Source organism: Salegentibacter flavus (assembly GCF_900115145.1).
GTDB lineage: Bacteria > Bacteroidota > Bacteroidia > Flavobacteriales > Flavobacteriaceae > Salegentibacter > Salegentibacter flavus.
On sequence record NZ_FOVL01000002.1, the window covers coordinates 1 to 115,343 of the forward strand.

105 protein-coding genes are annotated in these 115,343 nt (G+C 40.5%); 66 read left to right on the forward strand and 39 right to left on the reverse strand.

Going from position 1 to position 115,343, the window contains the following annotated elements; translation table 11 throughout:
* Positions 1-398: 398 nt before the first annotated feature.
* On the forward strand, positions 399-1,274 hold the full coding sequence (locus tag BM266_RS02210; protein WP_093405337.1) for a creatininase family protein: 876 nt from the start codon (positions 399-401) through the stop codon (positions 1,272-1,274).
* A 19-nt stretch (positions 1,275-1,293) separates the two neighbouring features.
* Here BM266_RS02210 and BM266_RS02215 read toward each other — a convergent pair whose 3' ends face one another.
* The 9 genes from BM266_RS02215 to BM266_RS02255 form a co-directional block, all read right to left on the reverse strand.
* Positions 1,294-1,515, reverse strand: a complete 222-nt coding sequence (locus BM266_RS02215) for a DUF6095 family protein (RefSeq protein WP_093405340.1) — start codon at positions 1,513-1,515, stop codon at positions 1,294-1,296.
* 10 nt (positions 1,516-1,525) lie between these two features.
* A complete protein-coding gene (locus BM266_RS02220) occupies positions 1,526-2,335 on the reverse strand; it encodes a DUF4249 domain-containing protein (protein WP_093405341.1) in 810 nt (269 codons plus the stop codon).
* Between the two features lie 2 nt (positions 2,336-2,337).
* Complete coding sequence (locus BM266_RS02225) at positions 2,338-4,710, reverse strand: TonB-dependent receptor (RefSeq protein ID WP_093405344.1); 2,373 nt, start codon at positions 4,708-4,710, stop codon at positions 2,338-2,340.
* Positions 4,711-4,852: 142 nt separating this feature from the next.
* On the reverse strand, positions 4,853-7,072 hold the full coding sequence (locus tag BM266_RS02230; protein WP_093405347.1) for an NADP-dependent isocitrate dehydrogenase: 2,220 nt from the start codon (positions 7,070-7,072) through the stop codon (positions 4,853-4,855).
* A gap of 594 nt (positions 7,073-7,666) precedes the next feature.
* Positions 7,667-8,017, reverse strand: a complete 351-nt coding sequence (rplS, locus tag BM266_RS02235) for a 50S ribosomal protein L19 (protein ID WP_093405349.1) — start codon at positions 8,015-8,017, stop codon at positions 7,667-7,669.
* A gap of 113 nt (positions 8,018-8,130) precedes the next feature.
* Positions 8,131-8,817, reverse strand: a complete 687-nt coding sequence (gene trmD / locus BM266_RS02240) for a tRNA (guanosine(37)-N1)-methyltransferase TrmD (protein WP_093405352.1) — start codon at positions 8,815-8,817, stop codon at positions 8,131-8,133.
* A gap of 32 nt (positions 8,818-8,849) precedes the next feature.
* Entirely contained in the window at positions 8,850-9,431 is a 582-nt protein-coding gene (locus BM266_RS02245; protein WP_093405355.1) for a hypothetical protein, read from the reverse strand.
* 183 nt (positions 9,432-9,614) lie between these two features.
* The gene (locus BM266_RS02250; protein WP_093405358.1) at positions 9,615-11,063 is read right to left on the reverse strand and encodes a glyceraldehyde-3-phosphate dehydrogenase; all 1,449 of its coding nucleotides are present in this window, start codon (positions 11,061-11,063) and stop codon (positions 9,615-9,617) included.
* Between the two features lie 126 nt (positions 11,064-11,189).
* Positions 11,190-12,584 carry a S1C family serine protease gene (locus tag BM266_RS02255; protein WP_093405360.1) on the reverse strand — a complete coding sequence of 465 codons (1,395 nt, stop codon included), beginning with the start codon at positions 12,582-12,584 and terminating at the stop codon, positions 11,190-11,192.
* Positions 12,585-12,720: 136 nt separating this feature from the next.
* Between BM266_RS02255 and dapF the strand changes: the two genes are divergently transcribed.
* The 4 genes from dapF (at position 12,721) to BM266_RS02275 (ending at position 15,939) form a co-directional block, all read left to right on the forward strand.
* Positions 12,721-13,512, forward strand: coding sequence for a diaminopimelate epimerase (gene dapF, locus BM266_RS02260; protein WP_093405363.1), 792 nt, complete (start codon positions 12,721-12,723; stop codon positions 13,510-13,512).
* Positions 13,500-14,024 (forward strand): GNAT family N-acetyltransferase, encoded by a 525-nt coding sequence (locus BM266_RS02265; RefSeq protein WP_093405365.1) that lies wholly within the window; start codon positions 13,500-13,502, stop codon positions 14,022-14,024. The genes dapF and BM266_RS02265 overlap by 13 nt, the downstream gene beginning before the upstream one ends.
* Complete coding sequence (mltG, locus tag BM266_RS02270; RefSeq protein ID WP_093405368.1) at positions 14,024-15,067, forward strand: endolytic transglycosylase MltG; 1,044 nt, start codon at positions 14,024-14,026, stop codon at positions 15,065-15,067. The genes BM266_RS02265 and mltG overlap by 1 nt, the downstream gene beginning before the upstream one ends.
* Before the next feature lie 212 nt (positions 15,068-15,279).
* Positions 15,280-15,939 carry a peptidoglycan-binding protein LysM gene (locus BM266_RS02275; RefSeq protein ID WP_093405369.1) on the forward strand — a complete coding sequence of 220 codons (660 nt, stop codon included), beginning with the start codon at positions 15,280-15,282 and terminating at the stop codon, positions 15,937-15,939.
* On the opposite strand, the gene BM266_RS02280 is transcribed toward BM266_RS02275, so the two are convergent.
* From BM266_RS02280 to dnaA, 3 genes are read right to left on the reverse strand one after another with little or no spacing between them, the layout of a single operon-like run.
* Positions 15,936-16,667, reverse strand: a complete 732-nt coding sequence (locus tag BM266_RS02280; protein ID WP_093405372.1) for an SAM-dependent methyltransferase — start codon at positions 16,665-16,667, stop codon at positions 15,936-15,938. The genes BM266_RS02275 and BM266_RS02280 overlap by 4 nt on opposite strands.
* Positions 16,667-17,134 (reverse strand): low molecular weight protein-tyrosine-phosphatase, encoded by a 468-nt coding sequence (locus BM266_RS02285; protein ID WP_093405374.1) that lies wholly within the window; start codon positions 17,132-17,134, stop codon positions 16,667-16,669. Before BM266_RS02285 ends, BM266_RS02280 begins: the two co-directional genes overlap by 1 nt.
* Before the next feature lie 11 nt (positions 17,135-17,145).
* Positions 17,146-18,573, reverse strand: a complete 1,428-nt coding sequence (gene dnaA, locus BM266_RS02290) for a chromosomal replication initiator protein DnaA (RefSeq protein WP_093405377.1) — start codon at positions 18,571-18,573, stop codon at positions 17,146-17,148.
* A 206-nt stretch (positions 18,574-18,779) separates the two neighbouring features.
* Here dnaA and BM266_RS02295 point away from each other — a divergent pair, with 206 nt between their 5' ends.
* Positions 18,780-19,178, forward strand: coding sequence for an acyl-CoA thioesterase (locus BM266_RS02295; RefSeq protein WP_093405379.1), 399 nt, complete (start codon positions 18,780-18,782; stop codon positions 19,176-19,178).
* On the opposite strand, the gene BM266_RS02300 is transcribed toward BM266_RS02295, so the two are convergent.
* Genes BM266_RS02300 through ribD form a run of 4 tightly spaced genes read right to left on the reverse strand, consistent with a single transcriptional unit; the run spans position 19,175 to position 22,297 of the window.
* On the reverse strand, positions 19,175-19,783 hold the full coding sequence (locus BM266_RS02300) for an IMPACT family protein (RefSeq protein ID WP_093405382.1): 609 nt from the start codon (positions 19,781-19,783) through the stop codon (positions 19,175-19,177). The two genes, BM266_RS02295 and BM266_RS02300, sit on opposite strands and share 4 nt — an antisense overlap.
* Positions 19,784-20,656 carry an EamA family transporter gene (locus tag BM266_RS02305; protein WP_093405386.1) on the reverse strand — a complete coding sequence of 291 codons (873 nt, stop codon included), beginning with the start codon at positions 20,654-20,656 and terminating at the stop codon, positions 19,784-19,786.
* A complete protein-coding gene (locus BM266_RS02310; RefSeq protein ID WP_093405388.1) occupies positions 20,653-21,261 on the reverse strand; it encodes an HAD family hydrolase in 609 nt (202 codons plus the stop codon). The genes BM266_RS02305 and BM266_RS02310 overlap by 4 nt, the downstream gene beginning before the upstream one ends.
* Positions 21,254-22,297: a bifunctional diaminohydroxyphosphoribosylaminopyrimidine deaminase/5-amino-6-(5-phosphoribosylamino)uracil reductase RibD gene (gene ribD / locus BM266_RS02315; protein ID WP_093405391.1), complete on the reverse strand. Its 1,044-nt coding sequence runs from the start codon at positions 22,295-22,297 to the stop codon at positions 21,254-21,256. Before ribD ends, BM266_RS02310 begins: the two co-directional genes overlap by 8 nt.
* Before the next feature lie 27 nt (positions 22,298-22,324).
* Between ribD and BM266_RS02320 the strand changes: the two genes are divergently transcribed.
* The 5 genes from BM266_RS02320 to ligA are packed head-to-tail and all read left to right on the forward strand — an operon-like array spanning position 22,325 to position 27,032.
* A complete protein-coding gene (locus BM266_RS02320) occupies positions 22,325-22,810 on the forward strand; it encodes a GNAT family N-acetyltransferase (protein WP_093405393.1) in 486 nt (161 codons plus the stop codon).
* Positions 22,811-22,853: 43 nt separating this feature from the next.
* Positions 22,854-23,699: a peptide chain release factor N(5)-glutamine methyltransferase gene (gene prmC / locus BM266_RS02325; protein ID WP_093405396.1), complete on the forward strand. Its 846-nt coding sequence runs from the start codon at positions 22,854-22,856 to the stop codon at positions 23,697-23,699.
* Between the two features lie 46 nt (positions 23,700-23,745).
* On the forward strand, positions 23,746-24,327 hold the full coding sequence (locus tag BM266_RS02330; RefSeq protein ID WP_093405399.1) for an LOG family protein: 582 nt from the start codon (positions 23,746-23,748) through the stop codon (positions 24,325-24,327).
* Between the two features lie 19 nt (positions 24,328-24,346).
* Complete coding sequence (locus BM266_RS02335) at positions 24,347-25,018, forward strand: VOC family protein (protein ID WP_093405401.1); 672 nt, start codon at positions 24,347-24,349, stop codon at positions 25,016-25,018.
* Between the two features lie 19 nt (positions 25,019-25,037).
* Entirely contained in the window at positions 25,038-27,032 is a 1,995-nt protein-coding gene (ligA, locus tag BM266_RS02340; RefSeq protein WP_093405404.1) for an NAD-dependent DNA ligase LigA, read from the forward strand.
* 85 nt (positions 27,033-27,117) lie between these two features.
* Here ligA and BM266_RS02345 read toward each other — a convergent pair whose 3' ends face one another.
* Both BM266_RS02345 and BM266_RS02350 read right to left on the reverse strand, forming a co-directional pair.
* A complete protein-coding gene (locus BM266_RS02345; protein ID WP_093405405.1) occupies positions 27,118-28,026 on the reverse strand; it encodes a bifunctional metallophosphatase/5'-nucleotidase in 909 nt (302 codons plus the stop codon).
* Positions 28,027-28,071: 45 nt separating this feature from the next.
* Positions 28,072-28,836, reverse strand: coding sequence for a 5'-nucleotidase C-terminal domain-containing protein (locus BM266_RS02350; protein ID WP_093405408.1), 765 nt, complete (start codon positions 28,834-28,836; stop codon positions 28,072-28,074).
* A 155-nt stretch (positions 28,837-28,991) separates the two neighbouring features.
* On the opposite strand from BM266_RS02350, the gene BM266_RS02355 reads away from it, so the two are divergent.
* From BM266_RS02355 to BM266_RS02425, 15 genes are all read left to right on the forward strand, one after another.
* The gene (locus BM266_RS02355; protein WP_093405410.1) at positions 28,992-29,690 is read left to right on the forward strand and encodes a hypothetical protein; all 699 of its coding nucleotides are present in this window, start codon (positions 28,992-28,994) and stop codon (positions 29,688-29,690) included.
* Between the two features lie 132 nt (positions 29,691-29,822).
* Positions 29,823-30,320 carry a DUF6913 domain-containing protein gene (locus tag BM266_RS02360; RefSeq protein ID WP_093405413.1) on the forward strand — a complete coding sequence of 166 codons (498 nt, stop codon included), beginning with the start codon at positions 29,823-29,825 and terminating at the stop codon, positions 30,318-30,320.
* Positions 30,321-30,326: 6 nt separating this feature from the next.
* Positions 30,327-31,202, forward strand: a complete 876-nt coding sequence (dapA, locus tag BM266_RS02365; protein ID WP_093405415.1) for a 4-hydroxy-tetrahydrodipicolinate synthase — start codon at positions 30,327-30,329, stop codon at positions 31,200-31,202.
* Between the two features lie 181 nt (positions 31,203-31,383).
* Positions 31,384-32,208, forward strand: coding sequence for an outer membrane protein assembly factor BamD (locus BM266_RS02370; protein ID WP_245760368.1), 825 nt, complete (start codon positions 31,384-31,386; stop codon positions 32,206-32,208).
* 16 nt (positions 32,209-32,224) lie between these two features.
* The gene (locus BM266_RS02375) at positions 32,225-32,554 is read left to right on the forward strand and encodes a DNA-directed RNA polymerase subunit omega (protein WP_093405889.1); all 330 of its coding nucleotides are present in this window, start codon (positions 32,225-32,227) and stop codon (positions 32,552-32,554) included.
* Positions 32,555-32,563: 9 nt separating this feature from the next.
* Complete coding sequence (coaBC, locus tag BM266_RS02380; protein ID WP_093405420.1) at positions 32,564-33,772, forward strand: bifunctional phosphopantothenoylcysteine decarboxylase/phosphopantothenate--cysteine ligase CoaBC; 1,209 nt, start codon at positions 32,564-32,566, stop codon at positions 33,770-33,772.
* Positions 33,765-34,652 (forward strand): type IX secretion system protein PorD, encoded by an 888-nt coding sequence (gene porD / locus BM266_RS02385; RefSeq protein ID WP_093405422.1) that lies wholly within the window; start codon positions 33,765-33,767, stop codon positions 34,650-34,652. Before coaBC ends, porD begins: the two co-directional genes overlap by 8 nt.
* A gap of 60 nt (positions 34,653-34,712) precedes the next feature.
* Positions 34,713-36,365 carry a DNA repair protein RecN gene (gene recN / locus BM266_RS02390; protein WP_093405892.1) on the forward strand — a complete coding sequence of 551 codons (1,653 nt, stop codon included), beginning with the start codon at positions 34,713-34,715 and terminating at the stop codon, positions 36,363-36,365.
* Positions 36,366-36,439: 74 nt separating this feature from the next.
* Positions 36,440-37,261: an enoyl-ACP reductase FabI gene (locus BM266_RS02395; RefSeq protein ID WP_093405423.1), complete on the forward strand. Its 822-nt coding sequence runs from the start codon at positions 36,440-36,442 to the stop codon at positions 37,259-37,261.
* Positions 37,262-37,344: 83 nt separating this feature from the next.
* The gene (locus tag BM266_RS02400) at positions 37,345-38,352 is read left to right on the forward strand and encodes a glycosyltransferase family 2 protein (RefSeq protein ID WP_093405426.1); all 1,008 of its coding nucleotides are present in this window, start codon (positions 37,345-37,347) and stop codon (positions 38,350-38,352) included.
* Complete coding sequence (locus tag BM266_RS02405; protein ID WP_093405428.1) at positions 38,345-39,301, forward strand: YbbR-like domain-containing protein; 957 nt, start codon at positions 38,345-38,347, stop codon at positions 39,299-39,301. The genes BM266_RS02400 and BM266_RS02405 overlap by 8 nt, the downstream gene beginning before the upstream one ends.
* Positions 39,298-39,888 carry a dephospho-CoA kinase gene (coaE, locus tag BM266_RS02410; RefSeq protein ID WP_093405431.1) on the forward strand — a complete coding sequence of 197 codons (591 nt, stop codon included), beginning with the start codon at positions 39,298-39,300 and terminating at the stop codon, positions 39,886-39,888. Before BM266_RS02405 ends, coaE begins: the two co-directional genes overlap by 4 nt.
* 67 nt (positions 39,889-39,955) lie before the next feature.
* Positions 39,956-41,527: a sensor histidine kinase gene (locus tag BM266_RS02415; RefSeq protein WP_093405433.1), complete on the forward strand. Its 1,572-nt coding sequence runs from the start codon at positions 39,956-39,958 to the stop codon at positions 41,525-41,527.
* Between the two features lie 3 nt (positions 41,528-41,530).
* Complete coding sequence (locus tag BM266_RS02420; RefSeq protein WP_093405435.1) at positions 41,531-42,253, forward strand: response regulator transcription factor; 723 nt, start codon at positions 41,531-41,533, stop codon at positions 42,251-42,253.
* A gap of 252 nt (positions 42,254-42,505) precedes the next feature.
* Positions 42,506-45,856 carry an HYR domain-containing protein gene (locus BM266_RS02425; RefSeq protein ID WP_093405437.1) on the forward strand — a complete coding sequence of 1,117 codons (3,351 nt, stop codon included), beginning with the start codon at positions 42,506-42,508 and terminating at the stop codon, positions 45,854-45,856.
* Here BM266_RS02425 and miaA read toward each other — a convergent pair whose 3' ends face one another.
* The 8 genes from miaA to BM266_RS02465 are packed head-to-tail and all read right to left on the reverse strand — an operon-like array spanning position 45,857 to position 54,772.
* Positions 45,857-46,774: a tRNA (adenosine(37)-N6)-dimethylallyltransferase MiaA gene (gene miaA, locus BM266_RS02430; RefSeq protein WP_093405440.1), complete on the reverse strand. Its 918-nt coding sequence runs from the start codon at positions 46,772-46,774 to the stop codon at positions 45,857-45,859.
* Entirely contained in the window at positions 46,764-47,600 is an 837-nt protein-coding gene (locus tag BM266_RS02435; RefSeq protein WP_093405442.1) for an ion transporter, read from the reverse strand. Before BM266_RS02435 ends, miaA begins: the two co-directional genes overlap by 11 nt.
* Positions 47,601-47,629: 29 nt before the next feature.
* Positions 47,630-49,603, reverse strand: a complete 1,974-nt coding sequence (locus BM266_RS02440; RefSeq protein ID WP_093405445.1) for a DUF3857 domain-containing protein — start codon at positions 49,601-49,603, stop codon at positions 47,630-47,632.
* Complete coding sequence (locus tag BM266_RS02445) at positions 49,596-50,966, reverse strand: exonuclease domain-containing protein (RefSeq protein ID WP_093405448.1); 1,371 nt, start codon at positions 50,964-50,966, stop codon at positions 49,596-49,598. Before BM266_RS02445 ends, BM266_RS02440 begins: the two co-directional genes overlap by 8 nt.
* A gap of 8 nt (positions 50,967-50,974) precedes the next feature.
* Complete coding sequence (locus BM266_RS02450) at positions 50,975-51,634, reverse strand: YggS family pyridoxal phosphate-dependent enzyme (protein ID WP_093405450.1); 660 nt, start codon at positions 51,632-51,634, stop codon at positions 50,975-50,977.
* A 10-nt stretch (positions 51,635-51,644) separates the two neighbouring features.
* The gene (locus tag BM266_RS02455; protein ID WP_093405452.1) at positions 51,645-52,880 is read right to left on the reverse strand and encodes a DUF1015 domain-containing protein; all 1,236 of its coding nucleotides are present in this window, start codon (positions 52,878-52,880) and stop codon (positions 51,645-51,647) included.
* Positions 52,881-52,891: 11 nt separating this feature from the next.
* Positions 52,892-53,782: a 3-hydroxyacyl-CoA dehydrogenase family protein gene (locus tag BM266_RS02460; protein WP_093405455.1), complete on the reverse strand. Its 891-nt coding sequence runs from the start codon at positions 53,780-53,782 to the stop codon at positions 52,892-52,894.
* Between the two features lie 24 nt (positions 53,783-53,806).
* On the reverse strand, positions 53,807-54,772 hold the full coding sequence (locus BM266_RS02465) for a Gfo/Idh/MocA family protein (protein WP_093405894.1): 966 nt from the start codon (positions 54,770-54,772) through the stop codon (positions 53,807-53,809).
* Positions 54,773-54,908: 136 nt separating this feature from the next.
* On the opposite strand from BM266_RS02465, the gene BM266_RS02470 reads away from it, so the two are divergent.
* Positions 54,909-55,550: a protein-L-isoaspartate(D-aspartate) O-methyltransferase gene (locus BM266_RS02470; protein WP_093405897.1), complete on the forward strand. Its 642-nt coding sequence runs from the start codon at positions 54,909-54,911 to the stop codon at positions 55,548-55,550.
* Between the two features lie 9 nt (positions 55,551-55,559).
* Here the strand turns inward: BM266_RS02470 and BM266_RS02475 are convergent, their stop codons facing one another.
* From BM266_RS02475 to BM266_RS02490, 4 genes are all read right to left on the reverse strand, one after another.
* Positions 55,560-56,258, reverse strand: coding sequence for an ABC transporter ATP-binding protein (locus tag BM266_RS02475; RefSeq protein WP_093405458.1), 699 nt, complete (start codon positions 56,256-56,258; stop codon positions 55,560-55,562).
* Positions 56,259-56,395: 137 nt separating this feature from the next.
* Positions 56,396-57,349, reverse strand: a complete 954-nt coding sequence (locus tag BM266_RS02480; RefSeq protein ID WP_093405461.1) for an O-methyltransferase — start codon at positions 57,347-57,349, stop codon at positions 56,396-56,398.
* A gap of 66 nt (positions 57,350-57,415) precedes the next feature.
* Positions 57,416-57,778, reverse strand: a complete 363-nt coding sequence (locus BM266_RS02485; protein WP_093405464.1) for a four helix bundle protein — start codon at positions 57,776-57,778, stop codon at positions 57,416-57,418.
* Positions 57,779-57,947: 169 nt separating this feature from the next.
* On the reverse strand, positions 57,948-59,810 hold the full coding sequence (locus BM266_RS02490) for an ABC-F family ATP-binding cassette domain-containing protein (protein ID WP_093405466.1): 1,863 nt from the start codon (positions 59,808-59,810) through the stop codon (positions 57,948-57,950).
* A 203-nt stretch (positions 59,811-60,013) separates the two neighbouring features.
* Between BM266_RS02490 and BM266_RS02495 the strand changes: the two genes are divergently transcribed.
* The 4 genes from BM266_RS02495 to BM266_RS02510 all read left to right on the forward strand — a co-directional run bounded on the left by BM266_RS02495 (position 60,014) and on the right by BM266_RS02510 (position 64,849).
* A complete protein-coding gene (locus BM266_RS02495; RefSeq protein ID WP_093405468.1) occupies positions 60,014-60,811 on the forward strand; it encodes a polysaccharide biosynthesis/export family protein in 798 nt (265 codons plus the stop codon).
* Complete coding sequence (locus tag BM266_RS02500) at positions 60,812-63,283, forward strand: GumC family protein (RefSeq protein WP_093405470.1); 2,472 nt, start codon at positions 60,812-60,814, stop codon at positions 63,281-63,283. It begins immediately after the preceding gene.
* 202 nt (positions 63,284-63,485) lie between these two features.
* Positions 63,486-63,860: a four helix bundle protein gene (locus tag BM266_RS02505; RefSeq protein ID WP_093405474.1), complete on the forward strand. Its 375-nt coding sequence runs from the start codon at positions 63,486-63,488 to the stop codon at positions 63,858-63,860.
* Positions 63,861-64,024: 164 nt separating this feature from the next.
* Positions 64,025-64,849: a polysaccharide pyruvyl transferase family protein gene (locus BM266_RS02510; RefSeq protein WP_245760369.1), complete on the forward strand. Its 825-nt coding sequence runs from the start codon at positions 64,025-64,027 to the stop codon at positions 64,847-64,849.
* Between the two features lie 539 nt (positions 64,850-65,388).
* Here the strand turns inward: BM266_RS02510 and asnB are convergent.
* From asnB to neuC, 3 genes are all read right to left on the reverse strand, one after another.
* Positions 65,389-67,113 carry an asparagine synthase (glutamine-hydrolyzing) gene (gene asnB, locus BM266_RS02515; RefSeq protein WP_093405476.1) on the reverse strand — a complete coding sequence of 575 codons (1,725 nt, stop codon included), beginning with the start codon at positions 67,111-67,113 and terminating at the stop codon, positions 65,389-65,391.
* 177 nt (positions 67,114-67,290) lie between these two features.
* A complete protein-coding gene (locus BM266_RS02520) occupies positions 67,291-68,010 on the reverse strand; it encodes an acylneuraminate cytidylyltransferase family protein (RefSeq protein WP_093405903.1) in 720 nt (239 codons plus the stop codon).
* A 75-nt stretch (positions 68,011-68,085) separates the two neighbouring features.
* Entirely contained in the window at positions 68,086-69,243 is a 1,158-nt protein-coding gene (gene neuC, locus BM266_RS02525; protein WP_093405479.1) for a UDP-N-acetylglucosamine 2-epimerase, read from the reverse strand.
* A gap of 610 nt (positions 69,244-69,853) precedes the next feature.
* Between neuC and BM266_RS02530 the strand changes: the two genes are divergently transcribed.
* From BM266_RS02530 to BM266_RS02540, 3 genes are all read left to right on the forward strand, one after another.
* Positions 69,854-70,057, forward strand: coding sequence for a dodecin family protein (locus BM266_RS02530; RefSeq protein WP_093405481.1), 204 nt, complete (start codon positions 69,854-69,856; stop codon positions 70,055-70,057).
* A gap of 1,032 nt (positions 70,058-71,089) precedes the next feature.
* A complete protein-coding gene (gene gmd, locus BM266_RS02535) occupies positions 71,090-72,202 on the forward strand; it encodes a GDP-mannose 4,6-dehydratase (RefSeq protein WP_093405484.1) in 1,113 nt (370 codons plus the stop codon).
* A gap of 43 nt (positions 72,203-72,245) precedes the next feature.
* Entirely contained in the window at positions 72,246-73,175 is a 930-nt protein-coding gene (locus tag BM266_RS02540; protein WP_093405485.1) for a GDP-L-fucose synthase family protein, read from the forward strand.
* Positions 73,176-73,824: 649 nt separating this feature from the next.
* Here the strand turns inward: BM266_RS02540 and BM266_RS02550 are convergent.
* The 5 genes from BM266_RS02550 to BM266_RS02570 all read right to left on the reverse strand — a co-directional run bounded on the left by BM266_RS02550 (position 73,825) and on the right by BM266_RS02570 (position 79,121).
* Positions 73,825-74,964: a glycosyltransferase family 4 protein gene (locus tag BM266_RS02550; protein ID WP_093405490.1), complete on the reverse strand. Its 1,140-nt coding sequence runs from the start codon at positions 74,962-74,964 to the stop codon at positions 73,825-73,827.
* 16 nt (positions 74,965-74,980) lie between these two features.
* Positions 74,981-76,390: a glycosyltransferase family protein gene (locus tag BM266_RS02555; RefSeq protein WP_317040937.1), complete on the reverse strand. Its 1,410-nt coding sequence runs from the start codon at positions 76,388-76,390 to the stop codon at positions 74,981-74,983.
* A 180-nt stretch (positions 76,391-76,570) separates the two neighbouring features.
* Positions 76,571-77,365 carry a sulfotransferase family protein gene (locus BM266_RS02560; protein WP_093405493.1) on the reverse strand — a complete coding sequence of 265 codons (795 nt, stop codon included), beginning with the start codon at positions 77,363-77,365 and terminating at the stop codon, positions 76,571-76,573.
* Between the two features lie 3 nt (positions 77,366-77,368).
* The gene (locus tag BM266_RS02565; RefSeq protein WP_175494738.1) at positions 77,369-78,166 is read right to left on the reverse strand and encodes a formyltransferase family protein; all 798 of its coding nucleotides are present in this window, start codon (positions 78,164-78,166) and stop codon (positions 77,369-77,371) included.
* Positions 78,138-79,121 carry a polysaccharide deacetylase family protein gene (locus BM266_RS02570; RefSeq protein WP_093405498.1) on the reverse strand — a complete coding sequence of 328 codons (984 nt, stop codon included), beginning with the start codon at positions 79,119-79,121 and terminating at the stop codon, positions 78,138-78,140. Before BM266_RS02570 ends, BM266_RS02565 begins: the two co-directional genes overlap by 29 nt.
* Before the next feature lie 393 nt (positions 79,122-79,514).
* Between BM266_RS02570 and BM266_RS02575 the strand changes: the two genes are divergently transcribed.
* The 17 genes from BM266_RS02575 to BM266_RS02655 all read left to right on the forward strand — a co-directional run bounded on the left by BM266_RS02575 (position 79,515) and on the right by BM266_RS02655 (position 95,868).
* The gene (locus BM266_RS02575; RefSeq protein WP_175494739.1) at positions 79,515-80,894 is read left to right on the forward strand and encodes a sulfatase-like hydrolase/transferase; all 1,380 of its coding nucleotides are present in this window, start codon (positions 79,515-79,517) and stop codon (positions 80,892-80,894) included.
* Positions 80,891-81,631, forward strand: coding sequence for a hypothetical protein (locus BM266_RS02580; protein ID WP_093405503.1), 741 nt, complete (start codon positions 80,891-80,893; stop codon positions 81,629-81,631). Before BM266_RS02575 ends, BM266_RS02580 begins: the two co-directional genes overlap by 4 nt.
* An 8-nt stretch (positions 81,632-81,639) precedes the next feature.
* Positions 81,640-82,557, forward strand: a complete 918-nt coding sequence (locus BM266_RS02585; protein WP_093405505.1) for a glycosyltransferase — start codon at positions 81,640-81,642, stop codon at positions 82,555-82,557.
* A 7-nt stretch (positions 82,558-82,564) separates the two neighbouring features.
* The gene (locus BM266_RS02590) at positions 82,565-83,425 is read left to right on the forward strand and encodes a polysaccharide pyruvyl transferase family protein (RefSeq protein WP_175494740.1); all 861 of its coding nucleotides are present in this window, start codon (positions 82,565-82,567) and stop codon (positions 83,423-83,425) included.
* Positions 83,426-84,538, forward strand: coding sequence for a glycosyltransferase family 4 protein (locus BM266_RS02595; protein ID WP_093405510.1), 1,113 nt, complete (start codon positions 83,426-83,428; stop codon positions 84,536-84,538).
* Between the two features lie 53 nt (positions 84,539-84,591).
* Positions 84,592-85,431, forward strand: a complete 840-nt coding sequence (locus BM266_RS02600; RefSeq protein ID WP_093405513.1) for an ABC transporter permease — start codon at positions 84,592-84,594, stop codon at positions 85,429-85,431.
* Between the two features lie 96 nt (positions 85,432-85,527).
* Complete coding sequence (locus tag BM266_RS02605; RefSeq protein ID WP_093405515.1) at positions 85,528-86,739, forward strand: ABC transporter ATP-binding protein; 1,212 nt, start codon at positions 85,528-85,530, stop codon at positions 86,737-86,739.
* Between the two features lie 5 nt (positions 86,740-86,744).
* Positions 86,745-87,473 (forward strand): sulfotransferase family protein, encoded by a 729-nt coding sequence (locus BM266_RS02610; RefSeq protein WP_175494741.1) that lies wholly within the window; start codon positions 86,745-86,747, stop codon positions 87,471-87,473.
* Position 87,474: 1 nt separating this feature from the next.
* Entirely contained in the window at positions 87,475-88,485 is a 1,011-nt protein-coding gene (locus tag BM266_RS02615) for a glycosyltransferase family protein (RefSeq protein ID WP_093405520.1), read from the forward strand.
* Positions 88,482-89,411 carry a glycosyltransferase family 2 protein gene (locus BM266_RS02620; protein ID WP_093405523.1) on the forward strand — a complete coding sequence of 310 codons (930 nt, stop codon included), beginning with the start codon at positions 88,482-88,484 and terminating at the stop codon, positions 89,409-89,411. The genes BM266_RS02615 and BM266_RS02620 overlap by 4 nt, the downstream gene beginning before the upstream one ends.
* Positions 89,412-90,512, forward strand: coding sequence for a glycosyltransferase (locus tag BM266_RS02625; protein WP_093405525.1), 1,101 nt, complete (start codon positions 89,412-89,414; stop codon positions 90,510-90,512).
* Positions 90,513-90,574: 62 nt separating this feature from the next.
* On the forward strand, positions 90,575-91,525 hold the full coding sequence (locus tag BM266_RS02630; RefSeq protein ID WP_093405527.1) for a glycosyltransferase family 2 protein: 951 nt from the start codon (positions 90,575-90,577) through the stop codon (positions 91,523-91,525).
* The gene (locus BM266_RS02635; RefSeq protein WP_093405529.1) at positions 91,522-92,481 is read left to right on the forward strand and encodes a glycosyltransferase family 2 protein; all 960 of its coding nucleotides are present in this window, start codon (positions 91,522-91,524) and stop codon (positions 92,479-92,481) included. The genes BM266_RS02630 and BM266_RS02635 overlap by 4 nt, the downstream gene beginning before the upstream one ends.
* A complete protein-coding gene (locus BM266_RS02640; RefSeq protein WP_093405531.1) occupies positions 92,481-93,329 on the forward strand; it encodes a glycosyltransferase in 849 nt (282 codons plus the stop codon). The genes BM266_RS02635 and BM266_RS02640 overlap by 1 nt, the downstream gene beginning before the upstream one ends.
* Before the next feature lie 7 nt (positions 93,330-93,336).
* Positions 93,337-94,137, forward strand: a complete 801-nt coding sequence (locus BM266_RS02645; protein ID WP_093405534.1) for a class I SAM-dependent methyltransferase — start codon at positions 93,337-93,339, stop codon at positions 94,135-94,137.
* Positions 94,115-94,927 (forward strand): hypothetical protein, encoded by an 813-nt coding sequence (locus BM266_RS02650; protein WP_093405536.1) that lies wholly within the window; start codon positions 94,115-94,117, stop codon positions 94,925-94,927. The genes BM266_RS02645 and BM266_RS02650 overlap by 23 nt, the downstream gene beginning before the upstream one ends.
* On the forward strand, positions 94,924-95,868 hold the full coding sequence (locus BM266_RS02655) for a glycosyltransferase family 2 protein (RefSeq protein WP_245760370.1): 945 nt from the start codon (positions 94,924-94,926) through the stop codon (positions 95,866-95,868). Before BM266_RS02650 ends, BM266_RS02655 begins: the two co-directional genes overlap by 4 nt.
* On the opposite strand, the gene wecB is transcribed toward BM266_RS02655, so the two are convergent.
* Complete coding sequence (gene wecB, locus BM266_RS02660) at positions 95,842-97,050, reverse strand: non-hydrolyzing UDP-N-acetylglucosamine 2-epimerase (protein ID WP_317040939.1); 1,209 nt, start codon at positions 97,048-97,050, stop codon at positions 95,842-95,844. The genes BM266_RS02655 and wecB overlap by 27 nt on opposite strands.
* A gap of 56 nt (positions 97,051-97,106) precedes the next feature.
* Between wecB and BM266_RS02665 the strand changes: the two genes are divergently transcribed.
* The 15 genes from BM266_RS02665 to BM266_RS02735 all read left to right on the forward strand — a co-directional run bounded on the left by BM266_RS02665 (position 97,107) and on the right by BM266_RS02735 (position 115,252).
* Positions 97,107-98,402 carry a glycosyltransferase family protein gene (locus tag BM266_RS02665; RefSeq protein WP_245760371.1) on the forward strand — a complete coding sequence of 432 codons (1,296 nt, stop codon included), beginning with the start codon at positions 97,107-97,109 and terminating at the stop codon, positions 98,400-98,402.
* 12 nt (positions 98,403-98,414) lie between these two features.
* Positions 98,415-99,548, forward strand: a complete 1,134-nt coding sequence (locus BM266_RS02670) for a glycosyltransferase family 4 protein (protein ID WP_093405912.1) — start codon at positions 98,415-98,417, stop codon at positions 99,546-99,548.
* A gap of 5 nt (positions 99,549-99,553) precedes the next feature.
* Positions 99,554-100,633 (forward strand): glycosyltransferase family 2 protein, encoded by a 1,080-nt coding sequence (locus BM266_RS02675; RefSeq protein ID WP_093405914.1) that lies wholly within the window; start codon positions 99,554-99,556, stop codon positions 100,631-100,633.
* The gene (locus BM266_RS02680; RefSeq protein ID WP_093405542.1) at positions 100,630-101,256 is read left to right on the forward strand and encodes a methyltransferase; all 627 of its coding nucleotides are present in this window, start codon (positions 100,630-100,632) and stop codon (positions 101,254-101,256) included. The genes BM266_RS02675 and BM266_RS02680 overlap by 4 nt, the downstream gene beginning before the upstream one ends.
* A gap of 54 nt (positions 101,257-101,310) precedes the next feature.
* A complete protein-coding gene (locus BM266_RS02685; RefSeq protein WP_093405545.1) occupies positions 101,311-102,306 on the forward strand; it encodes an N-acetylneuraminate synthase family protein in 996 nt (331 codons plus the stop codon).
* Positions 102,307-102,793: 487 nt separating this feature from the next.
* Positions 102,794-104,434, forward strand: a complete 1,641-nt coding sequence (locus BM266_RS02690) for a glycosyltransferase family 2 protein (RefSeq protein ID WP_093405549.1) — start codon at positions 102,794-102,796, stop codon at positions 104,432-104,434.
* Entirely contained in the window at positions 104,435-106,300 is a 1,866-nt protein-coding gene (locus BM266_RS02695; protein WP_093405552.1) for an asparagine synthetase B family protein, read from the forward strand.
* Positions 106,290-107,285 carry a glycosyltransferase family 2 protein gene (locus tag BM266_RS02700; RefSeq protein WP_093405555.1) on the forward strand — a complete coding sequence of 332 codons (996 nt, stop codon included), beginning with the start codon at positions 106,290-106,292 and terminating at the stop codon, positions 107,283-107,285. The genes BM266_RS02695 and BM266_RS02700 overlap by 11 nt, the downstream gene beginning before the upstream one ends.
* Entirely contained in the window at positions 107,275-108,084 is an 810-nt protein-coding gene (locus BM266_RS02705) for a class I SAM-dependent methyltransferase (RefSeq protein WP_093405558.1), read from the forward strand. Before BM266_RS02700 ends, BM266_RS02705 begins: the two co-directional genes overlap by 11 nt.
* Positions 108,084-109,382, forward strand: coding sequence for a glycosyltransferase family 4 protein (locus BM266_RS02710; protein ID WP_093405560.1), 1,299 nt, complete (start codon positions 108,084-108,086; stop codon positions 109,380-109,382). The genes BM266_RS02705 and BM266_RS02710 overlap by 1 nt, the downstream gene beginning before the upstream one ends.
* Positions 109,383-109,578: 196 nt before the next feature.
* A complete protein-coding gene (locus BM266_RS02715; protein WP_175494742.1) occupies positions 109,579-109,755 on the forward strand; it encodes a four helix bundle protein in 177 nt (58 codons plus the stop codon).
* 745 nt (positions 109,756-110,500) lie between these two features.
* The gene (locus BM266_RS02720; protein ID WP_175494743.1) at positions 110,501-111,745 is read left to right on the forward strand and encodes a glycosyltransferase; all 1,245 of its coding nucleotides are present in this window, start codon (positions 110,501-110,503) and stop codon (positions 111,743-111,745) included.
* A complete protein-coding gene (locus BM266_RS02725; RefSeq protein ID WP_093405565.1) occupies positions 111,745-113,106 on the forward strand; it encodes an O-antigen ligase family protein in 1,362 nt (453 codons plus the stop codon). The genes BM266_RS02720 and BM266_RS02725 overlap by 1 nt, the downstream gene beginning before the upstream one ends.
* On the forward strand, positions 113,063-114,076 hold the full coding sequence (locus tag BM266_RS02730) for a glycosyltransferase family 4 protein (protein ID WP_093405568.1): 1,014 nt from the start codon (positions 113,063-113,065) through the stop codon (positions 114,074-114,076). The genes BM266_RS02725 and BM266_RS02730 overlap by 44 nt, the downstream gene beginning before the upstream one ends.
* Positions 114,077-114,232: 156 nt before the next feature.
* The gene (locus BM266_RS02735; RefSeq protein ID WP_093405569.1) at positions 114,233-115,252 is read left to right on the forward strand and encodes a glycosyltransferase family 4 protein; all 1,020 of its coding nucleotides are present in this window, start codon (positions 114,233-114,235) and stop codon (positions 115,250-115,252) included.
* The last annotated feature ends 91 nt before the right edge of the window (positions 115,253-115,343 follow it).

Consider the following 115,343-nt stretch of genomic DNA (forward strand, 5'->3'; position numbering starts at 1 on the left):
CAAAAGGGGGGGCATTAATATGTCGCAGTACTGAGTGGTACATTCGGGCAGGTTTCTTTTAAACCCTTCATCATGTATTTGATGAAGGGTTTTTTATGGACTAAAGTGAAAGGAAATCCAGAAGCCCTCCTTTCCCTCCCGGCTCCTGTTATTTTCGGGAGCCCCAAGCCTCGTCCTGGCCATACCAGAACCCAGTTTTCGCCCGGCATCTTTTTAAACCCGTCATTATTCCTATTTCCTAATTTCTTTTTTATTGTCCTTTTAGGTTCTCATTCTCAGCAAGATTAATCCTTACAGGGATTGTACTTTATAAAAAATTTAAGTAAAGATGTAATAGATTAAATGTTTTTTACTTAAATTCATTCTTTAATATATATCCCTCTTAAAGTTTTGCATCTATGAGAACCTTTATTCTTTTACTTTTTCTCGTTTCCTCTTTTAGCCAATATGCTCAGGATATTCCAACACGTTGGGATGAATTAACAGCCAGCGATTGGCCATTAGCTATGGAAAAATCTAATAAAACCATTATTCTCCCTATTGGAGTTCTGGAAAAGCATGGTCCCCATGCACCTATGGGATCCGATCTTATCCATGCCAGAGAATGGGCAGCCCGGGTGGCTAAAGAAGAATATGCAGTGGTTTTTCCTGATTATTTTTACGGCCAGTTGAACGAGGCTAAACACTTGCCTGGAACCTTTTCTTTACCCAGTAAATTAACCATGGAACTTTTAGAAGCAACTTGTGAAGAGTTGGGTAGGAATGGTTTTGAAAAGATTATGATTATCAATGGCCATGGGGGTAATCCCCCAATGCTTAGATATTTTGTACAAAACCAGATGGCAAGCCAGAGAGACTATGCAGTATATTTTTATGATCCCTCTACTGACCCTGATTTTCAGAAGGAATTAAATGCATTGAGAAAAACTGATCCAGCAGGGGATATGCACGCTGGGGAGTTGGAAACATCTTCTTTATTATATCTGCGTCCCGAACTTGTGCAGTTGGAGAAGGCAGCCAATGAATCCGGTGCTGATCAAAAAAGGTTGCCAAGAATTCCAAACGTATATACCGGTATTTGGTGGTATGCTTCTTTTCCTCACCATTATGCCGGGGAAGCTGAAAAAGCATCAGCAGAACTTGGAAAATTAGTTACAGAACAAAAAATAGCATCTATGGTAGAAGCACTGAGGGCTATTAAGGCCGATAAGAAAACCCTTGAGCTTCAACAGGAATTTTACGAGGAAGTCGAAGAGCTTTCCAGAGAAAAATAAAGCAGAGGAAGTGTTTGTGCTAATCAAACACTGCTTTTACTATGGTAAGAATTCCTCTGAACATTAAGATCATTGCAGCAATGAGTGCAATTAAACCGACAATGAGTACAGGAATGTACCAGGGGTTATCCTGATTATTAAATGCGGTAAATAAAACACTGGGCCCAATTAAAGATAAGGGCAATGCCATGCCCAGATATTTTAATCCTTTACCAAGTACCTTTCTATTTGTGTGTTTCATTTTTCTATAATTATTTTACAATATAAGTGCTTGTATCCACTTCTGAAAGATGAAAATAACCAAATGGATAATTTTCTTTATTGCTACGGTTTATAACATTCCCTTTTACTGTTGCCGGCTGGGTTTCAAAAGGACCGCCACTGTTTTCTCCAATTTGAGCCCTTAAAATAAAAAGATACTCATAATAGGACTTTGAAATACCGTACATCTCAATATCTATGGTGTCTCCCGGTTTGATATCCTCATTAGAATAGTATCCGAAAATTTGATTCCCATCTGTAAATTTGTCCTCATAAATCTCCAGGCTTATTTTTTTATTTCTGAAGATAAAAAGATAGTAATTTGGTTCATTAACAGGATCGGTATAAAAAACTTTTACCTCGATCTCATCGCCTGCAAAACCTCCGGTAGCTGTTTGTTCTATAAAATCGATATCTGTAACGCCCATCATGGTTTCAGTAGCCGTGTAAACCTCGTCATTATAAATAATTTCCAATTCATAGGTTTCTCCTAAGATAGGATTGAGATTCTCATTGATGTAATAGCCTTCTGAAGTATGGATGAAATCATATTCAAGACCTGCTTCAGAAATTATCTTAACTGAGGCATTTTCAACCGTTGGTATTTCTTCGTCGTAAAAAGGCGCTGTTTCCGTTAGTCTAATTTGCTGAATATTACTTTCAGAATCTTTATAAGATAGGATTGAAGCTTCTACCACTAACCTTGGTTCGCTCTCTTCTAATGGAATATCTACTACATCTTCGCAAGAGGTTCCGGTAAAAATAAGGAGTAGGCCGAATATTTTTAAAGACGTTTTCATTTTTAAAAGCTAAAATTATAAGTTACAGAGGGAATAATTCCGAATAAACTTAGCCTGAGGGCTTCGTTAACTCCTGTATCGCTATTTTCTCTAAAAGTCAGTGAATATGCGTTTTTTCGGTTGTAAACATTGTAAATTCCAAAACTCCAGGAAGATTTGAAATCCTTTTCCGAAGAAATTCTCGGATAATAGTTGGCCGAAAGATCCAGCCTGTGGTATGCCGGTAATCTGTTGCTGTTCCTCGGGGTATAAACCGGCACCGTTATATTCTCATAGCTATATTGAGCGGTGGGAAATGTGGAGGGCAAACCCGTTTGAAAGCTGAAATTAGCATTGAACTCCCACTTCTTACTGACCTCATAACTGGCCGTAATACTTACATCATGGGTTTTATCATAATTGGATTTATACCAATCTCCGCCATTAATTCCTGTTTCAACCGGCGTCCTGCCCGGGGTTTTTTGCTCGGATCTTGAAAGCGTGTAAGCTAACCACCCGGTAAACTTACCTTCATTTTTTCTGAAAAGAATTTCCAAGCCATAAGCCCTGGATTTTCCGTTTAAAATAACTCTTTCAATATTGTTATTCGCAATAAGATTTGCGCCATTTACATAATCAATGCGGTTCTGAATGTCTTTATAAAAGGTTTCAGCCTCCAGTGAATAAGTCCCATCTTTAAAGTTTCTGAAATACCCGAAAGCATACTGATCCAGGATTTGAGGATCTATAAACGGTCCGCTTGGAGTCCATACATCCAGCGGGGTTGGGGAACTGGTATTGGAAATTAGATGGAGATATTGTGCCATCCTGTTATAACTCGCCTTAACCGATTGATTATCGTTAAAGCTATAGGCAATTGATAAACGAGGTTCAAAATTACCGAAAGAACTGATTATTTCACCGCTTTCGTAAGTTTGTGTGCCTATGGGCTGCCCTTCCTCATAGATATCGCGGTCTTCATTATAAACAACTGGAGAATCATTTTCGTATATACTAAGTTCATCCCGGCCTATCCGATAAAATCCGCTATACCTCAATCCATATTCAGCCGAAAGCTTCTCGGAGATGGTATGTTCTGCAGAAAAATAGACCGCACTTTCCAAAGCATACTTATTAGTGAGTTTAAAGTAATTGATTCCTGAAGTCTCGTCTATGGGTTCGATCTCTCCGGGATTAAAATCGTAATATGTATTCTGAAGACCATATTTTAGCTGAAAGGTATCGTTTAAATAATGGTCAAAATCGTATTTGAGATTGAGATTTTTTATCCCGCTATCCCAATTAAAGCCAACGAACCCAAGGGTTAGGCCATAATAATAATCGCTGTAAATCACAGAAAGATTAGAAAATATATTATCGCTGAAAATATGGTTCCATCTAAGGTTTAAAACGGTATTTCCGTAAGTGTTTGTGAAATTTCTGCTCAAAGAAAAAACATCCCGTCCAAAATAACCCGAAAACAGGAGTTTATTCTTGTCATCCAACCTGTAGCTTAACTTGGTGTTAAGGTCATAGAAATAAGCGGAGTTTTCGTTATCGGTAAATTTCAGAAAAAGATGAGCATAAGAACTGCGACCCCCAATAAGAAAAGATCCCTTGTTTTTTACTATGGGACCTTCGGCGAGTAGCCTGCTTGAAATTGCGCCTATTCCGCCTTGCATTTTGAATTCCCGACTGTTTCCATCACGTTGATAAATATCCAGAACCGATGAAACCCTACCGCCGTATTTAGCCGGAATTCCTCCTTTATATAGTTTGAGATCCTTTATAGCATCCGGATTGAAAACTGAGAAAAACCCGAATAAATGTGAAGAATTATAGATGGTAGCCTCATCCAGCAAGATCAGATTTTGGTCTACAGCCCCCCCCCGAACGTTAAATCCGGAAGAACCTTCTCCGGCATTTGAAACACCCGGTAAGAGTAATAAAGACTTAATTACATCAACTTCTCCAAAGATCACCGGCATTTTCTGAATGGTATTTATCGAAAGCTTATTAAGGCTCATTTCCGGTTTTTTGATGTTGAGGCCATCAGATCTTTGGCTTATGATTATTTCATCGAGATATTCTGAGCTTTCTTTTAATTTAAAATTCAGACTAGTCTGGCTGGAAATAGTTATGCTTTCTGAAATGGTTTGGAAACCCAGGTATGAGATCACCAATTCATAGGTGCCTTCGGGGATTTTCAATGAATAAAAACCATATTCATTGGTTACCACTCCTGTATTTAAGGAGGGAATGAGCACATTAACTCCAATTAGGGTTTCGTTGCTGGAAGCATCGGTGATAGTTCCGCTTAGGGTATAGCTTTCCTGTGCAAAACTTGTGAAGGCAAAGCAACAGGCTAAAATAAAAAGGGAAAAATTTTGTTTCAATTTTTGGATTAAAGATAGAACAGCTTAATTCAAAATAAAAATGCTAAACACAAATTTATGGATTGTTTAAGGATAGAATTTTTAGAATTAAAAATAAAAAAAGCCGGAGATAATCCGGCCTTTTTCAATTATTCTGGTTTTACTAAGCAATAATATTATTTAGGGTTTTGCTGGGTCTCATTGCGTTGGTAGTGAGTTTCTCCTCAGGTTTATAATAACCGCCTATATCTACAGGAGATCCCTGTGCAGCAATCAATTCTTCATTGATCTTGCTTTCATTCTCTTCAAGGGTTTTAGCAAGTTTGCTAAAGTGAGCTTTTAAATCGGGATCTTTATCCTGTGCCCCAAGAGCCTGAGCCCAATATAACGCCAGATAAAAATGACTACCCCGGTTATCAAGTTCATTTACCTTTCTTGATGGTGATTTGCTATTTTCCAGGAATTTATCGGTAGCATCATCAAGAGTTTCCGATAAAATCAGGGCTTTTTTGTTATCGTATTTATCTCCCAGGTGCTCCAGGGAAGCAGCAAGGGCTAAGAATTCACCTAAGGAATCCCAGCGTAAATGCCCTTCATTAAGGAACTGTTGTACATGCTTTGGTGCAGAACCTCCAGCTCCGGTTTCAAATAAACCACCGCCATTCATTAGAGGAACGATGGAAAGCATCTTGGCACTGGTACCTACTTCCAGTATAGGGAATAAATCGGTTAAATAATCCCGAAGCACATTTCCGGTAACTGAGATAGTATCTTTTCCTTCTTTCACTCTCTCCAGCGTATAACGGGTTGCTTCAGCAACAGACATTATTTCGATATCGATATCAGAAGTATCGTGATTAGGAAGGTATTTATTTATTTTTTTAATCAATTCGGCATCGTGGGCGCGATTTTTATCAAGCCAGAATACAGCAGGCATTCCTGATGCTTTAGCACGATTAACAGCCAGTTTTATCCAATCCTGAACAGGAGCATCTTTTGCCTGGCACATTCTCCAGATATCGCCAGCCTCTACTTCGTGTTGTATAAGTGTATTCCCATTGCTATCAATTACCTTCACTGTTCCGTCAGAAGGAATTTCAAAGGTTTTATCGTGGGAACCATATTCTTCGGCTTTTTGAGCCATCAGGCCAACATTCGGAACAGTTCCCATAGTTGTAGGATCAAAAGCCCCATGTTTTTTACAGAATTGAATAGTCTCTTCATAAAGTGGAGCGTAACTACTATCCGGAATTACTGCTTTTGTGTCCTGAGTTTCATCATTCTTATTCCACATTTGACCTGAAGTCCTTATCATTGCCGGCATAGAGGCATCAATAATAACGTCACTCGGTACGTGTAGGTTCGTTATTCCCTTGTCTGAATTTACCATCGCAACATCCGGCCCATCTTCGAGATCCTTTTTAATCGCTGCTTCTATTTCATTTCTTTTTTCTGCGGGTAAATTGCTTAGGGCGTTTATAACATCACCAAGACCACTATTTGGATCTCCTCCGGCATTTTTAATGTCCTCTCCGTATTTCTGAAAAACATCTTCGAAGAAAACTTTCACCGCATGACCAAAAATAATGGGGTCTGAAACCTTCATCATGGTAGCTTTCATGTGCAGTGAAAACAAAACTCCTTTATCTTCAGCATCTTTTATTTGTTCCTTTAAAAAGGCAAGAAGTTTTTTCTTGCTGATAAATGTTCCATCGATGATTTCTCCTTCCAGAAGAGCCAGGTTGTCTTTAAAGACTTCCTTTTTTCCTTCTTTTGGAATAAATTCGATATTTACTTTGGTAGCTTCAGAAAGCGTTACTGACTTTTCATTGGCTTTAAAGTCGCCCTCCTCCATAGTCGCTACGTGAGATTTAGAGTCTGAACTCCATTCACCCATACTATGAGGATGTTTTCTGGCGAAATTCTTTACAGCTTTAGGGGCTCTCCTGTCCGAATTTCCTTCTCTCAATACCGGATTTACCGCACTTCCTTTTACCTTATCGTATTTAGTCTTTAATTGCTTTTCCTCTTCATTTTTAGGTTCATCTGGATAATCGGGTAGGGAATAGCCTTTTTCCTGTAATTCCTTTATTGCCGCTCTAAGCTGTGGGATGGAAGCACTAATATTTGGAAGCTTTATGATATTTGCTTCGGGTTTTTTAGCGAGTTCTCCCAATTCGGCAAGAGCATCCTTGACTTTTTGATCGGCTTTAAGTTTTTCTGGAAACTGGGCAAGAATACGACCTGCAAGGGAAATGTCTTTTGTCTCCAGACTAACTCCAGCCGCCTTTGTATAGGCCTGAACTATAGGAAGAAAAGAGTAAGTTGCCAAGGCAGGTGCTTCATCTGTTTTGGTATAAATTATTTTAGCTTCTTGTGTCATCATTTAATTTTTATCGGTATAATTTACTAATGCTTAAACTCCAGAAACGCCCGTAGAGATCCCGGGCGTTGAACTTAAGTGCAATATAGGATTTTTCCGTCTTTTATCATAGTTATCAGGTTCTAATAAGAGGTTTACCGGATTGAAAAAAGGCATAAAAAAAGCCATTTCATTTTAATTGCTAAAATGAAATGGCTTCATTGAAGTATCACGCGATCACCGAATGTTTTAAATTCTTTATAGGACAAAAGCCCTGGTGGGTGACCTTCAATTGAAAGCTTTTATTCGTATAAGCGAAAAAAACTTTCAGAAAATGATTTTTACCTTTCAAACTATTTTTGACATTGCAAAAAATGAGCGTTATATAGAAGATAAAAATCCTTATGTAAAGAATTAAATCTTACATAAAAGGTTTAAAGCTTAAAATCCTGGTGTCATGATCAGCTTTAATATGAATTCCTTATACTAAATGTACAAAGAAAAAGTCATTTTTCTCTAATGGTTTTGTTAAATATTCAGGGGTGGAAGCCTTAAGGTCAGGGCATAAAAAAGCCCCGAAAATCGGGGCTTTTAGATATATTGAAGAAAAATGAATTATCTTTTTGCTTCTTTGATTCGGGCTTTCTTACCGGTAAGGCCTCTAAAGTAATAGATACGTGCTCTTCTTACTTTACCTCGTTTATTTACCTCAATTTTTTGAATTGCAGGTAGATTAACCGGGAAAATACGCTCTACTCCAACAGTACCACTCATTTTTCTGATGGTGAAAGTTTGAGAAGATCCTGATCCTCTTTTTTGAATTACCACACCTCTAAAAAACTGGGTACGGGTTTTTTGTCCCTCTTTAATCTCGTAAAATACGGTGATTGTGTCACCGGCAGAAAATTCAGGAAAATCTTTTGTAGCTACGAATTCGTCCTGTACAAATTTAATTAACGATTCCATCGATATATATTTAAGGTATAATCCAAAACAACATTCACGGTTTTCGCCAGAGGTTATTTTAGAACGAGTGCAAAATTACAAATATAAATTTTAAATACAAGCAGGTGAAGGAGTTATTTTTCTGATTCATCCAGAAGGTCCGGTCGAAGCTTTTTGGTTCGTTCCCAGGCCTGTTCTTCCCGCCATTGCTCAATTTTAGGGAAGTTGCCGGAAATAAGTATCTCCGGAACTTTCCAGCCCTTATATTCCGCAGGTCTAGTGTAAACCGGTGGTGCCAGCAAATCATCCTGAAAGGAATCGGTTAAAGCTGAAGTCTCATTGCCTAAAACCCCCGGAATAAGTCTGATAACTGCATCGCATAGCACTGCGGCACCTAATTCACCGCCTGAAAGAACATAATCTCCAATAGAAATTTCCCTGGTGATAAAATGATCCCGCACCCGTTGGTCTACTCCCTTATAATGACCACACAAAATAATAAGGTTTTTCTGCAAAGACAGTTGGTTTGCGGTTTTTTGTTCTAAACGTTCCCCGTCAGGGGTCATATAAATAACCTCGTCGTAATCTCTTTCACTCTTTAGTTTTGTAATGCATTTATCAATTGGCTCTACCATCATCACCATTCCTGCGCCACCCCCGAATTGATAATCATCAATTTGCTTATAATTATCGGTTACGTAATCCCTGAGGTTATGAAGATGAATTTCAACTAATCCCTTTTCTATTGCCCTTTTCAGAATAGAAGCTTCAAAGGGACTCCTTAGTAGATCGGGAACTACCGTAATTATATCAATTCGCATATAGTGTTTTTAGAGATTAACGCCGAATAATTTTAGTTGTTCGAGGTCTTATTGCGCTCGTCCTGAAGCATCCTGCCGAGCCTTTGTTCTTTTTCCAGGGCTTTGGCGCGGTAAAGATCAAATTCTTTCTCTGTTTCAGCTAAACGCTTACGGGCTTCACGGGTAGTCGCATGAGAATTTTTAAAGCGGTAAATAAAGAATAATAAGGCAATTAGTAAAATTGCTACAATTCCCCACATCATTCCCATATAACTGCCTTTGCTCATAGGCATCCCAAGGAATTTAATAGCGTCTTTTTCGGCATTAACTTTATCGAGATCTTCCTGAGTGGCTTGAAGCTCTTTTTTCAAAGATTCGATTTCGGCAATTTGTTCGTTGGCTGTATTTTTTTGCGTTTCGATCTCAGCTCTTAATTCATCGAAATGCCGGTTGGTGTTGTTTTTTAATCTTACCAGGGCTTCATAATCGACTACCTTGTAGCCCTGGTAATTGTTTGAATTCTCAATAAGTTCATTGAATTCATCCTGAACAGGATTTGTGCTTAGACTGTCCTGGGCATAAAACTGAAGACTTAGCAGGCTTAAACTTAAGATTCCGAAAATAGTTTTGTTCATTACTTTGGGGTTAATGCATTAATTTATATGGACACAACGCCGGGTAGGATAACTTATTGTAACAATTTAAATCTTAATTCTAAATCGTTTATTATTAAATTTTTGGGGCTGCAAAGTTAATGATAAAAAGAAAAAACCCACCAATAAAAGGTGGGTTAAGATGTAATAAAATTTGAGTTTATTCTAATAATACGTATACCTTCTTACCTTGGCGACATATTTTGCCAGTCTCACCACCTGGTGACTGTACCCATATTCATTGTCATACCAGATATAAAGCACAATGCTCTTACCGTCTTTTGAAACTATAGTCGCCTTACTGTCATAAATAGCAGGAGCATTGGAACCAACAATATCTGATGATACCAGTTCATTATCAACGGCATATTTAATCTGTTCTACAAGGTCCCCTTCCAGTGCATATTTCTTTAAAATAGCATTTACCTTTTCTATACTGGTTTTCTTTTGAACTTCCAGGTTTAGAATTGCAAGAGATCCGTTAGGAACCGGTACCCGAATAGCATTTGAGGTTAGTTTCCCTTCAAAAACAGGTAATGCTTTAGCAACGGCATTTCCGGCCCCGGTTTCGGTGATAACCATATTCAGAGCTGCAGCTCTTCCACGTCGGTATTTGCTGTGCATATTGTCTACCAGATTCTGGTCATTGGTGTAAGCGTGGATGGTTTCCAGGTGACCTTTTTCAACTCCTAGAGAATCCTGAATTGCTTTTAAGACAGGGGTGATGGCATTGGTGGTACAGGAAGCTGCGGAAAAAATCTCGATTTCATCGGGGTTATATTCCTTATGGTTTACACCGTGAACTATGTTCGGTACACCTTTTCCCGGCGCCGTTAAAAGTACCCGTGAAGCTCCTTTAGATTTTAGGTGTCTGCTAAGTGCTTCCTTATCACGGAATGCTCCGGTATTGTCAATTATCAAAGCATCTTCTATTCCGTATTTAGTATAATCTACATCTTCAGGCTGATTGGCAGAAATAATGTGTACGGTGGTACCATTAATTATTAAAGCCGAATTTTTCTCATCAATAGCCACGGTTCCAGAAAAGTCGCCATGAACTGAATCGTTTTTAAGCAAAGAGGCTCTTTTCTCCAGAATGGTTTTATCAATTTTTCCTCTTGTTACTATTGCCCTTAGCCTTAATTGGTTTCCTTTCCCGGTACGGTTCATTAGTTCGCGGGCCACAAGTCGGCCAATTCTTCCAAAGCCATATAGCACCACATCTTTGGGGATTAATTTAGTGTAGTCTTTGGCGTCTTTTAGTTTATCTGAAACAAAGGCCATAGCATTGCTGTGCTTCTGGTCTTCCAGATGGAATTCATAGGTAAGTTTACCAATATCCAGTTTTGCAGGAGGCAGTTTAAGGTCCTGAATGGCCTTTGCGATCTCTACCGAATCAAATATAGAAATAGGTTTTTGAACTACCTCTCCGGCATATTCGTGCAAATTAAGAATGTCACTTACATTCCGGTTTAAAAGTTGATTTCTGAAAAGAACAAGTTCAATAGACTTGTCATACCATAAGTCGCTAACGATGTTGATGAATTCTACTGTGGCTCTGCGCCTGTTAGCCTGAAATGCCAGTTCTCTTTCGTAACCTTGATTAAAGCTCATTATTTTGTTGTGTGTTTTGTTTAAACTTGCGCAAAAGTATATATTTCAAACGTTTTCGTAAAGTATTTTTGAAATAAAAAAGCCCTCCTGTTGGAGAGCTTAAATTCTTTAGGGCTTATAAAATTTTTAACGCCATACTACCCGTTGCTTTTCTCCATTCCTGTCAATAAAACTTACAACTATGGATTCTGAAGCTTTTCTATTATTCATGATCCTTTCCACATCTTCAATATTATTGACTTTTTGGTTATTAATGGCGGTTATGATTGTTCCTACCAGTTCCTCTGAAGGTAGATTACTCATTAATGTTCGGGAGATTTTAACTCCGTTCGGGGTATTATAGGCATCCAGTTCCTCTTGAGTAGCATTGGTGACTTCCAGTCCAATACTATCTACTCTGTAGATCTCGTTTTTAGTCAATCTAACATTCAGATTTCTTTTTTTACCTTTTCTTAATACCGTCACCCTTACCTCATCATCGGGACGTTTAGAATTGATATAACCGGTAAGGTCTGAAAACTTGTTGATAGTAATATTATCTATCTGTCTTATAACGTCTCCTTCCTTTATTCCTGCTTTTTCAGCACCGCTTCCGGAAGTCACTTCGGCAACATAGACTCCTTGTGTTGCATCAAGACCGAATTCTTCAGCGGCCGTAGGAGTTATGCTTCCTCCTCTTATACCTAAAATTCCCTTCTGAACATCCCCATATTCCATAATGTCTTCTACTATCTTTCTGGTAATATTTGAAGGTACTGCAAAGGCGTAGCCTATGTAACTTCCGGTTTGGGAAGTTATAGCGGTATTTATTCCCACTAATTCTCCTTTAATATTCACCAGGGCGCCACCACTGTTCCCGGGGTTAATAGCCGCATCGGTCTGAATAAAGGATTGTGGGGTTGCATCATAAGTATTCAGGTCTCTTGCCGTAGCACTTATTATTCCGGCAGTTACCGTAGACTTTAGATTAAAAGGGTTTCCAACGGCCAAGACCCATTCTCCAAGCCTAACATTGTTAGAATCTCCGAAGGGGATATAATCCAGGTCTTCGGCATCAATTTTCAGCAAGGCGATATCAGTAGATTCAGCTACACCTATGATCTCGGCGGTATAGGTTTGGTTATTGTTCAAGGTAACTTCCACCTCGCTAGCTCCTTTTATCACGTGGTTATTGGTTACAATATAACCATCGGGAGAAATAATTACTCCGGAGCCTGCACCTTGTAAGGCCCGACCTCCCTCATTTCCGCGATACAAATCCCAGATGCTGCGGGGACCCTGGTAAACTGCAACATTTTTAACGTGAACCACTCCGTTAACTGTATTTTCGGCAGCTTCCGTGAAATCAGCATTAGTACCGTAGATCCTGCTGCTGTAATTAGCCGGTATAAAATCTTGTGAAGAGGATTCTTCCTGTATAAACTGAGGTTGGGAATCTGGCCCTATAAATAATTTATAACTACCAAGAGTTAGTATTCCTCCCAGAATTGAAGCGATAAGTAAACTTGTAAAGTTTTTCATTTTTCCGAATTGTATTTAAATGAAATAAACATTAAATTAATTATTTTAGTTTTGAACTAAAGGCTTTTAACTACCATTTAACAGAGGGAGAAATCCGCTGTTTTATTGTATATTTACATCCTTTTAGTTGCAACAAATGACACTTGATTTTTATAAATATCAGGGTACCGGTAATGATTTTGTCATTATCGATAACCGTACTCAGTTTTTCTCCAAAAACAATACCAATTTGGTTAATTTCTTATGTGACCGAAAATTTGGCATTGGTGCCGATGGTTTGATGTTACTCGAAAAACCGGAAATTGAAGGAGATGATTTCAAGATGGTTTATTATAATGCTGATGGCAACCAAAGCAGTATGTGTGGCAATGGAGGTCGTTGCCTGGTAGCCTTTGCAAATTTTCTTGGGATTATTAAAGATGAAGCGCAATTTACTGCGATTGATGGACCTCATAAAGCTACCCTGAGCAATGGGCTGGTGAGTCTGCAAATGCAAGATGTAAAAGAAATACAGCAGGAAGGTGAAGACTTGTTTCTGGATACAGGTTCCCCACATCATATTGAATTTACCGGGGCATTAGACTCCCTGGATGTTAAAAAACAGGGTGCTGCCATACGTTACAACCAAAAGTACAAGGAGGAAGGAACGAATGTGAATTTTGTTGAACAACTTAGCGCTAACGAATATAAGGTCCGAACTTATGAGCGTGGGGTGGAAGACGAAACCCTGTCTTGCGGAACCGGAGTTACAGCGGTAGCAATTGCCGCTAGTGCTTCTAACCGGACTTCAGGAGAAAGCGTGAAGCTACATACACGTGGAGGAGAGCTAAGCGTTTCCTTTATTAAAGACGGTGATGGTTATAGCGAAGTATGGTTAACCGGGCCTGCTACTCAGGTTTTTAAAGGAGAAATAGTATGCAAACTCTAAAAGGAAATAAAATATACCTCCGGGCCCTGGAACCCGAGGATCTCGATTTCGTCCATGAAGTCGAAAATAATGAGGATTTATGGGTGGTTAGTGCTACCCAATCTCCCTATTCACGGTATATGATAAAAAAATATTTGGAGAATGCCCATCGCGATATATATGAAGTGAAACAATTAAGGCTCGTTATTTGCAATTATGATCATAAATCGGTAGGATTAGTAGATCTTTTTGATCTGGAACCTAAAGACAAAAGGGCTGCTATAGGTATTCTCATTGCAGACCCTGCAGATCGCAAGAAAGGCTATGGAGCCGAAAGTATTTCCCTAATCTGTGATTATAGTTTTAGGCACCTCGCACTGCACCAGGTTTATGCTAACGTAACTACTGATAACGAAGCCAGTGTAAAATTATTCGAAAAATTGGGCTTTACCCGGGTTGGGGTAAAAAAAGACTGGATTCTTGTAGACAAGGAATTTAAAGACGAAGCCCTTTATCAACTTATAAATAAATAATGTACATAAAAAAAATACTCGTTGCTATTGCTATCCTGGGAGTTATAGCTTTGGCAGGATTTAGCTATTATATATACAACAGCATCTTCTCTTCCAATACCGAATTCTCTGAAAAACAGGCAGTCGTTTATATTCCAACGGGAGCTGATTATCAAACCGTAATAGACAGTATCAAACCATTGGTTAAAAATATTGAGTCTTTTGATGCTGTGGCCAGGAAAAAGGGATATCCTAATAACATTAGGGCGGGACGCTATGTGCTGGATAAAGAGATGAACAATAACGATTTGGTGAATGCGCTACGCTCTCGTAATAACCCTATAAATATCACCTTTAATAACCAGGAACGTTTGGAAAACCTGGCAGGAAGGATATCTACGCAGATAGAAGCAGATTCAGCCAGTTTAATTGAATCCTTTAAAAAGGAATCTTTTCTGGAAGAAAATAATTTTACTGAAGCTCAGGCACTGGCGATGTATATTCCTAACAAGTATGAATTTTTCTGGAATACTTCTGCTGAAGAATTCCGAAGCCGCATGAAGCGGGAATACGATAGGTTCTGGACCTCGGAAAGAAAGAAAAAGGCTGAAGCTATTGATCTTTCCCCTAATGAAGTGACCGTTATCGCATCAATTGTTCAGAAGGAAACTGCCAAAGTAGAAGAACGCCCCAGGGTTGCCGGGGTATATATGAATCGTATTAAAAATGGCTGGAAATTGGATGCCGATCCTACAGTGATCTATGCTATTAAGCATGAAAATCAAAATTTCGATACAATTATAAAGCGGGTTTTGTATAAAGATCTTACTTTGGATTCCCCGTATAACACCTATTTATATAAGGAATTACCTCCCGGCCCTATAGCCATGCCCGATATTTCCTCTATCGATGCAGTGTTAAATTATGAAGACCATGATTACTTCTTTTTCGTTGCCGATGTTCAGAATATGGGTTATCATAAATTCGCAAAAAATATCGCTCAGCATAACCGAAATAAGCAGGAATATGTTCGCTGGATAAATAACCAGGGCATCAAGCGTTAGAAATCTTCCAACTCAATTTTTATTAAGTTTTTTATAACTACTTGTTAACAAGACCCTTATGGGGTTGTTAATCAAGGGTGATTCTTTGTGAATTGATTAACAGCCTGTGTATCAAATTATTAAAAAATGTTGTACATTTGCACCGCGAATTTGAAGGGGGTTAATGTTTTAAGAATAAGCGTAACCATTATCCCTTCAGAAACCAAAATGTAATGAGAAGGAAAATTGCAAAATTTTCAATCTTGCCTGTTTTTGCAGGCAGTATGTTTTTTAGCTTTTCAACAAAAGAAGCTGCTAACCTGGAGATGTTCTCCACCTCAAATCTGGACCTGGAATACACTGTGTCATTTGAGGAACCCGAAACCGAAATCCCTGAAGTACATTCAGACCTGCCTATTCTTGGTAAATCTTACCTCGGCTTTAAAGAAGCTGTAGGCTTTAAAGAGTCTGGTGGTAGGTACAGTGTAGTTAATGAATACGGGTACATGGGGAAATATCAGTTCGGGAAAGGAACCCTTGAATTAATAGGGGTCTATAACCCAACCGAATTTCTTAACTCTCCCGAGTTACAGGAAGCCGCGTTTTACGCCAATGCTTCCCGCAACAAATGGATACTTATTAGGGATATAGCCCGTTTTGAAGGCAAAGTGATTAACGGGGTGGAAGTGACCGAGTCAGGGATTCTGGCCGCAGCTCACCTTGCGGGGCCGGGCAGTGTTAAAAAATACCTTAGAAGCTGGGGAGCAACCGCTTTTAGTGATGCTTTTGGAACCAGTATCAGGAATTATATGAAACGTTTTGGGGGATATGATACTTCTTTCGTTAATCCGGAACGCAGGGCTAAAGCAGTGATTCAGCCTACACGGACTTAAAATTCTTTCTGAATAATAAATATAGCAGGCCTTTTATGAAGGTCTGTTTTTGTTTTCTTCCAGTCTGATGCGGTTTTGGTTATCACAAATTCTGAAGCTAAGGTAAGATCACAGGCTACACAAATTCTGGTTTCCGGATGCAGGTTTTGAACCAAGTCCTCCAGCATTTTGTTGTTGCGGTACGGGGTTTCAATAAAAATTTGTGCCTGATTTTTTTCAGCCGAAAGTCTTTCCAGGAATTTAATCTCTTGTTTACGTTCCTTTTTATCTATAGGGAGGTAGCCGTGAAAGCTAAAACATTGTCCGTTCATGCCGCTGGCCATCATGGCTAAGAGAATTGAGGAAGGACCAACTAGTGGTACGACCTGAATTCCTTCCCGATGAGCTATTTTTACTATTTCTGCACCGGGATCTGCAACCCCGGGACAACCTGCTTCACTCATTAGGCCTATATCCAGGCCTTTTTTACAGGCATTTAAGAATGTAGGTAGTTCAATCGCTTCTGTGAATTTATTAAGGCTTTGTAAATTTAATGCTTGCTGGTTTTTCTCAGGCAGGAGTTGCTTGATGTGCCTTCTCGCTGTCTTCTCGTTTTCAACGATAAGGTCGTTTAAACCTTCCAAAATGTTTTTTACTTTTTCAGGAATTACATCCAGCGGATTTTCGTTTCCCAGCGTAGTAGGGATTAAAAATAACCTACCTGAATATTTAAATGCATTTTCAGCCATTATTCTTCTTCCCTGTGAAGTTTGCGCGCAATATTCTCACAGGCTTCCTCGAGCATCTGGTAAACATTCTCGAACCCGTGGTCACCACCGAAATAAGGATCCGGTACATCTACATTTTCTCCCGGAAAAATCTCGTTCAAAATGAGTTTTACCTTTTGTTTGTCTTCTTCATGGCGGGCCAGAGAGATTACATTTTCATAATTGGAATTATCCATCACATAAATATGATCGAAATTATCAAAATCTGAAACACTGAATTGCCTCCCGAGCTGGTCTGTGATGTCAAGATCGTATTTTCTGGCTACAGAAATCGATCTTTTATCGGGCATGTCATTTATATGATAATCACCGGTGCCGGCAGAATCCACATGGACTTTCTTCCGGTCAACTTTAGATTTTAGAATACCTTCGGCAAGGGGTGATCTGCAGATATTGCCGAGGCACACCATTAATACCTTGGTTTTCATAACAAGAGTTTTTATGCTGTAAGCTTTTTGCTGAGGTCTTCAACAAATTTTTTAAATTGTTTGTCGGTCGTGGCCAGATTATCTACGGTCTTACAGGCATGTAGAACCGTGGCGTGGTCCCGTTTTCCTATTTGAGAGCCAATGCTGGCCAGAGAGGCCTTGGTGTATTTTTTAGCAAAGAACATCGCCAGTTGTCTCGCCTGAACGATATGGCGTTTCCTGGTTTTAGACTGAAGGGTTTGCACATCCATTTGGAAATAATCGCTCACCACTTTCTGAATATAATCTATAGAAACTTCGCGTTTGGTATTTTTTACATAATTGTCTACAATCTTTTTGGCGAGCTCCAGGGTGATATCTTTTTTATTGAAAGAAGAGTGGGCGATAAGCGAAATTATCGCACCTTCTAATTCCCTGATATTGGTCTTGATATTATTAGCAAGAAATTCCACGATGTCTTCGGGCATTTCTACCCCGTCGCGATAAAGCTTGTTTTTGATGATGGAAACGCGGGTTTCAAAATCAGGGTGTTGCAATTCTGCTGAAAGTCCCCATTTGAATCTTGAAAGTAACCTTTGTTCAATATCCTGCATATCTACAGGAGCTTTGTCACTGGTTAGGATCACTTGTTTTCCATTTTGGTGCAGGTGATTGAAAATATGGAAGAAAACATCCTGTGTCCCTGCTTTCCCTGAAAGCAGCTGAATATCATCTACAATAAGAACATCAATTATCTGGTAAAAATGGATGAAATCGTTCCTGTTATTCTTTTTAACCGATTCGATATACTGCTGGGTAAATTTTTCCGCAGAAATATAAAGGACGGTTTTTTCAGGATATTTATCTTTTATCTGAACTCCTATAGCATGCCCCAAATGAGTTTTTCCCAGTCCAACCGCTCCAAAGATTAACAATGGATTAAAGGATGTTCCTCCGGGTTTGTTAGCTACGGCCATCCCGGCAGATCTTGCCAACCTGTTGGAATCACCTTCTAGAAAATTCTCGAAATTATAGCTCGGGTTTAACTGCGACTCGATTTTTACATTTCTTATTCCGGGAATTACAAATGGGTTCTTTAATTCTGGGTTTTTATTTTTAATAGGAACATCTACTTCCTGAGATGCCATATTAGACCTTTGGGTACTTGGAATTTTTTCTGTAAAAGGGAGCTTATTGCCATAGGTGTTCTCCATTTTAATAACATATACCAGTTTTGCTTTTTCCCCTAATTCCCGGGTTAGCGATACTTTTAGGAGCTTTACATAGTGCTCTTCAAGCCATTCGTAGAAAAATTTGGAAGGCACCTGTATGCTCAACGCACAATCGGTTAGTTTTACTGCTTGTATAGGCTCAAACCATGTCTTATAGGCCTGAGGTGTGATGTTATCTTGAATAAAAGCCAGACAGCTATTCCAAACTGATTGCGCAGTTTTCGACATGCTTTGTTTTGCGTTATTTATGGGTTAGTAGATAGTTACAATGGCGATTGAAAGTGTTTAAACTTCCAGATCTTGGTGGAACAAATATGTGAACAAATTATGTAAAAAAAAAACCATTTAGGGGTTGAATTTTAAGAAAATTTTATGCATACTTAAATCCGCTTATGAAAGTACAAAACCTTGCCCTATTAACCTATTAAATCTTTATGAAAAGCCATACTAATTTTGTTAAAGTAAGATATGCCGAGACCGATCAGATGGGAGTGGTGCATCACGGAAATTACGCGCAATACCTTGAAATTGCTCGCATCGAGTGGTTAGAGCAACTCGGAATTTCATACAGGTCTATGGAAGAAAGCGGGGTGATGTTACCGGTTTATTCAATGGAATTTCGCTTCGTTAAACCCGCCCATTTTGGGGATGAACTGCAAATTGTAACCCGACTGAAAAGGCTTCCAAATGTTAAAATTGAATTTGATTATGAAGTGTTCAACAAAAAGGGTGATTTGCTTACTAAAGCTTCGACGGTTTTGGTGTTTATGGATTCGAAAACAAGACGACCCGTTAGGTGTCCTGAATATATCCTGGACAAATTAAAAGATTAATCCTCCAGCCTTTTTATTTCAATTTTGTAGGTGGTATCGAATTTTTGAAAAATACTTTCTGCCTCCTTTTTTCTTACTGAAATTCTAATCCTGCAATCCAGCTCGAGTTTCTGATCGATAACGTTAAGGTTATTTTCTTTTATGATGCGCATCACCGTATTCATTTCAGGATAATCGAACTTTATTTCAAAAATCTCATCTATGGTTCTGGTCACAATCCTGGACTCCTCTAAAGCCATTTGAGCTGCGGTTTTATAGGCGTTTATCAGGCCACCTACCCCGAGTTTTACTCCGCCGAAATAACGCACTACAACAATTAGCACATTGGTAACTTCAAAAGACTGGATCTGCCCGTAGATGGGCATTCCGGCTGAATTGGAGGGTTCTCCATCGTCATTGGCGCGATACTGAATTTCCTCTTTTCCCAGCTGCCAGGCGTAACACCAATGGCGTGCCTTATGGTGCTTGTTTTTTAATTCCTCCAGGTGAGCATTGATCTCTTCTTCGGTTTTAACCGGAAAAGCATATCCGAAAAACTTAGAATTCCTATCTTTAAAAAGAACTTCCGGCGAGGCCTTGGTTATGGTTTTGTAAGTATCCTTCATTTATTGGGAGTTTGCCACTAATAAAATACTAATTATCGCTAAAACAAGTCCGATCCAGTTTTTTCTTAACAGCACTTCCCTAAAAAAGACTATTCCAACCAGCGTTGAAGCCAAAACAATACCCACGTGATTCAGGGTGAAAAGTACCGAATTCTCAAAACCCGGACTTCGAAGCGCCATCACCAGAAAATAGATCGAAAAATAATTGGGAATTCCCAAAGCGATCCCGCCCGCCAGGCTTTTCCAGCTCAGTTTTAGTTTTCCAGAGATAGCCTGTATTATGATTATAAGAGTTCCAATAACCCCGGCTACGGCAAATATGCTGGTGGAGAACAAGCCTACATCTGTTTCAGAAACATAGAAATTCTCCAGGAAATTGAGACTGGTGTCAATAATTCCGCTGCCAAGAAACACCAGGAATGGAAAGATCAGGTTTTTCTTCTTGATCTTCAGGCCTTCTTTTTTCTTTATCGAACTTAGATAAACTGCGGCCAAAGCAAGCACAATCCCTAATAGTTTCAGGAAACCGGTGCTCTCATTGTAAATGAAAATTCCGAAGAAAACAGGAAGCGCCACCGACATTTTTGATGCGATCGATACAACCGCCATCCCGCTGCGCTGGGTTGTAATGGCTGCAAGATAAAATACGCTTATGAACAGGCCGCCTAGAAATAGCGAGCCCGGGAACCAGGTCTCCGAAGGAATTCTTATCAAGTCATCAGTGCTTTCAATAAACCACATAAAACCTACGGTACAGGCGATAAAATAATTTACGATTATGGCTTGCAGAGTGTTTACCCCGTATTTCTGATAAAGTTTAAAGACCACAAAAATTATGGTGGAAGAAAGAATGCTGAGCAACAGATAGATCAAAATAGTTCCTTTTTAGCGGTGAAAAGGTCTATCACATCTTCCCGGGTAGGTTCTATATTCCAGGTGTGAATGCCGAGCGCTGCGGCAGCCTTGGTATTTTCGGCGGTATCGTCTATAAAAAGACATTCTTCTGGCTGAAGCTCATGTTTATTTAAAACGAACTCATAGATTTCAACGTCAGGTTTTCTGAAATTGATTTCGTGCGAGAGATAGAATGCGTCAAAACAGGCCTTGAAATCTTCGTAGAAAGGTACATTTTCTTTTACCCAGTCTATGTGGATCTCGTTGGTATTGCTCAAAAGGATGAGCTTATAATCTTTTTCTTCTGAAAGTTTTTTCAGGAACTGGTAGCGGTATTGGGGGAAATCTATTAAAATCGCGTTCCAGGAATTCACAAAGATCTCTTGCTCCAGCTGCTTGAATTCCTCCTGATAGGTCCTTATAAACTTTTCTGAGCTTATCAAGCCTTTTTCATATTCCCGATTTAGTTCCAGAATGTCTTCCGTTAGATCCTCAATGCGGTGTTTACGCATCTCTCGAAGGGTTGCAGGTTTGTCAAGGTTGATGAAAACATCTCCAAAATCGAAGATAATGGCTTTAATCATTGCTGTATATTTTCAGGTTATCGCTCCCAATGTCTTTTTCTGAAATTATTTTTCCTGAAAAGACCGGAGCTTTAATTCCTCTTTGTAATTGAATTTTCCCGGTGAAGACCCTGGCTTCATCCCAAAGTCCTGCATCGATGAAAGTCTGAAGCGTCTTAGCCCCTCCTTCGATTATCACCGATTGGATTTCATGCTGGAATAGCACTTCACTGATCTGTTTGGTGATTTCTCCGTTGAAATCTATAGCTTCAAAGATCAGGTTCTTTTTGGCCGAAGCTTTTTCGAAGTCTTCCGTAAAGACGATAGTTTTTATACTGCCATCAAACAAAGCAGAGTCCTTCGGGATCCTAAGCTTTCTATCCAATACGATCCTAACGGGATCAGGGCCGTCCCAGAGGCGGGTGTTTAGTTTTGGATTGTCTGCCTCGGCGGTTTGAGTACCAACCATAATACCTTGTTCCTCACTGCGCCACTTATGCACCAGTTGATTGGAATGTGGATTAGTGATCCAAACCGGTTCGCGTTTCTCCTGCTTTTCGGGGGCGATAAAATTATCCTGACTTTGGGCCCATTTCAAAATAATATAGGGCCTTTTCTTCTGATGATAAGTAAAAAACCGTTTGTTCAGTCCATGGCATTCCTGTTCAAGGATTCCCACTTGCACCTCACAACCGGCATCCAGCAGTTTTTTAATTCCTCTTCCTGAAACTTCAGCAAATGGATCAACGCTGCCAATTACCACTTTTTTTATGCCTTTGGCAATGATTAGATCACTGCAGGGTGGGGTTTTTCCATAATGACTGCAGGGTTCCAGACTTACATAAATAGTACTGTACTTTAATAAAGACTCATCTTTAACAGACTTGATGGCAAGCACCTCGGCATGTGGTTCCCCAGCAATACGATGCCAGCCCTCACCAATAATCTTATTTTCGTATACGATTACACTTCCAACCATAGGATTGGGATAGGTAGTTCCCAGTCCGTTTTGGGCCAGTTGGATGCATCTTTTTATGTATATTTCGTGTATATTCACCCCGCAAAAATAGGATTTATAACAAGAATGAGTAATTTTAAAATAAGGGAAATTAAACCCGAAGATAATGAGCAGGTAGCCAAAGTGGTGCGCAGCGTACTCGTGGAAATGGGTGTGCCTAAAGTCGGCACGGCCTACGAGGACAAAGCCCTTGATGATATGTATGGCACCTATCAGCACCCGAGAATGAATTATTTTGTTCTCGAAAGCGAAGGAAAAATCATTGGAGGAGCGGGAATCGCTCCCTTAGCGGGACTGGAGGAGAAGGTCTGTGAATTGCAGAAAATGTATTTTCTTCCCGAAGCAAGGGGCAAAGGCCTTGGCGCCCAGATGATGGACACCTGCCTTAAATATGCCGCTTCCCAGGCTTTTGAAAAGTGCTATATTGAAACCCTGCCGTATATGGAAAATGCCCGAAAACTTTATGGAAAAAGCGGCTTCAAATCCCTGGAAGCCCCTATGGGGAACACCGGCCACTTTAACTGTACGATGTGGATGATAAGGGACGTTTAATAGTGCGCATTAAGTATATGAGGAAGGACGAAATATCAGGAATTTGACCCTATCGGAATTAAAAAGATCATTTCTCACTGAACTCACCAAAGAATACCCTTGTGAGGAGGCAAATTCATTTTTTGGTTTGTTAACAGAGGCTTACCTTGAAATGAGCAGGCTTCAGGTCGCTCTGCAACGCGATAAAGAAATAAGTGAGGCAGATCTTTCTAAATTTAAAAGTGCGAAGCAAAGGCTGTTAGAACACGAACCAATTCAGCATATTCTTGGTGAAACCGAATTTTTCGGTTTGAAATTCAAAGTGAGTAAAGATGTGCTGGTGCCGCGTCCCGAAACCGAGGAGCTCGTACAATGGATCCTGGATGATCTCGATTCCGAAAACAAACAATTAAGACTCCTGGATATTGGTACCGGTAGCGGTTGTATCGCGATAAGCCTGGCTAAAAACCTTCCGGAGGCAGAAATTTTTGCGATGGATATTTCAGCAGAAGCCCTGGAAACTGCCAGATTGAATGCCGCAAATAATAAAGTAGTTATTAATCTCGCTGAAACGGATGTGCTAAAGCTGGAAAAGCTTGAGCAGAATTTTAACCTTATCGTATCTAACCCGCCCTATGTACGGGAATTGGAAAAAACCGATATGCAGCCAAATGTCATTGATTATGAACCGGAGACTGCTTTATATGTAAAAGATGATGATCCTCTTATTTTTTACCGAAAGATCACCGGGCTGGCACAAAAAGCCCTGGTGCCGGGAGGTAAACTTTATTTTGAGATCAACCAGTACCTGGGGCCGGAAACAGAAAAATTACTTCAGGAGTATGGTTTTAAAACCGAACTCCGAAAGGATATTTACGGAAATTTCAGAATGCTGAAAGGCATAAAATAATCCAAAAAAATTTGTCGATTTGGAACAAACACAGAAAGAAAATACAATGAAAAGCATTGCCGTGTTCTGCGCCAGCAGTGAAGGGAATGATGTTGTAATTTCTGATGAATCCTACCGCCTGGGAAAAATGCTCGCCCAGAGAAATATAAACCTGGTTTTTGGTGGTAGTAAACTCGGCCTTATGGGGAGGGTAGCCGCCGGAAGCCTGGATCACAATGGGAAGGTGATTGGGATAATTCCCGATTTTCTCAAAACCAAAGAGGTAGTGCATCCCGGCTTAAGCGAACTTATCACTACACGAGATATGCACGAGCGCAAACTGAAAATGCACGAACTCAGCGATGGTTTTATAGCCCTGCCCGGTGGTTTCGGAACTTTTGAAGAGTTATTTGAGATCATAACCTGGGGTCAGCTGGGACTACATAAAAATCCAATAGGTTTGCTGAACATTAATGGTTTTTACGACGAATTAATAGCAATGTTGAAGACCATGGTTCGGAAAGAATTGCTTAAAAAAGAGAACTTTGATATGTTACTTATCGCAGCGAACATCGAGGAACTATTGGAGAAAATGTATAATTTTAAGCCACTGCCAGTCCCCAAATGGATGAATAAAGAGCAGACCTGATCAACTAAAAAAAGCAGAAATGAAAATCCGCAAACTTCAGCTGTATTCTTTAAATTTCAGGGAGCAATTGCATTTTTATCGGGACACCCTGGGTTTGAAGGTGAAACAGAATTCCGAGGAAAATTTTGAAGTGCAAATAGGGTATAGCCTGCTGGAATTTCAATACAAACAGGATGCTAAACCATATCATATCGCATTTCATATTCCCGATAATCAGGAAGAAGAGGCGCTTGATTGGGTGAAGAGACGTGTGCCTGTATTAAAGAATAATAATAAGGAGATCATAGATTTTAGTGCCTGGAATGCAAAATCTTTGTATTTCTATGATGCCGATGAGAATATTCTGGAATTCATCTCTCGCGGCGATTTTAATAAGCCTCAATCTGCTTTGTTTTCAGAAGAAAGTATCCTGGGCGTTGCTGAGATTGGTATTGGCACTACCCAAGTGCGGGAAAAGTTCAATTTTATGAATTCCCATTTTGGCTTGGAGAAATATGACGGTGATTTCGAGAAATTCTGCGCTATTGGAGACGATGAAGGCTTGTTGATCACCATAAACCGAAATAAGAAAGACTGGTTTCCAACCGATGATAAAGCCTATGCAGCTGAATTCCGAGTGGAGTTCCGTCACCAGGAGAAAGACCATCGATTAGTTTTTGAAAACGATCATTTGAAGAGGCTTTCAGAATAAAAATATTTGAAGATTTTATATGACCACTGAAGAAAAGATCAGGCAGTTACGTGAAGAATTAAATCATCATAATTACCTCTATTATGTGCTGGATAAGCCAGAAATAAGTGATTATGATTTCGATATGAAGCTTAAGGAATTACAGGAACTTGAAGAGCGATATCCTGAGTACGACGATCCTAATTCTCCAACCCGGCGTGTAGGAGGTGCCGTAACCAAAAGCTTTAAAACAGTGGTTCACCAATACCGCATGTATTCCCTTTCCAACTCTTATTCTAAGGAGGAACTGGAAGATTGGGAGAAACGGGTAAAAAAACTCGTTGATGGCAAATTACAATATGTTTGTGAGTTAAAATATGATGGTGCTTCCATAAGCCTCACCTACGAAGATGGAAAGTTAAAAAGAGCCGTTACCCGTGGGGATGGTTTTCAGGGGGACGACGTAACCAATAATATCAAGACCATCCGGTCTATTCCTCTTAAGCTGAAGGGAGATTATCCCGATAAATTCGATATCCGGGGGGAGATTATTCTGCCTTACGAAGGTTTTGCAAAAATGAATGCGGAAAGGGTGGAAGCCGGGGAGGAGCCCTATGCCAACCCCAGGAATACAGCTTCGGGAAGTCTGAAGCTTCAGGACAGCGCTGAGGTAGCAAAAAGGCCCTTGGATTGTCTGCTATACTCGATAGTTACTGAAAGAATTCCGGCGAAAACGCATTTTGAAACCCTGGAGAAAGCCAGAAGCTGGGGCTTTAAAGTACCCGCTGAAGCCGAATTGAAAGACAATATCGGAGAGGTGCTGGATTATATTAATTACTGGGATATTCATCGTCATGATCTGCCTTATGAAACCGATGGGGTGGTTGTGAAAGTGAACGATTTACACCAGCAGGATGAACTGGGCTATACCGCCAAATCGCCACGCTGGGCTATTGCCTATAAGTTTAAGGCCGAGCAGGAAGCAACAAAGCTTAAAAAGATAACTTACCAGGTTGGCCGCACGGGAGCGATAACTCCTGTAGCAAACCTGGAACCCGTGCAACTTGCGGGAACTATCGTTAAACGTGCTTCCTTGCATAATGCCGATCAGATCGCCAAACTGGACATAAGGGAAGGAGATACGGTTTTTGTGGAAAAAGGAGGGGAGATCATTCCCAAGATCGTAGGGGTTGATTTTACCAAACGAGATCCTGAAACTCCCGAAACCAAATATGCTGAAAATTGTCCCGAATGTGGAACAAAACTAATTAGAAAGGAAGGCGAAGCTCAGCATTACTGCCCTAATTACTACGGCTGCCCACCCCAAATCATCGGGCGTATTCAGCATTATATTTCCCGTAAGGCGATGGATATTGAAGGCCTGGGCGGAGAAACCGTGGCATTACTCGTAAACGCTGATCTCATAGAAAACTATGCCGATCTCTATACCCTGAAAAAAGAGGATATTCTTCCTTTAGAGCGTATGGCAGAGAAATCGGCTGAAAATCTCATCAACGGAATTGAAAAATCGAAGGAAATTCCGTTTGAAAGGACTTTGTTCGCACTCGGAATTCGGTATGTTGGAGAGACGGTTGCCAAAAAGCTGGCGAAACATTATAAAAGCATCGATGCACTGATGGCTGCTTCAGAAGAAGATCTGATCGCCATCGATGAAATTGGGGAAAGGATTGCCCGTAGTGTAAGGGAGTTCTTTTCTTCAGAAGAAAACAGGGAGATAATTCAACGTTTAAAGGAATACGGGGTTCAGTTGGAGATAGATGCTGAAGTGCTCGCCAATCATACCGATAAATTAGCAGGAAATACCTTTGTGATCTCAGGGGTTTTTGAAAAAGTGTCCCGGAATGAGCTCAAGAAAATGATAGAAGAGAATGGAGGAAAGGTGTCGGGTTCTATTTCAGGAAAAACCAATTACCTGGTTGCCGGAGAAAATATGGGCCCCAGCAAGCTCGCCAAAGCCGAAAAACTAGGCACAAATATAATTTCTGAAGATGAATTTCTTAAGATGTTATCCTGAATATAAAAGATTTCGTCGCTCTGAACCTGCCTTGCCGACCTTTAGATTTCATTCAGATTCTCATAAACTTTATGGAGGTATCCTTCTATACAGCTATCTTCACCCCGTTAGCTTCAATATTGTTTTTGCTGTCCAGGTAAAAATCTATCCGTCCAAGGTACAATCCGTAACAGCCAACCTGGTTTACCAGTACTTTTTTACCGGTCCGGTTGATTTCTACAGTAGGTTTATCTAAAAAGGTGTGGGTGTGTCCGCCAATAATCAGGTCTATGTTTTCTGTGGCGCGCGCCAGTTTAAGATCTGATACCTTATCGTGTTGATAATCGTAACCTAAATGTGAGAGACAAATCACCAGGTCACATTTTTGTTCTTCTTTGAGTTTTCGGCTCATATCCTGTGCGATCTCAATGGGATCAAGGTACTGGGTTTCCTTATAAAGCTTTTTAGATACCAGCCCATCCAGTTCTACCCCCAATCCAAAAATGCCGATCTTTACCCCATCCTTTCTGAATATTTTAAACGGTTGGGTGTGCCCGTCCATAACGGTATTGCTAAAATCGTAATTGGAAGAAATAAAGTCGAATTCTGCATGAGGGAGCTGGGCATAAAGGCCCTCTATTCCATTATCGAAATCGTGGTTCCCAATGGTAGAAGCATCATATTTCATTTTGCTCATTAGCTTAAATTCCAGCTCTCCACCGTAAAAATTAAAGTACGGGGTTCCCTGGAAAATATCGCCGGCATCTAGCAGCAGGGTATTCGGATTCTCTTTTTTGATCTTTTCAATTAAAGTAGCTCTCCTTGCCACCCCTCCCATATTGGGGTTACGTGCATCATCGGGACCAAAAGGGTCAATGTGACTGTGAACATCATTGGTGTGCAGGATTGTAATGTGTTTTTTGGCGAATGGCGTCATAGCAATGCTTGAAAGTCCGCCGAGGCCAACAAATGCAGTTGCTGCTGTGGTTTGCTGAATAAAATTTCTTCTTTTCATCTGTTTATTTTTTTAACTCTGCAAGGGTTCTAAACCCTTGCAGAGTTAATTTTTTCTAATGAACCGGTTGTCTCTTTCAGCTCTTATAGTGTCTGTTTTCTGAAAATAATCGATTATCGCATTGCGCAGTTTATAATCTACATTATAGAGTTCAATGGGATCTTTAAAGAAATTCATATTGTCGCCTCCTTGTTGCAAATAATCTGAAGTAGCTACAAAATAAGTGAGTTCAGGATCTATTTCCTCACCCTGAATTTTGGCAGAAGTAATCTTGAAATCCCTGTCCATTTCAATTTGAATGCCACTCACAGGATGTGCGGTTTTGGCTCGTTCCAGATAATCCAGCATTTCCAGGATCTTGTCCCCGGAAAGCTCTGCAATTACAATCTCATTTTCAAAGGGCATCAGCCCATAGGCGCTTCGGGCATTTACATTTCCCTTATTCAGTCCCGAACGAATTCCGCCGTGATTTAGCAACACCATGTCGATCTCATTTCCGGTACGGTTTTTTAACACCGGGTTTGCCTGTTCCATTACGATATCGGCCATCATATTTCCAATGGCGGTATTAAGCTCGCCTTCACTCTTATTCATACTCCTGGGGTTATATGCCAGGGTACTGTCCAGGGTTTTGTTGAGATGTTCCCGGTAAGGTTTTATGAATTCCTCCAGCTCAGCATTGGCTTGTTGGTTTGTGTCTATGGCGATTCTTTTTCCTTCTATTTCTGAAAGGAGGAGGTTCTCGGTCTTACACGAATTCAGCATTAGCAGGCTGAAAGCGAGAATACCAATATTTTTTAGAACGATCATTTACTAAAATATTTTCAGCAAAGATAAAGAGTAATTTAAAGTCTAATCCTGAAGAAGAAAATTATTCTTTAGCTCTTTAAAGAGAATTCAGTATAAAATCAGAAGAATACGCAATAAACACTAAACTTTATTATATTTATCGGAATTATAGCTTAATGAAATTTCAAGTTCTTCTTATTTGTTGTATTGTTTTTCTGGCCATATTTAATATCTATGGGGTGATTTCCGAATCTCCTTATTTGGTTTTAGGCTCTGGGCTGTTATTTTTTCTACCGCTCCTGGGATTTTATTTTAGAAAACTTAATGCAGCCAATTTGAACCTGGTTGCCTTTTGCTGCTTTGTCCTGGCCGGTATTTTTGCCGATAGCCTGGAGGAAAGCTGGTATTATAAAACTGCCGGACTTATCTGTTTTATGTCGGCGTATATTTTTCTGGGTCGGGAGGCCTTGCATTATACCAGGAGAGAGCACGCCAGTAAATATATGCTTGGTTATTTTTTGCTGCTGGTGTTGGTAAATTCTTATTTACTTCTGGAGCACCTGTTACAGCTGGAGCCATACATAAATAGCCAGGCGGAGTATTTACTTTATGTATTGTATTATTTGAACTTGCTGGTTTTCGGTGGAGTGGCCCTTATCTTTTACCTCAATTCCTATTCGCGGAAATCGGTTTATTTTATCACCCTTGTTCTGGCTTTTATTTTCGCCGATGTCTTCAGGGATATGGGAGAGTTTTACCTGCGGGACACTTTAGTTGTGGTGCTGGGGAATCTGCTTAGGTTTGCTGCTATTCTCTTTGCCTTCCTGTTTTTTGTGACTCCCGAAAAAAAGCTTCGGCTTTTGCATATGATTTAAACTCTTTTCTGTATCTATTTTCACAAAAAAATTAAAGCTGTTAAAAATGTAATTTTCCTTATTCCGAAAGACTTTAAAAGCATTTCTCTGAGTTTTTAATTATTTACATTTGTCCGCCCAAAAAGAACTGTGTTGCTAAAAATTTATAAAATCTACCTGGCTAAGAAAAGACTTAAAGCTGTAGCTCCTGTAAAGGATGCTTCGAATACCATCGAGGTAAAAAGTCTGGTTTTGCTCTATGATTCGCCAGATAAAGATTTGCTGAAAAGCCTGGAGAAACTAAAAAGGGAGTTGGGTATTTCTGAGGAAGATTTTCACTGTGTTTTCTGCGGAAGCGGGGATAAGGCCAGGGAAGAATCAATAGGCTTTCAGCTAAAAGATATCGCTTATAATGGAAAGATTAAAAACCAGGCCCTAAAGGAGATTATTCAGTCTGGCCCCGATCTTGTGATAAGTTACACTGAAAAAAACAATCGGGAAGCTTTATTCCTGCGGGAAGTGATTTCCGCCCTGGTGAAAGCGGGGAGGTTTGAAGAAAAAGAGGTCAACCTTAGCATAAACGACGGGAATAAACCGGAAGTTTTTACAGATGAGTTGATCAAATATTTAAAAATTTTAAAAGGAGAATAAATAGAAATGAAAGAATTTGTTGGTACCGGGGTAGCACTTATCACCCCGTTCAGGGAAGATTTTTCGGTTGATGTGGAAGCCCTGGAAAACCTGGTCGAAAATCAAATTGAAAACAATATAGATTACCTGGTTGTGCTTGGCACAACCGCAGAGAGTGCTTGCCTCACCAAAGAGGAAAAAGAACTTATAAAAGCTACGGTAGTAAAAAAGAATAATGGCCGTCTTCCCCTGGTCCTGGGAGCCGGAGGAAATAACACTACCGCCCTTGGTGAAGAACTAAAAACCGGAAAGCTTGATGGTTTTTCAGCTATATTATCGGTTTCTCCTTATTATAATAAACCGACTCAGGAAGGGATTTATCAGCATTTCAAGCTGATAGCAGAGGCCTCGCCTTTGCCTGTTATTTTATACAATGTTCCGGGCAGAACGGCATCTAATATATTGCCACAAACCGTAAATCGTATAGCCCGCGATCTTCCAAATGTGATAGGAATTAAAGAAGCAGCTGGCGATATCGTACAAGCTATGAACCTTATCTCGTTGGTTCCGGAAGATTTTCTGGTTATCTCGGGCGACGATATGATCACCTTGCCAAAGGTCCTTGCCGGTGGAAAAGGAGTGATCTCGGTTATAGGTCAGGGCTTTCCGAAGGAGTTTTCAGAAATGGTTTCCCTTGGTCTTGCCGGAAAAGCAAAGGAAGCTTATAAATTGCATTATAAAATAGCGCCTTCAATAGATTTGATCTTTGCAGAAGGCAATCCCGGCGGAATCAAGGCCCTGCTTTATAAAAAGGAACTCTGCCAAAATGTATTGCGGCTTCCACTTGTAAAGGCTTCAGATACTTTGACACAGCAGATAAATGATTTTGTAGATAGCTTTTAATTATAACGTTTAACCCCCGCCCCTGAAGTGGGGGTTGTTTTTTAGACTTCATTCAACTTATTTCGGTTAGAGTTTTTACTGAAATTACAATAAAACTCCTGTTTTCGGGTTAATGCAGTGCGAGTGAAAGTTTTTTTATACTCAGGAAAAAATGTACTTTTGCCAGATGTTTTTACAAAGAATGAAAAAAGCCTTTTTATTAGTCAGTGTATTATTGTTAAGTGTTTCGTGTAGCGAGTATCAAAAACTCCTGAAAAGCGAAGACACCGGTGAGAAATATGCTACTGCCGAACAGCTTTATAACGAAGCCAAAGAAGAAGAAAGCAAACCAAAATTCAGGAAGGCCCTGCGTCTTTTTGAACAAATAGTGCCAGAGTACAGAGGTAAGCCGCAGGGGGAAAAATTAAGTTTCCTTTTTGCCGATACTTACTATCAGTTGGGGGATTATTACCTGTCTTCTTATCAGTTTGAGCGTTTTCAGCAGTCTTATCCCAATTCTGAAAAGCTGGAGGAGGCTGCTTTCAAGAAAGCTGCGAGTTTTTACGAGCTTTCGCCACGTTATGACCTGGATCAAACCGATACCCGTAAAGCCATTACCGAACTTCAGGCTTACCTTAATACTTTCCCTGACGGGGAATATGCGATCCGTGCCAATGAACTGGCCACCGAATTAAGAGTAAAACTGGAGAAAAAGGCCTTTGAAATTGCAAAACAATACCATACCACCGGCCTGGCCCGTGCAGGTAATTTCAGAGCTGCGATCACTTCCTTTGATAATTTTACGAAAGAATATCCCGGTTCTCCTTTTAGAGAAGAGGCTTTCTATTACAGGTTTGATGCGACTTACCAATTGGCCATAAACAGTTTTGCCAGCCTTATGGAAGAGCGTTTAAAAGAAGCAAAAACATATTACCAGGCATACGTGAAGCGATATCCGGAAGGGGAATACCTTTCCTCGATGAATGCTTCATTAGAAGATATTGAAACGAGGTTACAAAATTTATAATTAGCAAGAAAGAATGATGGACATTAAGAAATCTGACGCCCCGGTGAACACTACCACTATCGATAAGAATCTGGTAGATGCACCCACCAATAACATTTATGAAGCTATTTCTGTAGTAGCGAAACGCGCTAACCAGATCAATGCTGAGATTAAAAAGGAATTGCTTGAGAAGCTGGACGAATTTGCCACTTACAACGATAGCCTTGACGAGATCTTTGAGAATAAAGAGCAGATAGAGGTTTCTAAGTATTATGAAAAACTTCCCAAGCCGCATTCTTTAGCGATCCAGGAATGGTTGGATGACAAGATATACTACCGCAACACCAAAGATTCTGAAGAAGCATAATCTGGTATTATGTCGGTACTAAAAGGTAAAAACGTACTCTTAGGCGTTACCGGTGGTATCGCTGCCTATAAAACTGCCTTTTTAGTAAGACTTCTTATTAAAGCCGGTGCCCACGTAAAAGTGGTGATGACGCCCGCTGCTAAAGAATTTGTTACTCCGTTAACACTTTCCACATTATCAAAGAATGAGGTATTTTCATCTTTCACCAATGAGGAAGATGAAAATGCTGTTTGGAACAATCACGTAGAACTCGGCCTCTGGGCCGATTTTATGATTGTAGCCCCAGCCTCTGCCAATACTTTGGCTAAAATGGCTTCAGGAACAGCCGATAATTTATTGCTTGCTGTTTACCTCTCAGCAAAATGCCCGGTGTTTTTTGCGCCGGCTATGGACCTGGATATGTACCGGCATCCGTCTACTTCAAACAGCTTTGATCAACTTAAGGAATACGGGAATATTATGATCCCGGCAGGAACCGGGGAACTCGCCAGCGGACTCCACGGAGAAGGCCGGATGGCAGAACCCGAAGATATCATGCAATTCCTGGAGGAACATTTTTCAGCACAACTTCCTTTGAGGGATAAAACCGTTTTAATTACCGCCGGGCCAACTTATGAGGCTATAGACCCCGTTCGTTTTATCGGAAACCATTCCAGCGGAAAAATGGGCTTTGCTTTGGCGGAAACAGCTGCCGCTTTGGGAGCGAATGTTATCCTGGTTTCCGGCCCCACACATTTGGAGATCAGTGAGCCCAATCTGAACCTCATCAGGGTGGTGAGCAATGAAGAAATGTATGCTGAGGTAAATAAATACTTTGCTGAAGCAGATGTGGTGATCGCCGCTGCTGCGGTTTCCGATTACAAGCCAAAACAGGTCTCTTCGCAAAAGATCAAGAAAAACGACAACAATCTTACTTTAGAGCTGGAAAAAACCCGTGATATTCTTGCCACCCTGGGAGAGAATAAAACAAAACAGCTTCTTGTAGGTTTCGCCCTGGAAACCAATGATGAGCTTGAAAATGCCCGCGGAAAACTGAAGCGGAAACACCTCGATTTCATAGTTTTAAATTCGCTTCAGGACAAAGGAGCCGGCTTTCAGAAAGACACCAATAAGATCACTATCGTCTATCCCGATTCGGTTAAGGAATTTGATCTGAAACCAAAATCGGAAGTAGCGAAGGATATTTTAAATGAAATCGTAACTTTGATACATGCGTAACTTTCTCCTGATTATTTTGATGTTTGCCGGCCTTAGTCAAATGAAGGCTCAGGAACTCAATTGTCAGGTGGTTTTGAATACCGAACAAACCGGCCAAAGCAACCTTTCAGTTTTTCGTACCCTGGAACGCGCCCTTACCGAATTCGTAAACCAAACCAGCTGGACCGACAAGGAATTTTTGCCCCACGAGCGCATAAATTGTAGTATGTTCATAACCCTGAACAGCTTTGAAGGTGAATCTTTCTCCGGTACCATCCAGGTGCAGTCTTCACGACCCGTTTACGGAACTACCATGGTAAGCCCGGTTTTAAATTTTAATGACGATCAATTTGGTTTTAGCTACCGCGAATACCAACCCTTAAATTACAGCCAGAATTCTTATAGTTCCAATCTCGTTTCAGTGTTGAGTTTCTATGTATATACAATCTTAGGCCTGGATGCTGACACTTTTTCTCCTGAAGGAGGAACCCAATATTACCAGGAGGCCAATAGGATTGTGACAACCGCGCAGCAGGGTGGAAGCCAGGGCTGGAGTGGTGCCGATGGAAACAATTCCCGCTACCGCCTGAATACCGATCTTCTTTCAAATACCTTTGCCGAATACCGTACGGCACTATACGAATATCACCGCCTTGGCCTGGATGAAATGCACCGCGACCAGGAAAAAGGTAAAATGGCCATCGCTGATGCTTTGGAAAAACTGGAAACCATGAATCGTCGACGTGCAAATTCGCTCCTGCTACGTACCTTTTTTGATTCCAAAGCCGATGAGATCTCACAAATATTCAGTGGAGGTCCTGCTATAAACCGGCCCGGTTTAACAGAAACCTTAACCAATATCGCCCCGCGTTATTCCCGTAACTGGCGAAACCTGCAATAATTATTTTCCCGGTTGATTGGGAAAGATTTCTCCCGTATATTTAGCACAAATTCTAACAACTTGCTTACTGCACTATCTATAAAAAATTACGCCCTCATTGAAGATATAAATATCAAACTTCAGGAAGGCTTTACCATAATTACCGGAGAAACCGGTGCCGGAAAATCGATAATGCTTGGGGCCCTTGGCCTCCTGCTTGGCGACCGCGCCGATTATAGTTCCATTCGAGACACCGCTAAAAAGTGTGTTATTGAAGGGGCTTTTAATATTGGGAATTACAATTTGAAAGACTTCTTTCTGAAAGAAGATCTGGACTTTGAAACTCAAACCATAATCCGCCGGGAGATTTTGCCTTCAGGGAAATCACGGGCTTTTGTAAACGACACGCCGGTGAAGCTTTCTTCCCTGAATAAACTGGGTGGATTTCTTATTGATGTTCACAGTCAGCATGAAACCCTTAGCCTTGGGAATAATGAGTATCAGTTTCAGGTGATAGATACCATTGCCGGGAATGAAGCCTTATTGCTGGATTATCGCAATCGCTTCAGGGAATTCAAGAAACTGAACCGCAGGCTGGAAGAACTCAAAGAGGAACAGGCCCAGGCAGCCCGGGAGTATGATTATAATCTTTTCCTACTGAATGAACTTGAAGAAGCCAACCTCAAACCGGGAATGCTGGAAGAGCTGGAAAGCCGCTATGAAGAGTTGAACAATGTAGAAGAACTTACCGAAAAACTGGGTTCCGCAGTAGAGCTAATCGGCAGGGAAGACATTGGAAGTTTGGACACCCTAAAAGAGGTGCGGGCAGGATTATCTAAAATTGCAGGTTTTTCAGCGACCTATGAAAGTTTGAACGAGCGTGTGGAAAGCATTATCATTGAGCTCGATGATATCTCCCAGGAACTTTCAGATGCATTGGAGAGAGTTGAAGCCAACCCTGAAGAGCTGGAAGCAACAAACCAGAAACTTCAGCTTATTTATAACCTTCAGAAGAAACATTCCGCAGAGAATATTGAAGAATTACTGGAAATAAAAGGTCAGCTTCAGGAAAAAGTATCCGTGAGTGAAAATGCCGAAGCCTCCCTGCTGGAAGCTGAAAAAGCTATTTCAAAAGCTAAGAATGGCCTCGTTGCGGTTTCAGCAAAGATTCACCAGAATCGTAAAAAGATCATTCCGGTATTTGTCAAACAAACCGAAGAGATCCTTACTGGTTTGGGGATGCCAAATGCCCGCCTTAAGATCGAATTGAAACCGCAAGAGGAACTACTTTCGAACGGACAGGACCAATTATTCTGGTATCTCGCGGCCAATAAAGGCGGAGACTTCAAGGAGATGAAAAAAGCAGCTTCGGGCGGGGAATTATCGCGTATTATGCTGGCGGTGAAGAGTATTCTGGCCGCGCAAAGTAGTTTACCTACCATTATTTTTGATGAAATAGATACCGGGGTTTCCGGGGATATTGCGCAGAAAATGGGCGAGATCCTGAAGCGAATGGGAGAATCTATGCAGGTGATCGCGATCACTCACCTTCCGCAGATAGCCGGAAAAGGGAACAGTCACTTCAAGATATTCAAAGAGGACTCGGCACAAATAACAACCACCAAGATCTCTGAACTGGAGCAGAATGAGCGGATTGAGGAACTGGCGATGATGCTTGGCGGAAATAATATTAGTGAATCGGCAATGGCGCATGCCAGAGCTTTGTTGAATTAGAAAACTAACCGGTTGAGCCTCTGAAGGGAATTTTACTATCTTTACCGGCTCAACAATCTATAAAAACCAATACCATGTCATACAACCTGCTAAAAGGTAAAAGAGGAATTATTTTCGGGGCTTTAGATGAAAATTCTATCGCCTGGAAAACAGCTGAACGGGTAAACGAAGAAGGCGGAAAATTTGTGCTAACCAATGCACCTATCGCAATGCGAATGGGAAACATTCAGCAACTCGCCGAAAAAACCGGTTCCGAGATTATTCCTGCCGATGCCACTAAAGTAGAAGATATTGAAAACCTTGTGGAAAAAGCGATGGAGGTCCTTGGCGGAAAACTCGATTTTGTTTTGCACTCCATCGGGATGTCGGTGAATGTGAGAAAAGGAAATCACTATACCGATATGAATTACGATTTCACCACTAAGGGCTGGGATGTTTCGGCGGTATCTTTTCACAAAACGATGCAGGTTTTATACAAAAAAGAAGCGATGAACGAGTGGGGAAGCATTGTAGCCCTCAGCTATATGGCGGCACAGCGTGTATTCCCCGATTATAACGATATGGCCGATAACAAGGCGTACCTGGAATCTATAGCCCGTAGTTTCGGGTATTTCTTCGGAAAAGATAAAAAGGTAAGGGTGAACACTATTTCACAATCTCCAACACCAACCACTGCCGGTACCGGGGTTAAAGGTTTTGATGGCTTTATCGCCTATGCCGATAAAATGTCGCCGTTGGGTAATGCCACAGCTCTGGAATGCGCCGATTATACCCTCACGCTTTTCTCTGACCTTACCAAAAAAGTAACCCTTCAGAATCTATATCACGATGGCGGTTTCTCCAATATGGGAGTTAGCCAGGAGGTGATGGATACTTTTATGAAAGACCAGGAATAACATTCCTACATAATAAAGGGCTGTGAGGAAAAAATGCAACATTGTTTTTTCCGGCAGCCCTTTTCTTTTAATACCTTTATAAGATGAAATTGGAATATTCGTTTATCATTCCGGTCTACAATCGTCCCGATGAGATCAGGGAGCTGCTGCAAAGTATGCTGGCTCTCGATTTTGAAAGACCTTTTGAAATTGTGATAGTAGAAGACGGTTCCTCCAGGTCTTCTGAAGAGGTAATAGGCCAATTTCAGCAACAACTCAATATAAGCTATTATTATAAGAAAAATACCGGGCCCGGCGATTCCCGGAACTTCGGGATGCGTTATGCTAAAGGGGATTATTTTATAATCCTGGATTCTGATGTTTTGCTCCCTCACGATTACCTGAAATGTATAGACCGTTTTCTTACCCATACTTACTGCGATTGTTTTGGTGGGCCCGATGCGGCCCATCCTACTTTTAGCGATACCCAGAAAGCTATCGACTATGCGATGACCTCTTTTTTGACCACCGGAGGCATACGCGGTAAGAAATCGTCTGTAAATAAATTTGAACCCCGCAGTTTTAATATGGGGATTTCCCGAAAAGCATTTGAAGCAACAGGAGGTTTCGGGCTTATCCATCCCGGTGAAGATCCCGATCTTTCCCTTAGACTTCAAAAAGAAGGTTATAAAACCTGCCTTATCCCTGATGCGAAAGTTTTTCACAAGCGCCGCATCGACTGGAATAAATTTTATCACCAGGTTGAAAAATTCGGGATGGTACGTCCAATCCTTAACTCCTGGCATCCCGGCTCGGGTAAGATCACTTATTGGTTTCCTACTCTCTTTACTGCCGGGTTTATTTTATCAATTCTGCTGCTAAGCACGGGCCTGTGGTGGTTTTTTGGTCTGTATCTTATTTATTTTCTGCTGGTATTTCTGGATTCGGCTATTAAGAATAAAAGTATTAATATTGGTTTATGCTCTGTCTATGCTGTCTTAGTACAGTTTGTCGGTTATGGATATGGTTTTTTTAAATCTGTATGGCAGCTCAAGATCTTGAAAAAGAATCCCGAAATTGCATTTCCACAACTATTCTTCAAACATGCGTGAAACCACTATAAAAACCCCCGACTTTTTAAAAAAATCCAATTTACAAACCTTTGGGTTCTTTCTCCTTTTTTCGGCTCTGGTGTGGGTTTTGGTTCAGCTGTCAAAAGACTATACTCAGGTGGTATCTATACCTCTGGAATATGTAAACCCACCGATGGATAAGAGTGTCGCTGAAGAAAAGCCGGTCTCTGTGGAGGTTAGGATGCAGGATAAAGGTTTTAGTATTCTGTATTTTCAGTTGTTCAGGCCTGAACTTCAAATCGACCTGGAGCAGGCCCGGGAAGAAAACGGCCAATTGGTTTATTCTATTGAAGCCAACCGTGAGGATATTGCCCGGCAACTCGATATTGATTTTGAGGAAACCCGCTTCCTGGCAGACGAGATAATTATAGATTTCCAGCCTAAAAAGTTAAAACGACTTAAGGTGGTTCCTAAATTAAATCTTTCTTATGCTGTTGGTTACTCGGCAAACGAGGAAATTCGGCTTAGTCCTGATTCTATTGATGTTAGCGGTCCCGAGTCTATTATTGATACAATAAAAGAGATAAACACCTTTCCGCTTACAAGAAGCGATATCAGTAATGATATCAGCGGAAAGATAGCTATAGATACCACGGGCCTTGGGATGCTGAGTTTTTATCATAATGAAGTTTCCTATGCTTTGGAGGTGGAAAAATTTACCGAAGGCCAGGTGCAGGTGCCGGTGGAAGTGCAGAATGTTCCCCAGGATGTTAACCTGAGTATTTTTCCGCAGGAGGTTAAATTATTTTATCAGGTGAACCTTAAACAATACGACATGGTGCGTCCTGAAGATTTTTCGGTGGTGTGTGATTTTGAAGATATAACCGAAGGCCAGGATTATTTGTTGGCCGAGCTTGTTAGGAAACCTGAATTTGTTACTAATATCCGAATAAGTGAACGGAAGATTCAGTTTATCATAAAACGATGATGGTAGTAGGTTTAACCGGCGGAATAGGTAGTGGAAAAACCACTGTGGCCAATTTCTTCAGGGAACTTGGAATCCCGGTATATATCGCCGATGAAGCGGGGAAACGCCTGATGCTTTCTTCTGAAGAAATTAAAAAGGAAGTGAGAGAACTATTTGGGGAACAAGCCTATCCCGGCGATGAGCCAGACAGAAAATATATCGCTTCCCAGGTCTTCAACGATTCAGAAAAACTGGAAGCTCTGAACAATATAATACATCCTGCTGTAGCTGCCGATTTTCAAAGATGGCTCTCAAGACAGAACGCACCATATATAATTTACGAGGCGGCGATTCTTTTTGAATCAGGCGGAAATGAAAAATGCGATCGTACTATCCTGGTAACCGCTCCCCACGACGAAAAAATTAAAAGATTGCAGTTCCGGGATAATTCAGAAATAGAAGAAATAGAGGCCCGAATGGCTAATCAGTGGTCTGATGAAAAAAAGTTAAAACTTGCCGATTTCCAAATTAAAAATACCGATCTAGCCCTTACAAAATCACAGGTTGAAGAATTACATGAGATTCTCTTAAATTCCCGCAAAAATTGAGAAAAGTTTTGTTAACATTTGGTTAAACCGCTTAAGCTCTAAATGTTAAAATCTTACTTTTGGGGGCATGAATAAAAAGCTTTTCTTCATCCTGGTTGTCTTGATGAGCCTATCACTTATTGGGATAATTTTCGTTCAGGGATATTGGATTAAAGGTGCGGTTGATGATAAGGAAGAACAGTTTTCGTATAATGCAAAACAGGTATTGATTAAGGTTTCTAATGAAATACAAAACAGGGAGTTAGAAGAATATTATATAAAATTTATCGATTCTGATACTACCAACTCTAAGCTGGAAGAATCTAAACTAACCGAATATTCCTATACCAGCGAAAATAAATTACGCAATCAATCGCTCTTTCATACTGAATCTATCCTGGAGGAGGATTATAAGGTTTCTTCGGGTTTCTTAAGTACTGCCCACGATAGTATTCCCTTTACCAAACTCATCAATAAACGGGTTACCAATATCGTTTCCCGCCGAAATCTGGATAATAACAATACGCTAAGCGCCAGACAACAAATTTCCCGCATGATGAGGATGGACCAGGTAGAAAAAGATATTCTGCGTAGCAGTATTGCTGATTATACGAGTAAGCTTCCGCTCCATAACCGGGTTAGCGATGAGGAAATTAAGAGACTTATTACCAATGAACTCAAAAACCGCGATCTTGATACCGATTTTGAATACGGAATCTACAGCAATTCGATCGCTACAAACCTTCATTCGGAAAACTTCAGTTTAAATCATCCTGCTACCTACGGAGTACCTCTTTTTGTAGATAATACCGGGAACAGCAATTATCAGTTGCTGGTTAACCTCCCCGGGAAGAAAAAAGTTGTGCTCTCTTCAGTAGTATTGATGGCGGCCCTTTCTATTATCTTTACCCTTATTATCGTAATTGCCTATTCCAGCGCTTTGTCTCAATTGATAAAACAACGGCAGATCTCCCAGATCAAAACCGATTTTATCAATAATATGACGCACGAATTCAAAACGCCAATCGCCACGATTAACCTGGCTCTGGACGCTATAAAGAATCCCAAGATCAAGAACGATGAGGAGAAAACCAAACGTTACCTGCAAATGATAAGGGATGAGAACAAACGTATGCACGGACAGGTAGAGAATGTACTGCGAATCTCTAAACTCGAAAACAACGAGCTCGATCTTAAAAAGGAAAGAATACAGTTACACGATCTGGTGGAAGAAGCCATTACCCATGTACAATTGCTGGTAGAAGATCGTGGAGGCTATGTTAAAACCCATTTTGCGGCCTTGCGCTCTTCTATTCTGGCTAATCCAGATCACTTTACCAATGTGGTGGTGAATATTCTGGATAACGCTGTGAAATATTCCCCTGAAGAGCCCAAAATAGATGTGTATACTGAAAATGTAAAGAACTATATCATCCTGAAGATCCGGGATCAGGGGTCTGGGATGAGCAAGATTGTTCAAAAGAAAATATTCGAAAAATTTTATCGCGAACATACCGGTGATATTCACAATGTAAAAGGTCACGGCTTAGGTCTGGCTTATACAAAACGCATCGTGGAAGACCATCACGGAGAGATCACCGTAGAGAGCGAAAAAGGAAAAGGAAGTACCTTTATAATTAAATTACCACTAATATCTTAATATATGGAAACTGAAAACAAAAAAATCCTGTTAGTAGAAGACGATCCGAACTTCGGAACTGTCCTTAAAGATTACCTGGCGATGAACGACTATGAAGTCACTCACGCCAAAAACGGAATGGAAGGCTTTGAGAAATTCAAGAAAGACGATTTCGACCTTTGTATTCTTGATGTGATGATGCCTTATAAAGATGGATTCACCCTGGCTAAGGAGATTCGCGAGAAGAATGAAGAAATCCCAATTATCTTTCTTACCGCAAAAGCGATGAAAGAAGATGTGCTGAAAGGCTATAAAGTAGGAGCCGATGATTATCTGAATAAGCCCTTCGATTCTGAAGTGCTGCTTATGAAGATTAAGGCTATTATGCAGCGAAAAGCAACCGATAGCGTTGCCGATAGCAAGCAGTTTGAGTTTAAAATTGGTGGTTTCCACCTGAATTCAAAACTAAGGTTCCTAACCTTTAAAGACGAAGAGCCTCAAAAGCTTTCTCCAAAAGAGAACGAATTACTACGTTTGCTTGCCCTGCATGAGAACGATCTTATGCCAAGAGAGCTGGCGCTTACCAAAATATGGAGAGACGATAACTACTTTACTTCTCGTAGTATGGACGTATATATCGCCAAATTGCGTAAATACCTGAAAAAAGATGAAAACGTGGAGATCCTGAATATTCATGGGGAAGGCTTCAGGTTAGTGGTGAAGAACAATGAAAACGCAGAGGCTTAATTGCTGAAGATTTTCAGTTTCTAAAACAGGCCTGAAAAATAAATGCTTTTCAAAAGCATTTACCCAGAGATAAAATCTAAGGTTTTATTTTTCGGGTCTTGTTTTAAGCTGAATCCATTGATCTTTTTCTCTTCTTAACAGTTTGGGGCTTCCCAACGGCAATAGTGTTATTTTTTATTAAGAATTAGCTTTGGGCTAATCACTTCAGCAAACAATATTTATCTTTACTGCGCTTGCAGCTCAAAGATCACTATGAAAATCCCGTTTGAGACAGCCTTCTATGGAACTTTCCGGCACCTTCCGGCCAGGTCCCGAATACCTTTTCTTTTAGCTTTTTTTCTTCTAAATATTCTAATGGGGTGGGGGCAGAACCCTGCTGCTGAGGTTCCGGAATATAATCATTTTGACAATGTGCATATGGCTACAGCCGGAGCGAACAATCCGGATGATATAATTGTATCTATAGCGACTGATTCTCAAGGCTACATTTATACTCTTTCCTTTGGTAATGGTGTTGACAAAAGAAACCCTGATGGAAGTCTCTTGCAAGCTGAGTTTATTCCGGCCAATCAATTTCAAACTCCTTTAGATATTGTGATAAATAGTAAAGATGAAATATTTATTGCTGATTACTTTGAAAGCGGAAGTTGTTTAGATAATGGAAAGATAAAGGTTTTCGATTCTAATGGTATTTTTAAAAAGAATATCGCTTTAAGTTATTTCAGACCTTTAGGTTTAGCACTTGATTATGATGATAATATTTACATTGCAGAGTATTATGATGGTTCAACTTGCGAGAATGGAGAGGAAAGCCGGATTAGGGTTTTTGATGGTGATGGCATCTATTTAAGGCAAACGGAATCTGTTGAAATCCCATACAGGTTAGCAGTGGATTCATCAAAAAATATTTACGTGAGTCAGGCCGGAGTTGATGATAATTCACAAGTTTTAATATTTGATGCTAACTTAAATCCCCAGGGTAACCTGCCAAATATAAAATCTCCGGGAAGTATTGTAGTGGATAAATTCGATTTCATCCATGTTATAGATTATGAAGGTTATGTTGATTTTAAAGAATTTTTGAATTATGAAAATGCTAACATTGTAAGTTTGGCATTAGGGGTTTTAAGTGGAATGGGTGAATTTAATATAAAGATTTTTAGTAGTCAGGGTGTTCTGGAAAATCAGTTATTTACCGAAGTTCGATTTCCTGTAGATTTAATCTTTAATTCAGACGCATGTGATAGTAAGTTATTTATTAATAACAGTGATTTTAATATAATTTTTCCGTTTGAGAATTCAACGATCGAATTCGACCTCGAGATATATACCCGAATCCCTTCTTTCGATGATGAAGCACCCATTGCTCTATGCATTCCAGATGGCAAAGAATTTACCCTTCAAAATGGAAAAGTAACATTAACAGTTGCCGACATCAATGACGGCTCAACCGATAACTGTGGGATTGACTCAATGGAGTTATCAAATTATGAGTTCACTATTACCGGACCTCACACTGTGAGCTTGATTGTAACTGATGAGGCAGGTAATTCAGCTATTTGCGCAACAACGATTGATATAGTGGGAGAAACTTCCCCGGAGCCAGTGGTCACCTGCCCGGTTGATTCAGAATTACCTTCTTTAGTTCTCGATGCCAATTGTGAATACAGTCTTCCCGATGTGGAAGAATTAATAACCACTTCAAATTTTAATGATGTAAATTTCGAAATCACTTCGGAGTCCCGGGTAAACAATACATTGTTTTTAAGTGTAGACATTTTGGAAGGACAACAGTTCGTTGATAACTGCGAGTTGGAATTCGATCTAATTGACTCCACTCCTCCCGAAATAACCTGTCCCGAAGATATCATTAAGGAGATTCCCAGTGACCAGTCTACAATAGTTGTTAATTACAATGAGCCTCTGGTTTACGACAGCTGTGGGGGAGAACTGGACCTTAGCCTGCTTGACGGGCCGCCTTCCGGTAGTACTTTGGGAGAAGGGGAATATACTGTAAAATATGAAGTTACAGATGAAGCCGGACTTAGAGCTACCTGTGAATTTAAGATTAATCTTACCCAAAAAGAACCTTCCGACTTTGAAATAACCTGTTCCAATCACGAGCTGATCCTGGATTCTAACGGAAAAGCTATTCTGGATCCCGAAATATTATATTCCGGCCAGGAAACAAACCTGAACTTCGAGGCTTCTCAAACCGAATTTGATTGCTCCGACCTGGGAGTGAACCAGATTGTCCTTACCGCCACAGACCCGGACACCGGACAAACGGCCACCTGTAATGCAGAAATTTTTATTATTGGGGAGATTGAGCCCGAAGCAATTTGCGTGCCTTCCGGAACTGAATTTACTATGACCAATGGTGAACTGAATCTTACTCCTGAAGATATCGATGCGGGATCCACTGCAGTTTGCGAACTTAAAATGGAATTGTCGCAATCAAGCTTTACCACTCCCGGTGATAAAACAATTACTCTTACAATATTTGATGAATCAGGCTCTTCAGATAGCTGTACTACTACTATTTCTGTAATAAAAGATGAAAACCCAACTAACTCCTCGCCGGTAGCTAAAGATGATCCCTATAATATTGACCAGGATGATATTCTGAATATAGCTTTACCTGGTATTTTGAATAATGATATAGATCCCGATGGAGATACTCTAACTGCTATTCTTGAAGATGATGTTCAAAATGGTAACCTGACTTTTAATACTGATGGTTCCTTCACCTACACGCCAAATCAGGGTTTTACCGGCCAGGATACTTTCACTTATATCGCCAATGATGGCACAGATGATTCTAATGTGGCAACTGTAACCATAGAGGTGAAAAATACATCCACCGATTTCAGCTGCATTCAAACCCCCATCACCCTCGAGCTGGATCAATCCGGTGCTGCAAGTCTTCAATTAGACGATCTCTACACCGGCGATGCTTCAGGATTGAACCTGGTAGCTTCCCAATTGGATTTTACCTGTGATGATTTGGGAGAAAACACCATCGAATTAAGCTGGACAGGGGGGAGTAGTGGTTCCTGTGAGATCACAGTGATGGTAGAGGACAATATAAAACCGATAGCCGAGGTAAGTTTCATAAATGTGACTCTGGATGCCAATGGTCTCGCAGAGATCACTCCCGAAGATCTTGACGCCGGTTCTTACGATAATTGTGGAACTTTAAATTTTGATCTTAGCAAATCACGCTTTACCTGCGAAGATACCGGCCAGAACACTGTGGCTCTAGCTTTAACCGATGCTTCCGGAAATTCTACCACGGTGAACACAATTGTATTTGTAAATGCCAATCCCGGAACCTGTACCGAACCCGCTCGGGATAACGATTATCTTTTTCTTTATCCTAATCCTACTGATGGCCTGGTGAAGATTTTCACGCCAGATGATGTGACAGTCGAGCAGGTATTTGTTTTTGATAAACGAGGCCGATTTATCATGTCAGAAGAATTTGATAAAAGCGATCTGGAATATGGGTTTCGGTTAGATGGCGTACAAAATGCGGTCTATACCCTACGGATTCTAACCAACGAAGGGGAGATTATCAGGCGACTTATTATCAGGAATTGATCAGGATTTTTCCGAGATCTTATTCTCAATATATTGGATGATCTTTTCTGAAGAGGTCTTATAGTCGAACCAACGTACCTGTTCCTGTTTCCTAAACCAGGTGAGTTGTCGTTTGGCAAAACGTCGGGTATTTTTCTTGATCTCGGCCACCGCGGTTTCCAGGGGATGAATTCCTTTGAGGTAATCGAACAATTCTTTATAGCCCACTGTATTCAGAGCATTCAGGCGGCGTTTCGGAAAAAGCTTCTCAGCTTCCTCAAGCAAGCCTTCATCCATCATCAGATCCACCCGGCGGTTGATGCGATCATAAATTATTTCCCTGTCGGTCTCCAGCCCTATATTGATGGACTTAAAGTTTCTTTCCGGTTTTTTTCGGTTTAAAAATGAAGAATAGGTCTTCCCGCTACCAATGCAGATTTCCAAAGCCCTGATGAGTCGATGAGGATTCTGAATATCGGCCACCTCGTAATATTTGGGATCTAATTCTTTCAATTGCTGCTGAAGGGGCTCAATCCCATTTGTTTCATAAGTAATATTAAGCTCCTCTCTTATCCCGGGGGCTATCGCCGGAAAATCATCCAGACCTTCCAAAATGGCTTTTACATAAAGTCCGCTTCCTCCCACCATAACTACCACCTGGTGCTCCCGGAATAGTTCGTCAAGTTTGCTTATCGCTTGCCTTTCAAAATCGCCCACCGAGTAATTATCTTCCACTGAAATATGCTGGATAAAATGATGCGGAACGGCTGCAAGTTCTTCTTCGGAAGGTACGGCAGTTCCAATGCGCATTTCTTTAAAAAATTGCCTGGAATCGGCAGAGATTATTTCGGTATTAAAATGTTGGGCCAGCTTTATGGCCAGGGCGGTTTTTCCTATGGCTGTAGGACCGGAAACTGTGATGAGAAAATTAGTCGACATTTAATTTTTTTCCGCAGTTATGGCAAAATTCGGCACCATTAAGATGTTTTGTCTCGTGGCAATGCGGACAAACCTGTGTGTTGGTAGGGATGTTCTTTTTAAAGGCATTACTGTATTCTGCACTCACAATGCCAGTGGGGACGGCTATTATTCCGTACCCCATGATCATTAGTGCGGAAGCGATAAACCTACCCAGGGGTGTAATGGGATGAATGTCTCCAAAACCTACCGTAGTTAAGGTTACTATAGACCAGTAAATACTAATAGGAATATTGTCAAAACCTCCTGCTTCCCCTTCTACCAGGTGCATCACAGTCCCCACAATGATACAAATAATAAATACAGCAAATAAAAACACCAAAATTTTTGCCTTACTGTTTTTAAGGGCATCCATCAACTTGTTAGACTCTCCAATATATCTGGTGATCTTGAGAATTCTGAACACCCGCAACAAGCGTAATGCCCTTACCGCGAACAGTAAATTATGTCCTCCAAAAACAAAGGCGATATAGGTTGGGATGGTTGAAAGCAGGTCTACAATTCCGAAGAAACTAAAGATATATTTTCTTGGTTTCCTTATAGCAATGATGCGCAGGATGTATTCAATCGTAAATATAATCGTAATGATCCACTCAGCGATATAAAAACTCCAGAAATACTTGAGGCTGTAGGTGGCAACGCTTTCCAGCATTACGAGTACAATACTCAGTAAAATAACGATAAGCAGGGCAACATCGAAGAATTTGCCTGCCGGAGTATCTGCTTCATAAATGATTTCATGAAGCTTGTTTTTCCATTTTGGGATTTTAGGGTCTTTTTCTTTCAAGGAAGTTCCGGCTTAGCGTTCTCTCAAATTTAAGTATTTTCTTTTATTGCAATTAAGGATTGATTCTGTATTTCAATAATGTCATTAAAAAATTTCTTGAGGTATGGGTAAAAACCTGAAACATATAAAGCCCTGTTAAAACTTATCCGGTAATGAATAAATATATTCTTCTCATCAGTTTGTTGTGCAACCAGCTGAATTCTACCTCCATTCTCGGGTAAAGTTATCAATTTTTGTTCCGGCAGTTCAATTGGGCTGTAATTTTCGGGCAGCTCCACATTTACCGAATAGGTATAAACATCCTTATAACCAAAATCTATAGGATAAGTACGTTCTTCGAGCTGAAGGGGATTTTTGCTGAAAAACCTGAAGCTAAACGGATTGAGATAGATCACTTCATCGATTTTCTGTGAAGTTGTGCTTAATTCATGCTGAATTTGGAGCGGGTTGCTTACCTGTTGATGATTTTTGAAGCTGGAAGTAACCACTCCCGTTTGTTGGGCAGGATTAGAGAGTCTTCCGGCAATTTCTGAAATCTGGAGGTTTTCGAGTTCCTTACGGGCAGAAACCGCATGTAAACCCGAGTATATTTGCTGGGAATGCCCCGTAACAATTCCTGCCGCATCCACCATGAGAGAATCGCGGTAGTGGATACCTGAAAAATGCCTGGCTTCAATATTTATCCAGGAACTTCCGTTTTTAAAATCAACTAATCTTCCGTATCCATTAAGAGCCCTAAAGGGTATTTCTCCAAAATTCAGATATTTTTCAGTGGCGTCTACAAGAAACTCCTGGTCGTCGGTTTTAAGCTGAAGAAATAAATAATTAAAATCATTGATGACCGGGTGTAGCTTTGTGAGGAAACCATTAGCACGGGTAGCACTTAAAACGGGCAAAACTTCAAAACCCTCACTTTCATAGAGATTATGAAGAAGTATATTTATCCCGGAAATATTTCCCGATTTATCCCTGATAACATCCTTAAGATTAAAATCGCGATGCAGCTGGTATTTTCCGTTCCATTTATAATTATTTTTCACAAAATCATAGATCCCCCTGGCTTTTTCGGTGTTATTAGGAAGTTGTCTCAGGCTATCGGGAAGCAGGTCCTTTACGAGGCGGGTGCGGCTTAACTGCCGGCCAATTGATTTTTTGCTTTTTAACTGCTTATCTACATCCTTCCAGGAAAGGGTGAATTTTTTAACCCGTCCGTTGAGTTGGGTCACCTCTTTTAATTCATAAACCAGCCGGGCAATGTAGTTGTATTTTGAAGTTAAATAAGATTCTTCTATAAAGGCAGGAATATCCCTGATTTCATAAAATGCATGAACACAATCTCCGCTTTCGCTAATTCCATCTGGGTGAAAGCAGTTTTTTATAATGCTAACATCTTCCTTGTTATAAGGTAATCCTCCAATGGTCCTGATATTGTAATTAAAATTTCCCGGAATTCGCGTTTCAAAAGTGCTGGAAACTTTTGGAATTTCATCCTGGAACCACCAGGTTTCAAAGCTATAGCGAAAAGGACTTTCCTTTTGGTAACGATAGGTGAGCACCGATCCGGGAGTCACATTGGGAAAGGTGAATTTTATGAGGTCGAAATCCGGATTTTCTTCGGTGTAGATATCATCGGCTGTAATTTCTGTAGTTTTTACCCGTCCCTCCTCAAGAGTGTAGGTTATGGCTTCAATTTTTCTGATCTTCTCTTTAGCACTTTTATTTTTATAAAGCCTGATAGAAATACTCGCCTGGTCATAAGCTTCCTGGTTCAGGATCTTTATTTTTGCGGCATAATCGGTTATTACATTGTAGTTCCCGTCATTTTCATATCGGCTGTAGCCATTCTCGGCAATGTACCAGGCATTTGCCGTAGTGTCTTTTTCGTAAGATGTGGCTTCTAGTTCCTCTAAGGAAGGTCTGTAGGCCATAAGATTGAAATTCTTTTCCTGGGAAATTGAAGTTAGGCTTGGCAGAAAAAATAGCAGAAGTAAAAGTTTATTCATGTACTGAGAGTTGGATGATTTTTAATCTTTTGTTACGCCTTAAATAACTCTGAATGATATGCTGCGCATCCCGGTCATTTTTCATCGGGGTGATGATAGATCTTATAATGTCCAGATGATTGATTTGATGATTGAGGTTATAATACCCAACACCTTTAAACTCTCCATCCTCTACCAGGAGGGCGCTTTTTTCATCGATATCCCTTCCTCTATCTATCACGATCATATTCTGCCTGGAGTAGGTATGATTAGCGATAAGCTCCCTCGCTCTTTCGTTATAGGTTTCAGTAGATTCCTCGTCCACACAGGCCCCGTGACAGGTTTTAATGCTGTAATTAAAACAGTTGCCCGTCCCTTTTTCTAATCTGCAGAGCCGCTTGCAAAGCTCATATTCTTCTACCCACATTTCCAGAACATTTCTGGCTCTCTTTAACGAAGAAAAGGTGGTGATGCTGTTTGCTCTTCCGGCTATTCCTATTTTGAAGTTGATAAAACCTTTCTCATCGGTAAAATGATACAGGGCGTGGGAAAATACGTTTCTCTTTAAGGCTTTATTGTATTTGGGCCTGTTGCGCTTTATCTCCTGGTTTTCCTTTAGCAATGCGATAAGTTCATTTCCTGTAGCTTCATAACTTACCGAGGCTACTTCCTTCTGCATCTGCCTGGATTTATGATGCTCATTGGTAAAATGCTGATTCACCCTTTTCTTGATATTCTTGCTTTTTCCGATGTATAGGATTTCTCCCTCTTCATCGTGTAAATAATATACCCCCGTAATTCCCGGAAGATCTTCCAGCATGTTTACCAACTTGCTGTCTAAATGCCGTTTTGGTTCTGCCCGCACTGCATCTTTCAGAATGTCTTTATCGAGGTCTTTCGCCAGGAGCATCTTAAAAAGTTTAACCGTGGCCTGAGCATCTCCGGTTGCCCGGTGCCGGTCACTTAAGGGAATTCCCAATGCCCGCACTAATTTCCCAAGGCTATAGGATTCCTGCCCGGGGATAAGTTTCTTGGAAAGCTCTACCGTACACAGCGATCTACGTTCGTATTCGAAACCCAGCCTTCTGAATTCGGTTCTCAGTATTCTGTAATCAAATTTTGCGTTGTGAGCTACCACCACACAATCTGTGGTGATCTCCACAATTCTTCTCGCTACCTCGTAAAATTTAGGGGCATTGCGCAGCATCTCGTTGTTGATGCCGGTAAGGTTCACCACAAATGGCTGGATGGGTTTTTCAGGGTTCACCAGGCTGATGAACTGATCGGTTATCTGATGCCCGTCAAATTTGTAAATAGCAATCTCGGTAATTCCTTCCTCATTGTATTTCCCCCCCGTCGTCTCTATGTCTAAAATTGCGTACAAAATCCTCCTTAATTATAGTTTCTTTCGCCAAAAATATTACTTCCAATTCTCACCATGTTGCTTCCGTTGGCTACAGCCAGGTTGTAATCCCCGCTCATCCCCATAGATAGTTCCCCAAGGGAGGGATAATTCTCCTTCAATTTATCAAAAACTTTTTTCAGGTATTGGAATTCACCTGAAACCTGCTTTTCGTCTTCGGTGAAAGTAGCCATCCCCATCAGGCCAATAACCTGGGTGTTTTTCATCTTCTGGTAGGCCTCTGAAGCCAGGATTTCCTCAGCTTCTTCCGCAGAGATCCCAAATTTGGAATCCTCCTCAGCGATCTTTATCTGCAGCAGGCACTTTATCACCCGCTCGTGTTTTTTGGCTTGTTTATTAATCTCTTTTAATAGTTTCAGGCTGTCTACTGCATGAATCAAGCCAACAAAGGGCGCCATATACTTCACCTTGTTGCGTTGTACGTGCCCAACCATATGCCATTCGATGTCCTTTGGGAGCGCTTCCCATTTATCGGTCATTTCCTGGATCTTGTTTTCCCCAAAGATACGTTGTCCGGCCTCATAGGCTTCCAGGATATCTTCATTGGGCTTGGTCTTGGAAATGGCTACCAGTTTCACGTTTTCAGGAAGTTCGGCCCTGTATTTTTTTATATTTTCTGAAATGCTCATTCTTCTAACTTCAAAATTCGTAAATCGTCAACCCACTCCTCAGTTTAGGCTCGATATAGGTGGTTTTTGGAGGCATGGTGAGATTCTCATCTGCGATCTCCTTGATCTCTTCTATGCTCACCGGTAACATCCCGAATCCTACTGCAAATTCCCCGGAATCTACCCGGGTTTTTAATTCAATTAAGTCATTGCGGCCATGGGTATAGGCAATACGCTTATCATTTCGGAGATCCTCGATGCCTAGAATTGGTTTTAAAACCTTTTGGTAGAGTATATAAGCATCTAATTTACGCAAAGAATCGCTAAACTCATAATTCGTTTTGCGCAAATACAGGGAATAGTATTCTCCATCCAGATACATATTAAAATGATGCTTATGGGAAGGCCTGTAAACCTCCAGTCCACGGTTTTCTATGCGGAAATTCTCATCCAGTAAAATAAGAAACTCCTCCTTGCTGTGCCCGTTAAGGCTACTGATAAGCCTGCTGTACTCGTGGATCTTTAAATTGCTCTCTGAAATGAGATAGCTCATAAAGAAATTATAGGGTTCCTCCCCGGTATGCCCTGCATTGGCCTCTCTGGATTCCCTGGCTAACCGGTAAGAAGAAGCACAACGGTGGTGCCCATCGGCAATATAGAGTTGAGAAGTGTTTTCAAACTCCTTTTGGATCTTTTCAATAAGGCCCGGCTGGTCTATTACCCACAAATAATGTGTTTCCCGGTTAGGAGTCGCGAACTCATATTCCGGCCTGCTTTTCATTACCTCCCGCATGATGCAGTTAATGTCCTGGTTATCGGGATAGGTGAGGAGCACGGGTTCGGTGTTGAAGCCTACCGTCTTCAGGTAATCCTTAAAAAGCAATTCCCTGTCTTTAATGGTGTCTTCATGTGGCCTTATGACCTTTTCTTTATAATCTTCAGCACTTGCGGCAGCAATGATCCCGCTTATGCTACTACCGCGGCTTTTTACCTTGTAGATATAATAAGCCGGTTTCTTATCCCGAATAAAAGTTCCTTCTTCCTTGAATTCCAGGTAGCGGTTTTTTACCATCTGAAAGCGCTGTCCGCCCTTCAGATTTTGCTGAAACTTATAGCCCGGATTTATGATATGCAGAAAGGAATAGGGATTGTGCTCCAGCTGAGCGGTTAACTCTTCAGCACTGTAATCTTCATAGGGGCGGCTGGCTACCAGACCTGCTTTGGCCCTTATTGGTCGCACAGCTTTGAATGGAAGTATTTTTGCCAAATTTCCTTTTCCTATTTGCTGAATTGTGCCGAAACTTTTTCAGCCTTTTTGTTCTCTGAATAATCATAAAATCCTTCTCCCGACTTAACGCCGAGTTTCCCGGCTCTAACCATATTGGTTAGCATAGGACAGGGCGCGTATTTAGGATTTTTGAAGCCGTCATACATCACCTCCAGGATCGAGTGACATACGTCCAGTCCTATGAAATCGGCGAGTTGTAAGGGGCCCATAGGATGTGCCATCCCCAGTTTCATTACGGTGTCGATTTCATAAACTCCGGCCACTCCGTTGTAAAGGCTTTCTATGGCTTCATTGATCATAGGCATCAGGATGCGGTTGGCTACAAAACCAGGATAGTCGTTAACCTCTACCGGCACCTTGTTCAGTTTTTCTGAAAGCTCCATAATGCTTTTGGTAACTTCATCACTGGTGTTATACCCGCGAATGATCTCTACCAGTTTCATGATTGGCACCGGGTTCATAAAGTGCATCCCGATAACTCTTTCAGGATTTGAAACTTCTGCAGCGATTTTTGTAATTGGAATAGAGGAGGTGTTGCTGGCAAGAATGCTGTCTTTTCGACAACTTTCATCCAGCTGTCTGAAGATCTTCATTTTCAGGTCCTCATTTTCGGTAGCTGCTTCCACCACCACATCGGCATCTTTTACCCCTTCTTCCAGTTTGGTGAAGGTGCTAATGTTGTTAAGCGTGGTTTCTTTGTCAGATTCGCTTATCTTTTCTTTGGAAACCATCCTGTCCAGGTTGCCCGAAATGGTTTTAAGCCCTTTTTCCAGGCTTTCTTCTGAAATATCGATCAGGTTTACTTTATATCCGAATTGCGCAAAAGTATGGGCGATTCCATTGCCCATCGTTCCTGCTCCTATTACTGAAATATTCTTCATTTTATATCGTATTTGTTGTGTGGTTTATTTACTGAAACTTTCTATCACCCCTTTGGCTACCCGAAGGGCCTCTGCGCCCTGTTCCAGGGTCACAATTGGGGTGCTGTTGTTATTTATAGCATCGGCGAAGGTCTCCAGCTCATCAAGGATGGCGTTATTGGGAGAAACTTCGGGATTATCGAAATAGATCTGTTTTTTTATTCCTTCAGCATTCTGAAGTACCATCGCATATTCGTCCGGATTCTGCGGCGCGTCTTTCATCTTCACTACTTCGCACTTTTTCTCAAGAAAATCTACCGAGATGTAAGCATCGCGCTGGAAGAATCGCGATTTACGCATATTCTTCATCGAGATCCTGCTGGCAGTGAGGTTGGCCACGCATCCGTTTTCGAACTCTATGCGGGCGTTGGCGATATCGGGGGTGTCGCTGATTACCGAAACCCCGCTGGCGTTAATGCTTTTTACCTTCGATTTCACTACGCTCAGGACAGCATCAATATCGTGAATCATTAAATCCAGAACTACCGGTACATCGGTTCCTCGCGGATTGAATTCCGCCAGCCGGTGGGCTTCGATGAACATCGGATTCTCTATTCTGGAAACAACTGCCCTGAAAGCCGGGTTAAACCGTTCTACATGCCCTACCTGGCCTTTTACGCCTTTTTCTTTTGCTAATTTGATAAGCTCCCGGGCCTCCTCGTAGGTATTGGTGATAGGTTTTTCAATAAAGAGATGTTTCCCGGCTGAAATTGCCTTTTTAGCGACTTCAAAATGTGAAAGGGTAGGGGTTACCACGTCTACAACGTCTACTGCTTTTATGAGTTCATCGAGATCGGAAAAGAACCGGTAACCGAATTCTTTTGATATTTTTTCTGCGTTTTCTGAATTGAGATCGAAGAACCCAACTAACTCATATTTATCTGACTCGTTAAGCAGTCGTAAATGAATTTTTCCTAAGTGTCCTGCACCCAAAACCCCAACTTTCAACATATATTTTAGCTTTTGAAACAAAAATAGTATTTTGATTGCAAATAGTTTAGAAAACACAGGAATAATCCTTTCAGCTTTTACTTGCAAAACACCGCTTTCTTTAAGTATTTTTACATCCTAAAGTTTTGTTAAGGTGATTGAGGATAACTTTCGTCATAAAGGAAAAAGACAGCAGCTGGTTAAGACTGTTTCCCGAAAGGGAATAACAGATAAAAAGGTGCTGGAAGCTATTGGGAAAATTCCCCGGCACCTCTTTATGGACAGTAGTTTCGAAGACCATGCCTACCAGGACAAGGCTTTTCCCATAGCGGCAGATCAGACAATCTCACAACCTTATACCGTAGCTTTCCAAACCGAAAAACTGGAGATTGAAAAAGGCGACAAGGTTCTGGAAATTGGGACCGGTAGCGGTTATCAAACGGCTGTGCTCTGCGAGCTCGGCGCGAAGGTCTACAGCATAGAACGCCAGCGCGAACTTTATAAAAAGACTAAAAATTTCCTGAATAAGATAGGCTACAGGCCAAAACACCTGAGTTTTGGTGATGGCTACAAAGGCATGCCTGAATATGCACCATTCGATAAGATAATCGTGACAGCGGGAGCACCTTATGTCCCCAAAGATTTGCTGGGGCAGTTAAAGGTAGGAGGCAGGATGATTATTCCCGTGGGTTCCGAGGTTCAAACAATGACGATGTTTATCAGGAAATCCCCCACGGAATTCGATAAAACAGAGTTTGGGCAGTTCAGGTTTGTGCCTTTGCTGGGAGATAAAAATTAAGTCTTATTCTTAGTTGTAAACCCGGTCCTGTTTCACATCGCTTTCCACCATGCCATCTTTTAATCTTACAATCCGGTGAGCGTGTCTTGCTATTTCTTCCTCGTGAGTAACAACGATCACTGTATTTCCATCAGCGTGGATTTTATCAAGGAGTTTCATGATCTCTACAGAAGTTACCGAATCCAGATTTCCGGTAGGCTCATCGGCCAGAATTATCGAGGGATTATTAATCAGGGCCCGGCCTACAGCCACCCTTTGTCTTTGTCCACCCGAAAGCTGGTTGGGTTTGTGGTCCATCCTGTCGGCCAGGCCAACGTTGGTGAGTACCTCTTCAGCGCGCGCTCTTCTTTCAGATTTGGAATAGCCAGCGTAAACCATTGGCAGGGCCACATTGTCCAGGGCGGTGGTTCTGGGCAAAAGGTTGAAGGTCTGAAAAACGAAACCGATCTCTTTATTTCTGATCTCGGCCAGTTCATCATCGCTCATCTTGCTCACATCTTCCCCGTTCAGGATATAAGATCCTGAAGTCGGTGTATCCAGACAACCCAACAGGTTCATTAAAGTTGACTTTCCCGATCCTGAAGGCCCCATCAGGGCAACGTATTCCCCTCGATCTATGTCCAGGTCTATGCCTTTTAAAACCTTTACTATTTCACTCCCCAGTGGAAAATCCCGGGTGATGTTCCTGATCTCAATGACTTTGCTCATGCAGAATGTTTTACTCGATAATCGAGATTATAATGCGCCGAGGCTTCCCCCGGAAGTTAAATTTAGTTTCCTTCTGGATGCCTTGTGGGCATTCTCCAGGGTTGTTATGTGAATAGGACGTCGGTCCCGCCGATTTGTTACAACCGAATTATAAAATCTTGTTTTACCTGTTCTCTTCTGAAGAAGATCATTCCCAGGTGAAAAGTATCGATGCTCACCCGAACCTCCGGATGTTTTTTGATGATCTCCCAGGCTTCTTCCATCCCACGCGACCAGTGAATATCGTCAAAAACAAAAACCGAATCATTATGTGCGCTTGGTAGTAGTAATTCAAAATATTTTAAAGTGGCCTCCTTCGTATGATGTCCATCGAAATATATTAAATCGAAATTTGTTTGTGGTTCCCGGTTGTGGGTTGTCAGTTCTGAGTTCTGAGTTCTGAGTTCTGAGTTGTCGGTTGTGGGTAGTTGGTTTTGGTTTGTGGCGTTTTTGCTGAGAATTTGTTGCTTTCCTTTCCCTCTCCACTCCCGATAGTTAGCGGGACCACTCTCCACTCTTGACTTTCCACTTTTTTTCCCCTCTCCACTTTCCACTATATCTCCCAACACCATCTCAAACTCTCCGATTTCCAGATTTACATTTTCAAATCCAAACTTTTTAAGTTGACCTCTAGCTACTTCCGCGGTTTGTGGACAGCCTTCAATACTTGTAACCTGAGAATATTTATTCAAAGCCAAGGCCGCAGTGCCTATTCCGAGAGAGGTGCCTAACTCCAGGATATTTCTGCACTCAAGATATTTTGCCAGTCTGAACAGGAATTTTGCTCGTTTCTGTGGAATACCGACATTCCTGGCAATAGCAGCAACTTCCCGCTCCTTCGACTTAAATACCCTGCTCCCCGCCCCGAAATCGGTGACTTCTATCTTTCTTTTATCTTCCAGCAATTCCTTTCGGTAATTTTCCAGAATCTCATATTCAGGATACTTGGTTTTATCATAAAAACACCGGGTCACCAATTCAAATACGAAGGGGGAGTGTAGGCCGTGCTCATTCTGACTTGTAAGTAGAAATCTCAGATATCTTAACCACATGTAATAAGGTGAATTTTATATGTTCTCGGTTGTGGGTTGTGAGTTCTCAGTTTTGGTCTTAGTTTTTTAGGATTTCCAGTTGTTCTCAACATATTGCTGAAAAGAGTAGATTTTACCGCCCAGGAGATCATATTTGTTTCTTAACTCCGCTATTTCCTCAATTTCATAGAGCTCATCGATCATTTCAAGTTGGGAAAGACATTCCAATAGGGATGCGTGGGCATAAACTAAAAATTTAATAAATTCCTGTTTGTAAACTCTCCTCCCGTAACCTTCTACAATATTATCTTTAATACTTTTTGAAGATCTTCTTACCTGGCTGCCCTGCTCATATAATTCGAATTTGGGTAATTTCAGAGAGATCTTGTGAACCTGAATAGCGTATTGAAAAGCAAAATTGTAAATGTCGAGATCGCGGTAACTTTTCATAAGGATGATTTTAAAGGATTTCACCTTTTAAAAATACTATAAATTTCCAAATTCCTCACCCACAACCCGCCTCCGCCCAGGCTTCTGCGGTCAAGCTCACAACAGAGAACTGATAACCGAGAACTCACAACAGAGAACTCACAACCGAGAACTCACAACCGACAACAAACTACTCAGCCTTAGCTCCAAGTTCAAACCACCTCCCCGTCTTTTTCTCGATCTTATCTTCTATTTCCTGAAGCGCTATGGAGTTCTTTTTGATCTCTTCGGGGTCGAGATCCAAAAGAAATTTTTCCTGGAGTTTCTTTTTTTCTTTCTCCAGTTTAGCGATCTCCTTTTCCAGCTTTCCGAATTCCTTTTGCTCGTTGTAGCTTAATTTACTGCCGCTACTTGTTTTTTTCCATTCCTTTTTGCCTTCCGGCTCCTTGTTTTCTGTTTTGGCTTCAGCGGAGCTGCTTTCTTCATAGTTTCGGTAATCGGAGTAATTGCCGGGGAAGTCCTGGACCTCTGCCTCGCCTTTGAAAACAAAAAGGTGATCTACGATCTTATCCATAAAGTACCTGTCGTGGGAAACCACCAGCAAACATCCGGGGAAATCCAACAGGAAGTTTTCCAAAACGTTGAGGGTTACGATATCCAGGTCGTTGGTGGGCTCATCCAGAATGAGGAAGTTCGGATTCTGGATCAACACGGTACAGAGATAAAGCCTTTTCTTTTCCCCTCCGCTTAATTTTTCAACAAAGTCGTATTGTTTCTTTCGGTCGAATAAAAAACGTTCCAGCAGTTGCTGAGCAGAGATCTGCCTGCCTTTCTTCAGCGGTATATAATCCCCAAATTCCCGTATCACTTCTATCACTTTCTGGCCGGGCTTCACTTCTATACCTGCCTGGGTGTAATACCCGAATTTTATGGTTTCCCCGATCACCACCTTTCCGGAATCGGGTTGAATAGCTCCGGTAAGAATATTCAGGAAAGTGGACTTTCCGGTTCCGTTCTTACCGATAATGCCTATTCGTTCTCCTTTTTTGAAACTATAGTTGAAATTCTTCAGTAGCTCCTTTTCTTCATACGACTTGGAGATATTGTGAAGCTCTACCATCTTGCTACCCAGGCGCTCCATATGGATCTCCAATTGCACCTCGTGATCATTCCGGCGCTGTTGTGCCCTGCTCTTTATATCGTGAAAATCCTCTATCCGTGACTTGGATTTGGTGGTACGTGCCTTAGGTTGGCGGCGCATCCAGTCCAGCTCTTTTTTGTAAAGCTGTTTGGCCTTTTCGGTGTTGGTTTGCTCCTGTTCTACCCGACTTTCCTTTTTGTCAAGATAATAACTGTAATTTCCTTTGTAAGTATATAACTGTCCGTGATCCAGTTCTACGATCTCGTTGCATACGCGCTCCAGGAAATACCTGTCGTGAGTAACCATGAAAATGGTGAAGTTTTCCTTTTTAAAGTATTCCTCCAGCCACTCAATCATATCCAGGTCGAGGTGGTTGGTAGGCTCATCCATGATGATGAAATCGGGTTTCTGAAGCAACATCACCGCCAGGGCAAGTCGTTTTTTCTGCCCCCCGGAAAGGTATTTCACTTCTTTATCCAGGTCTTCAAGTTTCAGTTTGAACAGGATCTGCTTGTATTGGGTTTCAAAATCCCAGGCCTGAACTGCATCCATCTCTTCAAAAGCTTTTTGATAAGCTTCAGCGTCATTGGGATCCTTCAAGGCCTTTTCATACCGACTGATGATCTTCAGAATATCGTTTTCCGAAGAAAAAATCGTTTCCTCCACTGTGAGATTCGGATCGAGATTGGGTTCCTGGCCCAGAAAGGCTACTTTAATGTCCTTACGGTACACCACTTTTCCTTCATCAGGACTATCGGTTCCGGCGAGGATATTTAGAAGGGAGGTCTTGCCCGTCCCATTCTTGGCGATAAAACCAACCTTCTGACCTTCATTTATTCCGAAGGAAATATTATTAAACAATTGCAATTCGCCATAGGATTTGGCGATATTTTCTACTGATAGGTAATTCACAAATTCAAATTTGTTGCAAAATAACAGGAAAATTGCGACTTAATTTTATTATTAGCCTACAAAAACTATATTTGTTAAAACTATCTAAACAGGTTTTGCTTAAGGGATTGTATCGGAAGACCGGCCTTGGCCTGAAACCTTTTTTCTTTAATCCGTGGAAAGTGCTGCAAAAGATAGTTTACCCAACAAATAGCCTCTGAAATATGCTGAAGCAGTATAAAAGTATTTTATTCCTTATTGCGGTAGTGCTGAGCTTTTCTTCCTGCGTTTCTACCAAAAGAATTACATACCTGCAGGACAACGAGCAGGATCTTGATAGTATCATAGAGATTCAGCAACTAAAAAAACCATACCGTATCCAGACCGGCGACCTTTTAAGCATAAGGGTAAAGGCCCTTGACCAGGAACTGGTAGGGATGTTTAACCCCATCGATGAGGCCAACCTAAGCGCCACTACTGAAGAGCGTGTTTTCTTCGACGGTTTTACGGTAGACCCACACGGAAATATCAGAGTCCCAACCCTGGGCGAAGTCAATGTGCTGGGGTATACAGAAAAAGAAGTCCGAGAGAAAATTGAAAAACTTCTGCTGGAAAATTACTTTAAGGATGAGGCGAATATATTCGTCACCGTTAAGCTCGCCGGGATAAGGTATACCACCCTGGGAGAGATCGGCACGGGGAGCCAGGTGATTTACAAAGAAAAAGTGACTATTATGGAGGCCGTGGCCAATGCCGGTGGAATAAGTGAATACGGCGATATGCAAAATGTAAAGATCATCAGGCAGTTTCCCCACGGCGAAGAGGTCTACAGCATAGACCTTACCAATATCAACGCGATAAGCAGCCCATATTATTATATACAACCCAACGATATGATCGTGGTGAACCCCTTACCGCAGAAGGCGCTCGGTTTCGGAACTACTGGAATGGAAGCATTCCGAACCGGAGTTACCCTGCTCTCGGTGGTTACCACTTCGATCTTATTATTTACCCGACTTTAGATGGCACATGAAGATGATCACATATCAGACGTAGGCTCCACCTTCGATTTTAAGGGATTCGTCCTGAAGGTGATAAGTTACTGGAAGCTTATCCTGCTTTCGGTAGGGATTAGCCTGGCGGTAGCTTATTATAATAATGTACGGAAACTTCCGGTATACAGCCTTGGGAACTCCATTTCCATCAAAGACGACCAGAACCCGTTCTTTACGTCCAATACCAGCCTCACCTTTAACTGGGGTGGTACCTCAGATAAGGTGAATACCGCGATGACCATCCTCAGGTCCCGATCCCATAACGAAGAGGTAGTGGAGAAGCTTCAGTTTTTTACCAATTATCTTGAAGACGGAGAATATCAGCGGGTAGATGCCTACGGAAGAACTCCTTTTGAGGTGGTGACCGATACCCTGAAGCCGCAGGCCCTCAATGTTACTATGGTTATCAGGATGAAGGATTCAACGACCTATAATATTCAGGCTAATGTGCCCGCAACCCTCAGTCTTCAGAATTATGGCAGCAAGGAGAAATCATCCCTTAGCACTGAAGCCAGGGAATTCAACCGGGATTTTAAAATAGGGGAGAAGATCAACCTGCCTTTTTTTAACGGACGGGTTATCAGGACCAACCAGGCCCTGCGGCCCGGAAAGGCGTTTTATGTTAGTTTTCTCAATTTTGATTCGGCGGTAGGCCGTTATCGCGGAGTGAATGTTTCTCCCGAATCTCAGGGTTCCTCGGTGATCAGACTTAGCAAATCAGGAGGTAATAAGGCCCGGATCGTGGAATATCTGAACGGAACGGTGAGGGTGTTAAGCGATAATATGCTGGCACGAAAAAACCTCTTTGCCACCAAGACCATCCGTTTTATAGACAGCAGCCTTGCCGTACAGTCGCAGGCGCTCAAAGCAGTGGAAGATGAACTCAACCAGTTCAGGAATGAAAATGCGATAATGGATATTTCTGCGGAAAGCTCTCAGTTATCCAACAAGCTTTCTACCCTTGATCTTCGGAAGGAGGATATCAGAAGACAGCTTTCTTACTACGAAACCCTGCGGAATTACCTCGAAACCCGCACCGATTATTCCAATGTACCGGCGCCTTCAGTGGCGGGTATTAGCGAAGGAAGCATCGCCGGCGGTGTTTCCAGGATCATTAGCCTGGCAGAGGAACGCAGTAATTATCAGTATACCCTCAAGGAAAATTCCCCGGTTTTTGATGATATAGACCGGCAGATAAATTCGGTGAAATCCATTCTGCTGGAGAATATAAGTTCGTCTAAAGGCCTGCTGCAGGAGGAACAGCGCGACATCAACCGGCAGATAGCAAACCTGGAAGCCGAGATTAGAACATTGCCGCAGGAAGAGCAGGACCTTCTGAAGATACAGCGTCGTTACAGCCTTAATGAAAAAAGTTACAACCTCTTTCTGGAAAAACGAAGCGAGGCCGGACTCATAAAAGCAGCTAACGTTAGCGATGTGATGGTCATCGATCCCGCAAAGGATACCGGAGGCGGACAAATTGGGCCTAACACTCAACTGAACTACGTGATGGCAGTGCTGGTAGGAGGGGTGATCCCGCTTACCTTTGTATTCCTACTGGTTTTTCTCAATACCAATATTCATAATGCCCAGGAAGTAGGGAGGCTTTCGCCTATTCCAATTCTGGGGATGATAGGGAAGAGCAAATCAGACTCTAACCTGGTGGTTTTCGATAATCCGAAATCTTCTATTGCTGAAGGTTTCCGGGGACTGCGATCCAGCCTTCAGTTTATGTATAAAAAGCAGGGAGTTACCGGATCCAAGACTCTGCTGATTACCTCCTCTGTTTCAGGGGAAGGGAAGACCTTCTGCGCGATGAACCTGGCCACGGTCTTCGCATTGAGTCAGCGAAAGACAGTGCTGGTGGGGGTTGACCTTCGGAAGCCTAAGATCTTTGATGATTTCGAACTCAATAACGACCTGGGTGTGGTAAACTATCTTATCGATCAGGCCTCCACAGAAGAGATAATTCAGCAAAGTAAAATTCCATTCCTGGATGTGATCACGGCCGGGCCTGTGCCGCCAAACCCTTCAGAACTCCTCATCAATGAGCAGATGGATGTCCTGATGGCAGAGCTAAGAAAAAAATACGATTACATTATCCTGGATACCCCGCCGATAGGGATGGTTGCCGATGCCCTCAACCTCGTGAAATACGCCGATGCCACCATCTACATGATCCGGCAGGATTACACCAAACGCGGCATGCTGGAATCCATCAACGAGAAATACCACAAAGGCGAGATCAAAAACATCAGCTACGTGCTTAACCACTTCGTACACCGTGCCAAATACGGCTATGGCTATGGTTACGGCTATGGCTACGGCTATGGTTACGGCTACGGCTACAACCGCTACTCCAAAGGCTACGTAGAAAAATCAGACCCCACCCGAAAATTCAAAAAATGGTGGAAAAAGGCAATGAGGAATTTTGAGTAATAGTGGAAAGTGGATCTAACCCGCCTCTGGCGGGAGTGGAGAGTGGAAAGTCTGCCTGGCAAGAGTGATATTGGGAAGTTTAGATTTTACTTGAAGTGGTTTGATATTGGTGAGAAATTTTGTTGGGGTATTGGAAGATTAGAAAGTGAATTTTAAACCTGGAAACAATCATACTTAATAGTCTAACTAACAGGATTTTTTTATGGAAGATGTACATTTTAACTTCGAGGATCTAAAACTCTACCAAAAAGCATTGGATTTCACCGATTATGCCTATGATCTGGCCGCAAAATTTCCTTCCTGGGAAAATTATGGCCTACGTTCTCAACTTACCCGTGCTGCCGTTTCAATAGCCTTAAATAGCAGCGAAGGATCGGGAGATACCGATTCGCAATTTAACCGTTACCTGGAAATGGTTTCCGACTCCATAAGAGAATGCGTAGCTTGTACTACGATTGCTTTTCGAAGGAATTATATCTCAAAAGAGGAAAATATCAAAGCACGAAATATGTTACTGGAAATGCTAAAAATGACCCGGGCTTTACAAAGATATTTAAAACAAAAGCCAAAGAAATAATTGTTAGCAATGAAAAATAGAGTTTCCATCATCCACTCTCCACTCTCCTCGAAAGAGATGGCTAACGATGAAAACCGGAAGCTCCATTTTCCACTCTCCACTCTCCACTTTCCACAAAATCAACTAAAAACCGGAAGAAAACTCAACGAAAAAAAAGATAATCATTGAAGAGAAATAAATACATTCCCCTCTTTTTCTGGAGCGAAATCAAATTCATTTTCAAGGAAAAAGAAAATTACGGCGACCTTCTTTCAAAATATCTCGTGGAGAAGATCTCCGGACGCGAAGTGAAGTGGGTTCACCCGAAGAAGCAGCCCTGGTATAAATGGGATAAAAGCCATTATTTGGCTATTGGAAGTATTTTGCCCCACGCCACCAAAAACAGCATCGTATGGGGAAGTGGGATTATAGACCGGGAACATCATGTGGCCAAAGCCGACTTCAGAGCGGTGAGAGGACCGCGAACCCGGGAATTTTTGCAGCAGCTCGGATATGATTGTCCGCCGGTTTACGGGGATCCCGCGCTTCTTTTACCGGAGTATTTTAATCCGCAGGTAGAAAAAGAATACAAATTAGGAATCATTCCGCATTACCACGATTATAAAAAAGCAGTGGAGCTCTTCGAAGACAATCCTGATATCAGGGTGATCGATCTGATGTGTATGGATGTAGAGGAGGTGACCCGGCAGATAATGAGCTGTGAACGAACGCTCTCTTCCTCCCTGCACGGCCTGATAGTCTCTCATGCCTATCGCATCCCCAGCCTTTGGATAGAATTCTCAGATAAGATCTTCGGTGATGGTATCAAATATCCCGATTACCTGGAATCGGTAGGATTATCGGTTTATGAACCACCATTTATTAAAGAAAGCCTGACTACTGAGGAATGGATTTCCATGTTTGAAAAATATCCCGTGCTCCCTGAGAAGAAAAAAGTGAAAGCACTTCAGCAAGGCTTAATGGAAGCCTGTCCTTTTCTGCCGGAGTAAAATGAAAATACTTATTTAGAAACGCACTATTACACTGAACCGGCTTTCTTTGTAACCTCTAGGACGTTCAAACCCTGGACTGCTTAGGCTTTTCTCATTCTGGAAGCACTATCTGTCGGTTGGGCAGTCCTTTTTTTGGCTTCCTGTTTTTCTTGCTTGTTTTCATTCCAATTATGAAACTTAAAGTTTATCTGGAATTGTCTATCCTTTCATTTTTTGCTCGCCCAAAAAACGAAACAAAAAACGGCGCCTTTTGTGGAGGTATTTTTTGGCTACAAGGCCAAAAAACCGCCCATCAGCACCTAAATTTTCTCCAAGGCCCTTCGTCCTCGCTCAGGACAAGCTTTCGAAAATTTTTAACGGTGCCGATGCGCTACACTCACAAAAGGGGTTCACAACTCGCAAAGCTCGCTATACGTCATCATCCTAAGCTAAATAAAATTTTATCTCATCTCACCGCCAGAAAATCCTGGACGATAAAACCCTCCTGCACCCTGCCTTTAGCGGCAAACCGTATTAACCAATTAACGAATCCCGAATCACAGCATCACAGCATCACCCAACAACATCCCCCCATTAACCCACTGCCAGATATGAAAACTGCTTTCCCGGTCTCCGGCCCGGTATTTTTTCCATTCCTTCTCCAGCTCTTTTTTATTGAACCAACCGGCAGCAGGGGAAGCCAGTAATTTTTCTAGCTGTGCTTCCGTAAACTCCCTGAGTTCATCTCCCAGCCATTCCCGCTGTGGGGTTTGGAGGGGACGCTTGGGCGCGTAGGTCAGCTCTTTGGGGGCCAGCTCTCTCAGGATCTCCCTTAAAAGATATTTCTGTACTCCCTTGTGAATTTTAAAGTCTGCGGGTTGAGCGAAAGCGAATTCCACCATCCGGTGGTCCAGGAAGGGTTCCCGGAGTTCGGTGCTGTAGGCCATAGAGATCCTGTCGTTGAACCGGAGCGCTCTCGGTATCTTGGTGTAAAAAAGATCGCGGTACTGCAGATTTAGAATTCTCTCTTCAAAGGGCGCTGGATATACCGGCTTTTCGGCTAAGGCCAGGAAATCGGGGTTAAGGACATTGGGTCGGAAAGCGCTTTTGCTTCCCGTTCCCTGAATGGTATTATTACTCTGCGGATTCATATAATAATCATAACCGGCCCACTGCTCGTCCATTCCCTGCCCGTCCAGCAGGACCTTCACTCCATCCTGCCGGGCCTGCCTGAAGATCTTTGAATAGGCCAGGCTGGGAATTCCTCCAAAAGGTTCGTCCTGGCTCTTCGAAATGAAAGCAGCTGTTTCCGCCACCTCTTCCGCAGAAAATCTGACTTTCTTAAGCGGGTTTGCCGTTCTAGCGATCATTTGTTCCACCCAGGGCAGTTCATCGTAACGCTCATCGCCGGTATAAAAACTGTAAGCAGTGATATTTTTCTTGTTTTCAAACAGGTTAACCAAGGCAAGCAAGAGGGAACTGTCTACACCGCCGCTGAGGTTGAAGCCCAGGGGAACATCCGCGCGGAATCTTAACCTTATACTGTCTTTTAATAGATCAAAATAGGTCGCTTTGGCTTCTTCGAAATCTTTATTCGGTTTAATCGCTGAGACCCGCTCTTTAAAGTCATACCAGGCTTCGATGCTGAGCTTTCCTTGGGAATATTCCATAAAATGCCCTTCCGGGAGTTGGTGGATGTCTTTATAAAAAGTCTCATCAGGCATTCCGTAGGACCCGTAGGCGAAATAATTCGCCCATACCTTCTCATTGGGTGCGGTCTGCGGGATGACCGACTGTAATGCTTTGATCTCACTGGCAAAGTACAGGATTCCTTTGGCTTCGGTGTAATAAAAAGGCTTTACCCCAAAGCGGTCCCGAGCCGCGAAGAGTTTTTTCCCCTTAGAATCCCAGATGGCAAAGGCAAACATCCCGTTGAGGTGCTGCAAACAGGCTTTGCCCCATTTGATGAAAGCTGCGAGTAAGACTTCGGTATCAGATTTAGTTCTGAAAATATACCCGGAAGCCAGTTCCTGCCTTAATTCCTTATAATTATAGATCTCCCCGTTAAAAACAAGCTGAAAACGTCCCGTTTCATCAGAAAAAGGCTGATGGGCTTCAGGGGAAAGGTCTATGATGGAAAGCCGGTTATGGCCAAGGGCTGCAAAAGCTTTATCAATATATCGCCCGGTATGGTCAGGACCGCGATGCGATTGTGTTTTTAGAATTTTTTCCAGGGAAGAAGAATGTTCCCCCGTTCCGATAATTCCCGCTATTCCGCACATTGTTTAATGAATAATTTATAATGTATAATCTGCTTTTGTCTTCTGTCCACCTAATAACCAGGAAAGTTATCTAACTCTCCACTTTTCGCCTTCCACTCTCCACTAGATCCTTAACTAAAATACGTTAAACCTTCAACAGGGAACAATCCCAAATTCAGATCAATTATATAAAAATCTTCACTCTCCACTTTCCACTCTCCACTCTCCACTATATAATATCCTCTCCGCCTCTTCCCAATCAAGGGGAGTATCAATATTTACATAAGGTTTACCCGTGGTATCATAAAACCCTGTACGTTCTCCGAATAAAGAATTCTGCTCCAGCAAGACCTCAGTCTTTGTGATGTAAATCGCGCCGTCACGAAAGTAAGCCTTTGGCAATTCCTGCCGGCGGGGAATGATGCTTTCCTCCCCGGTTGCAAGTTTCAGCAAGCCTTCTTTCTCCTCAAACACCCAGTGGGGATTAAATTCCGCAGGTACTTCCCGTACGCTGATCAGTGAATCGTAGTTGTTTTCTTCAAACTTTTTAATGCAGGCATTTATCAGTACAGGCGAACGAAAGGGAGTAGTGGGCTGTAGCAAACAAACCGCATCAAATTCTTGTCCGTTTTCTTTGAAGAAGTTCAGGGCCTGTTTGATTACCTCAATACTGGGAGTCTCGTCTCGAGCCAGTTCCTCAGGCCGGGTAAATGGAACTTCCAGTCCAAGTTTTTTAGCAACCTCAATTATTTCCTGATCTTCAGAACTTAGAATCACTTTCTCCAGCAGACTTGATTGCTTTGCGGCCTCCCAGGTATACTGCAGCAAGGGCTTGCCACCCAGAAGCTTGATGTTCTTGCCGGGGATTCCTTTGCTGCCCCCCCGGGCAGGGATAAGTCCGAGTATTTTTTTAGTCATTAGACGGTAGTCTTTAGTCTTTAGTGCCTGATATTTTTTAACTCCAAACAACAAACCCCAAACTATAAACAAATTTTAATAAGTGATCGTTTTGCTAAAACTCAATTCTGCAGTAGCCAGGATCTCTGCGATCTTTACTCCCGAGTCCCCGTTACCATATAGATCAGAAGATGGAAAATGTTCTTGTTTCATAGTCTGTCTGGTTGCCCGGATGATTTCCTCCTTGTCATAACCCACATCAATCACGTTTTCTGCGCGGTTTCTGCGGTGTTGCCGGTTCCCGATGTTCACTACAGGGACCCCGAGGTAAGCGCATTCCCGGAGTCCCACGCTGGAATTGCCGATCAGGGCTTTGGAGCCTTTCAGCAACCTTAGGAAGTCTACCGGTTCCATATTCTTAAAGAAATGGATGTTCTCCGGTTGTTCCAGTTCCCTGAAGGTCCGTATCCCGTTGGAGGTGCCATCAGAACCAGCATCTACATTCGGCCAGAACCAGAAGGTTGGGATGTCGAGTTCTTTCACTGCCTTCAGACTCTCAGTTATATGTTGTTTTGCTTGTTTGTATTCGGTGGTCACCGGATGTTGCATCGCAACCAGGTAGCCGTTTTTCCAGTCCAGGGATTTTCCCACGCCTCCGTATTTCTCAATAGGATCGAAGTTGAGTCCGGGTTCTTCGGTAATCTGCTTTGCCAGGTCTATGGAAGGACAACCGGTGTTGATGACCTTGTCTTTAGCCTCCCCAAGTTTTATAACCCTTTCCCGGGCGTCTTCCGTAGCTACCAGGTGCAGGTCGGCGAGTTTGGTGTTGGCATGCCTCACCTTCTCATCGATGCTACCCGTGACTTCCCCGCCCTGAATATGCACCAGCGGAATATTCTGATAGGCTGCTGCGATAGAGGTGGCGATGGTCTCGAACCTGTCGGCTATGGTCACCACGGCATCGGGTTTCAGATTGTAGAGTACATTGGTAAGTTCCATAACCCCCAGTCCGGTGGTCTTGGCCATGGTGGTAGGATTTTCGCCCTCCAGTACCATAAAGACCTTAGCGGCTATGGGGAAGCCATCTTTTTCAATAAAATCCACGGCATTTCCGTAACGATCGAGAAGGGCCGAACCGGCGATCACCAGCTGTAATTCCAGCCCGGGATGCTCCTGAATAGCGCTAAGTGCCGACTTGATCCGGCTATATGATGGCCTCGCGGTAACCACCACGCAGATTTTTCTTTTGTTCATTCAGAATAAGGGTTTATCGGTTAAAGGTAAGAGATTCGGGAATATTGAGCAATAGGTTGTGGGCAGTTGGTAGGTTCTGGGGGCTGGTTAATTCGGGTATCATTAATGGGCTCAGCTATGTCCACGTTCAGGTCAAATTTCTCTCTGTTAGGAATACTTGATAACTTTCTAGAGTTTTATTTCAAATTGGAATTTTAAAGCTTATCTGGAATTGTCCAACCTTTCATTTTTTGCTCGCCCAAAAAACGAAACAAAAAAGGGCGCCCTATGTGGAGGTGTTTTTTTGGCTACAAGGCCAAAAAATCGCACATCGACACCTAAATTTTCTCCAAGGCTTCGAAAATTTTTAACGGTGTCGATGAGCTACACTCAAAAACGGGGTTGACAACTCGCAGGGCTCGCTATAAATCATCATCCTAAGCTAGGTAAAATTTTATATCAAAATTCAGTCTGTCATTCCTGATCTCTAATTAATCAATTAACCATTCCCAAATCCCTCAACTAATATAATGTTTTGTTAATCACTTCAATAAGTTTTTCTATGCCTTGGATAAGTACTAAATTAATACTGAGAAATAAATTTTAATTAACCAATAAAAAAGTAAATATTATGGCAATTGTAAAAGTAATTGAGATTATGGCAACTTCAGATAATAGTTTCGAAGATGCTATCAATAATGCCTTGAAAGAGGCTTCGAAAACCGTGAAAAACATCAAGTCTATCTATGTAAAAGATATGAACGGTAAAGTTGAGGAAAACCGAATAGTTTCCTACGGTGTTACCACCAAGGTTAGCTTTGTGGTGACGCATTAATAATACAAGTTTGTTTGTCTTTAAGGGAAGGATTTTGCTGTCTTTCCCTTTTTTTTTTGGTTTTAAACGCCAGCCATAATCATCGTTGGCTTCGAGTGGTCCCGACGCAAGTCGGGATTGTATCGAGTTTTGGGTAGTTGGTACTCTTAACCTGTTCTCGATACAAATTTATTTTGCTACCGTAACTTAAATTCACTTGGTTCTAGACACACCTTTGTTCCGCTATCGCTTGAAAGGGCATCCCCCATTTCTGTCGGCAGGTTTGGATCAACGAGTATTTTGGCAGAGTCAATGGTACTTTGAGTCTTATTCAATTGAAGAATCATTTTCTTTTTTTCCATTGATGAAAAAAAGAAACAGAAAAATCTAGGCTTATTTTTAATTCTTTGAAAACACAGCGCTGATTGTCCATCCTGCGCATTGCAACCGCTGCGCTAGGCAATGCTCCTCTGCCAGCCGCCGCCAATCAGCTTGGTTTTGCTACAGAATTAAAAAGTAGGCCGTCTTGAATTCATAAGGGCTTTTTTTCTATTTCCTGCCACGACTGATCTGGATTTGGATTAATTATTTAATTCTGGAATCGTTAATTCGGGATTTGAACCTTGGATTATGGAAAAGGGGAAGAGAGGATTGGATAATATGGGTTGCGCCTTGGGAATGAAATTGAAAATACAATGGTATCCAGGGGCTTGTGGAGTGGGTCTAATCTGTTCTCTAAGAAAAAGCTTTCGGGATTTGCTCCGTTATCGCGCTGTAGAGGCACCAACCTGACGGTCGGCAAGCTCGAACCCAACGTCCCGATTACTGTCGTTGACTTCGATTGTCCCGACGGTAGTCGGGATGTATCGAGAAGTCTTGTGAAGTTCGTAATTAATTCACCCAATAACCTTCGAAATCAAAACCTTTCCTTTAGGTTAACCCTATTCAGGCCTCTACAGTAAACCGGGAACCGAAAAACCCGGGAAAAAACAAAAAATCTTTTAACTTGGTCCTGTACTATGCCGGGTAGTTTCCGGGGACTAAAAGAAAAGGATGAAAAAAGCATTGATAACCGGCATCACCGGTCAGGATGGAGCTTATTTAAGTGAATTTCTTCTTAAAAAGGGATATGAGGTGCATGGTATTAAACGCAGGTCTTCCCAGTTCAATACCTCCAGGATTGACCATCTTTACCAGGATCCTCATGAGACCAATAGAAATTTTATCCTCCATTACGGTGATATGAGCGATAGCACTAACCTGATTCGCCTCATTAAGGAAATACAACCCGATGAAATATATAACCTGGCTGCGATGAGTCACGTACAGGTTTCGTTCGAGATCCCGGAGTACACAGGAAATACCGACGGACTCGGGGCCCTCCGGATCCTCGATGCCGTAAGATTGCTTGGAATGGAGAAAAAAGTCAGAATCTATCAGGCCTCAACTTCTGAATTATTCGGAAAGGTTCAGGAGAGTCCGCAATCGGAAACCACTCCCTTTTACCCCCGCAGTCCCTATGGTGTTGCCAAGCTCTACGCCTACTGGATCACAGTTAATTACCGGGAGGCATACGGGATGTTTGCCTGTAACGGCATCCTTTTCAACCATGAATCCCCTTTACGGGGAGAGACTTTTGTGAGTCGGAAGATCACCAGGGCAGCCGCAAGGATCGCATTGGGGTTGCAGGATAAGTTTTACCTGGGAAACCTGGATGCTCAAAGAGATTGGGGGCATGCAAAAGACTATGTAAGAATGATGTGGATGATCCTGCAGGCCGAAGAAGCTGAAGACTGGGTTATTGCTACCGGGACCACCACCAAAGTAAGGGATTTTGTTAAAATGGCTTTTTCAGAAGTGGGAATAGAACTGGAGTTCAGGGGCAAAGGAGAAGAGGAAAAAGCCCTGGTGAAATCCTGTAAGGATGAGCGTTTTCAGCTTGAGATAGGTAAGGAAATTCTGAATATCGACCCGCGGTACTTTAGGCCTGCGGAAGTAGACCTGCTGGTAGGTGATGCGTCAAAAGCTCATAAAAAGTTAGGCTGGAAACCGGAATATGATTTAAAGGAATTGATAAAAGAAATAATGAATAGCGATCTGATGCTGATGCAGAAAGAACAACACCTGAAAAATGGAGGCTATACCACTTTGAATTATTTCGAATAAAAGAAAACAGATTTCACGGATTTAAACGGAAGGCATGGATTAAATGGATAGGAATAAGAAGATATATATAGCAGGTCACAAGGGAATGGCAGGTTCGGCTATCTGGAGAAAATTATCTGGAGTGGGATATACCAATCTTTTAGGGAGAACTTCCGGGGAACTCAACCTTAGGGACAGCTTAGCCGTAAACCGATTTTTCGAAGAGGAAAGTCCGGAGGTGGTGATCCTGGCCGCGGCTAAAGTTGGAGGCATTTGGGCCAATAATGAATTTCCCTATGAATTCCTTATGCATAACCTGCAAATACAAAATAATGTAATTGATGCGGCCCACAGCTATGGGGTGAAAAAGTTTATTTTCCTTGGAAGTTCCTGTATCTACCCCAAACATTCCCCTCAGCCCATAAAAGAAGAATACCTGCTGACAGGGGAGTTGGAACCTACCAACCAGTGGTATGCCCTGGCAAAGATCGCCGGGATTAAAGCCTGTCAAGCCCTGCGCCGACAATACCAAAAGGATTTTGTGTGCCTGATGCCGACAAATTTATATGGCCCGGGCGATAATTTCGACCTGCAAACCTCGCATGTGCTCCCGGCCATGATCAGGAAATTCCAAGAAGCAAAAAACCAGGATCATGCCCCGGTAAAGCTGTGGGGTACGGGAAGCCCCAGGAGGGAGTTTATGCACGTAGATGACCTGGCCTCGGCCGTTTTGTTTAGTCTGGAGCATAAGCTAGAAGAAAGCATCTATAATGTGGGAACCGGAAAAGACCTTCGAATAGCTGAATTGGCAGCTTTGATTCAGCAAATCACCGGTCACCAGGGAGAAATTATCTGGGATCATTCCAATCCGGACGGTACTCCCCGAAAATTACTTGATGTCCAAAAGCTAAAAAACAAAGGTTGGCAGGCAGAAATAGACCTGGAAGAAGGAATTAAGCAGATTTATAAGTGGTATCAGGAATCAGTGGGTTGATGGTAGAAGTCGTTCCCCGTTTAATGTTCAACGTGATTTCTTTTACTTAGGTCAGGTGTATCAGGAAGAGTTGTGAAGTTGGTACTTCAAACCTGTTCTCGATACACCTTTGCTCCGCTATCGCCCTGCAAAGGCACCCACCTGACGGTCGGCAGGCTCGAACCCAACGTCCCGATTACTGTCGTTGACTTCAAGTGTCCCGACGGTAGTCGGGATGTATCGAGAAGGGGTTAGAAGAAGCTTTTTTAAGTTTTATATTTTCTTTTTTGCATCGCCCAAAAAAGAAACAAAAAACGCTAGGCTTATTTTTATTTCCTTAAAAATACTGCGCCAATTGTCTATCCTGCGTCCCGATAGCGGGACAACCGCTACGCTAGGCAATGCTCCGCTGCCCGCCGCGGCCAATTGGCTTGATTTTACTACGGAATTAAAAAGTAGGCCGGGTTGAGTTTTTAGAAGTGATTCGTTAGTTCATTATTTAGTGTGATTGGAAAAGTAGATGAGAATTTAAGTTTTACCCCCATACCCCCATACCCCCAAACCCCCTAAAGGGGGCTTTTAGCCAATATTCCTATTGGTGATTTAGCTTTTAAAATAAAGGTTTTAGTAGCATTAAATACTTCCTGGTTTTACTTCTATCGACTATAGCCTAATGAATGGAGACTGAATCATAAAATTTAATATTCTCCTCGACAACAACTCCCGCAGAAAAGCTCTCAACCACCCTTTTCCTCGCCGCTTTTCCCATTTTTTTTGCAAGTTCTTTATTTCCAAGAAGGTCTAGTACTTTATCTGCATAAGCACTATGATTTTTTGGATCTACAGTGTAGCCTGTTTGTCCATCGACCATTACTTCTTTAGCCCAGCCGATGTCTGAGGTTACTAACGCCTTTTCCATGGCCATAGCTTCCAGCCAGGTCATGGGCAGGGCTTCGGCGAAGCTGGGGAGCACGATCACCGCGGCCCGGGAGATGCGGGACCTGATCTCCTCATAGGGCAGACTGCCCGGCCATAGAAGTTGTTTCCTGGCTTCTTCGGTTAATACTTCTTCAAACAGGCTGCGGGTGGATCTTTTGCTTTGAATATCTATCACATCTCGCCCCGCCATGATCAGGCGGGCATTGGGATTTTGCTGGTGTATCAGGTTAAAGATATGGGCCAGCTCCAGCACTCCTTTTTTCCTGATGATACTCCCGAAATACAGGATAGTATCTGGTGTTGGTGCTTCTCCGGTTGACTTGAAAGCATCTACATCTACCGAGTTGGGAATCACCTTTATTTCTTTTTTTAGATTAAAGATCTCCCGGGTTTTATCGGCGGTAAATTCACTCACCGAGAGCAGATGATCTGCAGCTTTTAAAGCCAGTTTCTCAAACCAGAAGTTCTTCTTCTTCTGCGACCGATCTTCCAGTCGACAGAAATAAGAGTCGCTGCCGTTCATTCTTATCACCAGCGGACACTTAAGCTTCATAAAAGCGGTTATCCCCGTCCAATCCGGGGCTTCCATGGCATCGATCTGCTCTGCCAGGATTACTTTGTTGATATAGTACTCCAGGTATTTCCTGTAACGGTACCAGCCAAAGAAGTCATAGTTTAATTGTTTGATAAAATGAAACCTGATGCCTTCTTCTTCAAAAACCAGATCCTTTTCCTGCCCGTAAACAAAAACCGTGATGCGAATATCTTTTTTTATCAATTGCTCAGCCAGGTTTTTAATGCTGGTGCCAAGTCCGCCGGAAGGGGAGGAGTGGGGATGAGGATATTCGGGAGTTAGGAAGGCTAAATGCATGATCGGTTGTGAGATGTCAGTTATCAGTTTTCAGTTCCATTATTTGCTCAAGCTGAACCCAAATTCTTTCTGAAGCTTTTTCAGCCGGGGTTTGGTTAATTTTCTCGAACCATTCCAGTGCTTTTTGAGCTTTATCGTTTGGGTTTTTTAAAGTCTTTTCCAGTTTAGGCTGTATTTCATCTTTTGAATTTAGCCAGTAAATTTCCTCCCCGGTTGGCATCGACCTGAAATGCACAAAATTATAGACTTTTTGAGGACTCCAGTCAGCCTGAGTTTTATCAGTGACCTCATAATTTGAATATAAACAGGGCTTGCCTAAGACCGCAAAATCGAAGACCATGGAAGAGGCCAGGTTGACCACTGCTTCACAGTGAAGAATGGTATTTATCTGTAATTTCAGATCTTCTTTGGTGGGCAAAATAGTGTTCCAGGTCTCTCCGGCTTTCTCCCATAAGGGAGCGAGGGGAACGATGATATCTTTATGTTTTTCCAGTACTTTATCGTAGCGGTTCGAAAGATCGACAGGGCAGCGGCGGAAGATGATCCCCAGCTTATGTTCCCCGGAGTTTAGCTGCGTTATAGTTTCCGCCACATCCTCCAGGTATTGTGGGTCATCTGGAGAAGTGGTGATATCATCCCCGCTAAAACAGATATATTTTTTCGAAAGTTTTAGTCCATGTTCTTTGAAAAATTCTTCTCTGCTTTTTCTCAGGCTTAGATCAAAATGAGGTTCAAATTGTGGGCTTCCTGTTATAAGTACTTGTCCTGGTTTTATATGCGGATAATAATTAAGCAGTTCCTGTTTCATAAACTCACTCCATACAAAATAATGATCGGCTTCAGCCACCATGGTGGCCTTGGGCAGATTATCCCAGGAGAAAATAAAACTTGCGGTAGGAATGCCCAAATCCTGTGCCGCCGTAAGTGGTGAAATGGCGTTCACCGGGCGTTGGTTGGTGCAGAAAATAAAATCGGGTTTTTTGTTTTTCAGCACCTCTACGCATTCTTTATAGAGTTCTCCTTTTCTTTCCGAAACTTTCAACTTATTTCTAAGTTTCTGTAAACCAATTGGTCCCTTATGAGTTTTAGTTAAGAACCGAACTATTGTATTTTTGATTCTGGCTTTAAAGCCTTTATTTGTAGCAGGAAATTTATAGGTTTGATAAACCGGGTCATTAAATTTTTGAGTGAAATGGTTGAGCTCCACTTCGATCTTAGCTCTTTTTAGTAAATCAGTTTGTGGTCTGGGTTTTCCTGTGAGTTTTAGTTCTTTAAAGCCCATCCCGGCAAGATCAAAAGGGGTGTGGTTCCAGAAGACCACTTCCCATCCCATTTGTTCCCCAATTTCTACAAAAGAGGTAAAGGCGAAATTTCGCAGGCCAACCCCGTCAGGAAGCAGGATGAAGATCTTTTTTTGGGGTATCAAATCAACAGGTGGTTAGGTTGGATTCAAATATAGGCAAAAGTGATTAGTCTTTTAACTTTGGATTTAATCCGTATTACATAAATATCACTTTTAGAGTCCGGTAGAGGAGGTTTTTGGTTTGTCTATTTTTGATTTGTTGGAGCTTATCTCAGGGAGTAGATCTGGTTAAAACGGAATTGATTAAATCTTTTCCTGTAAGATTTTATCCATATAAGTGATTTCCGCGGGGGTAAAAAGTTTTTGATATTTCATGTTATTGCCGGCCTTTATATCCCAGTCGATAATAAGAGAATGAAAAGTTGAGGGATAGGGCAAGTTTGTGAATTCACATATTTTTTTTAAAAATGCTGTTGGCTCTTCCGTAAGGTCCTCGTAACTAACTTCAAGGAATTTAAAATCTCTGAATTTTCCTTTATGTAATTCGCTTTTTTTATAGCTTTCAGTATATTCTTTTATCAGTTCCAGATTTGATTTAGAGGCAAAAACCTCCGGCCTGTTTTTGTAAAGCCATTTGTTAGCATAATAGGAGGCTATAGTTGCCCTGGGATCACGATCCAGCCAGATGATATGCGGATCTTCAAAGATACTCTCAATCAATTTCGGAGGGGTAGGTCCCGTTAATTTAATAAGAAGGCGATTTCCCGATTGATATTTCCTGATCTTATCAAGAGCTTTTATAAGTCTTGCAGCTTGTTCTGTTGAAACCGGTTTGTCGCTCCAAAAGGTTTTGATATGACGGGTCCAGAAATAAAAGGCTTCGGCCGGACGCGGGAAATTACTTTTTTCCCTGGTAAGGTTTTCAATTTTCGGAAGGCGATAAATATTGTTGAAAACTGTCAATTCTGGATGCCCAGGGAACTTATTTACATAAGTAGATATCCAGTAGAGATCGGGATGTAAGGAGAACATATGATTAAGTAGTGTTGATCCGCTTTTTCCGGGGCCAAGAATAATTATAGCATTTTTGATTTTCATACTTTATAAGAGTTCTGGTTGAACAATTTTAAATGCCAGATCCCGTCTTTTTTTATCCTGTAAATATTCCTCAATTAATCCCTGTTCAATATTTTGATAGATCTTTTGAAGTTTTTCAGGCGTCAAGTCTTTAATCTTACATACCCGGCCCGCGCCTTGCTGTTCGATTGTCTCGATTTCAGTATTCCTATATGCTTCCAAAACTTTCGGTAAAAGTTTACCGCCTTTCAGAATGGTTTTATTCCCGATGTCGTGGAGACTATCATCTTTGGATATTTCCGGGCGGAACTGATAAAGGATAGCCCCGCGATCTACTTCCGCCGAAGCCAGGTGAAGTGTGGCACCAATACATTCAGGTTCATTGTAGTACAGTGGGAAAAGATTAGTGGCTGAACCCCTATAATAAGGGGATAGGCCTAAATGAAAATTTATCACCCTATTTTTAAAATGATTAAGGATTTGCGACATTATAATAGAGGTGCCGAATAAAAGTATAAAAACCGGATCTAAAGCTTTCAGCCTTTCCACGACCTGTCCTGAATTCATCATTCCATGTTCTACTTCAAGCAGTTCAGCTTCCGGAAAATTGTGATAGGCTCCAAAGTAATCCTCCTCTGAAGCTGCCCGCTTTTTAAAATGCTGATCAATAAATGTAGCGTCTGCAGGATCCATGCCGGAGGTATCTGTTATGGCCGGGGATTTCTTTTCAGTAATTACCAGTTGGAGATCTGTGTTTTCTGAAATTTGATGCGCCAGGTATTTATGGCGTAAATTATTGCTTGTTAGTAATACTGTTTGCATAAGTATGCCATTTTCGCGTTGCCGCAGTTTCAAAAGGATTTTTATTGCCAAACAGATTATTCTTACCTCCTGGAAGATCATTGCAATCATAACGCCCAAGCAAGAGGGAGTCTTCCTGAAGCGAAATATTTCCTGCCCGTTCCATGCTAAAACCTAAGTCGAAGCCTGAGTTGCTAGCAGATTCACGAATATTTTTGCAAGCCTCATAAGATCCATAAGGGTAGCTGATTGCCTTCGCCGGTTTCCCAAATTCGCTCTTAAAGAAATCTTGTGTTTGTCTTAGTTCCTGCTCTACTTCCGCTTGGCTCAGCTTCCCAAGTGGCAAATGACTATGGGAATGTGAGGCAAGCGATCCCTCTTCCCATAAATTAGTGAGCATTTTTTCTGAAAAATATAATTCGGTGGCTACTTTTTTCTCATCAAAAACCTGCTGAAAAAGGGGATTGATAATGTTCTCTTGCTCAATAGTAGATAGTTTAAAGTTCAAAAGGTATTTCAAGCGGGCATTCTGGGAGCTGTCATAATTATAATGTTTAACAGCTGCATCAATTTCCTCTTGATTCAGCTCTACATTAGCAAATTCAGTAATCATCTGAAGTATTTCCTCCGGGGCTACCCGGGAGCGTAGGAGGTGGATCTTATGTACCAGGGAAACTTTTTTTTCTGTAAAATTAGAGGTGTTTATAAAATATACTGCGGAAATTCCCATACTATCCACCACTGGTTTTGCCAGTTCATATTGTTCTTTTAAGCCATCGTCAAAGGTGATTAGGAAATAATTTTTATTGAGAGGGTTCTCCCGGTAATGATGAAGATCTTTTAAGGAAATAAATTCTCCAAACTTGCTTAATTCTTCCATCTGCCTCCTGAATTGCACCGGGCTCAATCCAAAAATGCTGGGAAAGGGAGCTGAAAAGTTTTCACGGATATAGTGGTAATTGGAGATTATGAGCATTTATGCAATTTAAGACTTAAAAAAGTATTTTAATGGCTTTATAAAAAATTGATACTGCTGAGTATTATTTTTTTGAGTTCCGAGTTAACCGAATATTAGGTCTCCGTAATTTTACATAATTTTAGCCCAAATCCTATTATCTGGATAAAAAAAATATTGATGCAGAAAATTAATATGTTTCGGAATTTAGTAATGAAATATTGGGGCAGCTTATTCTTATTTTTCTTTCCAACTTTTATTTTTTTTCTGTCTGTTTTTTTTCTGGGAGAAGCCGACACCTATAAATTAAGGTTGAGTCTTATTGAAACTGCGTTTTTCTCAGGTATTATATATCTGTTTTATATATTAATTCCCAAAGGGAAAATAAGATCCCTCACTTTTTATTTCGGCTATTTGTTAATTCTGATAGCAGTATTTATTCAGGCTTCATATTATAATCTATTTGCTGACCGTCTTAGCGCTTCAACCATTTTTATTTTAATTGAAACCAATACGACCGAAACTATTGAATTCCTGGGCGCATATTTAAATTTTTTCAGTTTTATTCTGCTTGTATGCCTTTTGACTCCTTTAATTCTTATAAAATTTATTAACAAACCTTTTAATATTTATCTACCTGAAAAAGCATTAAGTATAGTCCTGCTGCTAATTCTTTTGTTTGTATATCAGTATAAATCGCTGGCAAATCATAATTTATACAATATAGCCTTTAATTCGTACCAGGATTATTTAGAAGAAACCGAATTGTATGATGAGTTTGGACTGGATGATCCTATAGGAGAAATTCCCGAAGTTATCGTTAAAACAAGGGAGGAACGAAAAGTTTTTGTAATGCTTATAGGTGAATCTACTACCAGGCACCGGATGAGTTTATATGGCTATGAAAGGCAGACTAATCCAAAATTGGAAAAGATTAAAGAGGAATTGTTGGTCTATCGAAATGTTATAAGTCCGCATACCCATACCATCCCGAGTTTATCAAAGCTTATGAGTTTTAAACATTATGAAGAGGAAGGCAGGCTGGATGAGGGTACCATCATTCAATTGATGAATAAAGCTGGTCTGGAAACTCATTGGATTTCCAACCAAAAACCAATAGGATTACACGAAACCCTGATTACCAAAATGGCAAATGCCTCTCATAATCTTCATTTCCTTAATGTTAAAAATTATAATATCGAAAGTATTCATGATGAGGTAGTCCTGGAACCTTTAAAAAAAGTTCTTCAGGAGAATGAAGATCAATTTATTGTAATTCATCTTCTTGGTACTCATGCCGGTTATGCCAATCGCTATCCACCTTCCTTTGAATTTTTTACAGATATTCCCCCAATTCTTAATGATTCGGCTGGAGTAAATGTGGTCAATTCTTATGATAATGCCATACGTTATAATGACTTTATTGTTTCTGAAATTATTTCAGAAGTAAAAGAGCAAGACGCATACTCTTATGTTTTATATTTTTCAGATCATGGGGAAGATGTTTACCAGGTTCACGACGGGGCCTCACATACTGAAACCAAGGGGACTTATCCTATGTACGACGTACCTTTTATCTTATGGCAATCAGATAGCTTTAGAGAAAATTTTAATATTAACTTTGAACCTGATCGACCCTATATGTTAGATGATTTAATATTTAGTATTTCTGATCTTTCGGGCCTTAAATTTAAAGGCTTCCAATTTAAACGTAGTATTTTTAATGAGAATTTCAAGGAACGGGACCGTATTATTTATAACAAAAAAAATTACGATTCAATCTTTAGCCGTTGAAGCTTAAAACATTAATATTATCAATCATTATCGGACTCGCTGCAGTGTTGGTCTATAAATATTCCGTGCACCCTGTGGTGCTAAGAACCTTATTTCCCGATAAGATCTGGCCTCATAGAGTTAATAGCATTGGAAAACTACAAGAATCCTCTGAAATATTCTCAGGAATGGAACTCGATGTGGTTTGGGAGAACGGTAATTTTGATGTTAATCATCCCCCGGCGGAAAGTATTCAGCTTTATTTAGATGAATATATTAAACATATCCCCATATCAGGACATTACGGGCTTTGGGTTGATTATAAAAACCTCAAAGCCCCCTGGGCTGAAAAATCAGCAAATTATCTTGATAGTCTTTTTAGTAAGGTTAATTTGAACAAAGACAGAGTTTATATTGAATCCCATTTTCCGCAACATTTAAATCCATTTCTGAACAAAGGCTTTAAAATCTCCTATTATCTACCCTCGGGTTTAAACCAAATTAGGCAAAAGGATAGTTTGAAGAAGGTGTTAGACAGGATAAATTTAAATTTAAAGGATAAGCCCGGACTTTTTATCTCGGCCCCTTTTGCCGATTATAATTTTATGCTCGAGCATTTTCCTGAAAGAAAGAAGCTACTATGGCATTTAGGAGGTTTGTACGGACCCAGAAATAAATTGAATATTTACAGAGCTCTTTTTGATAAAAATGTAGAAGTTGTTTTATTGCCTTTCAAATCTAAGGTAGGTGACAGATAAAAAGGCTTATGAAAGAAATTACTGTTAGTATCTTTATGCTTACCTATAACCAGGAAAATTTCATTGCCCAGGCGATAGAAGGTGTCTTGATGCAAAAAACCTCTTTTGTCTATCAGTTAGTTATTGGAGAGGATTGTAGCACGGACAAGACAAGGGAAATTTGCAAGGAATATGCGACTAAATTTCCTGAAAAAATAAAACTGTTGCTTAATGAAAAGAATATAGGTCTTGGAGCTAATTATGTGAAAACTTATGCCGAATGTACCGGGAAATATTTAGCGATCTGTGATGGGGATGATTACTGGATAGATCCTTTAAAGCTTCAAAAACAGGTAGATTTTTTGGAAAAAAATCCAGATTATAAAATCATTTACACCAATAATTATAGCCTATTTCCATCAGGTAAGAAAACTGGACCTAAGGATGATGACCGGCCTTTAACAACCGTGTTCATGGATCTGGTAACTGGAAATTACATAGCTTCAGTTAGTTCATTATTTAAGAATGTACCACTAACCAAAAAAATGGAACACTGGATACCGGCTTTTCCTTATGCAGATTGGCCTACATATCTCCTGGTCTTAAACCAGGGAGGTAAAATATATTTTCTGAATGAGCCTACGGCAGTTTATAGAAAGGATTTTGGAACTTCAACTGCCTTACGAAAAGAAAAAAGTAAATTAGGAGAAATTAATCTCGGCATTTTAAAGAATTTATACAGAGATCAGATCTTTCAAGAAAACAAAAAAAGCCTTAAAAAGGGTATTATTAATTTCAAAACGGGGTTGATGGCATCTTATAATAAGGAAAGAAGGTTTTTTAAATCTATTACAATGCTATTTGAACTTATATATCGGAAGAATCCTTTTTTTGTTTTTCGGGTATACCTTTATTCTCTGAAAAGAATATTATTATCAAATAAATGATTTCAGATTGAAAAAAAATTACAATTTATATAAAAGTTTAGTGTCTAGGTTTAAAAGTGAAGATGTTTATAAAATTTACTGGTCTTCTAATAAATTTTTGGCAGGAAAGAGCTGGGATAATTTCGGGGATGCTATAGTCCCTCTTTTAGTAGAAAAAATAAGTGGTAAAAAAGTCTGTTGGACACCTAAAGCTGGAGAAATATCAAAGCTTTCAAAAAGGGAAAAGGTCTATTTTGTAATTGGAAGTATTTTGGAACAGGCGAGGGAAAATAATATAGTATGGGGGGCCGGGATTATAAATTCTGATGCTAAATTAAAAAAATCGTCCTTTCTGGCAGTCAGAGGTCCAATTTCTTATAGTAGAGTCCTTGCGAGTGGGCAGAAAATGAAGAAGGTATGGGGGGACCCTGCTTTACTTTGTCCTTTTTATTTTCCTGTACCCAAAAAAACTCAACGGAATATTAATACTCTAATTCCTCACTATGTAGATTATGAGCAGGTAAATACAAAATTTAATTATAAAAATGGAACGGAGATACTTGATCTCAAATGTTCTGATATAGAATTAGTTATTGAAAAAATAGCTACTTCACAATTGGTGTTTTCATCATCATTACATGGGTTAATTGTAGCTCATGCTTATGGAGTAAAAGCAGTTTGGGTTCAATTCTCGGATAAATTGGATGGAGACGATATTAAATTTAATGACTATTTTCTGTCGGTGGGCATATCATTATATAAACCTTTTGTTTATACAGAAAAGTTAAAAGATCAGCGTTTTCCGGATGCTATTAGTTTGCCGGATAGAGAGATTTTGCATAAAGTACAATTGGATTTAATAGAATGTTGCCCTTTCAAAAATAATTAGATGAAAAGTTTGTTAGCTATAACCCCTTTCTTTGGAAGATCAGGTTCAGAGATAGCTTTACTAAATCTCCTGGAAGAGTTAAATAAAGACTTTCAAGTAGGAATTTTTACTCCGCGACGAAAGCCGGACTTACAGCCTTTATTATCCCCGGGAATAGACCTCTTATATCCTGAGGAAGAGATGGGATCATCTCTATTTTTTTCGAAATTCCGTAATATTTTCAATTCGATTTCAAGTTTTGAAAAATGTTTAGGTAGACGTAAATTTGATTATATTCTTCTGAATACTTTTCTTTCATTTAAATTCTATGATATTGCTCGTAAGCGTGCTAATAGAATAATATTATATATTCACGAGACTGAGTTAATGTTGATAGGACATGATGGGGAAAAGCTTAAAAAAGTTTTGGCGGAGGCTAGCCTTATTTTATGTTCTTCCCATTACGTGAAAAATTATTTACAAATATTTTGTAAAAATAATAAGGCGATCAAGGTGCTCCATCCACCACTTAATTTCGGGAATTTCAATCTCCCGGTTAAGCCTAATAATATAAGAGAAACTCTGGGTTTTAAGACTGCCGATTTTGTTTGGGGAATGTCTGGCGCTACCACAATAAATAAAAACCCAAAAATGTTTATTGAGGCTGCACAATTGTTGTTGTCCAATTATGAAAATTTAAAATTTGTTTGGATTGGTACAAGAGGGAATGATGCATATGAAGAATATTTAAAAAAATACCTTAAGTTGTATAAGCTTCAAAACAAGATCTGTTTTATCAAAAAAAAAGATTGGGATTATTATCATTATTTGAATGAATTTGACGGTTTTGTTCTAACTTCCTTTAGTGAATCCTTTTCCATTGCGGCATTAGAAGCAGCGGCTTTTAACAAACCGGTTGTAAGCTTTCCATGTGGTGGAATTATGGAAGCTGTACCCGAAAGATTGCGTTGGGTTACAAAAGAATTCTCGGTAAAGGAAATATCAGCTCTAATGGAAATGCTGATGAAAGAAAAGAGAAAAAGTCTTTCCTTAAGTGAGATTCAAGTACTATTAGCCAATGATAAAAAACATATGACGGAAAAATTTAAAAGCTTCCTATCTCAAATTCAATGATATATACCAAATAATCAAAAATTAGAGAAAACTCTTAAGTTTTAAAATTACAAGTGAAATTAGAAACTCGCATCTACCAGAAAGAAAATAACCTGAGCTTGAAAAAGCATTTTAGGGAAATTCTTGCCGATTTAAAAAAATCAGGTTTTCTAGCCAGGCAACTAGCAGAACGAGACATTAAGGCACAATACAGGCAATCTTATCTGGGTATAATCTGGGCCTTCATAACTCCTCTGGCTACCGCGGCAGTATGGATATTTCTGAACCTTTCCGGTACTATCCAGATTACCGAAACAGGAGTGCCTTATCCGGTATACGCCTTTTCAGGAACACTTCTTTGGTCTATAATTACCGAGGCTATAAATACTCCCACAAATAGCACCAATGCAGCAAGGGGTTTGTTAAGCAAAATTAATTTTCCAAAGGAAGCATTAATACTTTCCGGAGTGTATAAACTTCTCTTTAATTCCGGAGTGAAGATCATATTGTTGGTGATCTTTGTGTTTTTATTTGGAATAGGTTTTCATTGGAGTCTTCTGTTATTGCCTTTGGTTATCCTTGGAGCTGTGTTTTTTGGAGTTACCATTGGTTTATTTCTTACACCTATAAGCATGCTATATAAAGATATTGGAAAAATGGTGAGTATGGGCTTTAGTTTTTTGATGTATATCACGCCAGTCGTATATGCTATTCCCGAAACCGGGGTGATGAGCCTGGTAATGAAAATAAATCCATTTACGCCGGTAATCTTAACAGGTCGTGATCTGCTTACAGGGGTGCAACCCGAATTTCTAACATATTACTTCGTAGTTTTGGGGTTTTGTTTACCAATGTTTGTGCTTGCCCTTATTGGTTATCGCATCTCAATCCCCATATTGGTTGAAAGAACTTAGTTCTTAATTATTTTAATACCCGGGAAAACCTTAAGGAATCTTATTGCCCCGGAAAATAATTCTTTACTTTTAAAGCAAAATTATCCCTTAAAAATAATGCCTCAACAGGACCAGGAAATATTAGTTAAAGTAGAAAATCTCTCCAAAAAGTTCTGTAAAGATCTTAAGACCAGTCTTTGGTATGGGGTTCAGGATTTGTTAAGCAATCTCAAAGGAAGTAAAGCCGAACGGGAATTGCGGGAAAAGGAGTTCTGGGCGGTGAAGGATATATCTTTTGAATTGCGCCGCGGGGAATGTCTGGGGCTTATCGGCCATAACGGGGCCGGGAAATCTACGCTGCTAAAAATCCTTAACGGACTCATTAACCCGGATGCCGGGAAAGTAACTATAAAAGGCAGGGTAGGTGCACTAATTGAGCTTGGAGCAGGGTTTAATGGAATTCTAACCGGAAGGGAAAACATCTATAACAATGGGGCTATTCTTGGCTTTACCCGGAAAGAGATCAACGAGAAGCTAGACGAGATTATAGATTTTGCCGAGTTACGGGAGTTTATAGATATGCCGGTGCAAAATTACAGTAGCGGGATGAAGGTGCGACTGGGTTTTGCCATTGCTGCACAAATGGAACCCGATGTTTTGCTGATTGATGAGGTATTGGCAGTAGGAGATTTGGGATTTGTATTAAAGTGTTTTAAAACCATTGATAAGATTCTCCCTAATACAGCAATTATTTTCGTATCCCATAGTATGCCAATGGTTTCCCGTATATGTAACCATATAATTTTAATGGAAAAAGGTGTAACTATATTTCAGGGCGAAGACGTAGCAAAAGCAATTGATCTATATTACCGAAGCTTTGTAAACAACGAAAGTAATGTGGTGTTTGATGATGGGAGTATTAGTTTGGAGGAGGTACAACTACTTGACCCGACTACAGGTGAGCCTACTAATATAATTAGCTGGGGGGAGGATTTAAAAATTATTTTAGGGCTCAATAATAAAAGGTTAGAATATTTACCTTTTATTACAATTAGTATTTATGATAAGGAACAAAGGGGTGTTGCATTTTTTTATTATGATTACAAGGCAAAATCAATAGATAAAGGTTTATTTTTAATAAGTTTTACACATAATAAATTACAGTTATCAAAAGGGAATTATACTTTAAACTTAATAGTTTATGAGAATACAAAAATGATAAATCCAATATTAAGATTAAATAATATTTTGTCTTTTCAAGTATTAGTTGAAATTGAAACTTGGCCTCCATTTTTGTTAGATACGGAATTAAATTATTTAGTAAAATAACAATATTGAAGAAGTTTTTTTATTGGAAATATAAAGAGTATGAAGTCACATTTATATTTGGTTCTGCAAGAGGCGGAACAACATGGCTTTGGTCATTATTAGAATCTCATTCTGAAGTAAAACCTTTTGTTAATGAAAGTAATAATTTAGAGCAACTGTTTTATATTACTAGTGAAAGCGGGATTTATGTTAAAGACCCGAAAAATGCAAAAAGAATAATTGAAAGTTTTTTAAAAAAAAATAGAAATTATAAGGTGATAGAAAAAACACCTTCTCATACTTTACTTTGGAGAGATATTTTAAATGATTTTCCAAATTCAAGAAATATAATTATTCTTAGAAACCCACTAGCAATAGTAAATTCCATGGTAAGGTCTGAAATGACTGCTTTTGAAGATTATGGTTTAGAAAAATCAATAGATAGTGTTAAGGCTTATTTTAAATGTTTAATGGAATTAATCAAATTGGATAAATATTATATAGTAAGTTATGAAAATTTACTTTTAAATACAGCATCAGAGTTGGTTAGCATATTAGATTATTTGAATCTTTCAAAAGACTTTGTTGAAGATATAATTGCTTCAAACAAGAATACATCTAAAGTTAGTGTGAACGGTGTTTTTAGAAAAGGTAAAGCTGAATCATATAGAATTGAGTTTACCGAAAAGGAGTTATTGTATCTTGAAGAAAAATTAAGAAATGAATTGACTTTTTTTAAATTGATGAAAAAGTGATATGTTAAAAAAGAAACTTAACATATTAGTGGCTACAAATCATCTTGATAAAGTAGGAGGTACAGAAACATATACTTATACTTTAATAGAGGAACTTAAAAGACGCGAAAATATTGAAGTGAATTTTTTTACTTTTAAAAAAGGAGAAGTTTCAGATAAAATTGAGAATGAGTTAGGGATTTCTTTCTTTGAAGAAAAAAGGTATGACTTAATTTTAGCCAATCACAATACGGTTGTTGAAAATATATTCAAGTATGGATATACCATACAGACTTGCCACGGAATCTTCCCTAAACTAGAGCAACCTTCGAAGTTTGCTGATTTTCATATTGCAATATCTAAGGAAGTACAAAATCACCTGTCTAAACTAGGTTACACTTCCAAAATCATAAAAAACGGAATAAACACAAAAAAGTATAGTTCAACAAAAGATTTGAATAAACAATTAAAAAATGTTTTGTCTTTGTGCCAATCTGACTCTGCAAATGAAAAGCTTAAACTATGTTGCGATAAAATGGGTTTTAAATTTACCAAGGCCAATAAATTCAAAAATCCAAGTTGGGATATTGCGTCTTTAATAAATGAGGCAGATATTGTTGTGGGCTTGGGTAGAAGTGCATATGAAGCTATGAGTTGTGGAAGACCAGTAGTGATTTTTGATGATAGATCTTACTTTGACTCTGTTGGAGATGGATATGTCAAAGATATTATAGAAGAAAGCATACAATTTAATTGCTCAGGAAGGTTTTTAAATAAAAAATTTAATGTTGAGGATTTACAAAATGAATTTTTAAAATTTGATTTCAGAGATGGTTTATACTTGAGAAATTATGTTTTAAATCATCTTACAATTGAGAAAGCTGTTGACGAATATATTGAAGTGTATATAAAAAAGAATAATTTTTTTTTATTAAGAAAAGAGTATCTGATAATATGGTTATGGATAAAATCTTTAAAATCTAAACTTTTTCAGCATTCAAAAAAAGAACTTTTATATAGGTTATTTAAATGATCTCCATCATCATCCCCATCTATAATCACGCTGCTTTTTTAAAGCAGCGCCTGGAAAGCATTTTCAATCAAACCTATCAAAATTTTGAGGTGATTTTATTAGATGATACTTCCACTGATGGTAGTGTAGCAATTTTAAGGGAATATGCCAATCATCCAAAAGTTTCTCATTTTATAGTGAACGAAAAGAATTCAGGGAGTCCATTTAAGCAGTGGAAAAGAGGTATGGATCTGGCGAAAGGAGAATATATCTGGATTGCTGAGAGTGATGATTATTGTGAGGTAGAGTTTTTGGAAAAGGTTTTTCAATGCATAGAAATGTCAGGGAAAAAATTTGGGATAGTTTATACGCAATCAATTGATGTCGATGAAAACGGAAAGCAGCTTTATAACCGTTTATCCTATACTTCAAATTTTGAACCGAATATTTGGGAGTTTGATTTTACGCTTTCAGGAAAGGAGTTTGTAGCTAAGTATTTGAAGACAAAAAATGTTTTACCAAATGCTAGTGCGGTTGTATTTAAACGATCACTAGTAAAGGATTCTATTTTTTCGACCAAAATGTTAAATATGAAAATGTGTGGAGATTGGTGGTTTTGGTTTCAGATTGTGCAAAATACCAATGTAGGTTTTTTAGCGCAAAATTTAAATTACTTTAGAATTCATAGTTCAGTCACAAGATTTCATAAAAGCACGGATTTAAAGAAACAAAGATTATTTGAAGAAAGCCTTATTAGGAAAGAGTTGAGCGAAATGGCTATTTTTCAACAGATGGAGAAAAAGAAAATATATCAATCGTGGTTTGAATTACATGTATTTACCGATTTATTAAATCGGAATTTTTATAGGGTGGTGATCGATAAGAGAGATTATCTTAGTTTTGTAATATCTTTCATAAAGAATAAAATAAAAGCTTTTCCGGTATAAATGACTATTGCCCTAATATCCCCAAATAAAAACGCTTATTCCGAAACCTTTATCCAGGCCCATAAGGAGAGGTTAAATGGAAATATTTTTTATTATTATAATGGTGAGATACCTACGGAGTTGGAAGGAGGAGTTATAATTAATTCCCGTAGAAAAAGAATTCTTGATATTTTTAAAGGACATTTTAGATTAAACCGATTCTCTTTAGCGGAACAAGCGGTAATTACTTCCTTCAAAAATAATAAAATAGATCTGGTCTTCGCTGAATATGGTACTACCGGCCAGGCTCTTCTTCCTGTTTGTAAAGAGTTGCAAATTCCACTAATAGTTCATTTTCACGGATTCGATGCCTCAAGAAAAGAAGTGCTAAAGGCAAATAATAATTATTGTGAACTATTTGAGTACGCAAGTTATGTGTTAGTAGTTTCAAACAACATGTACAGTGATCTCCTTAAAATGGGTTGTCCTGAATCTAAACTTATTTATAATGTTTATGGTCCACGAGAGGACTTTTTAGAAGTTCTACCTAATTTCAAAAAACAACAATTTATTGCTATTGGGAGGTTCACAGATAAAAAAGCGCCTTATTATCTAATTCTCTCCTTTAAAGAAGTGCTTAAAAATTTTCCGGATGCTAAGATGATAATTGCCGGGGATGGGGAGCTATGGAATACCTGCAAGAATCTAATACATTATTACGAGTTGGGTGAGAGTATTTCGATGCCTGGTGTTATTACTAAAGAACAATATATAGAATATTTAAAGGAATCTTTAGCCATGATACAACATAGTATTACAGCTGAGGATGGAGATAGTGAAGGTACTCCCGTATCAATTCTTGAAGCTTCAGCTGCAGGTGTACCTGTTATTTCAACCAAACATGCAGGTATACCTGATGTAGTAATTGACCGTAAAACGGGTTTATTGGTTGAAGAACACGATGTACAAGAAATGAGTATAAAAATGCAGGAACTTCTTGAAAATAATACCCGTGCAAAAGAATTAGGGACAAACGCTAAGAAGAATATTTCTAAAAATTTTTCTTTAGATCGGCATATAAAAGTGCTGAATGATTTGATAGATAAGGCCCTTAAAGTTTAAATCATTTATTCATTCCTCATTCCTTTGAGAAAGATTCTTAAATTGCGCGAAAACCATTTTTAATGAAGCCCTTGGTTTCCATTATTATTCCTACATACAATCGTGCACATTATATAGGAGAGACCCTTGAATCAATAATTGCTCAAAAATATCCTAATTGGGAATGTTTAGTAATAGATGATAGTTCTACCGATTATACAGAGGAACTAATGGAATTTTATTGTGAGAGAGATAAGCGGTTCCGGTATCACGATAGACCAAAAGATACCCCCAAAGGTGCAAATGCCTGTAGAAATTATGGTTTTCAATTAAGTAAGGGCCAATATGTGAATTGGTTTGATAGTGATGATCTTATGTCTCCTTATTTCATCCAAAAAAAAGTCTCGTTTCTTCGGGAAAATGATATTGATTATGTTATTTCCTTTTCAAAAGCATTCAAAGATCACAACGCTGAAGTGATTGACACCCATTTTGGTAACTATTATACTTTTAACTCTTTTTCGATCTCGAATTTTAACTACGTAAGACAGAAGAATAATTGGCTTACTTATGATTTCATGGGTAGGCGAGAGTTGCTCGAAAAAGTAAGTTTTAATGAGGAATTACAGGCTTTTCAAGAAAGACATTTCTTTAGCAAACTCACCTCTTACTCTGTTAAGGGTAAGGTGCTTCCGGTCTACCTTACTTATGTTAGAATACATTCTGATTCAATTCAAAATAAATTACATCTCGATAAGAGGGAATATTATAAAAGATTACAGGAGTTCTTTCTTATAACCTGGGAGGATCTAAAAAACATTGCACCGAAGGAGTCTACAGATTATCTTTTCCACCGAAATTTGAATTTTTCCATGTTTCAAAGAACAAGGTTTAACTCAATTTTTAAAATAGGACAGGAGCTCTTAACTCGAAAAAAAAATAAAGCCTTCGTTTATTATTTTCTTTTTCAGTTTTTCTATTATCTTACAGGTAGAGGGTATTACCTAAGAAAGAATGTTTTAAAAAATTTATGATGAAAGGAAAATTGGTCTCTATTATAATTCCAACTTATAACCGGGGACATTTTTTAGTAGAAACTCTCAACAGTATTCAGGATCAAACCTACCAAAATTGGGAATGTATTATAATAGATGATCACTCTGAGGATAATACCCAAGATCTATTGATGGATATAGAGGAACAGGACCCCCGTTTTAGATTCTTTAGACGGCCAAATAATCTGGTTAAAGGAGCTAATTCCTGTAGAAATTATGGGTTTTCTCTAAGTAAAGGATATTATATAAATTGGTTTGATAGTGATGATATCATGGTACCCGAGCATCTTGAATTGTTGGTTGGAAGATTAGAAGAAGAAAACCTGGATTTTGTAGTTGGTGACTCAGCCAATTTTATTAATTTGGAAAAGAGTTTTTCAGGTAAACCTTATCAATTTAATCGTTGTGAAGATGAAATAATTAATGCCACTGATTTTGCCCAGCAGAGAATAGGTTGGATAACTGATGATTTTTTAGGGAGAAGAAATTCATTGAATAATATAAATTTCAATACGAATATTCAGACTGATGGAGATGAATACAATTTTTTTACGCGATACCTTTTAGAAGGATATAAGGGGAAATTTGTAAATGAGATCTTAAACTATCATAGAATTCATGGTGACACGTTAAGCAACCCTAAACTTTATAATTCAATCCAAACATATTTTAAAGTTAGTCAAATAAAGTATCTCACTTTTCTTGATATTAAGAATACAGCTGAAAAAGAACTTAAGATATGGTTCCTAAGAGGGTATATGTTGAATTCTTTTAGGGTTGCCGGGAATAGGAAAATACCATATAAGTTCATTGATTCAATTTTTCATATTTCGAAATATTATTCTTTTAAAAATGCTTTGGCTTATTTTGGAAGTATAGTTTGTGCCTTTATATGTAATAGAGGATATTTTCTTTTAAAATATACCAGAAACTAATGGACAAGGCTCTATCCATAATTATCGCCTGTTATAATGATATCGACGTGCGTAAGGCCGTTGAAGCAGCTTCTTTCCAAACCTATGTATCCAAAGAAATTATTGTTGTAGATGATGGTTCGAATGAAGCAACCAAAGAAGTAATTGCTTCAGTAAAGGATAAAATTGATATTCTAATTGAACAGAAAAATAGCGGGCAAAGCATTGCAAGAAATAATGGAATTAAAAAAGCTACCGGAAACTATATTTTAAATTGGGATTCCGATGATTATTTTGAACCCGAATTTTCAGAAAAGGCTATTCCAAAATTTCAGGAAGATGAAGCTATTAAAATTGTAACCTGTAAAGCCCGTAGGTTTGATAAGAAGGGAACAATAGATATATTTACCCCCAGGGGAGGGAAACTGGAGGATTTTCTCTTTAGAAATTCAGCTTTAGGAAGTGCCATGTTTAAAAAAACCGATTGGGAAGCTTGTGGGGGTTATGAAGAAAACTTACCGATCTTAGGCTTTGAGGACTGGGAATTTTATATTCAGTTGTTAAAATCCGGTGGTTATGCTTATGTGATCCCGGAGATTTTATTTCACTACCAGGTTCGTCCGGACTCTACTACTGCGCAAATAAAATCACTAAAACAGGAAAAGTACAAGCATATAATTTTAAAGCATCCTGAGATTTATAAAGCTAATTTTGTAGGTTTAATTGATGATTTATTTAAACGGATAGAACAAAAGGATAGGGAACAATTAAAGATTTACAAAACCAAAGAGTGGAAAGCCGGCAAATTTCTATTAAGTCCGTTTCGTTTCCTCAAGGTTCTAAAACAGAATTTAGTGCCGAAAAAATAAGATAAAATTGCACAAAATAAAAGGATCTTTAAAGAGGATTTTACCGGCATCTAAGATAAATACTCTTCGGAAATATAAATACGGCATAGCGGGGTGGACCGCGAGAAACGATCTTACTAAACTCGCAATCATCTTTAAATCTGACAAGTGGGGAAAACATTTTTATACTCCACATTATCAACATCATTTTAAAGATTTCAAACAGAAAAGGATTAATCTTTTAGAAATTGGAGTTGGAGGGAATAAGTCTAAAACTTATGGAGGAGCCTCTTTAAGAATGTGGAAGCACTATTTTAGAAAAGGGAACATCTATGGTGTGGATATTTATGATAAATCGGCCCTTCAGGAAAAGAGAATCAAGATCTTCCAGGGAAATCAGGCAGATGATAAGTTTTTAATTGATTTGGGAAAGAAAGTTGGTCCTTTTGACATAATTATAGACGATGGAAGTCATCTCAATGACCATATAATTTCTTCTTTTCTTAATCTTTTTCCTTATTTAAATAAAGGCGGTGTTTACGTAGTAGAGGATATTCAAACCTCTTATTGGGAATTTTTTGGTGGAAGCAGTAAAGATTTAAATAAACGAGGGACGGCGATGAATTTTTTTAAAAGTCTCGCTGATGGTATTAACCATTCAGAATATATTCTTAAAGACTATCAACCTTCCTATTTAGATCTAAATATTGTTTCATTACACTTTTATCATAATCTGGTTTTTGTATACAAGGGAGAAAATACTGAGCTTTCTAGCTTTATAGAAAATAACCAGATACCAGAAAATTATGACTCTAATAAAGAAAGATAAGATTGGGTTAATAACCACTGTGTCTAACTGGGATTTATATAAAAAAACCCGGCCTTATTTCCCTGAAGGAATAAAACATTTTACTATTGATGGTACTCAGGGTTTCTACGGGATAAAAAGCATCGCCTTTTTTTTAAAAAGCTTACGTAAATATGGTTTGGATTGGTTAATTATGGCAGATGAAGATGTTATTTTTAACAAACCGAATCACGTATTTGATCTAATCGCTTATCTGGAAGCTAATGATTTCACGGTTTGTGGAATGCGGGATGGAGGAACATTACATTGGCGCAATAAGAATCCGCACATGATAAATCATTTTTTTGCTGTTTTAAATTTAAGAGAAATTTACAGTATTTATAACGAGAAAGAAATGATGAGTAATCAGTACATTAATAAGACCGATTTCTGCGACTTATCGGATGATCTAAGATTTAAAAATTATGATCCGGATTCACTCTTTGAACCCTATTACCGTTTTTATTTATGGCTATTGAGAAAAGGGAAAAAAATAAAATATCTCGATGCTATTAATCCAATAAAGAATGATTACGCTACCACCTTGTTATACGATCACAGAGGGGAAGAATTATTATACCATACCTGGTATGCGCGGTTTTATGGAAAGGACCCAGATCACACCAAAAGAATTGATGGAGTGATATCAAATTTTAAACCTTATGATGAAAGTCCATCGATGTCGTCACCAATTCTTCTGGAGAATGCATGGTATTCTTTTAAATATAGATTATATAAATTTTCAAGAAAACTAAAAAGAAAGATAAGTTGAGCGGCAATAAGAAGCATATAGACATTAGTATTATAATTGCGACTTATAACCGGGCTCATTTAATTACGGAAAGCCTGGCGACCATCCAAAACCAAACTTATAGGAATTGGGAGTGCCTGATAATTGATGATGGCAGTAGCGACGGGACGGCCGTAGTGGTGGATGAATTTATAAATGAAGATTCACGTTTTAGTTACCATAAAAGAAAAGAGAAATATAAAAAAGGGCTTCCCGGATGCAGAAATCAAGGGCTTGATCTTGCCCAGGGAGCACACGTGATTTTCTTTGATGATGATGATATTGTACACCCAGAGAACCTTCAATACTGTATTGATCTAAAAAAAGAGAAACATTGCTCTTTTATAAGGTATGATAAGAAGCCCTTTAAAGATTCAAAAGAAATAAAGTTTAAAAGCATAAAGGATTCCCATGTAACGCAGTTTGGAATTGGGGATTTAAATGATATGGTTACCGGTAAGATTCCTTTTGCCTCATGCTGTGTAATGTGGGATAGGCGTTGTTTTGCAAAAGAACGATTCAATGAGGATCTGATGTATGCCGAGGAATGGGAATGTTATAGTCGAATACTTTCCCAGGGTTTTAAAGGCATTACTACAGATGCAGTTTTATATTTTAACCGGAAACACGCGAATTCAAATACCGGGCATTTTCAAAATAAAGACCCCGAAAAAATAAAATCCAAGATTAAAGCTTCGGAGTTAATTATTGAAAATTTAGCTTCCAAAAACCTGTTTTCTTCTGCTCTTAAAAATTATTTTATCAGGTTAGGTTTTCAGCTGAACTCTAAAAGAATAATTGAAAAGGCTCTGCGGTACTCCGAGGCCGGTCTTCTGGAAAGGATGAAATATAAATTTGGTTATTTTGCCTATCCTGTTTTACGACCTCTATTTATTTTAAAGGGGAAGTTGCTTATTCATTAAGATATCTACAATTCTTTCCCCTGCTTTTCCATCCCATAGTTCGGGAATACAACCTCTTTTCCAGTCGCCGGAAAGAAGTTTTTCTAAAGCAGAACGCAGTTGCTGCCTATTGGTGCCAACTATTTCGTTTGTTCCCAAACTTACCGTTTCAGGTCTTTCTGTATTATCTCTTAAAGTAAGGCAGGGAATTCCTAAAACCGTGGTTTCTTCAGTAATCCCCCCGGAGTCGGTGAGTACTGCTTTAGCGTGCTGTACCAGATAATTGAATTCCAGATAACCCAAGGCATCGATAAGATAAAGCCTGTCTCCGGGAAGCTCTAAAGTTTCTATAGTCTTTCTGGTTCTGGGGTGTACCGGAAATATTACCGGTATTCCCTTTGAATGCCTAAGGATCTCCTTTAAAGTTTGCTCCAGCTTTTTTGTTTCATCTACGTTTGCCGGACGGTGCAAAGTTAAAACCAGGTATTTTTTTTCCTGAAGCTTTAAACGATCCCAAACAAGAGGTTTCCGGAATTTAGGTTTAAATCTCAATAAGGTATCGATCATTGTATTTCCAACAAAGAATACCTGTTCCTCCGCTTTGCCGCTTTTAATAAGGTTTTCAGAAGCCTGGGGAGTGGTTGTGAAAAAATAATCAGCTATACTGTCGATAAGCACCCGATTGACCTCTTCCGGCATGGACCAGTCATAGGAGCGCAGACCGGCTTCCACATGAGCAATTTTAATTCCCATTTTCTTTGCGGTTATGGCGCAGGCCATGCTGGAAGTAACATCGCCCACTACAAGGCATAAATTCGGTTTTTCCTTGAGTAAAAATTTTTCATAAGCCAGCATAATCGCCGCAGTTTGTTCTGCCTGGCTCCCGCTACCGACTCCGAGGTTGAAGTGTGGTGCAGGTAATTCTAAATCTTTGAAAAAATTCCCGCTTAAGCTGTCGTCGTAATGCTGACCCGTATGGATGAATCGATAGGTGATTTCTTGGCTATAGTTTTCCATAGCGTGAATAATAGCCGCGATTTTCACGAAATTTGGACGGGTCCCGGCGATGAGGTCAAGTTGCATAGGGCTAAGATAATAAAGTAGGAATAGAACTTTATTTTTACTCACATAATTTTCGTTGATATCGCGTAATTCCGGTGGTAATCGGGATTGTATTGAGAGGTGCTTTTGTAAACTATCCATTTTTAATCGCTACCGTTATGGAAAACCTAACCGGTCTCAAGTAAAGATGTTGCAAATTGCGTTTAGAAATAATAGCTTTACCGCAAAGCCCGGCTAATTTGGAAAACAATTCGATTAAAAGAATACTTGTGGTTGCTGAATCTATAGATGTAGAGGATAGTAGCGGGACCAAGGGCAGGGTCGCCCTTATCAAAAACCTTCATAAAGCGGGCTTTGAGCTACAGGTATATCATTACACCCGAAATGATATTGACCTTCCCGGAATACCTTGTTTTCACATCAAAGAAAACCGGAGAAGCTTTCTTTTCTTTTTAAGCCGACTGGAAAGATATATAAGATACTGGTTAAAAATTAACCCTAATAAACTTATTGAAAACCTGTTCGGATTTTCATTTACTTTATTCAATGACCGCAACTCTATTGTAGCCGGTTTAAAAAAAGTAAGGGGTTTTGAGCCCGACCTGGTTCTCACCCTTAGCAAGGGAGCGAGTTTCCGTCCCCATCATGCTCTTTTAAAGCTTCCGAAATGGCATTCCAAGTGGATGGCCTATATTCATGATCCTTATCCCATGCATTCTTATCCCAGGCCTTATGATTGGGTGGAGCCGGGACATCAGCAAAAAAGAAAGTTTTTCTTAAGGGTTGCTGCAAAAGCCAGATATGCGGCTTATCCTAGTATATTACTGGCAGAATGGATGCAAAGCTATTACGGTGAACTTAAAGGGAAAACTGTGATAATCCCTCATCAAATAGATGAAGATGAGATGGAATTGCCTGCTTTACCAAATTTCTTTAAAAAAGAAGCTTTTACAATTGTCCACGCCGGTGCTTTGATGGGGGCCAGGAATCCAATGGGTTTAATAAGGGCGTTTAAAAAGTTTCTGAAAGAGATGCCTGAAGCGATACCAGAAAGCCAACTCATCTTTTTAGGCGCAAAATCAGGATATACCCGGGAATTTGAAGAAATAAAAAAGGAAATACCTCAGTTTTATAGCAGTGATGATTATTTGCCTTTTAAGCAAGTACAAGCCATCCAGAAAAATGCAGCAGTGAATGTGATCCTGGAAGCCAAAGGACCAATAAGTCCTTTTCTTCCGGGAAAATTTCCACATTGTATCGATGCAGAAAAGCCCATCTTACTCTTAGGGCCTTACTATAGTGAGAGCCGTAGGCTTTTGGGAGAAGATTATCCCTGGTGGAGCGAGATTAATGATGAAGAAAAGATCTTTATGATTATTAAGGAACTGTATCATAATTGGAAATCAAATCAGAATCAACTGGATTATAATTATAGCGAACTTAAAACTTATCTTTCAGTAGAGTACTTAGAGAGTCAATTTTCAGTACTATAAATGAAAATCCTTATGCTCTCCATATTTGCACCTCATTTCTTTAACTGGACTGAACAGTTAAAGGATTCTGGGCATGAGGTTTATTGGCTGGATATCTTCGATTCCAACACTAAAGTTGAGCAAATCGATTTTGCCAAACAGATTATAGGTTGGCGTTATAGATGGGATCATCCCGGGAGATATTTTCTTAAAAAAAAAGCTTCAGGAATAACCCGCCTGATCAATAATTTCAACGAAAGAAAATTTCAGCAACAACTGGAAAAGCAAATAAAGAGAATAGAGCCGGATGTAGTGCATAGTTTTGTGATGTATCTTGGTGGAGTTCCTGCCTTACCGGTAATGGAAAAGTTTCCCGGCATAAAATGGGCCTATACCGCCTGGGGCAGCGATATGTATTATTACCGCAAGCAACCTGAACATCTTGAAGGCATGAAAAGAACATTACCTCATATGGATTATATGTTTGCCGATTGCCAAAGAGATCACAACATAGCTAAAGAACATGGTTTTAAAGGCAGGTTTCTGGGAGTTTATCCCGGGGGAGGTGGTTTTGATTTTGAAAGTCTTGATCCTTTTATGAGGGACCAGGAAAACAGAAATATTATATTAGTTAAGGGGTACCAGGGACTTCATGGGAAGTGTATTTCGGTTCTAAAGGCAATTCTGGAGTTAGGGGTGGAATTAAATTCTTACAGAATTGTAGTATTTGGAGCGGCCCCGGAGGTATTTAAGTTCGTAGAAACTTCTGCTTTAAAAGAATTTAAAAACCTGGAAGTTTATGGAAAACTGACGTACCAAAACCTGATGGAAATGATGGGGCAATCCTGTATCTATATTGGAAATAGTAGTTCGGATGGAATGCCTAATACCTTACTTGAGGCCATAATTATGGAGGTCTTTCCCATTCAATCCAATCCCGGTGGAGCAACGGCTGAAATAATAGAACATAAGAAGAACGGACTATTGATTGTAGATCCTGAAAATTCAAGGGCTATTGCAGAACTTCTGAAAGAGGCTATAGATAATCCTGAATCGAGAAAAAATGCGATTAATTGGAATTCAGAAAGAATAAAACCAAACCTTGAAAGGAAACGAGTCAGGAAGAGAGTATTGGAAGCTTATCAAAAAATTGAAGAAGATCTTTGATGAATATGCAATCTATAATTTACGCCCATAGAAACCGGGATATTGAAAGAATTAAAATTTCTTTTGAATCCCTTAGAAAACAAAAGCTTCAGAATTTCGAAGTGATATTTGTAGATTATGGAAGTGAGGATAGCCTTGTAAAAGAACTGGAAAACATTACGAAGGAATTTCCTTTTGTTCGCTTCTATCATCTCCCTGTTCCCCAGGTCTTATGGAATAAAAGCAAAGCCCTTAATTACGGGATAACCAAAGCGAGCGGGGATTATGTTTTCATCGCGGATATTGACCTTATTTTTCATCCTGAAACTTCTATGCTCTGGGAGAACCTTCAAAACCCTGATAAATTTAATTTATTCAAACTCGGTTATTTAGATAAGGAGGAATCACAGCAGCTTTCTAAGAATTATGAATTCGATAAATTAAAACCCCAACGATTTGGGGATGTAAACGGAATGATCTTTACTTCAAGGGAAGGCCTACTCCGGGTAAATGGCCTGGATGAATTTTTCCATTTCTATGGAGCCGAAGATGAAGATCTATTTGCCAGACTCGAAAATGCGGGATATAAGAGAGAACATAGAGAAGAGAAATACTTTTATCACCAATGGCATCAAAGCTTTTCAGGCTCAGAAGATAAATTGCTCACCGGAAATCCCCGGGTAAAAAATATCATGCGAATCAATCAACGGCATTTTGAGCGGAACCGGGAACGAGGAATTATTAAACCTTTAAGACAACAGGGGGTGGGAAGTTTTATTAGTTCGGAAAGAGCAAAGGTTTTAAAAAACCCGAACATAAAACTTAAAATTCCCAATATTTTGGCCCGGGTGGAGCATTTTTTAAGGGAGGAATTGCCTTCACGGAAAGGAGAGGTGGTTCAGGTTAAATTTTTTGAAGATGAGTATTATGCTTCCTGGAAATACAGACTGAAAAAAAGTCTGGGAAAACAAACTCAGCCCTATATTTCTATGAAGGAGGTAAATGATATGATTTTAAAAGAGATCCTTTATAATTACAGAGATCATAATTATTCCTTCAGGCTGGGAAACGATTTGAAAAGCATTGTATTTTGTGTTGAAGTATGAGCAGAGAGCAATTAGTTTTAGATGCCTATAAAAATTTCTGTACTGCAGAAGGCAATCAGCATATCGCCAGTGAATATGCGATTCTGAAGCTACAGGAAATAATAGATAGTTTCAATATTGAAAATGTCCTGGAAGTAGGCTTGGGTATCGGAGCTATTGCAGGAAGTTTACTCTCAGCTAATGCACAGCTGGAATATGCAGGGACAGAGCATAATGAATTTTGTCTAAATGCTTTAGAGTCGAATCTTGAGGAAAAATATGAAAAATTAAAGGTGCATTCTAAACTATCTGAAGTGCCTCCTAGAAAATTTGACCTGATTATAATCGACGGAAAAGATCCCGACCTCGCAAAAATTCAACAACTGGTGAACAGGCATGGGATTATTGCCATAGAGGGCGACAGGATACCACAGCAGGAATTGCTAAGAAAGTATTTTCCCGGTCATAAATATGTGCATTCCATCAGTAACAAAAAAAATGCGGCTTATAGTCCATTTCCACAGGGGCACTGGCAGGGAGGCCTGAAGATTATTTTCGTGAATCCCAATCTACACCAGAGCATTTGGTGGTTGAGGGAAAAGATATTTACAAAATTAAAATACCTTTATAGGAATAAAAATTAATCCCCCCAGCCCCCGAAGGGGGAGCTAAAGGAAAGTGTTTTAAAAAATAAATCTATGTTCATAATAGCGGAAATAGGGCAGGCCCACGAAGGAAGTTTAGGTATTGCATTGTCTTATATCGATGCCCTGGCCGAAACCGGAGTAGATGTCGTGAAATTCCAGGTACATATAGCAGAGGCGGAAAGCAGCGAAAATGAAGCTTTCCGGGTGAAGTTTAGTGAGCAGGATAAAACCCGTTTCGATTACTGGAAGCGGATGGAATTCAGTCTGGAACAATGGAAGCTGTTAAAGCAAAGATGCGATGAAAAAGGGGTGGACTTTCTGGCTTCTCCTTTTAGCAACGCTGCCGTTGACCTGCTGGAGGAAGTGGGAGTGAAGCGTTATAAAGTAGGTTCCGGAGAGGTGAATAACTTCCTCCTGCTGGAAAAGATCGCCCAAACCGGCAAGCCGGTGATCATTTCTTCCGGGATGAGTTCCTTTGAGGAGCTGGATAGCATGGTAAAATTTCTGAAAGAGCGAAAAGTGGAATTTTCTATTCTCCAATGTACCACCGCCTATCCCACAAAGCCGGAAGACGCTGGATTAAATGTGATTACGCAACTTAAAGATCGCTACAAGGTGCCGGTTGGCTATTCCGATCATTCGGCCCGTCTGGAAACCTGCATCGCCGCCACCGCCCTGGGCGCTGAGATCCTGGAATTTCACGCGGTCTTCGACCGCCGCAGCTTCGGCCCGGATGCCACCTCCTCCCTGGAGATCGATGAGATAAAAGATCTGGTGCAAGCGGTAAGAAACATTCATACCTCCCTGCAGCACCCCCTTGATAAAGCTGATAATTCTCGTTTTAGTGATCTAAAAAATATCTTTGAAAAATCCCTGGCAATAAATAAAGACCTCCCCGCCGGCCATAAACTGACTTTCGAAGACCTGGAAGCAAAGAAACCCAAGGGCTATGGGGTAGATGCTTCCCACTTCGAAAAGTTGATTGGCAGGGAGCTTAAGAGGGATTTTAAGCGGTGGGAGTTTTTGAATGACGAAGATCTGATTTGATTTTAGAACGCCCAAGACTTCTCGATACAATCCCGACTCACGTCGGGACCACTCGAAGTCAACGCAGGTGCTACTATTTTATATTGCCTGCTCGTTAAGTCTAGGCCGTTGGGTTCGATTTCTATGACAAAACCAAGCTGTTTGAATTTGTATCGAGAACAGGTGAGTAGCACAAAAGTTTCAATCACTTTAGAACTTTTAATAAGGGGAGAACTAGTTGATAGTTCCAAACTACGATGTTAGAATTATTAATAAAGGGAGAACTAAAAAAGCTTCTCGATACGATTGCGTTTTCACTCCCGTTCTTACGCAATCACTCGAAGTCAACGCAGGTACTATTTTATATTGCCTGCTCGTTAAGTCAACGTTAGTGCTTGCACTTGCCCATTATCGAGAGCCCGGAGGGCTATTACGGACAAAACTAAAGACTAGCGTCTAAAAACTACCAACTAAATTATTTACATTTGTTCAAACCCGAAAACCATCTATGCTCCTCCTTATCCATCAACATGCTGAAAAGCTTGTCCGCGTCCGCTATAAAGGGGATGAGCTGGAGGTGGAGGAAACCGATCTATGCAGTGTTTTCTGGAAACTTGCTGAGGAATATCCTGAGGAAATTATTACCTGGTGTGAAGAAGAATTTGAAGCTGATCTGAACACAGATGCCTGGTCGGAGATCTTCCATCAGGATCTCATTATGGCCTCTTATGGAATTAAAACTGATTTATTCTCTGAAAAAATAGGCTATATCGATCAGTTGCCCTTTGTTAATGTGAACAGGAAGGTACACTACGCTACCTGGAGAATGAGCACAGATGTAGGTGGTATAAACGCAAAGGTCTTACTTCAGTTTAGGGAAATGTTCGGGCAGATAAAGGATTTTGGGTTTCTGCTCAATTCCATTGCGAAATTGGGGCAGCAGAACGGGCTGTTTTGTTATTCGGCGCCTGGACTTGTAAAGGAGGCTGGACTTCGACTGTCGCCCGTTGGGCTGGCTCAGCCTGATATTCTTTGGCATTCGCTCTCAGGGCAAGCTACTCAGCCTGACAATGGGGAAGGATTAAAAAGCACAGCTTCAAAAGAGGAATTATTTTCTTTTGTTCAGGCGCATTATAAAAGCGTCCGCCTCTGGCTGCTCTTCTGGTGTTTTGTGAGATACGAAAAGTCATTTCCTTTAGCAGCCCTGATTACGGCCCTTTTTCAGAAGAAATTTTTTAAGAAGAATATAGATTTGTCCGGAATAGAATTACAATCAAATAGAACCGGGAACCCGGGGACTTCTATAGATGTGATCATTCCTACCCTGGGGCGAAAGCAGTATCTGCTGCAGGTACTGGAAGATCTGAAAGTCCAGAGCCTGCTGCCAAAGAAAGTGATACTAGTGGAACAGGATCCTGATCCCGACTCTCAAAGTGATTTGCCTGAGCTAAAAACCCGAACCTGGCCTTTTGAAATAGTGCATCATTTTACCCATAAAACCGGAGCCTGTCAGGCCCGGAACCTGGCTTTGGAAAAGGTGGATGCCGAATGGGTATTCTTTGCCGATGATGATATAAGATTTGAAGCAGATCTGCTGCAAAAAAGCCTGGACGAATTGAAAAGACTGGGCGCCGATTGCCTCAATATTAATTGTAAACAGGAAGGAGAAAAAACTCTTTTTCATAAAATAAAACAATGGGGAAGCTTTGGCTCTGGAACCAGTATAGTACATGCTAGATACTGTAAAGATCTACGCTTCGATGAAGTCTTTGAATATGGCTTTGGAGAGGACCAGGATTACGGAATGCAGCTACGCAATGCCGGCTGTGATATTATCTACCATCCTGATATTGAGATTCTGCATCTGAAGGCTCCCCGGGGTGGGTTCAGGGAATTAGATTTACCTCCCTGGGTGAAGGATAAACCTAAACCTTCCCCCACCTTAATGATCTATGCAAAGAAATATTACACCGAGGAACAATTGAAAGGATTTAAAACCGAGATGTTCCTAAGGTATTACTCTAAACAGGAAATAAAGAATCCTCTTAAATATCTAAAACGGATGAAAAAAGACTGGAGGAAAAGTAAAGATTGGGCTGAAAAATTACAGAAAGAAAGATCTGAAAATGATCTGATAACTTCCGTTTGAATGATGAAATTTCTAATTACAAATAGGCAGGATCTAAACAGCCTGGATTTACCCCGGGGTCTTTGCCTTTATCAATTAGGGAAGCTATCGCTTATTTCGGAAAAAGAAATTGCTCCGGAAAAAATTGATCAGAAATATCTTCTCAATGATGGTTATTTAAGAAATTTAGATAAGGATGCCTCAGATTTGGCCTCTCAGAAAAAAAGCCTAATTGAGGCGATCTCCGGAGGATGGCCCCTGCCCGAAAATATTACGGGGTCTTTTTCAGCAATAATGATTGCAGAACAGGAAGAAACAATAAACCTCTGCACAGATCTCGTTGGACTTTATCCGCTTTATTATCTCACAGGAAATAATGATTTTTATTTTTCAAATTCTATCATTTTAACCGGAATGATCTCCGATGCTGAGATTGATCCTACGGGAGTTTTGCAGCGCAGTTTGGGACCCGATTTCTCCAATCAGGGCTCCCGAACTATCTTAAAGAATTGTAAACGATTGTTACCAGGAGAATGTCGAAGATATAATTTTCGGGGGAGTTTGATCTCCGTTGAATTTGATAACCGGTTGTACGAGAGCTTAAGCAAACCCGATCAGGATCATGATCTTACAGAGGAGTACTGGAAGGCCTATAAAAAGGAAGTTCGTTACTGTTTGAATGATTCTGAAAAGGTTAATATAGCCCTTAGCGGCGGAATAGATAGTCGGTTTGCTCTCGGCGCTATTCCGGAAGGGAAAGATATTACCTGTTATACCTTTGGTAGCAGTGAGAATTATGAATCAAAGATTGCGGCACGACTGGCCAAATTAAAGCCGGCAAAATTTAAGGCCTGCTATCAACCGGAACTGTATTTTCCAACTTCAAAACAACTCAAGGAATATACCTGGCACTCTGAAGGACTTGAACTCTGCTCCTGGCTGGAAATAACTGAGAATGCAGATAACCGGAAAAGAGAACCTTTGTTATTGGGAGAGCTCTGTGAAGCCCTGCCCGCAAGAAAGATCGCTAAATTTGCTTCAAGAGAATTCCGCCAAAATAATTTTATAAAGTACTATCTTAAGAATGAGGATTATACTTTTGAGGCTTCCTCTCCTTTAAAGTTTGAAAAATGGAAGCAGAAAAAACTCAAAGCTTATCTGATTTTTTTTCACGAGAAAAATCTGGCCAGGTTTGACCTGGATTTCGATTATGATACTGTAAGGAAAGAGCTTATCGCTGATCTCGAAGAGATCTTTGGAAGGATTGAAGCGCATGATTTAGCCTATACAGAATTATATGATGAGCTTTTCTCCTGGTACACCTATACCCGAATGCGGCTCTCAAAACAACTCCTGCTAGCCAATACTAAGTTTGATGCGTATTCTCCTGCAATGTCTCTGCAAATGTTGAGAAGGACAAGTAGCTTGCATCCCAATATTCGTTTAAACTATCGCTTTGTAAAAAAGCTTTTTTCTGTAAATAAGGAATTGAGAAGATTTTACAGAGTTCCCACTAATCAGGCTCCACTAATACCCCAGAATGCTCCGGATCTGTTTAAATTTGCCAGTTGGGGCCTGCGTTCTAAGATCGATCAATATCTTATAAAACGCCTCATGAAAGCAGGTAATCCTGATAAACGCTACCGCCTGTTTAAATCGATTAACTGGGTAAAAGTCTATCAAAACCCTGATTTGGAGAAGAATCTGGATGAGTATTTTGAAAATGATCATTTAGGAAAGGCCTATATTGAAAGCATAAAAACTCAGGCTAAAAACCGAAGGGATCTGAAACAATGGCCTTTTGCCAATATGAACATCATTAATGCCGTGGCTTTAAATGCAGAACTGGATTTGATAGCCTCTTTTAGAAAACGAGATGAAGTTTAACCTGATCATTTGTACCTTTAAAAGAAGCGAGGCTCTCGGCAGACTATTGGATTCGGTGGCTGTGCAAAGTCGTCTTCCCGATGAGATCCTGGTGATAGATGCCTCCCCGGATGATAAGACCCGGGATCTACTTGAAAACATTAAATTATCCGGTTTAAAATATTTTAAGGTAGGTGAAACGGACAGCGGACTTACCCGGCAACGGAATTATGGGATCAGGGAGACCGGCAAAGAGATAGAGATCATTAGTTTTCTGGATGATGATATCATCCTGGAGCCTGATTATTTTGAAAAACTAATCAATACCTATAAGGCTTATCCTAATGCGATAGGGGTGGGGGGATATATCAGCAATGAAGTCAGCTGGAAAAAAAGCGATGCTGTTCCGGACTTCGATGAATTTAAAATGGACGGCTATATCAGAAAGCTGGGTAGCCGGAATCACCTGCGGAAAAAACTTGGCCTCTTAAGCGACCGCCCTCCGGGAGTAATGCCGGAATTCTCCAATGGTTTGTCTATAGGATTTTTGCCCCCTTCCGGAAAAACCTACCCGGTAGAATTTTTTATGGGTGGGGTGGCATCCTACCGCAAGGAGATCTTTGAAAAGCTTGCCTTTTCAGAATATTTTCAGGGCTACGGACTTTATGAAGATATGGATTTTTGTTTAAGAGCATCCCGCCTTGGGCAGTTATACGTGAATACCGCTGCCCGGGTGGAGCATCATCACGAACAATCGGGAAGACCTGATAAATTCAAATACGGCAAAATGGTGATAAGGAACGGCTGGTATGTCTGGCGGGTTAAATACCCTGATCCCGATTTGAAGGCGAGATTCAAATGGCATGCCACGGCATTTTTATTAACTTTAGTGCGGCTGGGGAATGTGATCACTACTTCAGAACGAAGAGAGGCCCTCAGCGAGAGCCTGGGCAGGATAACCGGATGGTGGAGCCTGCTGCTAAACAAGCCCAAGGATGAAGTCTGAAGAACGTAACCTGGTCAACTCCAAACAAAAGGAGTTCTACGACACCAAGCAGAAGAACGCTGCTACCCGGCTGTGGTCTTATTTCAGGAACGGGGCCTTGAACAGGATCAAAAAGCAACTCGGGGTAGAGCGGGATATTTATGAACTGCATAAAAGCTGGTTCGGAGACCTCTCCCAAAAGAAGGTGCTCGATCTGGGCTGCTATGCCGGTAACTCCCTTAGTTTTTACCTGGCCCAAAATTCTAAAGAATACCTGGGAATAGACTTAAGCCCGAAAGGTATTAATAACCTGAGCCGGAGATTAGAGAAGATCCCCGGGGCCCGGGCTGAGGTTATGGACTTTCTCTCAGAAGATTTCAAAGAAAAAGATTTTGACCTTATCTATGCCTACGGGGTCCTTCATCATTTTAAGGATGTGGATGAGCTTATAGTCAGGCTTCGGGAAAAATTAAAACCGGGTGGAGAGATCGTTAGTCATGATCCCTTGCAAACCAGTCTTCCCATCAAATTCATCAGAAGCATCTACCGACCTTTTCAAAGCGACAAAGCCTGGGAATGGCCTTTTTCCAAAAATACTTATTATAAATTTGAAAAAGCCTTTGAAATAAAGGAGCGCAGGGCAGTGCTGGGAAAGGCCAAATGGAGCGCATTTATCAGTTTCCTGCCTATTTCAGAAGAAAAGAGAATACAAAAGGCGAAAGCCTGGCATAGTGAGGATTGGGAAACTTCCCTGGATTCCGATGAAGCTATGTTTAAATGCATGCATCTGAGTCTGCGAATGAAAAAAAGACAAACTTGATGCGCTTCGCTGTCTTTACTCACGTGATCCACCGGGAACAGGAAGACGGGTATTATGCCTATAGTCCCTATGTGCGGGAAATGAATTTGTGGTTTAAGTATGTGGAGGAGGCTGAAATAGTAGGAACTATACAAGAGAAAACGAGGAATACGGAGCAGGGGACGAGGGGAAATGGAGAAAAGGAGATAAGAGGAAATGGAGAAAAGGAGACCGGGGGACGAGGGGAACCTTATAAGCATTCCCGTATTAATTTCACTAAAATTCCGTCTTTTCATTTGCTGAATTTTCCTGCGGTTTTAGATTCTTTTATAAAGATTCCAATCATCTTCTTTAAGATTTTGGATGTGATGCGCCGGGCAGATCATTTGCATTTGAGGTGTCCGGGGAATATTGGATTGCTTGCTGCAATCGCACAGGTATTTTTTCCGAAGAAACCCAAGACCGTGAAATACGCCGGGAACTGGGATCCCGAAGCAAAGCAGCCGTGGACTTATAGGTTGCAGAAATGGATCCTGAGCAATACTTTTTTGAGTCGGAATATCAAGGTGCTGGTGTATGGTGACTGGGCGGGACAGAGTAAAAATATAGTTCCCTTCTTTACGGCTAGTTTTTCCGAAAAGGATAGGGAAGTGGTTGAAAAGGATTTCATCCTACCTTACAAGTTTGTCTATACGGGAAACCTGGTGCAGGGTAAAGGAGTTTTTGAAGCGATCGAACTCATCGAAAGCCTTAGGACAAAAGGAGTGAAGTCAGAACTCGAAATCTATGGAGATGGAATTTTAAAAGATTCCCTCAGTGATTATATTCAAAGGCACGAGTTGCAGGATTTCGTTATACTAAAAGGCCGAAAAAGCCTGGAAGAATTGAAGAAGGCCTATAAAAAAGCTCATTTTGTAGTACTGCTCTCAAAAAGTGAAGGTTGGCCCAAAACAATAGCTGAAGGCATGTGGTATGGGTGTATTCCGGTGGCGACCCCCGTTTCTTGTGTGTCCTGGATGCTAGGGGAGGGGAGTCGGGGGATTCTTGTTGGTTCAGAGTTCAAGGTTCAGAGTTCAAGATTTAACGTTCAAGGTTCAAAGTTCAATGTTCAACGTTCAACGTTCAATGCCTGCCCGCCGGGGCGGGTTCAAGGTTCTGCGAATCCTGGTGAAGATGAAAGTTTAGATGATATTTTAAGGAAGGTGTGGGCTGTAATTGAAAATCCGGAGGAGATGACGAGGATGTCTTTGGCAGCGCAGGAGTGGAGTCAGCAGTATACTTTGGAGAGGTTTGATAGGGCGATTCGGGAAATGATTTAATGTTCAAGGTTCAATGTTTCCTGTTCAATGTTCAAAGTTCAAAGTTCAATGTTCAAAGTTCAATGTTCAAGGTTCGATGTTCAGGGTTCAACGTTTCCCGTTCAACGTGTAAAATGAATTAGCTACGTCCTAAGATATAAGGTGTGGTCTGATATAATTTTATAAATTCAGTGTAGAATTTGTAAATATGTAGATTATGGCTAAGGTTGAACATTTTGAGGACCTGGAGGTATGGCAGTTGGGAAGGGAGATTTGTAAGGATGTAGAGGAGCTTTTTATAAGTACATCTCTTGGGAAAAGATATAAATTAAGAGATCAAATGGATAGGTTGCCTGTTCTTTTTCCATTGATGAAAAAGAACCAAAAAATCTAGTCTTCATTTTCTTGTTCACCCGTTACGGTGAAAAAAGCTAAAAAAAATGAAAACAGCCCGGGATGTTATAGTTTTCTCGAGTTATTTCGATGATTCATGGAGGTCCGGATATTCTAGAAGGGCGTGCAGCATTTTTTTCTAACGCTTTTTCCACCTACGGGTCCCGAATTCGAAACTGAGGACCTTTTGAAACCAATTTAAAAATGGCTAAGCAATTTAAGCTTTGAATTTATATTAAAGGGATAAGGTTTATTTTAGATGGTCTTATTGAAATTGATCCAGACGTTGAACCTTAAACTTTAAACGGTTAACTAAAATATGAAATCCAGATGCTGCAGAATGTTCATTGATCAACATTCAAAGTTCAAAATTCAGTGTAATTATAAATATTTAGGTATGGCAAAGGTTGAGCATTTTGAGGATTTGGAGTTGTGGCAATTGGGCTTATATAATTATAATTTTCTTTAAATTTTCTATGAGGGAATATTCGGCTTTTCTGGAATTGCTTATCCTTTCATTTTTTGCTCGCCAAAAAAACGAAACAAAAAAGGGCGCCCTATGTAGAGGTGTTTTTTTGGCAACAGGGCCAAAAAATCGCCCATCAGCACCTAAATTTTTTCCAGGGTTTCAAAAATTTTTCACGGTGCCGATGGGCTACACTTACACACGGGATAAAGATTTCGCTTCGCTCGGTCCAGTCAAAATATCAAAGTATTCCAAAGTAAAAAAAACAGACCTCCCATCATTGGCAACTAATAATTCACAACTAAAAACCCCCAATCAACAACCCGCCTCCGCTAAGGCTTCGGCGGGCAGGCCCACAACAGACAACCCACAACCCATAACCCACAACCCACAACCGACAACTCACAACTCAGAACCGACAACAGACAACACCAAACACCAAACACCAAACTCCAAACATCTCCGAGTTCTTCAGATTGTCGATACTTTAAATCCGGGTGGATCGGAAAGAATGGCGGTGAACCTGGCGAATTCGCTGGTGGGAGAGGTGGAAGCTTCGTGTTTATGTTGTACGAGGGAGGAAGGTATGTTGAAAGAGGAATTGCATGAGGAAGTAGGATATCTATTTCTAAACAAAAAACACAGTCTCGACCTGCAGGCTTTTTGGAAGCTGAGGGCATTTGTAAAAAGAGAACAGATTGATCTGGTGCATGCGCATGGCACTTCCTGGTTCTGGGGGGTATTGCTGAAGATTTCGGGTTTGAAAATAAAGCTGGTTTGGCATGATCACTACGGGGAGTCGGAACAGCTGGACCGGCGGGACACAAAATTCCTAAAAGCTTTGTCCCGGTATTTTGATGGGATTATTTCCGTGAATAATGATCTGAAGTTCTGGGCGGAAAAGGAGCTGAAAGCCCGGATGGTAAAACAACTTAATAATTTTATTATTCCTTCAGAAAATAAGGGGTCCAAAATAAAATTAAAAGGAAAGTCCACCGATTTTAAGATAGTCTGTGTAGCTAACCTCCGTCCACAAAAGGATCATTTGAACCTGCTTGCTGCCTTTGAAAAACTGCAAGGGGAGGAGATCAGTCTGCATCTTATTGGAGCGAATCCGGGCACGACCTGGTCAAAGAAGATCCTGGGAAAAGTCGCTGATATGAAGAATGTCTTTTATTATGGAGGGCTTCCGGAGGTATCAGGCCTTCTACAACAGGCCGATTTGGGACTACTGAGTTCCCGCTCGGAGGGTCTGCCTCTGGTCCTGCTGGAATATGGCATGGCGGGCTTGCCTGTGGTAGCCACCGAGGTGGGGCAGTGCAGGGAGGTGACCGGGGATGCTGTACTGCTGGTGCCACCCGGGGATGCTCTGGCCCTGGCAGAGGCGATAAAGGGATATTATTATGATTCCGAAAAAAGAAATATGGATGCACTTGCCCTGCAAAAGAGGATTAAAAAAGCTTATTCCCGGGAAGCGGTCCTGCCCCTTTTCTTGAAATTTTATGCTAACTTGAAACGGAAATAATGGCCGGAACAAGTAGATATAAATTCAACTATATAGAACTGCTCCTCCTTCACCTGGGGATGGCATTCCTTATTTATATTTATGAGCCGATAGCTTCTCTATTACTTTTCGGAATTCTTGCCTATTTTCTTTTTCTTATAATTACAAAGGAGAATAGGAACAATGAAGCCCTGATGGCCGCGGCTTATATCGCAGGGGCGGAGGTCTTCTTTCGCCAAACCGGGGGAATGGTATTTTACGAGACCGGGAAATATATGGTGATCGTCTTTCTGGTGATAGGAATGTTCTTTAAAGGCACCTCTTCCCGTACTATACCCTATTGGACTTATCTACTTATTCTTATCCCCGGGATAGTTGTTGCTTCAATGACTATAAGTTATCAGGGGGAATTCCGTAAACTAATCGCCTTTAATCTCAGTGGTCCCGTTGCCCTGGGAGTAACAGCCCTTTATTGTTATTATAAAAAGATAAAACAGGAAGACTTTCAAAGAGTAATCTCAATGCTGCTATTGCCTATTATAGCACAGATGTTCTACCTTTATTTATATACTCCCAGTATGCAGGATGTTAGTATAAGCCTTTCCGGGAATTATGCTGCCACCGGGGGTTTTGGACCAAACCAGATATCTACTGTGTTCGGTTTTGGAGCTTTTTTGATCGCAACCCGGATCTTTACTATTAAGCATAAACTAATAAATATTATCGATCTGGTTCTCCTGGGAATGATGGGCTATCGGGCCCTGATCACCTTTTCCCGGGGTGGGGTCTTTACCGCTATCGTTTGTATTATCGCTTTTATCATCATCCTTTATTACAAGAAGGGTGCCCGGGAACAGAGTCGCCTGAATTTCAAGATCATTCTTTTGGGAGGGGCAACTTTATTGATCTGGTTATTCTCTATGGTTCAAACCGGAGGACTGTTAGGGAACCGTTATAGCAATAAAGATGCGGCCGGGCAGTTAAAGGATGATATCACTACCGGGAGGGTGGAATTGGTAACTACAGAATTACATGCCTTTGTGAATTATCCCATTACAGGAATTGGTGTAGGGAAAGGTCGGGAATACCGGGAAGAAAATTTGGGAATAGAGATTAATACCCATAATGAGATCAGCCGCATGTTATCGGAACATGGGCTTCTTGGAATGGTCGCATTATTCATACTTTTGCTAATGCCAATAATTTTCTGGACCAAGTTCAAGAACAATTATTATTTTTTGGCGTTCTTAGCCTTTTGGTTTCTCACCATAAACCACTCGGCTATGCGGATAGCCCTGCCGGCTTTTGTTTATGGCCTGGCTTTATTATATATAGTAGATGAAAAAAAGGATCCTGTACATAGGAAACGACTTACGCGTTAACAGCTTTACGGCAACTTATATCTCTTTCTTCAGCAAAGTGCTGCGAAGGGAGGGCTACAAGGTGAAAACTGCCTCTACCCGCAATAACAAGGCCTTTAGGCTGCTGGAGATGCTGGGGCTGATCATGCGCTATCATAAAAAAACCGATGTGGTTCTCATCGACACCTACGGGGCTATGAATTTCTATTACGCCTACCTGGTGGCCAAAACCTGCCAGTCCTATAAGCTGGATTATATCCCTATCCTCCACGGGGGAAACCTCCCGGAGCGTCTAATTGGCTCCCGGTCTTATAGCAAAAGTCTCTTCGGAAAGGCGAAGGTCAATATCGCGCCTTCCCGTTTTCTCTATGATATTTTTAAGGCGGAAGGCTTTGAAAATATAAAGCTCATCCCCAATGCTATCCAGCTGAAGAACTATCCCTTTAAAGAGCGCCGGAAATTCGGACCGAAATTGCTTTGGGTGCGCAGGTTTCAGAAACGCTATAACCCTTTGATGGCACTGCAGGTGCTGAAGCTGCTTCAGAAAAAACACCCTGATGCCGAAATGTGTATGGTAGGTCCCGATAAGGATGGCAGTATGAAACTATGTAAAAACTTCGCAAAAAAACATAATTTAAAAGTGAAATTTCCCGGCAAACTTCCAAAAAAGAAGTGGGCAAAACTCTCACAAGACTACGACTTCTTTATCAATACCACTACCATAGATAATACCCCGATCAGCGTGATCGAGGCGATGAGCCTGGGCCTTGGGGTCGTCTCCACCGATGTAGGCGGAATGCCCATTCTGGTGAAGGATGGAGAAGATGGAATCCTGGTTCCCGAAAATGATGCCCCGGCAATGGCGGGTGCCCTGGAGAATCTGATCGCAGATCAGGAGAAAACAGCAGCGATGTGCCAAAAGGCCCGGGAGAAAGTCGAAAACTTCGACTGGGAGAAGGTGAAAAGCGAATGGAACAGGGTACTTATTTAGTCTTTAGACGGTGGAAAGTGGAGAGTGGAAAAAAAGAAAAAGTAAAAACTATGTGCGGTCTTAGCGTGAAACCTAGATTTAAAATGTTTGTAATTTATTGTTGGGGCTTGTAGTTTTTAACCTTGAACCTTAATTCTGGAATCTTGAATCTTAAAAATGAAAAACCTGGTTTACATAGGCAATGAACTCAGAGCCCGGGGAGGGACGCCCACTTCCATCGATATCCTTGCACCGCTTTTGAGAGCCGAAGGTTTTACAGTTCATACCGCCTCTTCAAAGAAAAACCAGCTGCTCCGGCTAAGCGAGATGCTTACTACAATTATCCGGCACCACAAAAGCACCGATGCAGTGCTGATCGATACCTACAGCACCCGTAACTTTTGGTATGCGGTCCTTTGCGTCCAATTATGCAACATGCTTTCCCTGGATTATATCCTGTTGCTTCACGGGGGAGACCTGGATAAAAGGCTCAAAACCCATTCTGAAATTACCGGGAAACTCTTTAAAAATGCCCTGCTTAATATCTGTCCCTCTTCCTATATGCAGGAAATTCTGCAGCAGGCCGGAGTAAACAACACCCGATTTATCCCTAACCCGGTGCGGCTGGAGGATTATAAATTCAAGCTCCGTGAAAAGCATCGGCCACGTCTATTGTGGGTTCGCTCCTTCGCAGAGATTTACAATCCGCTTTTGGCCTTAAAAGTGCTGGAAGACTTGCTAAAAGATCATCCGGAAGTCAAACTTTGTATGGTAGGTCCGCAAAAGGATGAATCTTTTGAAGAATGTCAGGCCTATGCCCGGGAGAAAAACCTCCCCGTAGATTTCCCCGGACTGTTAACCAAAGAGGAATGGATAAAGCTTTCAAGCGACTACGATATATTCCTCAACACCACCGATATAGACAACACCCCTGTAAGCGTGATCGAAGCCATGGCCCTGGGACTTCCCGTTGTTTCCACTAACGTAGGAGGAATGCCTTTTCTCATAGACAATGGCAAAACAGGTCTGCTGGTTTCACCCCGGGATGTTAACGCCATGCTGAACCAGATTAACTTCCTGCTGGAAAAGCCTGAAGAGGCTCAAAGGATCAGCTTTGCCGCCCGGGAAAAGGTGGAGGCTTTTGACTGGGAAGTTGTGAAGAATGATTGGATTGAATTGTTGGAACTTCAGTTGTGAGTTCTCTGTTCTCGGTTCTGGGTGGATAGTCCTAGGTTTGAAAAGTTTATGGTTTATTGTTTGGGGTTTGGTGTCGGTTCTGGGTTCTCTG

Coding starts and splice junctions, on each gene's coding strand:
- BM266_RS02550 (WP_093405490.1), bottom strand. CDS start 74,964: ATGCATTTAGCCTTCCTAACTCCCGAATATCCTCATCCCCACTCCTCC.
- BM266_RS02565 (WP_175494738.1), bottom strand. CDS start 78,166: ATGCAAACAGTATTACTAACAAGCAATAATTTACGCCATAAATACCTG.
- dapF (WP_093405363.1), top strand. CDS start 12,721: ATGACACTTGATTTTTATAAATATCAGGGTACCGGTAATGATTTTGTC.
- BM266_RS02560 (WP_093405493.1), bottom strand. CDS start 77,365: ATGAAAATCAAAAATGCTATAATTATTCTTGGCCCCGGAAAAAGCGGA.
- BM266_RS02215 (WP_093405340.1), bottom strand. CDS start 1,515: ATGAAACACACAAATAGAAAGGTACTTGGTAAAGGATTAAAATATCTG.
- BM266_RS02700 (WP_093405555.1), top strand. CDS start 106,290: ATGAAGTTTAACCTGATCATTTGTACCTTTAAAAGAAGCGAGGCTCTC.
- BM266_RS02275 (WP_093405369.1), top strand. CDS start 15,280: ATGAGAAGGAAAATTGCAAAATTTTCAATCTTGCCTGTTTTTGCAGGC.
- BM266_RS02730 (WP_093405568.1), top strand. CDS start 113,063: ATGAAAAAAAGGATCCTGTACATAGGAAACGACTTACGCGTTAACAGC.
- BM266_RS02355 (WP_093405410.1), top strand. CDS start 28,992: ATGAAATTTCAAGTTCTTCTTATTTGTTGTATTGTTTTTCTGGCCATA.
- BM266_RS02635 (WP_093405529.1), top strand. CDS start 91,522: ATGATGAAAGGAAAATTGGTCTCTATTATAATTCCAACTTATAACCGG.
- BM266_RS02245 (WP_093405355.1), bottom strand. CDS start 9,431: ATGAACAAAACTATTTTCGGAATCTTAAGTTTAAGCCTGCTAAGTCTT.
- BM266_RS02485 (WP_093405464.1), bottom strand. CDS start 57,778: ATGAAAAGTTACCGCGATCTCGACATTTACAATTTTGCTTTTCAATAC.
- dapA (WP_093405415.1), top strand. CDS start 30,327: ATGAAAGAATTTGTTGGTACCGGGGTAGCACTTATCACCCCGTTCAGG.
- BM266_RS02475 (WP_093405458.1), bottom strand. CDS start 56,258: ATGAGCAAAGTCATTGAGATCAGGAACATCACCCGGGATTTTCCACTG.
- BM266_RS02210 (WP_093405337.1), top strand. CDS start 399: ATGAGAACCTTTATTCTTTTACTTTTTCTCGTTTCCTCTTTTAGCCAA.
- BM266_RS02255 (WP_093405360.1), bottom strand. CDS start 12,584: ATGAAAAACTTTACAAGTTTACTTATCGCTTCAATTCTGGGAGGAATA.
- BM266_RS02530 (WP_093405481.1), top strand. CDS start 69,854: ATGGCAATTGTAAAAGTAATTGAGATTATGGCAACTTCAGATAATAGT.
- BM266_RS02705 (WP_093405558.1), top strand. CDS start 107,275: ATGAAGTCTGAAGAACGTAACCTGGTCAACTCCAAACAAAAGGAGTTC.
- BM266_RS02690 (WP_093405549.1), top strand. CDS start 102,794: ATGCTCCTCCTTATCCATCAACATGCTGAAAAGCTTGTCCGCGTCCGC.
- BM266_RS02285 (WP_093405374.1), bottom strand. CDS start 17,134: ATGAAAACCAAGGTATTAATGGTGTGCCTCGGCAATATCTGCAGATCA.
- BM266_RS02640 (WP_093405531.1), top strand. CDS start 92,481: ATGGACAAGGCTCTATCCATAATTATCGCCTGTTATAATGATATCGAC.
- BM266_RS02685 (WP_093405545.1), top strand. CDS start 101,311: ATGTTCATAATAGCGGAAATAGGGCAGGCCCACGAAGGAAGTTTAGGT.
- dnaA (WP_093405377.1), bottom strand. CDS start 18,573: ATGTCGAAAACTGCGCAATCAGTTTGGAATAGCTGTCTGGCTTTTATT.
- gmd (WP_093405484.1), top strand. CDS start 71,090: ATGAAAAAAGCATTGATAACCGGCATCACCGGTCAGGATGGAGCTTAT.
- BM266_RS02440 (WP_093405445.1), bottom strand. CDS start 49,603: ATGAATAAACTTTTACTTCTGCTATTTTTTCTGCCAAGCCTAACTTCA.
- BM266_RS02735 (WP_093405569.1), top strand. CDS start 114,233: ATGAAAAACCTGGTTTACATAGGCAATGAACTCAGAGCCCGGGGAGGG.
- BM266_RS02680 (WP_093405542.1), top strand. CDS start 100,630: ATGAGCAGAGAGCAATTAGTTTTAGATGCCTATAAAAATTTCTGTACT.
- BM266_RS02505 (WP_093405474.1), top strand. CDS start 63,486: ATGGAAGATGTACATTTTAACTTCGAGGATCTAAAACTCTACCAAAAA.
- BM266_RS02480 (WP_093405461.1), bottom strand. CDS start 57,349: ATGTGGTTAAGATATCTGAGATTTCTACTTACAAGTCAGAATGAGCAC.
- BM266_RS02495 (WP_093405468.1), top strand. CDS start 60,014: ATGCTGAAGCAGTATAAAAGTATTTTATTCCTTATTGCGGTAGTGCTG.
- BM266_RS02300 (WP_093405382.1), bottom strand. CDS start 19,783: ATGAAGGATACTTACAAAACCATAACCAAGGCCTCGCCGGAAGTTCTT.
- BM266_RS02320 (WP_093405393.1), top strand. CDS start 22,325: ATGAGTAATTTTAAAATAAGGGAAATTAAACCCGAAGATAATGAGCAG.
- BM266_RS02725 (WP_093405565.1), top strand. CDS start 111,745: ATGGCCGGAACAAGTAGATATAAATTCAACTATATAGAACTGCTCCTC.
- BM266_RS02675 (WP_093405914.1), top strand. CDS start 99,554: ATGCAATCTATAATTTACGCCCATAGAAACCGGGATATTGAAAGAATT.
- BM266_RS02230 (WP_093405347.1), bottom strand. CDS start 7,072: ATGACACAAGAAGCTAAAATAATTTATACCAAAACAGATGAAGCACCT.
- BM266_RS02605 (WP_093405515.1), top strand. CDS start 85,528: ATGCCTCAACAGGACCAGGAAATATTAGTTAAAGTAGAAAATCTCTCC.
- BM266_RS02715 (WP_175494742.1), top strand. CDS start 109,579: ATGGCTAAGGTTGAACATTTTGAGGACCTGGAGGTATGGCAGTTGGGA.
- BM266_RS02295 (WP_093405379.1), top strand. CDS start 18,780: ATGAAAAGCCATACTAATTTTGTTAAAGTAAGATATGCCGAGACCGAT.
- BM266_RS02630 (WP_093405527.1), top strand. CDS start 90,575: ATGAAGCCCTTGGTTTCCATTATTATTCCTACATACAATCGTGCACAT.
- ligA (WP_093405404.1), top strand. CDS start 25,038: ATGACCACTGAAGAAAAGATCAGGCAGTTACGTGAAGAATTAAATCAT.
- BM266_RS02250 (WP_093405358.1), bottom strand. CDS start 11,063: ATGAGCTTTAATCAAGGTTACGAAAGAGAACTGGCATTTCAGGCTAAC.
- BM266_RS02350 (WP_093405408.1), bottom strand. CDS start 28,836: ATGATCGTTCTAAAAAATATTGGTATTCTCGCTTTCAGCCTGCTAATG.
- BM266_RS02670 (WP_093405912.1), top strand. CDS start 98,415: ATGCTCTCCATATTTGCACCTCATTTCTTTAACTGGACTGAACAGTTA.
- BM266_RS02620 (WP_093405523.1), top strand. CDS start 88,482: ATGATCTCCATCATCATCCCCATCTATAATCACGCTGCTTTTTTAAAG.
- porD (WP_093405422.1), top strand. CDS start 33,765: ATGCGTAACTTTCTCCTGATTATTTTGATGTTTGCCGGCCTTAGTCAA.
- BM266_RS02310 (WP_093405388.1), bottom strand. CDS start 21,261: ATGATTAAAGCCATTATCTTCGATTTTGGAGATGTTTTCATCAACCTT.
- BM266_RS02540 (WP_093405485.1), top strand. CDS start 72,246: ATGGATAGGAATAAGAAGATATATATAGCAGGTCACAAGGGAATGGCA.
- BM266_RS02595 (WP_093405510.1), top strand. CDS start 83,426: ATGAAAAGTTTGTTAGCTATAACCCCTTTCTTTGGAAGATCAGGTTCA.
- BM266_RS02420 (WP_093405435.1), top strand. CDS start 41,531: ATGGAAACTGAAAACAAAAAAATCCTGTTAGTAGAAGACGATCCGAAC.
- BM266_RS02450 (WP_093405450.1), bottom strand. CDS start 51,634: ATGAGCATTTCAGAAAATATAAAAAAATACAGGGCCGAACTTCCTGAA.
- BM266_RS02280 (WP_093405372.1), bottom strand. CDS start 16,667: ATGGCTGAAAATGCATTTAAATATTCAGGTAGGTTATTTTTAATCCCT.
- miaA (WP_093405440.1), bottom strand. CDS start 46,774: ATGTCGACTAATTTTCTCATCACAGTTTCCGGTCCTACAGCCATAGGA.
- BM266_RS02615 (WP_093405520.1), top strand. CDS start 87,475: ATGTTAAAAAAGAAACTTAACATATTAGTGGCTACAAATCATCTTGAT.
- BM266_RS02370 (WP_245760368.1), top strand. CDS start 31,384: ATGAAAAAAGCCTTTTTATTAGTCAGTGTATTATTGTTAAGTGTTTCG.
- neuC (WP_093405479.1), bottom strand. CDS start 69,243: ATGAACAAAAGAAAAATCTGCGTGGTGGTTACCGCGAGGCCATCATAT.
- BM266_RS02570 (WP_093405498.1), bottom strand. CDS start 79,121: ATGCTCATAATCTCCAATTACCACTATATCCGTGAAAACTTTTCAGCT.
- BM266_RS02710 (WP_093405560.1), top strand. CDS start 108,084: ATGCGCTTCGCTGTCTTTACTCACGTGATCCACCGGGAACAGGAAGAC.
- mltG (WP_093405368.1), top strand. CDS start 14,024: ATGTACATAAAAAAAATACTCGTTGCTATTGCTATCCTGGGAGTTATA.
- BM266_RS02330 (WP_093405399.1), top strand. CDS start 23,746: ATGAAAAGCATTGCCGTGTTCTGCGCCAGCAGTGAAGGGAATGATGTT.
- BM266_RS02220 (WP_093405341.1), bottom strand. CDS start 2,335: ATGAAAACGTCTTTAAAAATATTCGGCCTACTCCTTATTTTTACCGGA.
- coaE (WP_093405431.1), top strand. CDS start 39,298: ATGATGGTAGTAGGTTTAACCGGCGGAATAGGTAGTGGAAAAACCACT.
- BM266_RS02465 (WP_093405894.1), bottom strand. CDS start 54,772: ATGTTGAAAGTTGGGGTTTTGGGTGCAGGACACTTAGGAAAAATTCAT.
- BM266_RS02405 (WP_093405428.1), top strand. CDS start 38,345: ATGCGTGAAACCACTATAAAAACCCCCGACTTTTTAAAAAAATCCAAT.
- BM266_RS02395 (WP_093405423.1), top strand. CDS start 36,440: ATGTCATACAACCTGCTAAAAGGTAAAAGAGGAATTATTTTCGGGGCT.
- BM266_RS02400 (WP_093405426.1), top strand. CDS start 37,345: ATGAAATTGGAATATTCGTTTATCATTCCGGTCTACAATCGTCCCGAT.
- BM266_RS02500 (WP_093405470.1), top strand. CDS start 60,812: ATGGCACATGAAGATGATCACATATCAGACGTAGGCTCCACCTTCGAT.
- BM266_RS02375 (WP_093405889.1), top strand. CDS start 32,225: ATGGACATTAAGAAATCTGACGCCCCGGTGAACACTACCACTATCGAT.
- asnB (WP_093405476.1), bottom strand. CDS start 67,113: ATGTGCGGAATAGCGGGAATTATCGGAACGGGGGAACATTCTTCTTCC.
- BM266_RS02265 (WP_093405365.1), top strand. CDS start 13,500: ATGCAAACTCTAAAAGGAAATAAAATATACCTCCGGGCCCTGGAACCC.
- trmD (WP_093405352.1), bottom strand. CDS start 8,817: ATGCGAATTGATATAATTACGGTAGTTCCCGATCTACTAAGGAGTCCC.
- BM266_RS02425 (WP_093405437.1), top strand. CDS start 42,506: ATGAAAATCCCGTTTGAGACAGCCTTCTATGGAACTTTCCGGCACCTT.
- BM266_RS02625 (WP_093405525.1), top strand. CDS start 89,412: ATGACTATTGCCCTAATATCCCCAAATAAAAACGCTTATTCCGAAACC.
- BM266_RS02520 (WP_093405903.1), bottom strand. CDS start 68,010: ATGACTAAAAAAATACTCGGACTTATCCCTGCCCGGGGGGGCAGCAAA.
- BM266_RS02335 (WP_093405401.1), top strand. CDS start 24,347: ATGAAAATCCGCAAACTTCAGCTGTATTCTTTAAATTTCAGGGAGCAA.
- BM266_RS02415 (WP_093405433.1), top strand. CDS start 39,956: ATGAATAAAAAGCTTTTCTTCATCCTGGTTGTCTTGATGAGCCTATCA.
- rplS (WP_093405349.1), bottom strand. CDS start 8,017: ATGGAATCGTTAATTAAATTTGTACAGGACGAATTCGTAGCTACAAAA.
- coaBC (WP_093405420.1), top strand. CDS start 32,564: ATGTCGGTACTAAAAGGTAAAAACGTACTCTTAGGCGTTACCGGTGGT.
- wecB (WP_317040939.1), bottom strand. CDS start 97,050: ATGGATAGTTTACAAAAGCACCTCTCAATACAATCCCGATTACCACCG.
- BM266_RS02585 (WP_093405505.1), top strand. CDS start 81,640: ATGAAAGAAATTACTGTTAGTATCTTTATGCTTACCTATAACCAGGAA.
- BM266_RS02345 (WP_093405405.1), bottom strand. CDS start 28,026: ATGAAAAGAAGAAATTTTATTCAGCAAACCACAGCAGCAACTGCATTT.
- BM266_RS02460 (WP_093405455.1), bottom strand. CDS start 53,782: ATGAAGAATATTTCAGTAATAGGAGCAGGAACGATGGGCAATGGAATC.
- BM266_RS02650 (WP_093405536.1), top strand. CDS start 94,115: ATGACTCTAATAAAGAAAGATAAGATTGGGTTAATAACCACTGTGTCT.
- BM266_RS02695 (WP_093405552.1), top strand. CDS start 104,435: ATGATGAAATTTCTAATTACAAATAGGCAGGATCTAAACAGCCTGGAT.